This is a genomic window from Wolbachia endosymbiont of Ceratosolen solmsi (assembly GCF_017869155.1).
GTDB classification, from domain to species: domain Bacteria; phylum Pseudomonadota; class Alphaproteobacteria; order Rickettsiales; family Anaplasmataceae; genus Wolbachia; species Wolbachia pipientis.
This window is the reverse complement of sequence record NZ_CP054598.1, coordinates 1-115343: the sequence shown is the minus strand read 5'-3', so window position 1 is coordinate 115343 and position 115343 is coordinate 1. Positions and strand designations below refer to the sequence as shown.

General features: G+C 35.2%; 114 protein-coding genes, 6 tRNA genes and 7 pseudogenes (1 of these 127 running past the window's edge). 56 read left to right on the top strand and 71 right to left on the bottom strand.

Translation table 11 applies throughout. From position 1 onward, the window contains the following. The 3 genes from HUB95_RS00640 to HUB95_RS00630 all read left to right on the top strand — a co-directional run. Positions 1-1917: the 3' portion of a peptidase M2 gene (locus HUB95_RS00640; protein WP_174516957.1), read on the top strand. Its footprint begins 1461 nt before the window's first position; only the last 1917 of its 3378 coding nucleotides appear in the window; its start codon lies beyond the left edge, outside the window; it ends in the stop codon at positions 1915-1917. Positions 1918-1934: 17 nt separating this feature from the next. Next, complete coding sequence (locus HUB95_RS00635) at positions 1935-2090, top strand: hypothetical protein (protein ID WP_153296799.1); 156 nt, start codon at positions 1935-1937, stop codon at positions 2088-2090. Positions 2091-2605: 515 nt separating this feature from the next. Continuing rightward, the gene (locus HUB95_RS00630; protein WP_209452436.1) at positions 2606-3715 is read left to right on the top strand and encodes a collagen-like protein; all 1110 of its coding nucleotides are present in this window, start codon (positions 2606-2608) and stop codon (positions 3713-3715) included. Between the two features lie 182 nt (positions 3716-3897). On the opposite strand, the gene HUB95_RS00625 is transcribed toward HUB95_RS00630, so the two are convergent. The 6 genes and pseudogenes from HUB95_RS00625 to HUB95_RS00600 form a co-directional block, all read right to left on the bottom strand. Further along, positions 3898-4038, bottom strand: coding sequence for a hypothetical protein (locus tag HUB95_RS00625; protein ID WP_174517049.1), 141 nt, complete (start codon positions 4036-4038; stop codon positions 3898-3900). Between the two features lie 419 nt (positions 4039-4457). Further along, positions 4458-5735, bottom strand: coding sequence for a serine hydroxymethyltransferase (gene glyA / locus HUB95_RS00620; RefSeq protein WP_197907438.1), 1278 nt, complete (start codon positions 5733-5735; stop codon positions 4458-4460). Between the two features lie 40 nt (positions 5736-5775). Continuing rightward, positions 5776-6968 (bottom strand): annotated as a pseudogene (locus HUB95_RS00615) (MFS transporter). 161 nt (positions 6969-7129) lie between these two features. Beyond that, positions 7130-8359 (bottom strand): MFS transporter, encoded by a 1230-nt coding sequence (locus HUB95_RS00610; protein ID WP_179949600.1) that lies wholly within the window; start codon positions 8357-8359, stop codon positions 7130-7132. A gap of 74 nt (positions 8360-8433) precedes the next feature. Continuing rightward, the gene (locus HUB95_RS00605) at positions 8434-9648 is read right to left on the bottom strand and encodes an MFS transporter (protein ID WP_015589342.1); all 1215 of its coding nucleotides are present in this window, start codon (positions 9646-9648) and stop codon (positions 8434-8436) included. Positions 9649-9832: 184 nt separating this feature from the next. Next, positions 9833-9994 carry a hypothetical protein gene (locus HUB95_RS00600; protein ID WP_006280042.1) on the bottom strand — a complete coding sequence of 54 codons (162 nt, stop codon included), beginning with the start codon at positions 9992-9994 and terminating at the stop codon, positions 9833-9835. Between the two features lie 142 nt (positions 9995-10136). Between HUB95_RS00600 and HUB95_RS00595 the strand changes: the two genes are divergently transcribed. Continuing rightward, complete coding sequence (locus HUB95_RS00595) at positions 10137-10625, top strand: hypothetical protein (RefSeq protein WP_015589341.1); 489 nt, start codon at positions 10137-10139, stop codon at positions 10623-10625. 53 nt (positions 10626-10678) lie between these two features. On the opposite strand, the gene HUB95_RS00590 is transcribed toward HUB95_RS00595, so the two are convergent. Beyond that, positions 10679-11872 carry a pyridoxal phosphate-dependent aminotransferase gene (locus tag HUB95_RS00590; protein ID WP_015589340.1) on the bottom strand — a complete coding sequence of 398 codons (1194 nt, stop codon included), beginning with the start codon at positions 11870-11872 and terminating at the stop codon, positions 10679-10681. A gap of 69 nt (positions 11873-11941) precedes the next feature. Then, a complete protein-coding gene (hemE, locus tag HUB95_RS00585; protein WP_209452518.1) occupies positions 11942-12958 on the bottom strand; it encodes a uroporphyrinogen decarboxylase in 1017 nt (338 codons plus the stop codon). A 402-nt stretch (positions 12959-13360) separates the two neighbouring features. Here hemE and HUB95_RS00580 point away from each other — a divergent pair, with 402 nt between their 5' ends. Further along, positions 13361-14179, top strand: coding sequence for a transporter associated domain-containing protein (locus HUB95_RS00580; protein WP_197907440.1), 819 nt, complete (start codon positions 13361-13363; stop codon positions 14177-14179). A 66-nt stretch (positions 14180-14245) separates the two neighbouring features. Here the strand turns inward: HUB95_RS00580 and HUB95_RS00575 are convergent, their stop codons facing one another. Next, positions 14246-14590 (bottom strand): hypothetical protein, encoded by a 345-nt coding sequence (locus HUB95_RS00575; protein ID WP_233395610.1) that lies wholly within the window; start codon positions 14588-14590, stop codon positions 14246-14248. 14 nt (positions 14591-14604) lie between these two features. Then, positions 14605-14898, bottom strand: coding sequence for a hypothetical protein (locus HUB95_RS00570; protein ID WP_006280049.1), 294 nt, complete (start codon positions 14896-14898; stop codon positions 14605-14607). Positions 14899-15031: 133 nt separating this feature from the next. Between HUB95_RS00570 and purM the strand changes: the two genes are divergently transcribed. Next, positions 15032-16069: a phosphoribosylformylglycinamidine cyclo-ligase gene (purM, locus tag HUB95_RS00565; RefSeq protein ID WP_007549277.1), complete on the top strand. Its 1038-nt coding sequence runs from the start codon at positions 15032-15034 to the stop codon at positions 16067-16069. On the opposite strand, the gene purC is transcribed toward purM, so the two are convergent. Continuing rightward, positions 16066-16788 carry a phosphoribosylaminoimidazolesuccinocarboxamide synthase gene (gene purC / locus HUB95_RS00560; RefSeq protein WP_209452435.1) on the bottom strand — a complete coding sequence of 241 codons (723 nt, stop codon included), beginning with the start codon at positions 16786-16788 and terminating at the stop codon, positions 16066-16068. The two genes, purM and purC, sit on opposite strands and share 4 nt — an antisense overlap. Positions 16789-16862: 74 nt before the next feature. On the opposite strand from purC, the gene trmD reads away from it, so the two are divergent. The 5 genes and pseudogenes from trmD (at position 16863) to terL (ending at position 22351) form a co-directional block, all read left to right on the top strand. Continuing rightward, a complete protein-coding gene (gene trmD / locus HUB95_RS00555; RefSeq protein WP_209452434.1) occupies positions 16863-17573 on the top strand; it encodes a tRNA (guanosine(37)-N1)-methyltransferase TrmD in 711 nt (236 codons plus the stop codon). Continuing rightward, positions 17557-17934, top strand: a complete 378-nt coding sequence (rplS, locus tag HUB95_RS00550; protein ID WP_197907442.1) for a 50S ribosomal protein L19 — start codon at positions 17557-17559, stop codon at positions 17932-17934. The genes trmD and rplS overlap by 17 nt, the downstream gene beginning before the upstream one ends. An 83-nt stretch (positions 17935-18017) precedes the next feature. Further along, positions 18018-19268, top strand: coding sequence for a phosphate ABC transporter permease PstA (pstA, locus tag HUB95_RS00545; RefSeq protein WP_015589336.1), 1251 nt, complete (start codon positions 18018-18020; stop codon positions 19266-19268). A 6-nt stretch (positions 19269-19274) separates the two neighbouring features. Then, positions 19275-20072: a phosphoribosylformylglycinamidine synthase subunit PurQ gene (locus HUB95_RS00540; protein ID WP_141456644.1), complete on the top strand. Its 798-nt coding sequence runs from the start codon at positions 19275-19277 to the stop codon at positions 20070-20072. A gap of 815 nt (positions 20073-20887) precedes the next feature. Then, positions 20888-22351: pseudogene (gene terL / locus HUB95_RS00535) on the top strand (phage terminase large subunit). 76 nt (positions 22352-22427) lie between these two features. On the opposite strand, the gene HUB95_RS00530 reads toward terL, so the two are convergent. Then, a complete protein-coding gene (locus HUB95_RS00530) occupies positions 22428-23453 on the bottom strand; it encodes an LD-carboxypeptidase (RefSeq protein ID WP_209452433.1) in 1026 nt (341 codons plus the stop codon). Then, positions 23453-24070 (bottom strand): lipoyl(octanoyl) transferase LipB, encoded by a 618-nt coding sequence (gene lipB, locus HUB95_RS00525; RefSeq protein WP_141456645.1) that lies wholly within the window; start codon positions 24068-24070, stop codon positions 23453-23455. The genes HUB95_RS00530 and lipB overlap by 1 nt, the downstream gene beginning before the upstream one ends. A gap of 251 nt (positions 24071-24321) precedes the next feature. Between lipB and HUB95_RS00520 the strand changes: the two genes are divergently transcribed. The 3 genes from HUB95_RS00520 to HUB95_RS00510 all read left to right on the top strand — a co-directional run bounded on the left by HUB95_RS00520 (position 24322) and on the right by HUB95_RS00510 (position 26222). Next, positions 24322-24555: a DUF6290 family protein gene (locus HUB95_RS00520; protein WP_012673333.1), complete on the top strand. Its 234-nt coding sequence runs from the start codon at positions 24322-24324 to the stop codon at positions 24553-24555. Beyond that, positions 24531-24794, top strand: a complete 264-nt coding sequence (locus HUB95_RS00515) for a type II toxin-antitoxin system RelE family toxin (protein ID WP_209452517.1) — start codon at positions 24531-24533, stop codon at positions 24792-24794. The genes HUB95_RS00520 and HUB95_RS00515 overlap by 25 nt, the downstream gene beginning before the upstream one ends. A gap of 234 nt (positions 24795-25028) precedes the next feature. Then, the gene (locus HUB95_RS00510; protein WP_209452432.1) at positions 25029-26222 is read left to right on the top strand and encodes a phage portal protein; all 1194 of its coding nucleotides are present in this window, start codon (positions 25029-25031) and stop codon (positions 26220-26222) included. Positions 26223-26276: 54 nt separating this feature from the next. Here HUB95_RS00510 and HUB95_RS00505 read toward each other — a convergent pair whose 3' ends face one another. After that, entirely contained in the window at positions 26277-28820 is a 2544-nt protein-coding gene (locus tag HUB95_RS00505; RefSeq protein WP_209452431.1) for an AsmA family protein, read from the bottom strand. 3 nt (positions 28821-28823) lie between these two features. After that, the gene (gene murJ, locus HUB95_RS00500) at positions 28824-30311 is read right to left on the bottom strand and encodes a murein biosynthesis integral membrane protein MurJ (RefSeq protein ID WP_015589329.1); all 1488 of its coding nucleotides are present in this window, start codon (positions 30309-30311) and stop codon (positions 28824-28826) included. A 150-nt stretch (positions 30312-30461) separates the two neighbouring features. Between murJ and HUB95_RS00495 the strand changes: the two genes are divergently transcribed. The 9 genes and pseudogenes from HUB95_RS00495 (at position 30462) to HUB95_RS00440 (ending at position 41793) form a co-directional block, all read left to right on the top strand. Beyond that, positions 30462-30537 (top strand) — tRNA-His (locus HUB95_RS00495). Positions 30538-30717: 180 nt separating this feature from the next. Then, the gene (gene mnmG / locus HUB95_RS00490) at positions 30718-32640 is read left to right on the top strand and encodes a tRNA uridine-5-carboxymethylaminomethyl(34) synthesis enzyme MnmG (RefSeq protein WP_209452430.1); all 1923 of its coding nucleotides are present in this window, start codon (positions 30718-30720) and stop codon (positions 32638-32640) included. Positions 32641-32648: 8 nt separating this feature from the next. Next, a complete protein-coding gene (locus HUB95_RS00485) occupies positions 32649-34316 on the top strand; it encodes an aminopeptidase P family protein (protein WP_015589327.1) in 1668 nt (555 codons plus the stop codon). A 121-nt stretch (positions 34317-34437) separates the two neighbouring features. Beyond that, positions 34438-34803: a hypothetical protein gene (locus tag HUB95_RS00480; RefSeq protein WP_064125381.1), complete on the top strand. Its 366-nt coding sequence runs from the start codon at positions 34438-34440 to the stop codon at positions 34801-34803. A 397-nt stretch (positions 34804-35200) separates the two neighbouring features. After that, positions 35201-35845 carry an alpha/beta hydrolase gene (locus HUB95_RS00475; protein WP_015589325.1) on the top strand — a complete coding sequence of 215 codons (645 nt, stop codon included), beginning with the start codon at positions 35201-35203 and terminating at the stop codon, positions 35843-35845. A gap of 5 nt (positions 35846-35850) precedes the next feature. Then, positions 35851-36657, top strand: coding sequence for an SDR family oxidoreductase (locus HUB95_RS00470; protein ID WP_209452429.1), 807 nt, complete (start codon positions 35851-35853; stop codon positions 36655-36657). Positions 36658-36889: 232 nt separating this feature from the next. Further along, a pseudogene (locus HUB95_RS06555) lies at positions 36890-37976 on the top strand (IS3 family transposase). Between the two features lie 171 nt (positions 37977-38147). Then, positions 38148-40723: pseudogene (gene polA / locus HUB95_RS00445) on the top strand (DNA polymerase I). A 50-nt stretch (positions 40724-40773) separates the two neighbouring features. Next, positions 40774-41793, top strand: coding sequence for a hypothetical protein (locus HUB95_RS00440; RefSeq protein ID WP_141457300.1), 1020 nt, complete (start codon positions 40774-40776; stop codon positions 41791-41793). Positions 41794-41829: 36 nt separating this feature from the next. Here the strand turns inward: HUB95_RS00440 and HUB95_RS00435 are convergent, their stop codons facing one another. From HUB95_RS00435 to HUB95_RS00420, 4 genes are all read right to left on the bottom strand, one after another. After that, positions 41830-42609 carry an exodeoxyribonuclease III gene (locus tag HUB95_RS00435; protein WP_141456649.1) on the bottom strand — a complete coding sequence of 260 codons (780 nt, stop codon included), beginning with the start codon at positions 42607-42609 and terminating at the stop codon, positions 41830-41832. Then, complete coding sequence (locus tag HUB95_RS00430) at positions 42609-43316, bottom strand: uroporphyrinogen-III synthase (RefSeq protein ID WP_141456650.1); 708 nt, start codon at positions 43314-43316, stop codon at positions 42609-42611. Before HUB95_RS00430 ends, HUB95_RS00435 begins: the two co-directional genes overlap by 1 nt. Before the next feature lie 244 nt (positions 43317-43560). Next, positions 43561-44049, bottom strand: coding sequence for a hypothetical protein (locus HUB95_RS00425; protein WP_209452428.1), 489 nt, complete (start codon positions 44047-44049; stop codon positions 43561-43563). A gap of 70 nt (positions 44050-44119) precedes the next feature. Further along, positions 44120-44204 (bottom strand) — tRNA-Leu (locus tag HUB95_RS00420). A gap of 62 nt (positions 44205-44266) precedes the next feature. Between HUB95_RS00420 and tldD the strand changes: the two genes are divergently transcribed. The 3 genes from tldD (at position 44267) to HUB95_RS00405 (ending at position 47219) form a co-directional block, all read left to right on the top strand. Then, positions 44267-45685 (top strand): metalloprotease TldD, encoded by a 1419-nt coding sequence (gene tldD / locus HUB95_RS00415; protein WP_197907450.1) that lies wholly within the window; start codon positions 44267-44269, stop codon positions 45683-45685. Positions 45686-45740: 55 nt separating this feature from the next. Continuing rightward, positions 45741-45881: a hypothetical protein gene (locus tag HUB95_RS00410; protein ID WP_153296798.1), complete on the top strand. Its 141-nt coding sequence runs from the start codon at positions 45741-45743 to the stop codon at positions 45879-45881. 90 nt (positions 45882-45971) lie between these two features. Next, on the top strand, positions 45972-47219 hold the full coding sequence (locus tag HUB95_RS00405; protein ID WP_015589317.1) for an IscS subfamily cysteine desulfurase: 1248 nt from the start codon (positions 45972-45974) through the stop codon (positions 47217-47219). Between the two features lie 34 nt (positions 47220-47253). Here the strand turns inward: HUB95_RS00405 and HUB95_RS00400 are convergent, their stop codons facing one another. The 5 genes from HUB95_RS00400 to HUB95_RS00380 form a co-directional block, all read right to left on the bottom strand. Beyond that, complete coding sequence (locus HUB95_RS00400) at positions 47254-48153, bottom strand: Rpn family recombination-promoting nuclease/putative transposase (RefSeq protein WP_209452427.1); 900 nt, start codon at positions 48151-48153, stop codon at positions 47254-47256. 202 nt (positions 48154-48355) lie between these two features. Continuing rightward, a complete protein-coding gene (gene dxr / locus HUB95_RS00395) occupies positions 48356-49519 on the bottom strand; it encodes a 1-deoxy-D-xylulose-5-phosphate reductoisomerase (RefSeq protein WP_015589315.1) in 1164 nt (387 codons plus the stop codon). 82 nt (positions 49520-49601) lie between these two features. Next, the gene (locus HUB95_RS00390; protein WP_007548965.1) at positions 49602-50099 is read right to left on the bottom strand and encodes a hypothetical protein; all 498 of its coding nucleotides are present in this window, start codon (positions 50097-50099) and stop codon (positions 49602-49604) included. Positions 50100-50418: 319 nt separating this feature from the next. After that, the gene (locus HUB95_RS00385; protein WP_197907251.1) at positions 50419-51120 is read right to left on the bottom strand and encodes an ABC transporter ATP-binding protein; all 702 of its coding nucleotides are present in this window, start codon (positions 51118-51120) and stop codon (positions 50419-50421) included. Then, positions 51113-51895, bottom strand: coding sequence for an MlaE family ABC transporter permease (locus HUB95_RS00380; RefSeq protein ID WP_015589313.1), 783 nt, complete (start codon positions 51893-51895; stop codon positions 51113-51115). The genes HUB95_RS00385 and HUB95_RS00380 overlap by 8 nt, the downstream gene beginning before the upstream one ends. 420 nt (positions 51896-52315) lie before the next feature. On the opposite strand from HUB95_RS00380, the gene rpmF reads away from it, so the two are divergent. Genes rpmF through HUB95_RS00365 form a run of 3 tightly spaced genes read left to right on the top strand, consistent with a single transcriptional unit; the run spans position 52316 to position 54495 of the window. Next, positions 52316-52498, top strand: a complete 183-nt coding sequence (rpmF, locus tag HUB95_RS00375; protein WP_041573607.1) for a 50S ribosomal protein L32 — start codon at positions 52316-52318, stop codon at positions 52496-52498. A gap of 10 nt (positions 52499-52508) precedes the next feature. Beyond that, positions 52509-53546, top strand: a complete 1038-nt coding sequence (gene plsX, locus HUB95_RS00370) for a phosphate acyltransferase PlsX (RefSeq protein ID WP_015589311.1) — start codon at positions 52509-52511, stop codon at positions 53544-53546. Next, entirely contained in the window at positions 53539-54495 is a 957-nt protein-coding gene (locus HUB95_RS00365) for a beta-ketoacyl-ACP synthase III (RefSeq protein WP_209452426.1), read from the top strand. The genes plsX and HUB95_RS00365 overlap by 8 nt, the downstream gene beginning before the upstream one ends. 803 nt (positions 54496-55298) lie before the next feature. Here HUB95_RS00365 and HUB95_RS00360 read toward each other — a convergent pair. The 3 genes from HUB95_RS00360 to mnmE form a co-directional block, all read right to left on the bottom strand. Then, the gene (locus HUB95_RS00360) at positions 55299-56315 is read right to left on the bottom strand and encodes an NAD(P)/FAD-dependent oxidoreductase (protein WP_209452425.1); all 1017 of its coding nucleotides are present in this window, start codon (positions 56313-56315) and stop codon (positions 55299-55301) included. 168 nt (positions 56316-56483) lie between these two features. Continuing rightward, positions 56484-56571: transfer RNA gene (locus tag HUB95_RS00355), tRNA-Ser, on the bottom strand. Positions 56572-56618: 47 nt separating this feature from the next. Continuing rightward, on the bottom strand, positions 56619-57947 hold the full coding sequence (mnmE, locus tag HUB95_RS00350; protein ID WP_209452424.1) for a tRNA uridine-5-carboxymethylaminomethyl(34) synthesis GTPase MnmE: 1329 nt from the start codon (positions 57945-57947) through the stop codon (positions 56619-56621). A 222-nt stretch (positions 57948-58169) separates the two neighbouring features. Between mnmE and nuoI the strand changes: the two genes are divergently transcribed. The 4 genes from nuoI to infC all read left to right on the top strand — a co-directional run bounded on the left by nuoI (position 58170) and on the right by infC (position 61412). Continuing rightward, positions 58170-58652: an NADH-quinone oxidoreductase subunit NuoI gene (gene nuoI / locus HUB95_RS00345; protein ID WP_041573606.1), complete on the top strand. Its 483-nt coding sequence runs from the start codon at positions 58170-58172 to the stop codon at positions 58650-58652. Positions 58653-58767: 115 nt separating this feature from the next. After that, positions 58768-58983 carry a hypothetical protein gene (locus HUB95_RS00340; RefSeq protein ID WP_209452545.1) on the top strand — a complete coding sequence of 72 codons (216 nt, stop codon included), beginning with the start codon at positions 58768-58770 and terminating at the stop codon, positions 58981-58983. Further along, the gene (gene thrS / locus HUB95_RS00335; RefSeq protein WP_141456657.1) at positions 58980-60881 is read left to right on the top strand and encodes a threonine--tRNA ligase; all 1902 of its coding nucleotides are present in this window, start codon (positions 58980-58982) and stop codon (positions 60879-60881) included. The genes HUB95_RS00340 and thrS overlap by 4 nt, the downstream gene beginning before the upstream one ends. Before the next feature lie 12 nt (positions 60882-60893). Next, positions 60894-61412: a translation initiation factor IF-3 gene (gene infC, locus HUB95_RS00330; RefSeq protein WP_015589305.1), complete on the top strand. Its 519-nt coding sequence runs from the start codon at positions 60894-60896 to the stop codon at positions 61410-61412. 28 nt (positions 61413-61440) lie between these two features. On the opposite strand, the gene nuoF is transcribed toward infC, so the two are convergent. Then, positions 61441-62703: an NADH-quinone oxidoreductase subunit NuoF gene (nuoF, locus tag HUB95_RS00325; RefSeq protein ID WP_015589304.1), complete on the bottom strand. Its 1263-nt coding sequence runs from the start codon at positions 62701-62703 to the stop codon at positions 61441-61443. Between the two features lie 19 nt (positions 62704-62722). Continuing rightward, positions 62723-62795 (bottom strand) — tRNA-Lys (locus HUB95_RS00320). 327 nt (positions 62796-63122) lie between these two features. Between HUB95_RS00320 and HUB95_RS00315 the strand changes: the two genes are divergently transcribed. The 4 genes from HUB95_RS00315 (at position 63123) to HUB95_RS00300 (ending at position 65822) form a co-directional block, all read left to right on the top strand. Continuing rightward, positions 63123-63198: transfer RNA gene (locus HUB95_RS00315), tRNA-Ala, on the top strand. Positions 63199-63411: 213 nt separating this feature from the next. After that, on the top strand, positions 63412-64899 hold the full coding sequence (locus HUB95_RS00310; protein ID WP_209452423.1) for a magnesium transporter MgtE N-terminal domain-containing protein: 1488 nt from the start codon (positions 63412-63414) through the stop codon (positions 64897-64899). Positions 64900-65008: 109 nt separating this feature from the next. Then, a complete protein-coding gene (locus tag HUB95_RS00305) occupies positions 65009-65377 on the top strand; it encodes a hypothetical protein (protein ID WP_015589302.1) in 369 nt (122 codons plus the stop codon). 103 nt (positions 65378-65480) lie between these two features. Beyond that, entirely contained in the window at positions 65481-65822 is a 342-nt protein-coding gene (locus HUB95_RS00300) for a hypothetical protein (protein WP_209452422.1), read from the top strand. 166 nt (positions 65823-65988) lie between these two features. Here HUB95_RS00300 and ccmE read toward each other — a convergent pair whose 3' ends face one another. The 8 genes from ccmE to HUB95_RS00260 are packed head-to-tail and all read right to left on the bottom strand — an operon-like array spanning position 65989 to position 72937. Next, complete coding sequence (gene ccmE, locus HUB95_RS00295) at positions 65989-66381, bottom strand: cytochrome c maturation protein CcmE (protein ID WP_141456659.1); 393 nt, start codon at positions 66379-66381, stop codon at positions 65989-65991. After that, positions 66365-66502 carry a CcmD-like small membrane protein gene (locus HUB95_RS00290; protein WP_167482792.1) on the bottom strand — a complete coding sequence of 46 codons (138 nt, stop codon included), beginning with the start codon at positions 66500-66502 and terminating at the stop codon, positions 66365-66367. The genes ccmE and HUB95_RS00290 overlap by 17 nt, the downstream gene beginning before the upstream one ends. Then, positions 66499-67371 (bottom strand): biotin--[acetyl-CoA-carboxylase] ligase, encoded by an 873-nt coding sequence (locus tag HUB95_RS00285; RefSeq protein WP_141456660.1) that lies wholly within the window; start codon positions 67369-67371, stop codon positions 66499-66501. Before HUB95_RS00285 ends, HUB95_RS00290 begins: the two co-directional genes overlap by 4 nt. A 17-nt stretch (positions 67372-67388) precedes the next feature. Then, positions 67389-68753, bottom strand: a complete 1365-nt coding sequence (locus HUB95_RS00280; RefSeq protein ID WP_015589298.1) for an NADH-quinone oxidoreductase subunit N — start codon at positions 68751-68753, stop codon at positions 67389-67391. After that, entirely contained in the window at positions 68750-70192 is a 1443-nt protein-coding gene (locus tag HUB95_RS00275; RefSeq protein WP_015589297.1) for a complex I subunit 4 family protein, read from the bottom strand. Before HUB95_RS00275 ends, HUB95_RS00280 begins: the two co-directional genes overlap by 4 nt. 3 nt (positions 70193-70195) lie before the next feature. Further along, entirely contained in the window at positions 70196-72046 is a 1851-nt protein-coding gene (gene nuoL / locus HUB95_RS00270; protein ID WP_209452421.1) for an NADH-quinone oxidoreductase subunit L, read from the bottom strand. A gap of 4 nt (positions 72047-72050) precedes the next feature. After that, the gene (gene nuoK / locus HUB95_RS00265; RefSeq protein ID WP_010962953.1) at positions 72051-72359 is read right to left on the bottom strand and encodes an NADH-quinone oxidoreductase subunit NuoK; all 309 of its coding nucleotides are present in this window, start codon (positions 72357-72359) and stop codon (positions 72051-72053) included. Continuing rightward, the gene (locus HUB95_RS00260; protein ID WP_209452420.1) at positions 72350-72937 is read right to left on the bottom strand and encodes an NADH-quinone oxidoreductase subunit J; all 588 of its coding nucleotides are present in this window, start codon (positions 72935-72937) and stop codon (positions 72350-72352) included. The genes nuoK and HUB95_RS00260 overlap by 10 nt, the downstream gene beginning before the upstream one ends. A gap of 224 nt (positions 72938-73161) precedes the next feature. Here HUB95_RS00260 and HUB95_RS00255 point away from each other — a divergent pair, with 224 nt between their 5' ends. Further along, complete coding sequence (locus HUB95_RS00255) at positions 73162-73575, top strand: WD_0964 family protein (RefSeq protein ID WP_015589294.1); 414 nt, start codon at positions 73162-73164, stop codon at positions 73573-73575. Between the two features lie 100 nt (positions 73576-73675). Next, a complete protein-coding gene (locus HUB95_RS00250; RefSeq protein WP_209452419.1) occupies positions 73676-75592 on the top strand; it encodes an ATP-dependent helicase in 1917 nt (638 codons plus the stop codon). 154 nt (positions 75593-75746) lie between these two features. Here the strand turns inward: HUB95_RS00250 and HUB95_RS05920 are convergent, their stop codons facing one another. From HUB95_RS05920 to HUB95_RS05905, 7 genes are all read right to left on the bottom strand, one after another. Continuing rightward, entirely contained in the window at positions 75747-75959 is a 213-nt protein-coding gene (locus tag HUB95_RS05920) for a hypothetical protein (protein ID WP_065094389.1), read from the bottom strand. Next, positions 75943-76344 carry a hypothetical protein gene (locus HUB95_RS05915; protein WP_244662764.1) on the bottom strand — a complete coding sequence of 134 codons (402 nt, stop codon included), beginning with the start codon at positions 76342-76344 and terminating at the stop codon, positions 75943-75945. Before HUB95_RS05915 ends, HUB95_RS05920 begins: the two co-directional genes overlap by 17 nt. 25 nt (positions 76345-76369) lie before the next feature. Continuing rightward, positions 76370-76504, bottom strand: a complete 135-nt coding sequence (locus HUB95_RS06310; protein ID WP_255324781.1) for a hypothetical protein — start codon at positions 76502-76504, stop codon at positions 76370-76372. 32 nt (positions 76505-76536) lie between these two features. Further along, positions 76537-76740 carry an IS5 family transposase gene (locus HUB95_RS00235; protein WP_007549940.1) on the bottom strand — a complete coding sequence of 68 codons (204 nt, stop codon included), beginning with the start codon at positions 76738-76740 and terminating at the stop codon, positions 76537-76539. A 91-nt stretch (positions 76741-76831) separates the two neighbouring features. After that, entirely contained in the window at positions 76832-77998 is a 1167-nt protein-coding gene (locus HUB95_RS00230) for an aspartate kinase (protein ID WP_015589292.1), read from the bottom strand. A 200-nt stretch (positions 77999-78198) separates the two neighbouring features. After that, positions 78199-78966 (bottom strand): hypothetical protein, encoded by a 768-nt coding sequence (locus HUB95_RS05910; protein ID WP_244662763.1) that lies wholly within the window; start codon positions 78964-78966, stop codon positions 78199-78201. Next, positions 78894-79643, bottom strand: coding sequence for a hypothetical protein (locus HUB95_RS05905; RefSeq protein ID WP_244662762.1), 750 nt, complete (start codon positions 79641-79643; stop codon positions 78894-78896). The genes HUB95_RS05910 and HUB95_RS05905 overlap by 73 nt, the downstream gene beginning before the upstream one ends. A 134-nt stretch (positions 79644-79777) precedes the next feature. On the opposite strand from HUB95_RS05905, the gene HUB95_RS00220 reads away from it, so the two are divergent. Beyond that, on the top strand, positions 79778-81052 hold the full coding sequence (locus HUB95_RS00220; protein ID WP_141456681.1) for an APC family permease: 1275 nt from the start codon (positions 79778-79780) through the stop codon (positions 81050-81052). 213 nt (positions 81053-81265) lie between these two features. On the opposite strand, the pseudogene HUB95_RS06550 reads toward HUB95_RS00220, so the two are convergent. Both HUB95_RS06550 and HUB95_RS00200 read right to left on the bottom strand, forming a co-directional pair. Beyond that, positions 81266-82210: pseudogene (locus tag HUB95_RS06550) on the bottom strand (IS110 family transposase). A 320-nt stretch (positions 82211-82530) separates the two neighbouring features. Next, positions 82531-82983 carry a hypothetical protein gene (locus HUB95_RS00200; protein ID WP_015589289.1) on the bottom strand — a complete coding sequence of 151 codons (453 nt, stop codon included), beginning with the start codon at positions 82981-82983 and terminating at the stop codon, positions 82531-82533. A 140-nt stretch (positions 82984-83123) separates the two neighbouring features. Here HUB95_RS00200 and HUB95_RS00195 point away from each other — a divergent pair, with 140 nt between their 5' ends. Then, positions 83124-84158, top strand: coding sequence for an aspartate-semialdehyde dehydrogenase (locus HUB95_RS00195; RefSeq protein ID WP_209452418.1), 1035 nt, complete (start codon positions 83124-83126; stop codon positions 84156-84158). Between the two features lie 797 nt (positions 84159-84955). On the opposite strand, the gene HUB95_RS00190 is transcribed toward HUB95_RS00195, so the two are convergent. Further along, entirely contained in the window at positions 84956-85450 is a 495-nt protein-coding gene (locus HUB95_RS00190) for a Smr/MutS family protein (RefSeq protein ID WP_012673308.1), read from the bottom strand. A gap of 92 nt (positions 85451-85542) precedes the next feature. Between HUB95_RS00190 and rlmB the strand changes: the two genes are divergently transcribed. The 3 genes from rlmB to HUB95_RS00175 all read left to right on the top strand — a co-directional run bounded on the left by rlmB (position 85543) and on the right by HUB95_RS00175 (position 87646). Beyond that, complete coding sequence (gene rlmB, locus HUB95_RS00185; RefSeq protein WP_015589288.1) at positions 85543-86307, top strand: 23S rRNA (guanosine(2251)-2'-O)-methyltransferase RlmB; 765 nt, start codon at positions 85543-85545, stop codon at positions 86305-86307. A 79-nt stretch (positions 86308-86386) separates the two neighbouring features. Next, positions 86387-87109: a Bax inhibitor-1/YccA family protein gene (locus HUB95_RS00180; RefSeq protein ID WP_209452417.1), complete on the top strand. Its 723-nt coding sequence runs from the start codon at positions 86387-86389 to the stop codon at positions 87107-87109. Then, positions 87110-87646: a cytochrome c oxidase assembly protein gene (locus HUB95_RS00175; RefSeq protein ID WP_015589286.1), complete on the top strand. Its 537-nt coding sequence runs from the start codon at positions 87110-87112 to the stop codon at positions 87644-87646. A gap of 253 nt (positions 87647-87899) precedes the next feature. Here the strand turns inward: HUB95_RS00175 and HUB95_RS05900 are convergent, their stop codons facing one another. After that, the gene (locus HUB95_RS05900; RefSeq protein ID WP_237357333.1) at positions 87900-88052 is read right to left on the bottom strand and encodes a hypothetical protein; all 153 of its coding nucleotides are present in this window, start codon (positions 88050-88052) and stop codon (positions 87900-87902) included. A gap of 88 nt (positions 88053-88140) precedes the next feature. After that, positions 88141-88602 carry a hypothetical protein gene (locus HUB95_RS00170; RefSeq protein WP_242049552.1) on the bottom strand — a complete coding sequence of 154 codons (462 nt, stop codon included), beginning with the start codon at positions 88600-88602 and terminating at the stop codon, positions 88141-88143. Between the two features lie 115 nt (positions 88603-88717). Between HUB95_RS00170 and HUB95_RS00165 the strand changes: the two genes are divergently transcribed. Together HUB95_RS00165 and HUB95_RS06305 are read left to right on the top strand one after the other, a co-directional pair. Next, complete coding sequence (locus HUB95_RS00165; protein ID WP_015589284.1) at positions 88718-89695, top strand: quinone oxidoreductase family protein; 978 nt, start codon at positions 88718-88720, stop codon at positions 89693-89695. A gap of 228 nt (positions 89696-89923) precedes the next feature. Next, positions 89924-90052 carry a hypothetical protein gene (locus tag HUB95_RS06305; protein WP_256433078.1) on the top strand — a complete coding sequence of 43 codons (129 nt, stop codon included), beginning with the start codon at positions 89924-89926 and terminating at the stop codon, positions 90050-90052. On the opposite strand, the pseudogene HUB95_RS00160 reads toward HUB95_RS06305, so the two are convergent. Continuing rightward, a pseudogene (locus HUB95_RS00160) lies at positions 90045-90993 on the bottom strand (IS5 family transposase). The gene HUB95_RS06305 and the pseudogene HUB95_RS00160 sit on opposite strands and share 8 nt — an antisense overlap. Positions 90994-91224: 231 nt before the next feature. Between HUB95_RS00160 and mraY the strand changes: the two are divergent. Continuing rightward, positions 91225-92205 carry a phospho-N-acetylmuramoyl-pentapeptide-transferase gene (gene mraY / locus HUB95_RS00150; protein WP_007548592.1) on the top strand — a complete coding sequence of 327 codons (981 nt, stop codon included), beginning with the start codon at positions 91225-91227 and terminating at the stop codon, positions 92203-92205. A gap of 6 nt (positions 92206-92211) precedes the next feature. Then, the gene (locus HUB95_RS00145) at positions 92212-92808 is read left to right on the top strand and encodes a ribonuclease HII (RefSeq protein ID WP_015589381.1); all 597 of its coding nucleotides are present in this window, start codon (positions 92212-92214) and stop codon (positions 92806-92808) included. A gap of 3 nt (positions 92809-92811) precedes the next feature. Here the strand turns inward: HUB95_RS00145 and virB9 are convergent, their stop codons facing one another. The 3 genes from virB9 to HUB95_RS00130 form a co-directional block, all read right to left on the bottom strand. Next, positions 92812-93594 (bottom strand): P-type conjugative transfer protein VirB9, encoded by a 783-nt coding sequence (gene virB9 / locus HUB95_RS00140; protein ID WP_209452416.1) that lies wholly within the window; start codon positions 93592-93594, stop codon positions 92812-92814. 185 nt (positions 93595-93779) lie between these two features. Next, positions 93780-94235, bottom strand: coding sequence for an outer membrane lipid asymmetry maintenance protein MlaD (gene mlaD, locus HUB95_RS00135; RefSeq protein ID WP_007548591.1), 456 nt, complete (start codon positions 94233-94235; stop codon positions 93780-93782). Positions 94236-94237: 2 nt separating this feature from the next. Next, positions 94238-94552 (bottom strand): NADH-ubiquinone oxidoreductase subunit NDUFA12 family protein, encoded by a 315-nt coding sequence (locus HUB95_RS00130; protein WP_007548590.1) that lies wholly within the window; start codon positions 94550-94552, stop codon positions 94238-94240. A 64-nt stretch (positions 94553-94616) separates the two neighbouring features. Here HUB95_RS00130 and HUB95_RS00125 point away from each other — a divergent pair, with 64 nt between their 5' ends. The 3 genes from HUB95_RS00125 to purF are packed head-to-tail and all read left to right on the top strand — an operon-like array spanning position 94617 to position 98651. Beyond that, the gene (locus HUB95_RS00125) at positions 94617-96083 is read left to right on the top strand and encodes a proton-conducting transporter transmembrane domain-containing protein (protein ID WP_197907260.1); all 1467 of its coding nucleotides are present in this window, start codon (positions 94617-94619) and stop codon (positions 96081-96083) included. 53 nt (positions 96084-96136) lie between these two features. Further along, complete coding sequence (rodA, locus tag HUB95_RS00120) at positions 96137-97240, top strand: rod shape-determining protein RodA (protein ID WP_209452415.1); 1104 nt, start codon at positions 96137-96139, stop codon at positions 97238-97240. A gap of 25 nt (positions 97241-97265) precedes the next feature. Further along, positions 97266-98651: an amidophosphoribosyltransferase gene (gene purF, locus HUB95_RS00115; RefSeq protein WP_015589386.1), complete on the top strand. Its 1386-nt coding sequence runs from the start codon at positions 97266-97268 to the stop codon at positions 98649-98651. A gap of 21 nt (positions 98652-98672) precedes the next feature. Here purF and HUB95_RS00110 read toward each other — a convergent pair whose 3' ends face one another. The 10 genes from HUB95_RS00110 to rsfS all read right to left on the bottom strand — a co-directional run bounded on the left by HUB95_RS00110 (position 98673) and on the right by rsfS (position 106465). After that, positions 98673-99179 carry a DNA-3-methyladenine glycosylase gene (locus HUB95_RS00110; protein ID WP_141456676.1) on the bottom strand — a complete coding sequence of 169 codons (507 nt, stop codon included), beginning with the start codon at positions 99177-99179 and terminating at the stop codon, positions 98673-98675. A gap of 295 nt (positions 99180-99474) precedes the next feature. Further along, positions 99475-99672, bottom strand: coding sequence for a hypothetical protein (locus tag HUB95_RS05895; RefSeq protein WP_244662761.1), 198 nt, complete (start codon positions 99670-99672; stop codon positions 99475-99477). 59 nt (positions 99673-99731) lie between these two features. After that, entirely contained in the window at positions 99732-100118 is a 387-nt protein-coding gene (locus HUB95_RS05890; protein ID WP_244662760.1) for a hypothetical protein, read from the bottom strand. Positions 100119-100183: 65 nt separating this feature from the next. After that, the gene (ruvB, locus tag HUB95_RS00100) at positions 100184-101164 is read right to left on the bottom strand and encodes a Holliday junction branch migration DNA helicase RuvB (RefSeq protein ID WP_209452414.1); all 981 of its coding nucleotides are present in this window, start codon (positions 101162-101164) and stop codon (positions 100184-100186) included. Next, positions 101161-101742, bottom strand: a complete 582-nt coding sequence (gene ruvA, locus HUB95_RS00095; RefSeq protein WP_141456674.1) for a Holliday junction branch migration protein RuvA — start codon at positions 101740-101742, stop codon at positions 101161-101163. The genes ruvB and ruvA (HUB95_RS00095) overlap by 4 nt, the downstream gene beginning before the upstream one ends. A 221-nt stretch (positions 101743-101963) precedes the next feature. After that, a complete protein-coding gene (gene ruvA / locus HUB95_RS00090) occupies positions 101964-102512 on the bottom strand; it encodes a Holliday junction branch migration protein RuvA (RefSeq protein WP_209452413.1) in 549 nt (182 codons plus the stop codon). Between the two features lie 861 nt (positions 102513-103373). Further along, a complete protein-coding gene (locus HUB95_RS00085; protein ID WP_007548583.1) occupies positions 103374-103703 on the bottom strand; it encodes an SWIM zinc finger family protein in 330 nt (109 codons plus the stop codon). Positions 103704-104665: 962 nt separating this feature from the next. Continuing rightward, on the bottom strand, positions 104666-105916 hold the full coding sequence (tyrS, locus tag HUB95_RS00080) for a tyrosine--tRNA ligase (RefSeq protein WP_197907263.1): 1251 nt from the start codon (positions 105914-105916) through the stop codon (positions 104666-104668). 1 nt (position 105917) lies between these two features. Further along, on the bottom strand, positions 105918-106157 hold the full coding sequence (locus HUB95_RS00075; RefSeq protein ID WP_209452412.1) for a hypothetical protein: 240 nt from the start codon (positions 106155-106157) through the stop codon (positions 105918-105920). Continuing rightward, on the bottom strand, positions 106148-106465 hold the full coding sequence (rsfS, locus tag HUB95_RS00070; protein ID WP_015589391.1) for a ribosome silencing factor: 318 nt from the start codon (positions 106463-106465) through the stop codon (positions 106148-106150). The genes HUB95_RS00075 and rsfS overlap by 10 nt, the downstream gene beginning before the upstream one ends. A gap of 173 nt (positions 106466-106638) precedes the next feature. On the opposite strand from rsfS, the gene HUB95_RS00065 reads away from it, so the two are divergent. The 3 genes from HUB95_RS00065 to HUB95_RS00055 are packed head-to-tail and all read left to right on the top strand — an operon-like array spanning position 106639 to position 108501. Next, on the top strand, positions 106639-107256 hold the full coding sequence (locus HUB95_RS00065; protein ID WP_141456671.1) for an AAA family ATPase: 618 nt from the start codon (positions 106639-106641) through the stop codon (positions 107254-107256). Beyond that, on the top strand, positions 107249-107737 hold the full coding sequence (locus HUB95_RS00060; RefSeq protein ID WP_006279569.1) for an RNA pyrophosphohydrolase: 489 nt from the start codon (positions 107249-107251) through the stop codon (positions 107735-107737). The genes HUB95_RS00065 and HUB95_RS00060 overlap by 8 nt, the downstream gene beginning before the upstream one ends. Beyond that, positions 107734-108501, top strand: a complete 768-nt coding sequence (locus HUB95_RS00055; protein WP_006280340.1) for a TatD family hydrolase — start codon at positions 107734-107736, stop codon at positions 108499-108501. The genes HUB95_RS00060 and HUB95_RS00055 overlap by 4 nt, the downstream gene beginning before the upstream one ends. Positions 108502-108528: 27 nt before the next feature. Here the strand turns inward: HUB95_RS00055 and mdh are convergent, their stop codons facing one another. Genes mdh through HUB95_RS00020 form a run of 7 tightly spaced genes read right to left on the bottom strand, consistent with a single transcriptional unit; the run spans position 108529 to position 112355 of the window. Next, positions 108529-109479: a malate dehydrogenase gene (mdh, locus tag HUB95_RS00050; protein ID WP_007548577.1), complete on the bottom strand. Its 951-nt coding sequence runs from the start codon at positions 109477-109479 to the stop codon at positions 108529-108531. Positions 109480-109482: 3 nt separating this feature from the next. Further along, complete coding sequence (locus HUB95_RS00045; RefSeq protein WP_007548576.1) at positions 109483-110055, bottom strand: NADH-quinone oxidoreductase subunit C; 573 nt, start codon at positions 110053-110055, stop codon at positions 109483-109485. Continuing rightward, entirely contained in the window at positions 110048-110554 is a 507-nt protein-coding gene (locus HUB95_RS00040) for a NuoB/complex I 20 kDa subunit family protein (RefSeq protein WP_006279574.1), read from the bottom strand. Before HUB95_RS00040 ends, HUB95_RS00045 begins: the two co-directional genes overlap by 8 nt. 3 nt (positions 110555-110557) lie before the next feature. Further along, on the bottom strand, positions 110558-110911 hold the full coding sequence (locus tag HUB95_RS00035; RefSeq protein WP_006279576.1) for an NADH-quinone oxidoreductase subunit A: 354 nt from the start codon (positions 110909-110911) through the stop codon (positions 110558-110560). Between the two features lie 18 nt (positions 110912-110929). Further along, the gene (locus HUB95_RS00030; RefSeq protein WP_015589394.1) at positions 110930-111298 is read right to left on the bottom strand and encodes an HIT domain-containing protein; all 369 of its coding nucleotides are present in this window, start codon (positions 111296-111298) and stop codon (positions 110930-110932) included. A 3-nt stretch (positions 111299-111301) separates the two neighbouring features. Then, positions 111302-111559: a hypothetical protein gene (locus HUB95_RS00025; RefSeq protein WP_006279579.1), complete on the bottom strand. Its 258-nt coding sequence runs from the start codon at positions 111557-111559 to the stop codon at positions 111302-111304. Positions 111560-111575: 16 nt separating this feature from the next. Beyond that, positions 111576-112355 carry a hypothetical protein gene (locus tag HUB95_RS00020; protein ID WP_015589395.1) on the bottom strand — a complete coding sequence of 260 codons (780 nt, stop codon included), beginning with the start codon at positions 112353-112355 and terminating at the stop codon, positions 111576-111578. A gap of 183 nt (positions 112356-112538) precedes the next feature. On the opposite strand from HUB95_RS00020, the gene HUB95_RS00015 reads away from it, so the two are divergent. Further along, positions 112539-114068, top strand: coding sequence for a UDP-N-acetylmuramoyl-tripeptide--D-alanyl-D-alanine ligase (locus HUB95_RS00015; protein WP_197907265.1), 1530 nt, complete (start codon positions 112539-112541; stop codon positions 114066-114068). Positions 114069-114118: 50 nt separating this feature from the next. Then, positions 114119-115068, top strand: a pseudogene (locus tag HUB95_RS00010) (complex I NDUFA9 subunit family protein). 8 nt (positions 115069-115076) lie between these two features. On the opposite strand, the gene HUB95_RS00005 reads toward HUB95_RS00010, so the two are convergent. Continuing rightward, positions 115077-115150 (bottom strand) — tRNA-Arg (locus HUB95_RS00005). Positions 115151-115343 lie beyond the last annotated feature (193 nt).

The window sequence follows — 115343 nt, the reverse complement described above, 5'->3', positions numbered from 1 at the left end:
GAAGGTAAGATTTTTTCTATGCAAGCTCATGGTCAAGGAGATATGGGTGCACTGTCTATATATGACGGAAATACAAAGCTTGGAGAATTATTGAGCGAATCAGGATTTTTTAAGCAAGTTGAAGGCCAAACTAAAGAAACTTTCGTTTTTGAGGATATATTACACAACTTAAATGTTTCATACGAAGGCGGTGCTTACATGGCAGTTACAAAAGAAAATGGTCATTATAAAGCTTCCCTAATAGATGGCAGAACAGTTGAACGCGATGAATACTTTGATGAAGCGCATTTACATGAAAATGAATTGTTGCATCCTAGCACTGGACACATCCAAAAAGATTTAGATTCTCTGCTTCTTAGAGGTACCAAAATTTTGAATCATCAGGATTCAGAACATGCACAATATTCTGATGAGCAAAAGGCAAATGGAGTAATCGTGGAAAAAGGAAAATTACTGGATAATAAGGGAACAGATAGGACAGACGATGATGTATATGAAGCTGTCGTAAAGCAAGGAGACGAGCGCTTACATGAATTTAAAAATATGGGCTTTTATATTACCGAGAAAGGTGATCTATTTATTCATGACCATGGAGCAAATGTAAGGTTTCAACTACCACAAAGTATTACTCATCTAAAATTAGTGGAAAAAGACGGAGCATATAAGCTTGTTCCGGTGACAAAAGATGGTAATGAACATCCAATAGGTATGCCAAATATATCAGATGAATATAGATACATAGATCCAATATTTGCACATGAATATGAAAAGAGAGATTATTCCCATAAACATGTAAATGTGGGCCTTATAAACTTAGAGAAATATGGCTCTGGCAAACTTTTTGCTATAAAGTACGACCCAAATGATTACCACATACAAAGAAACTCTAGCGGTGAAATAGTTAGAATAAAAGATCAAACATATTTCACTAAAGTAAAATTGTTTGATGGCGACGAAGAAATTGGAATGTTATCTAATAACTTCCATAACTTCAAAGGTAAAATATTCTTTTCTGCTGACTACAACTACAGTTATAACGATTTCCTAGCATCTGTTTCTCCTCAAGTTGAAATTGAGGATATGGGAAATGGAAGTAAAAAAATAACTTTCGATCAAGGTAGTGGTGATATCGGTGATACTAATAGAGGCTACACGGACTATCAGAGAATATATACAAAAACCGAAAGTCCAAAAGGGCAAGTAAGTGAAACTAAGACAGAAGTTCATAGTACTACTAATGTTGTTGCACAAGCTGCTGAAGAGAAAACTGCATCAAACGACAATAGTGAAATGCAGTCTGACCAGCCACAAATTCCAACAAGGGCAAAAAGGTCAGCTTCAGTGGAGGAGAAAGAGCAAGAACAGGTAGTATTAAAAGACACAATTCTCAAAATAGAAAAGAGCTACGAGCAGGACTCAGAAGGGAAACATAAGGCAAATGTAACGATAGATTATAATGATGTAAAAGCCTTATATGATAGAGCGGAAGGAGCAGAAAAGCAATCTGTGTTAGATTTTTGGAACAAACTGCACACATCAGAATACAAGGTTGGTGCTTTGCCGGAAGACAAATACTATTTTGAAAAAGGCAAATTCGTAATCCACGATAGTGATACGAAAAAGCTTATAGTGTTACCTGAAGATAAGGTGTCCATCAAGATAATGAAGGATGGTGATAGTTATAGTTTAGCTATATCAAGTGGTAATGGCAAAGTAATAAGCAGCATTAGTAAAATAGATAATCCAAATTACGAATTGCTGTCAGATTCAAGTCATTTCAATTCAGAGGAGCAAGATAATATTGTATTATCAGATCAACATCACGAATATAATCTTTATCTAGAGAATGGTTTTGTGAAAATGTTCGATTGCGCAAGCGATCACATTTATCACGACCACAACTCGGCCTATATCTAATACATACAAGGAGGGCAGTGCCCTCTTCTTGTCATTCCAGTGTCAAGCACTGCCGTCTTGGATGGAAACCAGCGTCACGCCCTGGAATGACAGGGTTTGTCATCCGAGTAGCCCCTTCGGTGTCATCCCAGTGCCCAGACACTGGGATGGCTTTGTTGCATCGCTACTTATGAAAGGCTAACTATAGTTAGGATTATAAGCAACCTATTGAAAATCTTTGTTTTTTTGCAATCAATCTGATCAAATTTAAGAATAGTAATTTGTTATTTATATTAATAAATTTAATTCTATTGAAAATAGCTAAAGCATTGAAATTCTTGAATTTTAGCCAGATTAGTGAGTGGTAGTGAAATTTCTTTTACTCAAATTTAGGTATTCACTGACCGTTCTTGTTATAAATACCAGAATAATAAGCTACTGATATTCCCTATCTTTTTTTATCTTTAATCCATCATAGCTAGCGATGCAACAAAGCCCACTGGGATCCAGAAAACTTAACTTTAAATAAGTGGCTGCATAATAAAGGCTGGATTCCAGACTGGAATGACATCATCTGCTACACACTTGAATGACAAGAGAAGAATTCTGAAACAACAAGTTTCAAGGAAATCTTATGTAAAATCTAACATTAACGAAAATTATACTATTTTCATGCATGCTATGGTTTTTGTAATTAATGGAGGGTGATATGGCGTTGAGTGAAAAATTGAGTACAATAGATACAATAGAAAACCTTGCAACTAACAAAAATTTTTTAGGAAAATTGATAGTGGAACTAAATAAAGGTGCTAATGATAAAGGTATATATACTAAAAAAGGTGTGGATGATGAGTTGAGAAAGAAAGCTAATACTGCAGATGTTTACACTAAAACTGATGCAGATACTGCTTTTGTCAAAGCTACAGAGCTTAAAACAAAAGCTGCAGCAAAAGATGTCGTGGATGCTATAATTGCTTCTACTGATTTTACCGATAAAGTATACACTAAAAATGATGCAGATACTGCGTTTGTTAAAACTGCAGATCTTGCAACAAAAGTTGCAAAAAAAGCTGTTGTGGATGCTTTAATACCAGAATTAGCAAAAGGTGATGATGATACTGGTATCTATACTAAAAAAGGTGTTGATGACACGTTTCTTAAATCTGCAGATCTTGGAACAAAAGTTGCAGAAAAAGCTGTTGTGGATGCTTTAATACCAGAATTAGCAAAAGGTGCTGATGATAAAGGTATCTATACCAAAAAAGGTGTTGATGATGCATTTGTTAAAACTTTAGGACTTACAGATACGCTAAAAACAGAAGTAGTAAAACAGCCTGTTGTGGATGCTATAACTGCTTCTCCTGATTTTACAAATAAGGTATATATTAAAGCTGCTCCAGCCGATGAAGTTTACACTAAAACTGCTGCAGAGACTGCTTTTGTTAAAGCTACAGAGCTTAAAACAAAAGCTGCAGCGAAAGATGTCGTGAATGCTATATTTGATGCAAAAGACGGCGACAAATCAATTTTAGTAGATAAATTAGGAGGATTTCTTGATGCTACTGACACAGCGTATGGTGACAAAAATGATCAAACAGCAAAGGTGTTCTTAGGAGGTAAAGGGCTAAAAGGGGAGACAGGAGCAGATGGTAAAAGTCCAACAGCTGCTGAAATAGCTGCTGAGAAAGCCTTACAAGAGCATGTAACAAAGATAAGCATACAAAGTCCAGAATTTAAAAGAGCTGCGCAAGAGGAAATGTCACAACCGTATTTTGAGCCTCCAACAAGTGATGATGCTGCACTTAATTGGACTTGGTAATACAGCTTAGATCCAAGTAGTCACGCTACTTGGATGACGTCATATGGTCCTCTGATGACGGAAAAAGGACTCGGATAACACCCTACAATGTCATTCCAGCGCGTGACGCTGGAATCCAGCCTTTTCATAATCATTAAAATGTTGTATTTTAACATAAAACGGCTACTTTTATGCTTACCAACTTAATAAAATTCCTGGATCCCAGTGTCTGGGCACTGGGATGACACCCTACTAGCAGAAGTTACTCTCAAATGTTTGTTCATGTTAGCTACAAACATTAAGAAATTTACCAAACGAAAAAAGGCAAAAGAAGCCCTAGTCATTGTCTATTTTCAGTATTGGCGTTTTTTAAGTCTTAAACACTGCAATTTAGCTGCTTTTAAATGCAACTCATCTTAGTTTAAATGTTTAAGAAATTTACTAAGCAGAAAAAAGGCAAAAGAAATCCCGTATTAGCTAGTTGTCACTCTCTAATCCTGCAAATTGGCGTGCTATACTGTCTTAAACGCTTTATAAGCGCGTTTCAGCTTATATAGGTAAAAACCCAGAAATGTTGTGAAGACGTAGGGTGCGCATAGTGCAAAAAATTAAAAATAAGACGCCAATTACGTAATACTGTTGTCGTTTAATCTGCACAGATTGAAGATAAATGAATACCTTCAGTTTCATGATAAGAGGGCTGGCGAAGGGTGTCAAGTAAGTTTTTTCGTTTCTACCAGCTACTTGGATGACACCACATAAATTAATAAATAGGAAAATTACTACAAATCCTTTCAACTTTAGCTTTTACTGCTTTTTCGACACTTGAGCTATTTCCGCTGATTAATCCTTGAATTACTTCATTTATTAGACCAGCTATCTCTTTAAAATTTTCTGCCTCAAGTCCGCGTGTTGTCTCAGCAGCGGTGCCAAAACGGAGCCCTGAAGTGATGGTCGGCTTTGCTGTATCAAATGGTACAGAGTTTTTATTACAGGTAATACCGGCTCTCTCAAGGCTATCTACAACGTCTTTTCCAGTTAATTTCTGCGATCTTAAGTCAACTAGCACTATATGAGAGTCAGTGCCACCGGTTATAATGTCAAGTCCATGCTTTTGCAATTCTTGAGCCAGCACTTTCGCATTTTCCACGACTTTCTTGCTATAAGTCTTAAACTCTGGTGCTAATGCTTCTTTAAATGCAACAGCTTTTGCAGCTATCACATGCATAAGTGGCCCGCCCTGCAATCCTGGAAAAACTGCAGATTGAATTTTTTTGTGTAATGCTTCATCATTGGTCATCACTATTCCACCACGAGGACCACGCAAAGTTTTGTGAGTTGTGGAAGTCATAACATGTGCATATTCAGCAGGGGATGGATATTCGCCCGCTGCAATAAGCCCTGCATAGTGAGCAATGTCTGCAAGCAAATAAGCACCAACTTTATCTGCAATTTCGCGAAAGCGTTTGAAGTCCATTTTTCTCGGATAAGCAGAAGCACCAGCTATGATCAATTTCGGTTTATGCTCCAGCACCAGCTTTTCTATCTCATCCATATCCAGCAAGTAAGTGTCTTTATTCACTGTATATTGAACTGACTTAAACCATTTACCAGAAAGGCTTGGTGCCGCACCATGAGTTAGATGCCCACCGCAATTCAGTGACAATCCAAGTATCGTATCACCTGGAGCAAGTAGTGAAGCAAACACTGCTTGATTCGCCTGAGAACCAGAGTGAGGTTGAACGTTTGCAAATTTTACACCAAACAACTTACAAAGTCTCTCTATAGCCAGACTTTCAATTTTGTCCACATGCTCACAACCACAGTAATATCTTTTACCTGGATAACCTTCTGCGTATTTATTAGTCAGAAAAGAGCCTTGTGCCTCCATTACCGCTTTGCTTGCAAAATTTTCTGATGCAATTAATTGCAATTGTGATTTTTGGCGTTGTAATTCTTTTTCTATAGACTGATAAACCTCGTTATCAAAAGACTTTAAACTATTTTTAGAGCCACAGATTTTTTTTAAAACACTCATCATAGATCAAACCTCGCTTTAATTTTAAGATGCACAAGCAATTTTAAGACTGCTTATCCTGCTTTTTTAACCATAAGAGCCCAAAAACAGCTATCAGAAAACATACAGGAATAATAGATGTTGCTTTTATCAGCAATTCTCAGCACTATACACAGGATTTCCTTGTATCACTGTCCTATCCCAACACAAATCTATTATTTTTGCGATCCCAGTGTGAAAAAAATAGCCAAAAACCATGACTATCATATTTGACACAGCTGTAGTTAATCCTATTAAGTTATTATTTACATAACTTAATGCTTTGTACAGTGTTACTATTTGATATCCAGAAGCGAAACCTATAACAAGAAGTGCAGGCAATACAATATACAATCCGCCAGCCTGTGTAAAAAGTAAAAGGAAACTAGCAATCATTGCAAAGGAACAGACAATAATAACTTCATAATGTCTATTTGGATATTTTTCTAATATGTGAGCAAAAGAGAGCAATCCAGCTGCAAATCCTACATATATAACAGAAGAAATTGAAGACGCTAGATCACCGGCCATTTGATATACCTCACATAAAAAAGCTTTTGTCCAAGCATCAGCAAAACCTTCTAGTGGACCTACCATTAAGCCACCAAAAAAACTAATTAGAATGATATATTTATTGAAAAGCACAGTTTTTAGATCCTTCATGCTAATTTTTTCTTTTCGAAAGTTGTAAGCATTGTAAGGAATAACTAAAAATAAAGATAAAGCGAGTAAGAAACCAAACCCTGAAAGAATATAAATTACATAATTCCAACCAAACTCATCAAGCAAAAGTTCTATTGGTAGACCACCATATATTGCCCCTAATAGCCCTATAATAACAGATATGCTTGCCATTTTGCTGATTTTTCTCGCGAAAATACATACTGGCAACTTTAAATACTCCTATTACTGACGCAGACGAGCCAATCCCAACAATTATTCTACCTAATACTGAATAATACCACTCATCAAAGCACACAAGAGGTAATGTTCCAATAGACACCAAGACAGCACAAATAGGTAAAACAATTTTTGGACCGAATCTATCAAAACAAAGACCAACAGGGATATGAACTAGTGTAAATCCCACATAGTAGAGACCATTAAATTGCCCTAAATCTGCAATGCTTATATTAAATTTTGTTATTAATACAGGCGCAATTATGTTTGGCATGACACGTAACACATACTGGTATGCATAGAAAGAGATACTATCAACCATACAAAAAATTACTTTTCGACATACCTACCACCTAATAAAACCCAATTACAATTAAAACAAAAATATCAAAGTAAAATAAAGTATTATATTTCATAATAACAAGAGCCTTAAATTAGTACATCTAACGATTTTATCATACAAGCCTTCGATAAATTATCTACTTATTACAATCAACTTCTCTAAAATCTTTATTTTTTAACCATAAGAGCCCAAAAACAGCCACCAGCAAACATACAGGAATAACTGATGTTGCTTTTATCAGCAATTCAGCACCATACACAGGATTTCCTTGTATTATTGTTCTATCCCAACACAAATCTACTATTTTTGCGATCCCAGTGTGAAAAAAATAGCCAAAAACCATAACTATCATGTTTGACACAGCTGTAGCCAGGCCTACTAAGTTATTATTTACATAACTTATCGCTTTGTAAATGGTAACCACCTGATATCCAGATGTGAAGCCAATAATAAAAAGCGTAGGTAATACAACATACAAGCCACCAATCTGAGTAAAAAGCAAAAGAAAACTAGCGATCATTGCAAATGAGCATGCAATTATTACTTCATAATGCTTATTTTTATATTTTTCCAATAAATAAGCCAAAGAGAATGATCCTATTAACATTCCTATCAATATTACGGAAGAGAGAGAAGATGCCAAGTCTTCATTCATTTTATATACTTCAAAAAAGAATGCTTTCACCCAACCATCGGCAAAACCTTGCATTGGACCGACCATGAGTCCACCAAAAAAGCTAATTAGAATAATATGCTTGTTGAAAAGTATGTTTTTTAAGTCTCTAATGCTAACTTTTTCCTGTTGAGCATTGCTTTCAGGCGTTACTAAGAACAGCAACAGAGCAAGTAAACACCCAAATGCTGAGAATGTATAGATAACATAATTCCAGCCAAATTTATCGAGTAAGAAGTCTAAAGGTAACCCGCCACATATCCCTCCCAAAATTCCTATAATTATAGATAAGCTGGCCATTCTTGCTGATTTTTCTTGCGCAAAATACATGCTTGCAACTTTAAAAAGCCCAATTGCTGAAGCGGATGACCCAATTCCAACGACTATTCTGCCAAGTATTGAATAATACCACTCATCAAAGCATATAAGTGGTAATGTTCCGGTAAATGTTAAGATAATACAAATAGGCAAAACAAATTTTGGCCCGAATTTGTCAAGAGCAAGACCAATAGGTATGTGAGCCAGCGTATAGCCTACATAGTATAACCCACCAAACTGGCCAACATCTGTAATACTTATGTTAAATTTTGTTATCAATTCAGGCGCAATTATGTTTGGAATTACGCGTAATATATATTGGTATGCATAAAACAGTGACGCCAACAGCCAGACTAAAAAATTCCTCTGCAACATGAATCTCAGCTAAATTTAGGATTATAGATACTTTAGTTATAAAAAACAATACTATATTAATCATCTAAATCTGCTTAGCTCTTTTTACAGCTTATAACTTTAAGTAGCCAAAAGCCTATCATACCTATTAGTAAACATATAGGTATTATTAACATAGATTTAACCATTACATCGGCTCCATAAAGCGGTTTTTCATCAACGATCTTACCATCCCAATAAAAATTCATTATATTTGCAATAACGGTATGAAAAAAATAGCCAAAACTCATAACTATAGCATTACTTACAGATCCTGCACTTGCTACCGCATCATCCTTCACAAGATTTACAACTTTGGCAGTCAAAACAATTTGGTACGCAGAAGCAAAACCAACTATAAATAGTAATATGGATGCTAAAAGTGAATTAATGTTACATATAAAAAGTAATAAAAACACAATTATCATAGCCATAGCACAAGAAATTATTATCTCATAGTGTTTGGTTGGTTTTTTTTCTAGTAAGTAAGAAAGTGATAAATATCCAAAACCAAAGCCTATCAGTATCCATTTTGAAATATTGTATGCAACCTGTCTATCTATAGCATACATCTCATGCAAGAATGTTGCAGACCATACATCTGTAAACCCTTCCAATGGTCCAACCATAAAGCCACCAAATAAACTTATTAATAGAACATTTTTATTGAATATAACTTCACTTAAACTTTTAATATTTAATCTTTCTTCTGAAGTATCAATTTTGGGTATAAACATAAAGGAAACAAGAGCAAGCAACAATCCCAGTGTTATAAATGTAACAAACACATAGTCCCACCCAAACTTATTAAATAAGATATGTAACGGTTTAGTGGCAAATACACCACCTGAGATGCCAATAATAGCTGATATACTAAACATCATGGCAAATTTTTCTCTACGGTAATAAATACTTATTATTTTAAAGAGTCCAAGTACTGAAGCAGAGGATCCAATACCAGTAATTATTCTTCCAATAATAGAATAACTCCAATCATTAGAACTGACTAAAGGTAAAGCACCTAAAGATGTTAATGCAATACAAATCGGTATAACAATTTTAGAACCAAATCTATCTAAAAGAATACCTACAGGAATATGTGCTAACACATAACCTACATAATACAGTCCACAAAATTGTCCTATTTCTGTTGTTCCTATATTAAACCTTACTACCAATTCAGGAATTATAATATTTGGAATTACGCGTAATATATATTGGTATGCATAAAACAGTGACGCCAACAACCAGATTAAAAAATTCCTCTGCAATACTTTACCCAAAAGCTAGTATTATAGATACTCTGTTTATAGAAAACAATATTTTTATGAATACTTATTTTAATTTACCGGAATTTTATACAGTTGAACTCATAGCCAACATAAGTAGTTTATGCATTAACTAAATTTTCCAGGTTCAAGTTTGGATGATGGAAAAAGTTCACTTTTTCTATTTTTAAAAGAGACCTTTTATTTTACTTATAATTTTTTCTACCATATCTACAACTGGCTCATGAATAAGGTATATAAAAAAAATTACACCACAAATGATAAGTATATTTATGATTTTACCCTTATTCATCTTTATCTTGAGCTTCACTTTTGTTACAAGATCCATTTTATTTATGTTTTTATTTCATGCTGACAATTATATCTTAAATACCATAATTTTCAGTAAAATTTGACTTCAGAAGTATTCTATTAATATTATATTAACCTTTTTATGTGTAAAATAGTTAATATAATATTAAAGCAGGCTGATGAATATAAGCACGATAGATAATACGCTGCAAAATTACATAACAAAATACATTGAACAAACATTCGCTACACACGTGCTAGGCAATAGATACGACAAATTGTATAGGAAACTTCTAAGTGGTATAGAAGAGATAATAAAGCTTGCTGTAAATGAAGCAAAACACTACGATGAAAATTTAGAAGATCTATATAACGATTCAAGATTTAATAAGAAATTTATTCAAGCTGTTGCTAAACATCAGGTGTTGGAATTTTTAAATACTTATCCGAAAAGAAAAGAAATTGTTGCAGAATTTTACAATGAACATCACATTAACGAAAGTGATTTAAAGACTCTGGAAAAGGGGAAAGATTTAGTAAATAAAATAAATAACATTAACTTACTGCAACAAAATGAAAAAAATGAGGAATTCAATATTAGAAAGACACTTGCTCAATCAATAAAAATGCCTTCCATAGAAAAACACAAATTAGAGCATTCAAGATAACCTTAGTGAATATTTTTGACGCGGTGAAATGGGTAATTAATGGATAGTCTATTTCATTTTAACTCCTGGCACGCTTTAGTAATACTATCACATCCAATTTCTAATTGTTCCTGAGAGGTTGCATAAGAAATTCTGATAAAATTTTCTAGACCAAATGCAATTCCTGGAACCACAGCAACCAAATGATCTCCCAGTAAGTATTCAGTAAAATCTAAATCATTATTTATTATCTTACCACTTTTTGTGCTTTTACTGAGCAATCCTTCACATGAGACAAATAAATAAAACGCACCTTGTGGAACAGACGCTGATAATCCCGGGACAGAATTTAGCTCTTTCACCATAAAATCTCTACGACTCTTAAAAATCCTTGTTCTTTCTTTCAAAAAACTATGATCACCGTTTAATGCTGCTGCTGCTGCTGCTTGTGCTATCGAATTTGGATTAGAAGTGCTTTGAGACTGCAGCGTAGAGATAGCTTTTACCACATCACTTCTACCTGCAATATACCCTATTCTCCAGCCTGTCATTGCATAGGCTTTTGATACTCCATTGACTACAAAAACTCTATCATAAAGCTTCGGCTCAACCTGAGCGATAGTAAAAAACTTTTCGTCGTATATTATATGCTCATAAATATCATCTGTAACGACATTCATATGTGGATATTCAAGCAATATTTGTGCTATGTCTTTCAATTCATCACATGTGTACACAGCTCCTGCAGGGTTGTTCGGTGAGTTAAGAATTAACCATTTAGTTTTTTTAGTTATCCTGCTTTTCAATAATTCCGCTGTCAGTTTAAAATTTTGTTTGCATTCTACTACAACTGGCAAGCCGCCAAAAAGACTTACCATATCAACATATGAAACCCAATAAGGAGCTGGAATAATAACTTCATCTCCAGAGTTAATTGTTGCCATGAACAAATTGAATAACACCTGCTTAGCACCTGTACCAACACAGATTTGGTTAAGCGTGTACTCGAGGTTATTATCCTTTCTTAACTTATTAATTATTGCTTCTTTCAGCTCACGCGTTCCATCAACAGCAGTATATTTAGTCTTACCTTCACTTATTGCTTGAATAGCTGCTTTTTTTATATGATCTGGAGTATCAAAATCCGGTTCTCCTGCAGCTAAAACACAGATCTTTTTTCCTTCATTTTTCAACTTATTTGCCTTATCAGTTACAGCAATCGTAGGTGATGGTTTTATTAGGAACATTCTTTTTGCAAGGTCTGACATATTTTACTGAAGCTAAATTTAAATGATAAACCCCGTACAACAAAAAAGCTAGGAATTTTGTGTATTGTATTAGTAGCTTTTTACCAGGTTTACCAACGCAGCAATATTTTCAACTGGAGTATCAGGGAGTACTCCATGTCCGAGATTAAATATGAAGGGTAAATCTCTAAAGCAATCTATTATACGTTTTGCTTCTTTGATTGCTTCCGTTTTATTATAGGCTAAAAGATTAGGATCAAGGTTTCCTTGTAGAGGGATGTTTAGATTCGCTTTCGCCCATTTTATTGGAACATTATAATCTATACTTACTGCAGATACACCTGTTTGTTCGCAGTAATCTTTATAAAGATTTCCAGCAGACCTTGGAAAACCTATTATTGGAAAATCAGAAAATCTATCCTTTATTGCCAAGATAATTCTCTTTGTTGGTTCGATAACATATTCTTTAAACAATGGTTCCGATAACGCACCAGCATTACTGTCAAATAGCTGAATAACATCTGCTCCAAATTCTATCTGTTTAATTAGATAAATAATCGTTACTTCCGTTATTCGTTCAATTATTTCCTTCAAACACGAAGGATAAAAATTTAATACTTTGGAAAAAGTTTTGCTGCTCCCACCTTCTATGATGTATGAGGCTACTGTCCATGGTCCACCAGCAAATCCTATGAGAGATTTTTTTTTTGGTAATTGGCTTCTGACTTTTTTTATAGCGTTTAGAATTGGTAAGGTTGTAGTTTCAATTTCTTGTGGACCCTTCAATTCCTTAGGACTTTCCACGGGTTTTATTATTGGACCTACACCGCGTACGAAATTCACGTCACAACCCAAAACATCAGCTATTATTAAAATGTCTGAAAAAATTATCGCCGCATCCATGTCAAATCTTGTCACCGGCTGTAACGTCAATTCTGTCACTAAATCTGTGTTGTAGCATATCTCCATAAAATTATTCATATTTTCTACTGCTTTGCGGTACTCAGGAAGAGACCTGCCAGCCTGACGCATTAGCCAGATAGGCACTCTTCCACCCGGCTCATTTCTCTTAATAATTTTCGCTATTGTTGTTTTGCCGCTTTCCAATCTATTCTGTTTATTCTTTTGTATATTAAAGTATAGCAATAATAATAGTTCTATCAATAACTTGTTACTAACTTAAAATTCAGTAAAAATTGGCGTTGTTCAACTTGTGGATAAATATGTGAGTAACTTTCGTATATTATTGATTTTCTGTTATGATTTATGTGTATAAGTAAGGTGTTTAGAGTGTTAGTAATTTTCTTTTATGGAAAATACTTTACCATCATGCATTGTTACACAACTATGTATATGTTGTTGAAAAAGTTGTTGATCAATTGTTGGTATTTTATATCAACAAATAATTCACAAATTAATTTGACATTATTCACATGCTTATTAAACATTTAATAACAGTTTTCTTGATAAATCTAATCTGAAAACGTTTTTGCCATTACAGGGAATAAATTGAGTAAAAAAAGAACCTTAGTAGAAAAAATAGCATATAGAATTTTTCTCTTCCTTTTCAAAAAAGCTTCTGTGTTGAAAAAGTGTGCGACTGAGGCATTAATGAAAGATCTGCCAGACCTTAATATATTTAATGGTCTATTAAAATTCCGCGATTGTGGTATAATGGATATAATGACTCCACGTACAGAGATATGCGCAGTAGACATTGAGTCAAGCGAGCGTGAAATAATAAAGAAGATAAAAAACACTTGCCACACTAAAATACCAATTTATAAAAATAACTTTGATAACGTAATAGGCTTTTTTTATGTAAAAGATGTTATTTTTAATAGGGATAAAAATTTTAATCTGAAACATATTATACAAAGCGTAATGTTTGTTCCACCCTCGATGAAGACAACTAATCTTTTTGTTAGGATGAACTCTTCTAAATCATGCTTAGCTATCGTATTGGATGAATATGGTGGAACTGATGGTTTAATTTCAATGACTGATCTTATAGAGGAACTAATACCAAACATTGATAGTGAAAACGAAATAAATTCAGAATATACCATTACTGAATTGTCTCAAAATAAGTTTGAAGTATCAGCAAGGGCTCTTATAAAAGATATAGAAGAGGATCTAAAAATAGAATTACGTGACCCTGAAGAAGACTATGTTACACTTGGTGGTTTGATTCTTTCGATTGCTGGTAAAGTGCCTTCTGTAGATGAAGTCATTAAATATAAAAATGGTATGAAGTTTATCATCAAAGATGCAAATGAGCGCTACATTAATAAAATAGTACTAGACTTAAGTGATTACAAAAATTAGATTTGGTACCCCTTGTCGGGGAATGCCTTGACACGAAGAAAAAGTTGTAATAACCAAATATGCAACTCAAGTTATAGTTAAACCTATTTCCAGCAAATTATTTTCGCAAGTATAATGCATTTCAGTGTTATAGTACTCTAATAATAAAGAGGTCATATAGATATTAATATCTTTTGTATTTAAATTAGTGTCATTTTTTTTGATTAATTTGTCTACTAATGATTTGCTTATTGGTTTGTGTTCATTTAGAATTTTTATAGTTAATAGCATTTTATCTTCTGTTTGACTCAGTAAAACAGATACTAGTTCAACTTCCGCCACTGCACTGGCTATAGTTAGCACCATATTAGAAATTATCTTATTTATCTTTTCAATTAAATCTTCCTTATTTTTTGCAGAGTATGCGTCTATTTTCCACGTAAGCTTTACTTTTTTTTTAATAAATAATTTTCGATATTAGATTTGGTCTTATCAAAGCTATAATTATCCATTGAAGAAGAATATGCCTGCTTCATAACTTTATGTTTATATATTAAATCATCGGAGCTTTCTTTAAGAAACAACAACGCTTCCTTCTGCGCATCAGCATCATTCTTATCTATTACTTCAAGCTCTTCTACGCCAAACGTTATTCCATTCATAGAGTTAGCAAAGTCATGAAGCAGCCGTCCTGATAGCAGTTCCGTTATTAACAGTATGTTTTTGGTATTTTCGTTCATTGGATAATTATAAATGATTTAAGTTACCCTATATTGGTAAGTATATAATAGTCAATTAAGAGAAAGTTTCGTTGCACTTTTTATATCAAGGCATTAATATAGTATTAACAATTTTAAAATTTATAAAAGGATTATGAATACTTATACCAGATCAGGAATAGATATTGAACTATATAATAAGTTAATAAAAGAAGTCAAGCCTATTGCTCAAGAAACTACTAGAGAAGAAGTAATCAGCGAAATAGGTTCATTTTCTGCGTTATTTGATTTTGCTGCACTAAGTAAGAAGTATGACCATCCAGTACTCGTTTCCTCAACTGATGGAGTAGGTACGAAACTGTTGATAGCTCAAGAAGTGAATAAACATGATACTATAGGTATAGATTTAGTTGCAATGTGTGTAAATGACTTACTTGCACAAGGAGCAACGCCTTTGTTTTTCCTTGATTACTTTGCAACAGGCGTTTTGACCAAAGATGTTTTATTATCTGTGGTTAAGGGCATTGCAGAGGGGTGCAAGCAAGCTAAAATAGCATTGGTTGGTGGGGAAACTGCAGAAATGCCTGGAATGTATGGTAATAATCACTATGACCTTGCAGGGTTTGTGGTTGGTGTAGTTGATCGAAAGCAAATTCTTCCAAACTGTAGTATGATGAAAGCAGGTGATTATATAGTTGGCTTAGAGTCAAGTGGAATTCACTCAAATGGGTTTTCTTTAGTGCGCCATGTTTTCAAAAGCTTAGGTATAAATTATAACGATACATCTCTATGGAATAATAAATCTTGGAGTGAAATACTACTTGAACCAACAAAAATATATGTTGATTCTTTGCTGCCTATCATGTCACAAGTAAAAGGTATTGCGCACATCACGGGTGGTGGTTTGGTAGACAATATTCCGCGAATTCTTCCAAAAAACTTATTTGCAAACATAGACATTAATTCCTGGAAATGGCCAGATATATTTTTATGGCTAACAAAGGAGGGTAAAATAGAGAAGAAAGAAATGCTAAAAACATTTAATTGTGGTATTGGTATGGTATTGATCGTAAGTTCTGAGAATATGCAAAACGTGAAAAATCATTTCCAAAAACGTGGAGAAAAAATTGAAATTATTGGAAAACTTGATGAGGCATGTAACCCTCCACTTGATAGAGTAGTATTTAGTTAACCTAACTTTACTGACAGTCTTTTTGCAACTTCTAGGTATGCTTCCTTTAAATCTCCTAAATTCAAACGAAAGACGTCTTTATCTAGCTTTTTATAAGTATTTTTATCCCATAACCTGCAGTTATCAGGGCTGATTTCATCGGCTAAAATGATTTTAGTACTGTCATTTATCAATCTGCCAAATTCCAATTTAAGGTCAACTAGATCTATGCCTGCATTTGAGAATAAATCAGTTAGGATTTCATTGATCTTTAAAGTTGTAGTTTTTACTTCATCCATTTCTTTGCTAGATAGCCAATCAAAATACAGTATGTGATTTTCATTTACCATTGGGTCGGCTAGGTCATCATTTTTGTAAAAAAACTCGATTATAGGAGATGCAAGCCTCTCACCTTCTTTGATATTAAAACGTTTGCAAAAGCTGCCAGCTGCAACATTTTTAACTACCACCTCAAGAGGTATTATCTTGAGCTTTTTGACTAGCTGTTCTCTTTCATTCAGAGTTTTTATAAAATGCGTGCTAATTCCTGCTTCTTCGAGCTTTTCCATGATAAAAGCACTAACATGATTATTAATTATTCCTTTGCCCTCAATAATTTCATATTTTTCCTTATTGAATGCTGTGACATCATCTTTAAAGTGCTGTATGACAGTTGATGAATCTTCAGTTTCAATAATGGCTTTCGCTTTACCTTCGTATATCGTTTTATTCAGTGACATGTTTAATTTAACTATATATTATATCAATTTACTGTTCTTAGAGTATAGCCCCAAATAACTTAAAATAAACCTTAATGGAATTCAATGTTACAATATTAACCATATTTCCAGAAATGTTCCCGGGGTTTTTGAACTATTCTCTTGCCGGAAAAGCGTTAGAAAAAAAAATATGGAACCTTGAAGTAATAAATATTCGTTCTTTTGCGAAAGATAAACATTCAACTGTGGATGATGTTCCATATGGAGGTGGAGCAGGAATGGTTATGCGTTCTGATGTAGTTGGTGATGCAGTAGATAGTATGCTCTCTGTTCATAAAAACACTAAGTTTATTTACATGACTCCATCTGGAACTAAGTTTAATCAGAATATTGCCAGAGAATTATTAGAGTTTCCTCATATAACAATATTGTGTGGTCGATTTGAAGGTATTGACCAAAGGATAATTGATGCGTATACTCCTTATGAGTTAAGTATTGGAGATTATATACTTTCAGGAGGTGAGCCAGCTGCAATGGTGGTTCTTGATGCATGCATTAGACTTCTTCCAGGTGTAGTAAATAATACCGATAGTATTACTGAAGAAAGTTTTAATTATGGTGGTGGTGTACTTGAATATCCTCAATATACTAGACCTGAGCAGTGGAAGGGATATAAAGTACCTGAGGTTTTGTTATCTGGCAATCACAAAAAAATAAGTGATTGGAGGCAGAAGCAGTCTCATGTTATAACAAAAAAGCGTAGGCCTGAATTATTGAGTGGAGAGATAAATGACAAATTTACTTAAAAAATTTAACGAACAGCAAATGCAAGTGTTAGCTAAAGAAATACCGGAATTTCGTCCTGGCGATGATTTGAAGGTCACTTTTAAAGTAGTTGACGGTACAAGTGAACGTATACAGATATTTGAAGGTGTATGTATATCAAAAAGGAACCGCGGGTTACATTCTTCTTTTGCAGTCAGAAAAGTTAGCCATGGAGAAAGTATAGTGTCTCAGTTTTTTGTTTATTCTCCTGCACTGGTTTCAGTGCAAGTGACAAGAAAAGGAAAGGTTCGTGGAGCAAAACTGTATTATCTGTGCAAACTATTTGGAAAAGCTGCAAGGATCAAAGAACGTACTACTTATGTTAAAAAGAAATCTAAGTAGATACAATAGGGAATGACATCAACGGTTATTAAACTGGACGTTTGTACAGCTGTGGGCTTGACGATGGGATCCAGGAAAAATAAATGAGTATAAAGAAAAAATTCCTTAAATTACTTCAGTCAAGGCGTGTACATGCTCGTATAAAAAGGAAAAATAAAAAGAACAGAGCGCTACGCTTTTGTTCTTTCACGGCACTAGTTATCTCACTTGGCTGTCCTGTGTGTATATTGTTGAGTATATTAGTTAACTCTTACAGTGCCTTAACAGTAACGAAAATTTTATTGCCAGTTGAAATAAATGCTGATCTTACTTTGGCGAGTAATCCTAGTGATTTGCGGTATAAGTCCATTGGCTTACTCAACGATTCTTTACGTAAGGTGTTTGGAGGAACTGATTTTAAAGACGGTGACGAAATTTTAAGTCGTAATTCTTACAAAGAACTAGAGAAATTTTTTCGTAAGAAAGTAAAAGATAGTGGTGAATATGAGATCTGGTTTACCGCGTCAAGTATAATTAATTCAATAAATAAAGATAAATATTTGAATGATCGTTATGCTAAATTACTTGATTGGCTAAAAGAAAAGAGGAGAGTGAAAAAATTTTTTAATAAGTCTTTATTCCTTAAATCTGACTCTCGTGAACCTGAGAATGCAGGGATTTTAGGAGCGTTTATCGGTTCATTAATGACAATTATAGTGTGCCTAGCATTAGCATTACCAATAGGAATTATGTCGGGCATCTGTCTTTACGAATTTATGCCTAAAAATAGGCTAATGACTAATATTGTAGAAATTAGCATAAATAATCTTGCTGCAGTGCCTTCAATAATATTTGGTGTAGTGGGCTTAACTCTCTATCTTGGCATATTTGGGCTACCACGCTCTTCACCACTTGTTGGTGGAATGACTCTTTCATTTATGATGTTACCTAATATTATAATTGCAACAAAAAATGCCTTTGCGAATGTTCCTATTACGATAAAAGATGCAGCGTTTGCGCTCGGTGCACCTCACATCAAGGTGATATTAGATCACTCTTTACCGATTGCGTTACCAAGAATAATACATGGTACTGTGCTTGCAATTGCAAGGATTTTAGGTGAATCTTCTCCTTTACTTATGATGGGTATGGTGGCATTTATTGCTGATACACCTACGTCCTTTTTCGATCCGGCAACTGTTCTACCTGTGCAAATATACATATGGTCAAGCAATCCTGAAATTGCATTTGTTGAACTTGCTGCTATTGCAATTATAGCTTTATTATTGGTGTTATTTGCGTTAAATTTAGTAGCAAATTTTGTAAAAAGGAAATTCGAATTTTTTAATTTTTAGCAATTCATGAAAATCACAGTCCTATCTGGTTATGGCTTAAATTGCGAAAAAGAAACTGCATTTGCATTTATGGAATGCAGCAGAAAACTTGGTATTGGTAATATTGAAGTAAAAATCGTTCACATTAACGATATCATAGATAATCCAGGTGAACTGAAATTAAGCAATATACTTGCAATTCCAGGGGGTTTTTCCTATGGTGATGACACTGGTGCTGGTAATGCATTTGCTTTACGCATTAAAAACAACTTGTTGGATGAGTTTCAAGAGTTTTTATCTCAGGACAAGCTGATTATAGGAATATGTAATGGTTGTCAGATATTAGTAAAATTAATTCCAGAGTTCTCTAATCTAGCTTTAATCCATAATGATATAGGCAATTATCAATGCCGTTGGATTAGAGTGAGAGTTAATTCAAAGAGTAATTCTGTTTGGCTACGGGGCCTGAGTGAACTATATCTCCCTATTGCTCATGGGGAAGGCAAATTTTTTATGGATCAAGATACTTTGAACCAATTGATTGAGAGCAATTCCGCCGCATTACGTTACATTGATGAAAATGGCAACTACGCTAACCTACAATTTCCTCACAATCCAAACGGATCTACATACGATCTGGCAGCTTTATCAGATAAAAGTGGGAGAGTATTGGCTTTAATGCCCCATCCAGAAAGGGGAATATTTTTTACTCAGCAAGATAATTGGCCTCTTGAAAAAGAAAAATGTAAACGTTTAGGAGTGGCTATGCCAAAATATGGTGATGGAATGCTTATATTTGAAAATGCACTGAAGTATTTTTGTTAAAATTTATTGATAGGGATTTATGGTCGAAATTATCCCCTGATATTGCAAAAAACTTGCTTGACAAGCCTTGCCAGTCCCCTTATCATGAAACTGAAGCTATTTATTTATCTTCTCTGTACAGATTAAATGACAAAAAACTCACGTATCTGGCGTCCCATGTTTAATTTTTTGCACTATGTGCATCTTATGTCTTTATAAAATTCTAGGTTTTTACCTAATATAAGCTGAAATGCGCTTATAAAGCATTTAAAACATCAAAAAACGCCGATTTAAAAAATGGATAGTGAATAACTAGCTACCCTAGGGTTTCTTTTGCCTTTTTTTCTGTTTAGTAAATTTCTTAATGTTTATAATTTAGATTAGTTGCGGCTTAAAAGCAACTGAATCGCGGTTATTAAACGTTTAGAATAAAAAAACGCCATACTTGAAAGTATAATGTAAGTAATTAGCCAACCACGGGGCTTCTTTTGCCTTTTTTTTATTTGGTAAATTTCTTAATATTTATAGCTAAACAACAACCGTCATCCCGCTACTTATTAGCGGCTGAGATACCGCAGCAGTATGACGGTTCGCGGCGGCATAGTAATTCGTCATCCTGCTGCTTGTTAGCGGGATCTATGTTAAGGTATAGTAGGGGATCTATGTTAAGAGATACCGCGAATGAATCGCGGTATGACGGTGTAGATGATGGTTAAGTAATTCGTCATCCCGCTGCTTGTTAGCGGGATCTAGAGATACCGCGACGTCTCACCTATAGCCTTCAGTGCTCCTTTTTTTGTCATCCCAGCGTCACGCGTTGGTTTCAACATTATATCATGAACTTTCTAAAATTCATTGAACTGTGCTTTCAAACGGTGGTGCCGGGGTGTGAGTATAATGATTATCAGTATATAAAAGTCATAGCAGACAGACTTGAAGCGGCAAATGTTGGCAAAATGAGGCGAATAATATTCAATATGCCTCCGCGTTCAATGAAGTCCCTGTGCGCTAGTGTTGCGTGGCCCGCATGGATACTGGGAAATCAGCCAACTGCAAGAATAATAGTTGCAAGCTACTCTCGGCTGCTTAGCGAAAAGCACTCGCTCGATACAAGATGCATAATGCAGTCTAGTTGATATAGAGAGCTGTTTCCAGAGGTAGAACTATCCAAAGATCAGAATACCAAATACAAATTTCAAACAGTGCAGAGAGGATACAGAATTGCAACGTCCGTTGGAGGGACGTTAACAGGTGAAGGTGGTGATTTCATCATCGTGGATGATCCACTGAGTCCCGCCCAAGCTTTGAGTGAAACGTTTAGAAAGCGTGCTACAAATTGGTTTGACCAGACTCTAGTAACCAGGCTCAACGACAGAAAAAAAGGAGTAATTGTTCTTGTGATGCATAGGCTACATCAGGAAGATTTGACCGGACACCTTCTCTCCAAACCGAAAAACATATGGAACCATACTTGTTTACCGATGATATCTGAAAATAAGGAGATTATCTATTCAATCAAAAAGCCAGCGCCTCCTTTTCTTGTTCCTGTCACCCGAGTAACTACAAATGAGTACAAAAGCTGGATTACAGCATCAAGTGCTAGAATGACACCACCCGTAATATTATACTCAAGAGAAGAAGGTCAGTTGCTATATCCCCTCGATGGAGGAAAAGAAGAAGTTGAGATGATAAAGGTTGAACTTGGAAGTTACGCTTTTGCTGCACAATATCAACAAAACCCTCTGCCACTTTCAAGTGGTATAATTAAACGAGAGTGGCTGAAGCGCTATAGAAATTTTTCTGATAGTCTCTCATATGTCACTCAGAGCTGGGACACTGCAGTTTCAACAAGCAGCATGAGCAACTTTAGCGTCTGCACCACCTGGACAAAAGTGGGCAATAAATTCTATTTACTCGATGTATATCGCGCAAAGCTTGAGTATCCAAAGCTTAAAGAGCAAGTTCTGTCACTAGCTGCAAGATGGACACCGCACGCAATTTTAATCGAAGCAAAAACAAGTGGTCAGCAATTGGTGCAAGAGCTAAAGACAAACAGTGATTTACCAATTATCGAAATAGTACCACATGATGACAAACTCACTCGATTTTATCAAATTGTTCCGATTATAGAGTCTGGCAAGGTTTTTCTGCCGCACCAAGCAGTATGGCTGAACGATTTTGAGTATGAGATTTTAATGTTTCCTGAAACTCGACACGATGATCAAGTGGATAGTACCGTGCAATATTTGCAGTGGGTGAGAGATAGTAGCTCTAGGGTCGCAGCTTTACTGGCATTGTGATTTAAGCCTACCAGATCCAAGTAGTCAGCTACTTGCATGACACCCTAACAACCGTCATCCCGCTATGTGTTAGCGGCTAAGAGATACTGCGGCGGCATGACGTAGAGCTCGCGTTAGCTATAAGATTAGCTAAATTCTGCACGTCCATAAAAAACAAACCTTCTTTTTCGTCTTGAACGCTAATAATAGCGTGAGTGTTAAAAGGTAAAGGATCATTTGTATGTCCATGGCCTACCCCTTTCATTGTAAATACAGGAAAGTTAACACTTTTTGCAAACCTTTCTTTTACAACTTTAACAAGGTTATCGTTATAGCAGTTAACGAAATCCCCAAAGATTACTGCATGTACTCCATCAAAGATGTGAGCTTGTTTTAGGTGATCTAAACTGCGCTCTATTGCGTATGGGTAGACTCTTATGTCCTCTAAAAATAGAATTTTACCTTTCGCATTTATTTGCCAAACAGTTCCTATACTGTTTTCAACTAAAGTCATATTACCACCGATGATTTTAGACTTTAATCTGCCATCTTTTAGTCTAATGCCATTATTTATCATCTTTAGCTTATCAAATCTGATAGAATCCTGCTTGTTAAGAATTAACTCTTTCAATTTTTTAACAGAGCTTTCAGAAATGGAGTTATTTACTATCATTTCCAACATGGTGCCGTGAAGAGTTTGCCAATTATATTTAGCTTGTAGATAGGTGTGCAAGGCAGTTATATCGCTATAGCCTATGAGGATTTTTTTGTTTTGAGCAATCCTTTCTTTTTTATCATTGGGTAACTTTTCTAGATAGGGAATTAACCGAGAAGCCCCTTCTCCTCCTCTGATACACCAAATTATTTTACTGTCATTAGTTAGTGCACTAATCAAATCATTTGCTCTGAATTCATCAGAGTTGGAATAAAATGGATTATCATTACTATATATTTTCTCCGAAATATGGGGATTAAAATCCAAAGCTTCTACATATTCTTTTATAGTAGTCAGATCTGATTCTTTTCCCTTCGAAGAAGGAGCAATAATATCAACTTGGTCGATTGCATGAATACCTGTGTTAGCACATAAAGTGAGAATGAAATATAAAAGGTAAACAATCATTAAAATATCTTATAAAACTCTTTTTTTAGTATATCATCCAATTCAGAGAGTGGAACTTTCACTCCTAGTTCTTCCATTGACGTGACGCCATAATCTTGCAGTCCACAAGGAATAATACCCTTATAATGAGAGAGGTCTGGAAAGACGTTAAGCGCTATGCCATGATAAGTTACCCATTTTCTTAAACGGATACCAAAAGCTGCAATTTTTTTTTCTACTCCGTTATGGTTTACCCAAATACCTATTCTATCTTCTCTAAACTCTCCAAGTATATTAAATTGCTTTAAAACATTTATGATCCACTTACTTAGATCTCTAATATATAGCTTTATATCGCATTTGTTTCTTTTTTTAAGGTTTAACATTAAATATATAATGCGCTGTCCTGGACCATGATATGTGTGTTTACCACCCCTTCCTGTTTTATATATGGGAAATAGTTTTTCAACAATATCATCAGCTGTTGCACTGATTCCTGCAGTATAAAGTGGAGGGTGCTGGAGTAGCCATACCAATTCGTCTGCTGAATTATTGTGAATTTGTTGAATTTTCTCTTCCATGGATTTTACAGCACAGTTATAATCAATAAGCTGATTAGATATTAGCCATTCTGTCATATTCTATTTCTTTTTTTTTAGTATAGCAGTTCGTTTTTTCCTGTTATTCCAGTGTGTGACACTGGGCGCAGCCTTTCTTATTCCTAATATACTTAATACTAACTTCTGTGCTATTTCTCCTTAACAAACATAGTACATGACAAATGTTTAATTATTTGTCAACACAGGTCCTCTTTACGTATAGGCAACTTTTTTTATTGAAAAATTCAGAAAAATGTTGTATAATTATTAGTAGATTTTAGGTAAAATATATGGCAAACTCAAAATTTAGCATAACTTTCAACAACGAAATTTCAGAGTGTCTTGCTGGACTGGCTAAAATAAGAAATAAGTCCATTAAAGAACTAGCAGAGAAGCTAATACAAGAAGCAATTGAAAATGAGGAAGATAAAATACTAATTGAGCGTGCTGCTAGACGTAATGTTTCAGGTGTGAAGAAAATTAGAAGTGAGGATGTAGACTGGAATACAATATTATCTTCATAGAAAGCGTTCTTGAGAAAGACCTTCCAGCTCTTCCAAAAACAATAAGATTAAGGATCATAAATGCGATAAATAAGCGCCTTACAGTTGATCCCATTAACCTTGGTGACCCATTATATTACAGATTTAAAGGACAAAGAAGATTAAGGGTAGGTGATTATCGCGTTATCTATTCCGTAAATATTATAAAATATGAAGTGGTTATCACAGAGATAGGACACAGAAAAGATATTTATAAGTAAGTACATCATATAAATATTAAATATATTTTTACTTCTTCCTGATTCATTTTCTACCTTAGGTGGCTTCGCTCAGCTCAAAAAAAAGCTCATTCTTTTTGCTACCCCTTATTGTGCCTGCCATTTAACTACTGTGTAGAGATTGCTCTCAAACATAATGTTCGTACGTTAGTATATCCTTCCTGTGACACCAATTGATATAATTCTACCACAAATTCAATTTTTTAGGAGGCACATATGAATTTCAACATCTTTCAAAGAAAAAAAAGCGCAGTATTTACTAAATATTCTGCTTTGCAACTAATGATGGAGCCAAGTTGGAGTAAGCGTGATTATGTAAGTTTTGCTGAGGAAGGTTACATAAAAAATGTTATTGCCTTTCGAGCAATCAATATGATTGCAAGTGCTGCATCTTCGGTACCTCTTACTCTCTGCCAGCTTACTGAACAGGGAAAATCGCAACTAAAAGCCCATCCATTACTGAAATTACTTTATTCTCCTAATCCAATGACATCAAAATCGGAATTTATTGAGGGGATTGTAACTTATCGGTTAGTTAACGGCAATTCTTATATATTGATGGTTGAGTCGCAGAACAATAGAAAACCACCAACAGAGCTTTATCTTCTGCGCCCCGATAGGGTTGAAATTGTTCCAGGGAGAAATAACGTTCCTTATAACTATCGTTATGCCATAAATAACAACAGTTATGACTTTAAAGTTGATAAACTAACCGGACGTTCAGCAGTGTTGCACCTAAAGACCTTTAACCCTTTGAATGATTGGTATGGGTTATCACCAATTGAGGCGGCTGCATATAGTATAGATCAGCATAATCAGGCTGGTGCTTGGAATCAAGCGATGTTGCAAAACGGAGCAAGACCAAGTGGTGCAATAGTTGTAAAATCAGCAAAAGATGGAAGTGGTGGAAGTTTAAGTCAAGAGCAGTACCAACGCTTAAAAGCACAGATAAATGATCATTATTCAGGTCCTGTCAATGCTGGGAGGCCGATATTGCTTGAAGGAGGCTTGGAGTGGAAAGAAATGAGCTTATCACCAATGGATATGGATTTTATTGAGTCCAAACACAGTTCAGCTTGTGATATTGCCCTGGCTTTTGGCGTTCCGCCGCAGTTGCTTGGCATACCAGGTGATAACACTTATAGCAATTTAGTCGAAGCACGCTTGTCCCTTTGGGAACAGACGGTTTTACCAACGCTAGAAAATATTATCTGTCACCTGAATTCTTGGCTAACACCAAAATTTGGTGAAGATCTGTGCTTGTCGTACGACAAAGATGCAATAGAGATTCTCATGGAAAAGAGACAAAAGTTGTGGAAATACGTAGAAAACGCAAGCTTCATGACGCTCAACGAAAAGAGAGAAGCATTTGGCTTGCCACCACTGCCAGGTGGTGATGAGTTAGGTTAAGTTTGTACCCGTTCAGATGAGTTCATTGTCTCCTAAACCGTACGCCTAAGTAAATCAACTATTTTTCTTGCCAACCAGAGCGGTGAAGATTTGGTCTACATCAAAACTCATCTTAGGACGCCAAATAGGGCCATCCAAATGCATATCGATATAGATTGGATTACTATAATTTGGTGGTATGAAAAAGAACCTGAATATAGAAGCTAAAGCGAAGTTAGATAAGGTTAAATTAGAAGAGATTGACCCTGATGCTTGATCAATCCCGAATTGTAAACTAGTTGAACATATACCACTCTTAATACTTGCTTTTCCGCTAATATTTTCAAAAGATGTTTTACCGTTATATATATCAACATAAGCAAGTGTGGAAATTTCAGATTTATTCTTACTGCTTAACAAATTAGTGATAAATGAATTGAAATCTACATTAGTAACTTCTATTCCTTGCGCTTGTAAGTTTACATCTCCTGATAAGTTACTAGCCCAATCATGAAAACTTTTTCCTTGAGTTTTGATTTCACCATTTAAGCTTACCTGACCATTTACATTGTCAATTCCTATAACCTTACCAATCTTTTTAGTGTCCAAATTTACAATAGAAAACCTTGTATTTATTGAGTCTGATCTTAAATAACCCTGAAAAAACACTTGCCCGTGTTCTAATACGTAACTTGCCTGCCTGATAGTGATAGTGTTGTTTCTCATTACCGCATCCAAATTAAAATCTTTTAAAACATTCTGCTCGGTTTTAAATTCTGCAGTATTGATTTGCACATTTGCATCAAAGCCTTCTTTATCATCCAAAAAATCAAGCTGCTTTGTTGACCATTGAATTTGATCTATCTCATTTCTTGAATTTCTTTTCGTCTCTACTAAATTCGGTAATTTAAAGATATTTCCATTAAATTTACTGCCTGTAAGGTTAACATCTAATAAAGGTTTGGCGTATTTTTGATCTGCTAATATTTTTGCATTACCGGTAATATCGAAATCTTCTCCAGATAGTTTTATTTTATCTGCAACTAGCTTACCTTTTTCCATTTTCAGCAAAAAATCCAAATTTTTAATTTTCGTATCATTCAATGTAAGGTTATTAACACGGGCCTTTATATTTGCATCATACTGAAAATTTTTCAGCCATTGCATTTTAGGTAAACTGCTAAATAATGAATGATCATATTTATCTGCATCAAGATTATGCATGCTAAATTCACCATTGACCACATTGTGTTTTTTTGTATGGCTTACTCTAATTGACCCTTGCAAGGATTCCTTATTATTTAGCAGTCTAATGTCTGAGATAGATAATATTCTTGGTGCAAGGTGCAGTTTAGAACTTAGTGTAAATTGATTTTTCTGGTTTTCTTTCATCTTTATAGAAGGGAAAAAACATGAAATGAATGACTCAAAATCATTTCCTTCGACTAATAAATCACCGTTGAATTCAGATAGGACATTATTGTTTGAGATCTCTCCTGATAAGTAAGATATATTATTGATTCCAGGAAATTTAAGAAGCGTATTAACTTTTACTTTGCCATCAGTGGATTTTAGTACAGCACGGAAATTGTCCAATATTTTGTTTTGATATTGAATGTTAGAAGCTTCCATATTAAAATTTAAGCTCAAGTTCTTTGGCACAACTGCTCTAAAACATTCCAGAAGATCCTTCATATTCATTGTTCTTTGTGAATCATTTTGTATGGAATCTAAATCAACTTTACTGAAGCTAATATTGAAATTAGTGTGATTGCCTTTTCTATCATTTTGTATTGTACCGCTAGCTTGCATGCTTTTGGAATCAATTTTTAAGTCAGTTGCCGTAAACTCACTTTCATTAAGACTTATATTGGATGATATCTTGATATTTTCGCTAGGAATAACACAAGAGAGAAAGCTAAGATTAATGATTTTTGCTAAATCACTCACAGAACCGGAACTGTTATTAATTGTTAATGTTAAATTACCCTGGAGTTCTTCTTGATTTCTATTACCTGTAAATAGCAAATTTACAAAATTTGATTCAACACTAATGTGTACATTCCTTTTTGTGATATTAACCTTTCCTGAAAAATCGTAATTATTATCACCTACCTTTACTTTACCAAAAAACTGCTTATTTTTTTTTACAGCAACTTCCTTTATGTTAACAATATCAGCGAAATCATTCTTGAAACTTACTTGGCTGTCTTTTATTACTATATCGACTGTGTTACCACTGGCGTTTGTATTTATAATATTAAGTAAATTTTCTTTGTTGCTTTTCATGCCAAACAATGTGATTGACTTTGGTTGCAACGAAAATAAAAACAACGATAGGAACGATGGCCTTATTTCAATTTTTCTTACACTAATTAAATCTGACAACTTTTGCTCTTTATTTTCGTTGTATTGTACGTATACATTATAAATAGTGAGCTTTGGGGTAATCAACGAAACTTTAATTTTTCCCCCAATATGCACTTTAGCATCATACGTCTTCTCTAACTCTTTTATGATATATTTCCTGTAGCCACTCCAATCCTTAGAAGTTGCAGCAACATGCATGAGAATTAATAGCAGTGAGATTGATAATATAGCATATAAAGAAAGTCTCATAATTTACACATGCTTAAAGTTTCCCTTAAATATTAAATAGAGAATACCAAAATAAACAATAACACTCAAAGCTATTAAAGTCGTTAAATAAACAATACGAGCCAACATTTTATCAAAAAATAATCCTGCCAACAAAGAATTAAAAATATAAAGGGCTATTGACATGACTGCCGTTGCTACAAAAATTTTCATGACATTTAACAATAACGCTTGGCTAACCTTATACATTTTATTTATTGTTAAATAACTAATTAATAGAATAGAGTTTATCCAAGTGGAAACGGAAGTAGCAATAGCAATCCCCGTATGCTGATACTCGTTCATTAACAAAAGGTTTAGCACTACATTAATTCCAAGACACATTAGCGAAAATATGGTTGGTATTTTCAGATTGCCTTTAGCAAAAAATGTAGGTAGCAATACTTTATTTATAATAAATGCAGGTAAAGAAAGAGAAAATGCTATTAAAGTGGGAACAGTTTGCTGCACTGCATAATGATCAAACCGGCCGTAAGAAAAAAGCGTAAGTAAAATTATGTCGGGAATAATGATAAAGGCAGCAGTTGTTGGCATAATTAACATTAATCCTATGTTGAGAGCCTTGTTCTGTATTTTGACTATATTTTCAGTATTATCCACCTGTTTTGAAATTAAAGGAAGAAGCACTGTACCAATTGCAGTACCGATTATTCCCTGCGGTAGTTGATTTAGTCTATCGGCATAATATATATAGGACACCGCATTTGGTATAAAACTCGCCATGATTGTATCAATCCATAAGCTTATTTGAGTTACACAATTGTTGATAATTGCAGGTACCACACGCTTAAAAAACAACCTTACTTCATTGCTTAATTCAAGGCTAAAAGAAAAAGCTGCCTTTAACTTGTATGCACTAAATAGCATCAGCAACAATTGAAAAACTCCTCCTATCAGCACAGCTATAGAAAGGTTGTGCGCTGGAGTTTTTACGTAAGGCACAAATAAACTGATGATTAAACAGAGATTCAAAACAATTGGTGCAATAGCTGTTGAAGCAAAATGCTGCTTTACTTGCAGCATTCCACCAATAAGTGATGCAATTGAAACAAAGATTATGTAGGGCATCATAATTCTTGATAAAGTAACAGTAAGGGTAAACTTACTTTGGTCAAATCCAGGAGCAAAAATTTGAATCATATAAGGGGAGAAAGTTTGCATAATAAGGCAAAAAATTACTAAGATAATAAACGTAATGGATATTACACTACTTGCAAAATTAAATGCCTTTTTATTATCATATGATTCTGTCGAATATAACGGTATGAATGAGGTAGTGAACGCTCCTTCTGCAAAAAATGCTCGAAATAGATTGGCAAAGCGAAACGAAGAAAAAAATATGTCTGCAAGAGAGTTCGCACCAATAACCGTAGCAATTAATACATCCCTTATTAACCCTGAGATCCTTGAAATAGCCGTAAAAAAACTAAATGTGAAAATACTTTTAAACATACCACTACTTCATTAGTGTCAATACGATTAACTATAATGGTAAAAGTATCAATGAAAATATTTATTGGCTAAACTTAAAACCCTCTGCAAAAAGAGAGTTAAATAATCAATTGACTATTTGCGCTCTTATGTTAGAAATTTTATATCTTGGCGGGCGTAGCTCAGTTGGTAGAGCGTCAGTTTGTGGTACTGAATGTCGCCAGTTCGATCCTGGTCGCTCGCCCCACTAAATAATTTGAAAACCGTCATCCCGCTGCTTGTTAGCGGGATCTAGAGATACCGTGACGGTATGACGTGAGTTAGCTATACATTGGCCACTGATGATTGAAATAGTTAATTACTGTAAAATTTGACATTAACCGCTAATAGTTAGAATATTAGTAGAGTAAGAATTACTCAAGAAGGCATGCATAAATATGATGTAGTAGTAGTAGGTGGTGGTCATGCAGGGTGCGAAGCTGCTGCTGCTGCAGCTCGCCTTGGTGCAAACACGCTGCTTATAACTCATAAAATTTCAACTATAGGGGAAATGTCCTGCAATCCAGCAATCGGAGGAGTTGCAAAGGGTGTTGTAGTCAGGGAAGTTGACGCTCTTGATGGAATAATGGGAAGATCAATCGATCAAGCAAGTATACACTCAGTCATTTTAAATAGCAGCAGAGGTGCAGCAGTATGGGGCCCGCGTGTACAGGCAGACCGAAAATTATACAAGCAAGCAATACAGGAAATTATTCTAAATTATAATAATTTGACGGTAAAAGAAGAGTCGGTTGACGATTTTCTTATAGAGAGTAATAACAATGGAGAATTGTGCATTAAAGCTGTAATAACAAGCTCAGGGGAGCATATACTGACAAGCAAAGTCGTTTTAACTACAGGGACTTTCCTGCAAGGTGTGATTCATATAGGAGAGCAAGCAACTCCTTCAGGGAGAATGGGAGATAAGTCTGCCGTAGAACTTGCAAATACGTTGAAGAAATATAATTTCAAATTAGGTAGACTGCGTACCGGAACTCCACCAAGGCTCGATCGTGGCACTATAAACTGGTCAATATTGCAAGAACAAGTGGGTGATAACCCACCTGTGCCGTTTTCTTACTTAACAGAAAAAATTAACCAACCTCAGGTATCATGCTTTATTACCCATACTAATGAAAACACGCATAAAATAATCAGAGAAAATCTCCACAGGTCAGCTTCTTCATATTTAGATGACGTTGTTGCACCAAGATACTGCCCATCAATTGAAGTTAAAGTTAAAAAATTTGCAGAAAAAAGTAGTCATCAAATATTTCTAGAGCCAGAAGGCCTGAATGATGATACTATATACCCGAACGGAATTTCAAATTCATTGCCTATTGAAGTGCAGTGTGAAATGATAAAGAGTATCAAGGGACTTGAAAATGCAGAAATACTAAGACCTGGATATGCAGTTGAGTATGACTATATTGATCCACGAGAACTAAGCCATACTCTTGAAACTAAGAAAATTAAAGGCCTATATTTTGCTGGCCAAATTAATGGCACTACTGGATATGAAGAAGCAGCAGGGCAAGGAATTATTGCCGGAATTAATGCAGCACTCTCTGCATCTGAAAAAAAAGAAAGCTTTGTTCTTCATCGCACAGACTCATATATCGGCGTAATGATAGATGATCTAGTCACCAAAGGGGTGATCGAACCTTATAGATTATTTACCTCACGTGCAGAATATAGGCTAGCTATCAGGTCAGACAATGCAGATAGAAGATTAACACAAAAAGGTTATGATATTTCCCTTGTTTCGCATGAGAGATACTCTGTTTTACAGAATAAACTTGAATCCATTAAGCAGCTTGAAGAGAAGTTAGGGAGTCTGACGATTACTCCTGAGCAGCTTAGGTCTTATGGTATCAAAATATCTTATGATGGGATAAGAAAAACGGCACTAGATTTACTTAGCTATCCAAACATCGACTGGAATAAATTACAAGAAATATGGCCGGAGTTAAGCAGCATCACGCGCTGGGATGGCACCGCAATGGGTAGCATAACTAAGAATGAAATATGCGAAGCGGTTGAAATTGAAGCAAAATACAAACCTTATCTAATAAGACAAGAAGCGGATATGAAGTTTTTACGAGAGGAAATTAACACTCAAATTCCAATTGATTTTAACTATTCACAAGTTAAAGGCCTGTCAAGTGAAGTAATAGAAAAGTTGCAGACGATAAAACCAGCGACGATTGGCATTGCAAAGCAAATACAAGGCATCACTCCTGCAGCGATAGTGAGCATATTAGTGTATTTGAGAAACAGGAAAACGAAAGTGGCTGCTAATTTTGTGTGAGGTGTTCTATGTCAAAAATCGAAGAATTTCGTTCTTTTATGCGTGCAATAAATGCTGAGGCGTTTATGTTACACACCAAAGATGAATATTTAAATGAGTATTCAGAGGAGCTAACAAAGCTGTGTGGCTTCACAGGAACAAATGGGCTGCTCATTGTTACAAAAAACAACAAGTGCCCATTTTTTACGGATGGACGCTATATCACACAAGCTCACAATCAGCTCGATCAGGGCAATTTTCAAGTATATAATATACAAGAAGAGGATCCACGCGAATGGATAAAAGCAAACTTAACATCGACTGCCTCACTAGGTTATTATTTGCAATATTTTACCATAGAAGATATAAGAAAGTATGAGAATATCTGTAAATTAATACCCTGTTTAGCTGGAAAAAAAAGTGACTATCGAAAACAAGCAGTGGTTTTACATTCTATTGAACATGCTGGTGAAAGTAGTAAGGACAAATGTGAAAAAGTTGCCAAAAGCATAGATAAAGAAGCTGAAGCAGTGCTTTTAACTGATCCAAATTCAATTTCATGGTTATTAAATTTAAGAAATGAAAATGCTAAATATACTCCATGTATATTGGGCCGTGCTATATTGTATAAAAGCGGTAATGTTAATTTGTTTATTCAAGATAAAGAACATTCAACTATAGAAGCAAATTTAGGCAATCATATAAATATTTTTGATATTAGTGAGCTAGAAAATTCGCTGCACAAGCTAAATTCAATAGTCATGGATCCAAGCACGACTCCAATGAGTATCATGGCTGTAATAAAAGATAAACAGGTAGCTGAGAGAGAAGATCCTTGTCTAATTTATAAAGCAGCAAAAAACCAAACTGAAATAGCTGGGGCTATAAATGCGCATATCAGAGATGGAGTGGCAGTTACAAATTTTCTATCTTGGCTTGAAAATAATGTTGGTACAGAACTTGAAGCTGAAGAAAAGATTTTAGAATACAGAAAAGAGCAGAATTTGTTTAAACAATTGAGCTTTCCAACAATTTCCGCATTTAATGAAAATGGTGCAATAATTCACTATCGTGCAAGCAGTAAGACGAATAAGGTAATTCAGAAAAATGGACTATATTTGATTGACTCTGGTGGCCAATACCTTAGTGGCACAACTGATGTGACAAGAACTGTAGTAGTTGGTAATCCGACCAATGAGCAAATAATCCACTATACAATAGTGTTGAAAGCTCACATTGCTATAGCAAGTGTCATCTTTCCCCCCGGCACTACTGGTGGAGAATTGGATATATTGGCACGTACGCATTTATGGAAATTTGGAATGGACTATATGCATGGTACAGGGCATGGAGTAGGAAGTTACCTATCAGTACACGAAGGACCACAAGCAATATCAAAAAGTAATAAAGTGAAACTCACGCCAGGGATGATACTTTCCAACGAACCTGGCTATTACATTCCGGGAGAGTATGGAATAAGAATTGAAAATCTGATATATGTTGACAGGCAAGAGAATGGCTTCTTAAACTTTAAACAACTGACCTCTATTCCATATGATAGAAGACTAATAAATGTGCAAATGCTTACTAAGGATGAAATTGAATGGATAAATGGCTACCATCAATTTGTCTATAAAAACTTAGAAAATAGCGTAAAAGATAAGGAATGGTTAAAGAAGGTATGTGACCCTTTATAAGCAAAGGAGCATTTTTTATTATTTAAAAAGTATTAATGCAATTGTGACAGGTATTTTGTATTGTTTTTAATTTTAAAATAATATATAATAAAGAACACGTATTTTTAGGTAGGTTATAATTATGATAGACAAAGGGCAAGAAGATGAATTTATGAAGCAGTATATGGATACTTGCAAAGAGCAAATAGAAAAATTAGCCAAGGATCCTGAATTGCTTAATCAGACTTTAAAACCATTTATGCAAATGTCTCAGCAGCTTATGGCTGGCGGTATGTTAGAAGGGGCTATGCCTGGCATGATACCTGATTTGGGCAGTATGGATGTTAACAAGATGATTGCTCAGATGAAGGAAATGATTGACTACATAAGAGGTAACTATAAGGAACTAATGAAAGAGCATAGCTCGCAGATTCAAGAGCTTGATGAATCCAGTAAAAAGCTAAGAGGCTTAGTTAAAAAATTGATAGAAAAGATCGAAAGTAAATAAATAACATCTGGATTTCTGTCATTCTATATACAACTTTCTAGTTGGACGGTAAGTCGAGGTCAATTATTGATGCCATGCAAGTAGTGTAGCTACTTGCATAGCATTTATACCAGTTTTCGTAAATAAATAAGGTACGTTGCTTAAGGCTGCAGTTATAGTGAGGTATTTTTTCTAGTTTGTTTTCTTATTTCTGAGGTTTATAGCTAAGGTTTTCCCTACGTCATACCGCGATTCATTCGCGGTATCTCAGCCGCTAACGAGTAGCGGAATGACGGTTTTTCAAATCGTCGATGAACCTAAGTTACTTTATCTGTAGTATCGGGAACGTAATTGCACATTGGTTTTACAAATTTGAAAATTAGTGTTAAATAAAAATATAAACGCAAAAGGAAAAGAAATGATTGAACTTAAAGGCCCAGAAATTTGTGCAGGCGGAAATAAGAAAAATTTGATTATTTTTTTACATGGTTGGGGCTCAAGTGGCGATAATTTCATTCACCTTGCTAAAGTTATGAGCAAGTTTTTACTGGGTTCATATTTTGCAGTACCCAATGCTCCGTTTGAAAGAGAAATAGGTGATGGTTATCAGTGGTTCAGCTTGGAAGATCGTAGTGAGGAAGCGCTATATAATGGAGTAAAAAATGCTACATCAATTGTAAATCATTTCATTGATACAAAATTAAAGGAGCTTAATTTAAAAGATACGCAACTTTCTTTAGTTGGATTTTCTCAAGGAGCAATGCTTGCAATACATACAGCTCTCACCCGCTCTCAATCCTGTGCATCAGTTGTTGCATACTCTGGTAGATTTCTTTCACCTTCAAAAACTGCACCAGAGATCAAGTCAAAACCTAACATATGTGTTATCCATGGTGATGCTGACGACGTGGTACCTTTTTCGTCCCTCGACTTAGCGGTTAAAGCTCTGAAAGAAAATGGAGTAAATGTTGAAGGACACCCAATTCATGCATTAGGGCATATTATTAATGAAGAGGGAATAAAATTAGGAGTAGAATTTATCAAGAAGAATTTTAAAAATTAATTTTCATGCACTTGTTTTGCTTTGGTTATGGATATGTAGCTAAATTTTTATCGAAAAAACTACTGAACTTGGGTTGGAAAGTTAGTGGCACATCAAGAAGTAAAAATATACAAGATGTAATCCTCTTTAATTATGAGAAAGTTAGTCAAGATCTGCTTAAAAGCGCAACGCACGTTTTAATTTCTATTCCTCCAGATGGCGATGATGTTGTGGAGAGATACGGTGATTGCCTGCAAAATGTAAAATGGCTTGGTTATTTGTCTGCAACTAGCGTCTATGGTGATCACTCTGGTAATTGGGTGAATGAGGAATCTGAAACAAAACCTATAGAAATCAGAGGAGTAAAGCGCCTTAAATCTGAAAGGAAGTGGCTGAATAGCAGATTGCCTGTACATATTTTTCGTTTAGCTGGAATATACGGCCCTAGTAGGAACGTGTTAATTGACTTGCAGCTTGGCAAAGCAAGAAATGTGAAAAAAGAAGGGCATTTTTTTTCTCGTATTCACGTTGAAGATATATCAAATATTTTATTTTCTTCCATGCAAAACATAAAACCTGGTGAAATATACAATTGTGCAGACGATTTACCCACTACACAATCTGAAGTGGTAATATATGCAACCAAACTTCTCAATGTTAGCCCTCCAGAACCAATTGAGTTACCAGATTATGCACAGAGTTTTTATTTAGGATCAAAGAGAGTAAGTAATGTTAAAATTAAAAAAGATCTTAATGTCTCTCTAATTTATCCTAACTACAAGGTGGGATTAGAGAGTTTGCACGTAAACAAAACTGAAATCACATCAGAATGATAGATAGGCTTATTGTCACTGCCATTAAGTTAAGGAAAGAATGGTTAAAAACTGAACTAAAAAGTCAGAAATAATTAAGGATTTATGACAAATGCTGAAACAGAATAGAGTAAACTTTAAAGCAGATAAACTCTGAAGTGTAAATTACTTAACAAATAGTGACCTTACCCAGAAAAAGTGGAGAGAAAGAAAGGAGTTTTTTCGGGTAAAATAAAATTTTGGAGGATTAGAAATGGCAAGAGAATATAAGGCAGAATTCAAATTGGAAGCTGTTAAGCTGACAAATGAACAAAGAAAGGTAGGTCAACCAGTTGCAAAAGTAGCAAGAGATCTAGGAATAAGGGATAGTGTATTAGGAAAATGGATGAAGAAATATAACGAAAAAAAGTCAGCGGCAAATGCATTTCCAGATGTAGCACCTTATGACAAAGAGAGATTTGATTTACAGAAAGAGTTAGCAAAAGTAACAAGAGAAAGAGACATTTTAAAAAAAGCCCTGGCCAGTCAAAAAGAGTAAAATATTTTTTCATAAAAGAGCATAGTAAACACTATAAAGTGCAGGAATTATGTAGGGTTTTCTGCTAGTGGCTACTATAAGTGGACTACAAGGAAAATAAGCAGTAGAGAATCAGCAAATAAAGAGTCATTAGCAGATATTCAAAAAATATATCAAGCTTCTAAATGTAGATATGGAGCTCCTAAAATTCATTCTGAATTAAAGGCTTTGGGTAAAAGTTGCAACTTAAAAACAGTGCAAAGTATTATGCAGAAAAATGGTATTCAGGCTATATTGAGAAGAAAATTTAAAATTAAGAAACAACAAACGGACAGTAGCTCCCAATATATTAGACCAAAACTTTATTGTCGATCAACCAAATAAAGTATGGGATTACTTATATAAAAACCAAAGAAGGATGGCTATATTTGGCAACAATAATCGATCTATATTTACGCATGGTAGTTAATGAGCAGTTCAATAAATTGGTTATGGACTCTTTATTAATGGACGTTAACAAGCGTAAACCTGCCAAAAATCTACTATTACATAGTGATAAAGGTTCACAATATACTTCGCAAGGTTATCAATATCTCTTAGCTGTAAAGAATATAGATGAGTCATAAAGGTTGTTGTTACAACAATTCTGTTGTGGAAAGCTTCTTTAGCTCATTGAAAAGAGAAATACTTATTGATACTTCACAACACTCTGCTCAACAAACTAGAACTGCAATATTTGAATACATAGAAATTTTTTATAACAAACAACGTCACTATTAACTATTGCATTCCAGAACAATTTGATGCATCATTCTTTTTGTAAAAAACATTCCAAACTTTCTCTCCACTTTTTCTGGGTAAGGTCATATGTGTACATCCCCATCATGAATGCTATTTTCGGTAAAATCTCTTACAACGCTCAAAAGCAGAAAAACAAAAACTTGATTTTCTCAGCTAAATAGTGGACCATCAAAAGCACGCATAAATATCTACAATGAAAGAAAAAACTTTCACAATCATCGATGGCTATGGTTTTCTTTTCAGAGCTTACTATGTACTACCTCACTTAATTACCACAACAGGAATGCCAATAGGTGGTGTATATGGCTTTCTGAATATGGTTCTTAAGTACATTGCCCATTCGGACTATTTAACTATAGCACTTGATGCAGGAAAAAAGAATTTTAGGCACGATTTATATCCTGAGTACAAAGCGAACAGAGTAACGCCTCCTGAGGATCTAACTCCACAGTTTACCATACTGAGAGAAGCGGTAGAAGCTTTTAACCTCAGCTATGAAGAGATTGAAGGTTATGAAGCAGATGATATAATCGCAACACTAGCTGCAAAATACGCCAACCACCAAGACTTTAAAGTGGTAGTCGTTTCATCAGATAAAGATTTATTTCAACTCTTGAACCACAATATTTTAATATTCGACCCCATTAAAAATATATATATAGATGAAAAACAAGTAATAGAAAAATTTGGTGTAAACTCACACAAGCTTCTTGATTTATTTTCTCTAACTGGTGATGCATCTGACAACATTCCAGGCGTTCCGGGAATAGGTCCGAAGACTGCAGCTAAATTACTAGATGAATTTGATTCATTGAATAATATTATAGAGAACATTGATAATATCGAGCAAACGAGGATTCGTAATATTCTCACCGAACATAAGGAAAAAGCTCTAATTTCAAGAGAACTTTTATCACTATGCGAAAAAGTAGACCTTCAACATGATATTGCAAAATATGAAGTCCATTCTCCAAATATGGAAAAACTATTATCCTTTTTAAAGAAGTATGAATTCAATTCTTTAATAGGTAAAATGGAAAAGCTTTTTTCCTATAATGGGTCTAGCACAAAAGAGAAAATAGAATATAGTAGTGAAGAGTTAGAGAAATTTTTGGAGCATTGTAGATATGAAGGCAGAATTGCAATTCATTGCCACTTTGAAGACAACTTATTAAATAAAATTTCCTTATCTTATAGCGAAAGTAATATTTTTTATATAGAGCAAGACAGCATACAAGATGCACTTATTACAATTAACTCAACTTTACTCTCAAATGGAGTGCTTAAAATAATACATAACATTAAAGAGATCAGGAAAATCTTCCCTGCAATAGAGAAGATGTTAGATTCAGTTGATGATTTGATGATAATGTCGTATAGCTTGGATACAGGAAAGCATGATCACAGTATTCCAAACATAGTTGCACATAATTTGAGTGGAGATGTAGAAATTTTCTCGGCAAAAACTTTAATAGCAATTCGCGAAAAGCTAAAGCAAAGGTTGTTTCAGGAAAAATTGTTCACAATTTACGAGCGCTTCGATAAGCCACTTATGAAAGTAATATTTGATATGGAGAAAAATGGGATATTACTGAACATACAAAAATTACAGGAATTGTCCGATAAATTTCAGCAGGTAATTGCCGTGCTTGAAGATGAGATATATAACTTAGCAGGGGAAAGATTTAATATTGCGTCGCCAAAACAATTAAGTGATGTTTTATTTAATAAAATGGGGCTTAATAAAAAGAAAAAGTCAAAAAATCTGGATCGTATAGCACCAATTATGAAGTTCTAGAGGCACTCGAAGAAGAAGGGGTAGAAATCGCAAGTAAAATCTTAAATTGGCGACATTTAAGTAAATTAAAAGGCACCTACACTGATGCGCTAATAAAGCAAGTTGATTCCATTGATGGTAGAATACACACAAGCTTTTCAACGACTGCAACTGCAACTGGAAGGCTGAGCTCCAGCAATCCTAATTTACAGAATATTCCTATCAGAAGCGAAGAGGGAAATCTTATCAGACAAGCATTTATTGCGCCAAAAGGGCATAAGATAATTTCTGCTGACTATTCACAAATAGAATTGAGACTCCTGGCACACGTTGCAAACGTTGCAGCATTTAAAGAAGCTTTTGCAAACGGACAAGATATTCATGAGATCACCGCTAGGCAAGTTTTTGGAGTGCAAGAAATAGATGAGCAATTAAGACGCAAAGCAAAATCCATCAATTTTGGAATTATATATGGCATTAGCCCATTTGGTCTTGCAAAGCGGCTTGGAATTACCATTGCGGAAGCTGCTGAATACATTAATTACTATTTTTCCTGTTACCCAGAAATAAAGGCCTATATGGAAAAAGCAGTGTCTATCGCAAGATTGCATGGTTATGTAGAAACTTTGTTTGGCAGAAGATGCTTTGTAAGAGACATAAACAATACAATTCCTTATATAAGACAATTTGCAGAAAGGGCAGCAATAAACGCACCACTGCAAGGAACCGCTGCTGATATAATAAAACGTGCGACAATTCAGCTTTTTGATCAATTGAAAGTAGGTAAAATAATCCTCCAGGTTCACGATGAACTACTGGTTGAAGTAGAAGACGAAAAGGTGCAAGAAACAGCAAAACTTGTGAAAAATATAATGGAAGGTGTAGTAGAAATTTCTATACCACTTGAAGTAGAAATAAAAGTTGGCGACAACTGGGCTCTTAATTATGACTTAAACATGGCGGATTCTAAGAGTATAGATTATTTGAATTAATATGAAAAATATGCTACAATTGAAGTATAGTAAATGTGAGTAACTCAGTTATGACAAAAATATTAACTCCACAAACAAAGAATTTGGAACCTTCAAATCAGGTAACTAACAAAGATGAGAAAATTTTTGAAAAAGAGGAACATCAGGTAATCTATGATTACTTTGTAAAAGTATTAGAAGGTAAAGCCGAATTAAAGGAGAACAAAGAAATAACTGATTATTTTATATCAGCTTATAAGGACATACTACTTAATAATGTCAATCCAAAAGATATAAAACCACTCAGTGAAGAGAATTTTTCTCAGTTTTTACTTTCCGTATTTGAGAAAATTAGAGAGAAAAAATTAGCTAATGAGGAGAATCTCAAGAATGGTAAAATAAAAGAAGTAGTAGATGACTGTGTAGCTGATATACGCGGTACAGAAGCTAAAGATTCATCCATAAAGTTTGTATTGGAAATGCTGCTGCTAATTGGAGGGATCAAAATAGACCCGAAAAATATTTCTGGCTCCTTTATGGATGGGATGAAAGAAAAAATACCATTCTTAGGTAAAGACAAGAAAGAAGAGGATGAACCACCACTCAGTGATGAAGAGATGGTAACAACGTTCTTAAGCAAGATCTTTTTTCCTGTCCTTCTTTCCACTATTCCAATGTTAATTTTTGGTCCTACTACACTCGGAGTAGTTCTTACTGCTATCGGCACAATATTTGCCATAAAAGGAGGAGTGGAGGTTCTTTTTTCAAATAACAAAAAAGGTACTTTGTATGACCCTAGCTCACAAGATAAAGATGATACAGAAAAGAGAGCAAAACTGAATGGAAAAATTCTCGAGGGCATTGATGATATTTTAAAAACCCCAGTTACAGAAGTTGAGAAAGGCACCTCTGTTTCTGAACAAATTTCCCAAGGAAAAGAAAAGAGTGAACAACAACCTGTTCCTGAGCAAATTTCCCAGGAAAACAACAGGGGAAACGAAGAAAGCAAACAGCAAGATCAACCTTGGACAAGAAAGGAAAACAAACGAAGGGAAGAAAACACAAGCAACAAACAAGCAGGGATTACCTAAGTTTGCCAAAAAGTGAGTTGTGTAAGAGGTCTACTATTATTCTATAGCACATACAACAGGAGTATGGTCAGACGGATTTTCTAGCTTACGCAATCTATCATCTATGTAGCATGTTTCCAATTTATCTACAGCTTGTGGTGATAACAGCATATAATCTATTCGCATTCCTTGATTATTTCTGAGTGAATTGCCTTGATAATGCCACCAAGTGAATTGTTGCAAATTTGGGTGAGATATTCTAAACGCATCTTTAAACCCAAGATTCAAGATCGCTCTTAACTTCTCACGTTCTCTTATATGAAAGCACACTTGGCCATTCAATAAGTTTGAATCAAAGACATCAATTTCATCCGGTGCAACATTATAATCGCCAGCTATAATAGTTAACTCTTCATTCTTTAACAAAGTGCTCATCCTTTCATATAGATTATCAAAAAACTTGAGTTTATATTCAAATGCTTGAGAGTCCGGGCTTTGACCGTTTGGAACGTATACACTTCCTACCCTTACCTTATGATTGGTGTGTTTTATCACACACTCTATATAACGTGCTTCTTGATGACTTTCCACAATGTCAATTTTAAACTTCTCCAGTATCGGATATTTAGATAAGACACAAACGCCATTTCTTGCAACTTGTCCATAGATAGCATATTCATATCCTAACTTTTCTATCTCTGCGTAAGGAAATTGCTCTTCTGTACATTTTATCTCTTGCAGCAAAATTATATCTACCTGACTATCAACTATAAAACTACAAAGTTGGTTAACTCTTTTGCGTATAGAGTTTACGTTCCAAGTTGCAATCTTTAGCATCAACAATCCTTATTAATTATATCAATTAAACTCTCCCCAGTAGGCAACCTCGATGTTATAATTTTTTTCCATTTGATTAACTTTAAACTATCAGCAATGTTTTTACTCATGGTATATGCAGTTATATTGCTCATCACATGAGATAGCCCACTTTTTAGAACTAATGAACAAAATACCCTTGCTGTCTGTGAGGAAAAAAAAGCAACACTATCAATTTTACCATCCAACAGCAAATTTTTACACCTATTAGTTAGACTCCTTTTAATAATTGTTTTATAGAGTACAACTTCTCTTATGTTAAAATCTTCTTCAGATAATCTCTTTTTTAGATCACATGATACTTCTTGTCCCCTTATATACAAGAACTTTATTGCGTTTGAATAATGAGCTTTTATGAATGATATCAGACCATCAACGTTGCTGTCTGCTGAGATTATATCAGAAAATCCCAAATTTTTTGCAGCCTGCATGGTTGAATTACCAACTGTAATAATCGGAAAGTCATCCTCTTTGCATATTTGACTAAGAGCCTTTACACTGTTTTTACTTGTAGATATCACAACGTCAAATTCGTACGCAGATATATCAGGATTTAAGTACTTTATTGTGAATACTGGTTCTATAAAAACTTTGTATCCATACTTTCTCAATATATTTCTTGTATTGAACGAGTCCAATAAAGGCCTCGTTAATAAAATAGACTTCATTCTGATTTATTTCACTACTAGTAAAATAGTACACTTTATACACAAATTACTGAATAAAAACTTTTATTTTGATAGCTTGAGCAATTATTCAAGTAATTGATGTGGAAGTAGGAGTACTAAGCGCTCCTACCCCAATAAGCCCACAATTTCTGCTTACACTTTTTTGACGCTAATTACATCGAACTCTTTTGAATGGCTCTCTTCAGTGGAATTATATAGCTAATATTCCTGTATAAGTTAATACTTAAGCTGCTTTTGCAGTTAGGGAGTGGTCATCAGTAGGTTTTTTTGCCTGTGGTTCGCTAATCCTAGTCCGAACGATATTAGTTGCCATAAAGGCACAGCCTAGAATAAAAAAGGCAGTGGAAACAAAAGGAATGATAGGAGATTCAAAGGGCAATATAGGTGTAATTCCTCCTATTAAAAACAAAACGTTAGATGTAATATCAAGACAGATCTTCGTTAGTTTTTCTTGTCCAGGAGTGTTTTCTACACCAAGCTGCTTATTAAGATCACGCTGCCTAAAATCAGCTAATGACCATATGTTTAAGGTAGATGAAAGTACACTTAATATAGTGCAGGCAATACTAAAATACAGACTTAAGACAGGAATATTCAAGACCAATGCCGCTATGTATCCAATGAAAGAGATAGTAGATAGTGTAGTAACTAAGCGTTTCGAGTAAGTTCGTACCTTCTTTCTGCAGGCTAACTTATTTTTTTCACTATACATAGCATGAATATTACCTAATATGTTATATTATAACATTAATTAATTCAATAAGCAATATGGAAGCTAAGAGTGCCCGAGAGAAGACTTGAACTTCCACAACTTAAAAAGTTACTAGCACCTGAAGCTAGCGCGTCTACCAATTCCGCCACCCGGGCTTTTTATAGTTTACTATGTTAAAGTTAAATAATATACTTAAACAATTTTTAGTTCAAAGGTAATGCCAAATCTAGATCAAATATTTTTTGCTCAAAACAATGTTAATATTAATAACGTATATAAAATAGTCAATAACGCTTTGAGCAATAGCGATGGTGGTGAGCTGTTTCTAGAATTTTGCCAGTCGGAGTCTCTGGTTTTTGAGGATAACATATTAAAACACATGGACTTGAATACTAGAAGGGGATTTGGTTTAAGGTCTTTTTGTGAAGATAGTACATCTTTCGTTTGTTCTTCTGAGATCAGCGAAAAAGAAATTAGTAATGCTGCTTCTATGGTAAAAAGCTCAGTGTCTTTAAACAAGACAAATTCAATAAATTTAAACGAAGAGACAAAAAGCCTATATTCGAGGATTAACCCTATAAATGAAATGGATCTGAATTCAAAGATTAAGCTACTCAATGAGGTTAATGAGTATGTAAGGTCCAAAAATAACTGCGTGAAGCAAGTAAAAATAACTCTAAGTGGAGAATGGCAAGTTGTACAAATAATAAAGGGTGATCACAGATTAAGCGATATCAGGCCTCTGGTACGTTTTAATGTGCTAGTCATTGTAGAAAAAGATGGCCGTACCGAAAGAGGTTCTGCAGGGCATGGTGGAAGGGACTCTTATAGTAAGTTTATTTCTGAGAAAAAGTGGAAAGAAGTTGCAAACCAAGCGTTAGAACAAGCACTGGTAAATCTTGAAGCAATTCCAACTCCAGCCGGAGAAATGACAGTCGTTTTAGGTCCAGGCTGGCCAGGAATATTGTTACACGAAGCCGTGGGTCATGGACTTGAGGGCGACTTCAATCGCAAAAAAGTCTCAGCATTTTCAAATTCTGTGGGTAAACAAGTAGCAGCTAGTGACATCACAGTAGTTGATGACGGAACTCTGCCCAATTTGCGCGGCTCTATCAGCGTAGACGATGAATGCACTCCACCCAGTTATAATATATTGATAGAGGATGGGATCCTAAAAGGATACATGCAGGATCATATGAACGCTAAACTCATGGGTGTAAGCCCAACTGGTAATGGTAGAAGAGAAAGTTATAAAGAAGTTATTATGCCGCGCATGACAAACACCTATATGTTGCCCGGAAAGTATACACCGAAGGAAATAATATCTAGCGTAAAGAAAGGTCTATATGCAGTAAATTTCGGTGGTGGGCAGGTTGATATAACGTCAGGAAAATTTGTTTTTTCATCTTCGGAAGCTTACCTAATAGAAAATGGCAAAATTACACAGCCAGTAAAAGGAGCAACACTAATTGGTGACGGTCAAACAGTGTTGAAAAAAGTATCTATGGTTGGTAATGACTTAAAGTTAGATCCTGGTGTTGGCACATGCTCGAAAGATGGACAAAATGTGCCCGTTGGAGTTGGTCAGCCGACACTCAAAGTCGACGCAATAACTGTTGGTGGAACTGAGATATAGATAAGGGCTAAAACGGATTCCAGCGCACGGCGCACAGCTGTACAAACATTATGATTTGGAAGCAATTGCCACCAATAGGGTGTCATCCCAGTGTCTGGGCACTGCCTTTGTGTTTGAGGCAAAACTGGCTATAACATTTAACACACTGCTTTCGCAAATAAATGTTCGTACAGTTATGTGTCAGCTACTCGGATGACACTTTTGTACTTGATGCAAGATTATATCTTGAAAAAATTAAGTTTTAATGCTATAAAATAATTGTAAATTTTGTCTCCGTGGTAGCTTTATGAATGTTGAAAGTAAAAAAATACACGATGCTAAAATAAAATTACCAATATTTCTTGATTATCAATCTACTACTAAAGTAGATCCCCGTGTTTTAGAGGTGATGATACCTTACTTTGGTGAGTTCAGTAATGCACACTCTCGCAGCCATTCATTTGGTTGGACTGCTGAAGAAGCAGTGGAAAAAGCAAGGAAACACATCGCTGATCTGGTGAACGCAGATAGCAAAGAAATTATCTTTACCTCAGGTGCAACTGAGTCAAATAATACGGCAATCAAGGGCGTTGCTCACTTTTATAAAAATAAAGGAAATCATATAATAACTGTCTGCACGGAGCATAAGTGTGTTCTGGATTCTTGTCGGCATCTGGAAAATGAAGGCTTTAAAGTTACATATTTGCCTGTTAAGCAAAACGGAATTATAGATTTATTAAAGCTTGAGGAAGCAATTACTGATAAAACAATCCTGGTTTCAGTGATGATGGTAAATAATGAAATCGGAGTAATTCAGCCTGTAAAGGAGATTGGTGAAATATGCAGGAAGCGTAATATATTTTTCCACACAGATGCAGCTCAAAGCTTTGGAAAAGTTCCAATTGATGTTAATGAGATGTGCATTGATCTTATGAGTCTCTCTAGCCACAAAATTTATGGGCCTATGGGAATAGGTGCATTATATGTCCGTAGAAAGAATCCTCGTGTTAGGCTGATACCACTAATTAGTGGTGGTGGACAGGAAAGAGGCATGCGTTCTGGAACAGTTCCAACACCTCTTGCAGTTGGTTTTGGTGAAGCGGCACGTATTGCTAAAGAAGAAATGAAAAAAGAAACAACTAGAGTGGAAGAATTAAGGGATATTTTGTATAACAAGATAAAAGAAGCGTTTCCTGATATCGTTTTAAATGGTGATTATGAAAATAGAATTCCTGGCAACCTAAACTTGAGCTTTCCCTATGTTGAGGGTGAGTCTCTCATCATGGCAATCAAGGATTTAGCAGTAAGTTCTGGTTCTGCGTGCACGTCTGCGTCTCTTGAGCCTTCCTATGTCGTACGGTCGCTAAATAATGGCCATGACCTTGAGCATTCATCAATTAGATTTGGCCTAGGCCGATTTACAACTAAAGAAGAAGTTTTGTATGCAGCAGATCTTGTTGCTAAAAATGTTGGCCGACTGAGAGAAATGAGCCCACTTTGGGAGATGGTACAAGAAGGAGTAGATTTGAACACCGTGAAATGGGACTCTCATTAAATGTATCCGTTCCAACTGCAAATGCACTTTGAAATTACTCTGTACCGTTCACACTTAATTCTTCAATCTCACTAATAGAAAGGCCAGTAAACTTGACAATAGTGTTAACATCAACATTATTAGCCAGCATTGCTTTTGCGACTTCGATTTTCCCTTCAATTTTGCCTTCCTCTTTACCAATTTTTTTGCCTTTTTCAGTAGCAAGATCAAGTCTGTATTCAAGAATGGCTTCTTCTTTCCGTAGATCCATTATTCTTTCTTCGTAAGCTACTAAATCTTTTTCATTCCAGCTAAACCTGTCTAATTCATCGTAGGCTAACTTTATTATTGGTGCTTTTTCTGCTATTTTCCTTAAGTCTTCTTCCGTAGTTTCATCTGCATATTTGAAGAAAAATAACCAACGATCCACTATGCTTTCTAGCTGTTCTTTCTTATTCTTAGGAAATTTAGGTAGTTCAATAAATATAAATTGAAAATCTTTTAAGTCATGCTCATTGGTTTTCTCATCTCTTATAGTGTGGTTGGATATATAATCAACTTCTTCAGGAAGTAAGTTACAATTTGATATAGCAATAAAGAAGACTTTCTTTAAATCAATGTAGTTGCCAGATTTATCTAATTGTCTTGAGTAAGCCTTAGCAGCATACAGTTGAGCTCGTTTTTCGAAGCCTTTATCGCGAGTAAGCTGCATTTCAATCACATACCTGGTCCCACTAGAATCCCTGCAAAGAACATCAACTATACTTTGCTTATCAGAGGCAATTTCAGGATCCATTATAGTACTGAGGAATTCCACTTCTTGTATAGTATTTATCTCGGTAAACCCTAAAATATCATTCAAAAAATGTATGAGAATATTCTTATTTTTTTCAGTGCCAAAGATTCTTTTAAAGGTTAAATCCAGCTTAGGGTCGAGAAACTTAGATAAAGCCATAGCCAAAGTGCTTAAAAATATTAATAATTATACACTATTATTAACAATTATTCAACCATATTTTTGAAGATAGCTATGCCGCCGCGAACCGTCATACCGCCGCGGTATCTCGGCATAGATTCCGCTAACTAGTAGCGGAATGACGATTGTGTATCGTGCTTTGCTAAAAAAAAATCACAGAATGCAGTCTGGTTACATTACTCTAGCTATACGCAACAACTTTACTTTCAACAATTTTGTGAGCAATAATACGACTTTCACAATCAATATTTATTATATCAGATAGTGAATTAATATCAGTATAACTATCAAAACTTTCCATTGTTGATTCCACTACTTCTACTATTTTTAAAAAGCCGATTCGTGACTTCAAAAATTCATTAACAGCTATTTCATTTGCAGCATTGAGCACAATACTGTTTGTTTGTGGAGCAGAAGAGTTTAACACTGCCATGCTAAGCTTTAGCGCAGGAAAACGCTTATGGTCTGGTTCTTGAAAGGTCAATTTTCCTTGCTTTGTTAAATCTAATTTACGATTTAAAGCTGATCTTTCCGGCCAAGACAAAGCATATGAAATGGGAATTGCCATGTCAGTCTCTGCAAGCACAGCAAAGTTGAACCCATCCTTATAAGTTACAATTCCATGTACTATTGACTCAGGATGCACTATTGCTTCAATTTTATCCGGGCTGATGTTAAACAAGTTATGTGCTTCTATTATCTCTAGTGCCTTATTCATCATTGTTGCGCTATCAATCGAGATTTTCTTTCCCATATTCCAAGTGGGGTGACTAAGCGCCTGATCTACTATGACATTTCTTAATTGCTCAGAACTATAATTTAAGAATGGTCCACCAGAAGCAGTAAGTATGATCTTTTCTATGCATTTGTCGTCATTTTGCAAAATTTGAAAAATTGCGTTGTGCTCAGAGTCAATAGAGATTATTTGTACGTTTTTTTCTTTAGCTTTTTTAAGTAATAACTTTCCACCGCAAACAATGCTTTCTTTGTTTGCCAATGCAATGACTTTGGTACCGCTTTCTATAACCTCCATAACTGGCTCAAGGCCTGCAATGCCAACTATTGCAACAACTGAGAGATCAACAGGTATGGTAGCAATATTTGTAGCACCAATTGCTATTTTTACATCTGTACCAAGTAGATTTTCTTTTAAATCTTTGTAAAGCCTTTCATCGGAGATAGCAACATATTTTGCATTTAGCAGTTTTGCTTGGTGTGCCAGTAGAGCAAAGTTCGAATGGGCACTTAGTGCTTCCACTTGGTATTCTTCTTTTCTCTTTGAGAGCAAATCTACAGTCTTTTTTCCAACACTTCCTGTTGACCCTAAAACTGAAACCTTTTTCACTAAGACAAACTCATGTTAATTATAACAACAGCAACTTTTCTTATTAGGCCTTCTCGCATACTATTCAGCAGTTTTTAAGCGTTTAACCAAGTTCATGTCCGTGGTCATCGCCAACAGATGGTGAAGGACCAGGTGAAAAAGATTGACCATGGTGATCACCTGCATCATGCATGTCTTGCAAACCATCAGCATTATGAGCTATTTCGTTATTGGCATGAGGGTAATCATCTGAGTGATGTCCATCATCACCATGAGCCATATCCATTCCTTCTGATGGCATATCTTCCCCACCTCCACCTGAAAAATATTCTGCAAGGCCTTCAAGAAATTTTATGCCAAACATATTACCTGATTTTCCAAACAGCGTTACTAGACTACTACCACTCACCAAACCTTCAAACACGTTACTATAAGCAGCAATTGCTCCTTCATGAAAGTTGAACAACCATTTCATTCCATCCACGACTGTTGAAACAGAGTCACTATGACCAAGACCAAAACCACTTTTCTCACCAGCAGCCTCTTGGTGTTGCTGCTGCGCTTGCCATTCTGCAATATTTGGACCTTGAGCTTCACTCATAAATTTTTACTCTCAACCTTAAGCTATTATTTTATCACAAATATTGCAAAATATCAATAGAGCTTTTGAATATAGCTAATACAAACAATTTCTGTCATCCTATATATAGCTAAACTGACTTACGACAATTTGAAAAACGACAAATTCGTCATTCCGCTACTAGTTAGCGGAATCTATGCCGAGATACCGCGAATGAATCGCGGTATGACGTGTTAGCTATAGGATCCAGTTTGAAAAAATCTGAATTCCAATGTCCACTACCTTTTACAAAGTTAAAACTTAAAAATATGACTGTTAGCAATAGTGTATATATCTTTAGCTATATATAATGAATGAATTTTTTTATATATTCGTTATTAGTATTTTGTATTTCCTGAACAGTTCCATGGGAAATGATCTCCCCTTCATATAATACTGCTATTTTATCAGCTATTTTAAATGCGCTATGAATATCATGTGTAATCGTGATAATTGTAGGGTTAAGATCTCTAAATAATTTTATTATTATCTCGTTTACTATATCTGACATAATTGGGTCCAATCCTGAAGTTGGTTCATCCAAAATAATGATTTCTGGATTGTGTGCAATCGCCCTTGCAAGTGCCACTCTTTTTTTCATTCCACCTGATAGCTCTATTGGAAACATATCTGCTATGCTTTCCTCCAGTCCAACATCATTTAACTTCTCGATTGCTAGCTGTTTTGCCTCTTTTTTGCTGATATTAAAGCGCTTTTTATAATTAAAAGATATATTTTCCCACACTGTAACGTAGTCAAATAAAGCGGAATTTTGAAATAAAACCCCAAATTTATTTTTGCTTTTACTATTTATTTTAACAGACCCTGAGTCTGGAGCAAGCAAGCCGATAATTGTTTTTGTTAATACAGATTTGCCGCTTCCTGAGCCACCAAGTATGACTAATGATTCCCCTTTTAATATATCAAAATTTAGATCTTTTAGTACTGTCCTATCATCAAAAGATAAGCTTAAGTTCAATATTGATATTATGGGGTTACGCATGTATCAAAGTAATCATGTAGTTTGCTAAAATGATCAGTATGGACGATAAAACAACAGTTGATGTTGTAGCAACACCTACTCCTCGTGCACCTTCTTTGCAATGGTAACCGTAATAGCAGCTTGAGACAGAAATTATGGCGCCAAATACAGTTGCTTTTATTAGCCCAGTTATAAAATCATACGTATTAAAGAACTGAGCTGTGTGTTTAATGTATATATTTAAATTGTGGTTAAATTCGAAGACTGCAGTGATACATCCTCCAAATATTCCTATTAAATCTGCACATACTGTAAGTATGGGAAATACTATGATTGACGCTAAAATCCTTGGTGCAATTAAATATTTAAAAGGGTTGATGTTCAAGGTTGTAAGTGCATCTATTTGCTCGGTGATGCGCATTGTACCAATTTCTGCTGCAACTGATGATCCAACCTTTCCTACCATTATTAAGCTGATCAAAACTGGTCCTAACTCTTTAATGATAGTGATCGTAACAAGTTTGGGTATTATCTGTTCTTGGTTAATTAATGGGTCACTCAAGCTACTTTGTAAAACTATTGCCGCTCCTATAAAAACTCCAGTGAGCCCAACAATTGGCAGAGAGAAAAAGCCTATCTCTATAATTTGTCTTGCTATGTTGCTAAAATAATATGGTGGCACAAGGCAGTGGTATAGAGATTGAATAAAAAATATGAATGCACTACCAAGCCTTAACAAAAAATTGATAAAGTACCTACCAATTATTCTAACACTATTTATATCAAAAAAGCTCACTTTGTATTCATTTTAGCTAGAGGTTAGTCTTACTGATTTTATTAAAATTTTTATTAACTTTATCGCAAAGTATAGCTGAGATATGTTTTAAGTTCAATATACTTGATGTTTTAATTTAAAGCTTAACCCAAGAAAGGTTTCCCTACGTCATACCGCCGCGATATCTCAGCATAGATTCCGCTAACGAGTAGCGGAATGACGAGCTTATCGTCATGCCACCGCGAACCGTCATACCGCGATTCATTCGCGGTATAGATTCCGCTAACGAGTAGCGGAATGACGGTTTTTCAAATTGTAGAGCCACTTTAGCTATAGAACTCAATTACATAAGCAAACCTTACTTATTTTACTATCCCTGTTTACTTCCTGTAAAAAACATGTTACTAATGAATTGAATTTTGTAGTAGAATGGAGGAAGTTTTGGCAGTTCCAAAAAGAAAAAAGTCAAAGTCAAGGCGTAATATGCATCGTTCTCATCATGCTATTGAGCCTAAGAATATTGTGGTATGTTCAACAACTGGGGAATTCATGTTGCCTCATAACGTAGCAGTTGATGGCAGTTACAAAGGAAAACGGGTTTTCATCAAGCAACAGGCAGAGTGACTATTATGATATGTTACCTACGGTCAATAATAATATAGTTATTGCACTTGACGCTATGGGGGGCGATTTTGCGCCTCTTTCCGTAATTCATGGTGCTGGTTTTTTTTTAGACAACCTTGTTGACCCAGGCATTAAAGTTTTTTTTCATATTTATGGAGATAAGGAAGAAGTATCTCCTTTGCTTTCAAAATACAAAAAAGTAAGTAACAATTCTGAGTTTACTCATTGTTCTGACAATGTTCTTGCAAATGATAAGCCATCTTTTGCACTGAGGCATCGTAAAGACTCAAGTATGAAAGCTGCCATTGAGGCAGTAAAAAAAGGTAAAGCTTTCGGAGTGGTGTCTTCAGGCAACACCGGAGCATTGATGGCAATTTCCAGATTTATTTTAGGAACATTACCAAACATTTATCGTCCTGCTATTGCCTCTATCTGTCCAACTAAGACAAAAAGCTTCGCTTTGCTTGACCTTGGTGCAAATGTTGATTGTAATGCCGACTCATTATTTCAATTTGCGTTAATGGGTAGTATATTTGCAAAAATAGCATTAAAAATTGACAATCCTGAAGTTGCTTTGCTAAATATCGGCACAGAAGAAGTTAAAGGTAATGACTCAGTGCGCGGCGCTTTTGAGTTGCTTAAAAACGCTCCAGGCATTAATTTCAAAGGGTATATAGAGGCAAGTGAATTTTTAGAGGGTAGTATAGATGTGATTGTTGCTGATGGTTTTGTTGGCAATGTAATGCTCAAAACGGCTGAGGCAACCGCTAGTACCTTTATCAATCTAATAAAGCAGGAAGTATTCAATTCGTGGATAGCGAAAATGCTTGTTGGTATATTGTTAAAATCCAAACTAAATAAAGCTTTAACGCGTTTTAATCCCAAAATTAGAAGTGGAGCTATGTTTTTAGGGCTGAATGGTATCATCATTAAAAGTCATGGAAATTCTGATGCTATTTCTTTTGCCCATGCCATAAAATTTGCAGTAAATGCAATTAGTGAAAATTTAAATCAAAAGATAATTAACGGGGTAAGTCATATTGAATAAAAGTTTCATATTAAGCACTGGATCTTACCTACCAAGAAAAATGTTGAGTAACAACGAAATTGCATCGATAGTTGAGACGAGCGATGAATGGATAAGGCAGAGAACAGGAATAGTTCAAAGGCATATAGCAGATGAAGGAGAACTAACGTCAGATCTAGCTGTAAATGCAGCAAAAAGTGCTATAGAAAAAGCTAAAATTTCAGTAGATGAAATTGACTTGATTATAGTTGCTACAACAACTCCTGATAAAACTTTTCCTAGCTGTGCAACGATTGTACAAAGTAAGTTAAAATGTAAAAACGCATTTGCTTTTGATGTACAAGCAGCATGCTCTGGTTTTATATATGCAGTTACAGTTGCTGATTCGCTCATAAAATCTAACAATAGAATTAAATATGCATTGGTTATAGGTGCTGAAATAATGTCTAGGATTGTTGATTGGGAAGATAGGTCAACTTGTGTACTCTTTGGTGATGGTGCTGGTGCAGTGGTGATGAAATCAGAAATGGGTAGAAGCGGCATCATATCAACAAACTTATACTCTGACGGCAATGTGGACATACTATGTACGAACGGAGGGGTATCCTCTACTGGTGATTCTGGAAAAATATGCATGAATGGAAGAGAAGTGTTTAAACATGCAGTGGATAAGTTAACAGCCTCAGTAGAGGAAACTCTGAAATGCAATAATTTGAAAATCACTGATATTGACTGGTTAATTCCCCATCAAGCAAACATTCGTATTATTGAAGCAGTAGTAAAGAAATTAGATTTTCCTATAGAGAAAGTGATTAATACCGTTGATAAGCATGCAAACACCTCATCGGCATCAATTCCACTGGCCTTAGACTATGCAATACAAGAATCAAAAATAAAATCAGGAAATCTGGTACTGCTGATTTCAATAGGTGCAGGCCTGACCTGGGGTTCCGTGTTGCTGCACTATTAGACTTCCTGCATTACCTCCTGTCATCCCAGTAGCCCCTTCGGTGTCATTCCAGTCTGGAATCCAGTTCTTATTGTACATTCACCTGGTGTAAAGTTAAGTTTCCTGGATCCCAGTGTCAGCTACTCGGATGACAAAAAAAGGAGCACTGGAATGACAGCAGTCCTACGTCATACCGCGATTCATTCGCGGTATCTCTAGATCCCGCTAACAAGCAGCGGGATGACGAATTACTTAACCATCATCTACACCGTCATACCGCGATTCATTCGCGGTATCTCTTAACATAGATCCCCTACTATACCTTAACATAGATCCCGCTAACACGTAGCGGGATGACGGTTGTCGTTTAGCCATAAACATTAAGAAATTTACCAAACGAAAAAAAAGGCAAAAGAAGCCCTGGGGTTATTATCCGCTTTAAAATATTGGCGTTTTTTATGTTTTAAACGCTTGACAAGCAAGATTTAGCTGCTTTTAATTGCAACTAACTTACGCTGCAAATGTTTAAGAAATTTACTAAGCAGAAAAAAAGACAAAGAATCCCCGAGTTAGCTAGTCTTTTACTATCTCTGTCGAGTATTGGCATTTTTTGATGTCTTGTAACGCTTTATAAGCGCGTTCAGCTTATTTAGATAAAAATCTAGATGTAGATGAAGTTTTGTAAAGACATACAGTATCTATATACTGCAAAAAATTGAACATAAGACGCCGATACATTAAGTAATCCTTACCTTTTAATCTGCAGATTGGCGAAAGCAAATACAATAGCTTCAGTTTCATGATAAGGGAGCTGGCGAGGTTTGTCAAGGAAGTTTTTCTTTCCCGTGAATTCCCTTCGAAGTCGAGTATTGAAAATTGACTGGAGAATTGTGGATTACTTTGTATATGTCATGACAAGCCATGGCACTCTCAGCAAAACCACTTAATATTAACTTTAGTTTGCCTGAATAAATAGCTATATCTCCGATTGCATATATCCTATCTCTACTGGTTTTAAGTGTAGCTGGGTCGACAACTATGCGGCTATGTTCTAACTGTATACCCCAATTGTTTATTGGACCAAGATTCATTGACAATCCAAAAAATGGCAGCAAAAAATCAGCGGATATTTCTTTTTCTTCCTTAGAGGCAATGTTTTTTACTATCACTGTGCTCAATTGCCCATTACCTCCTGCTAGTTCGTGTAATTGATATGGCACTACCAGTTCTATCTTTCCATCACTTTCAAGTGATTCTAATTTATTTCTAGTTTCAGGAGTGCAGCGAAATTCCTTTCTCCTATGTATCACATAAATTTTCTTCGCAACTTTAGAAAGTTCTACAGTCCAATCAGCCGCAGAATCACCCCCCCCTGCAATGACTATAGTTTTATCCTGAAAATCAGAAATTTTATTTACACTGTAAAATACAGATTTATTTTCATATTCTAATATACCATTCAAGGGCGGACAGTTAGGTTCAAACATTCCGTTACCTGCAGCAACAATAACGGCTTTGCATTTTACCTCTGTACCTGTATTAGTTATGATAATAAAGCTTTGATCGCAGTTATTCGAAATCTTTTCTACTTTTTGACTTAAATGGTAAATAGGCTTAAATGGCGAAGCTTGCTCCATTAGCTGCTCAATTAATTTTTGGGCAGTAATTACAGGATAACCAGGTATATCATATATTGGCTTTTCTGGGTAAAGAGCTGTGCATTGTCCTCCTGCTTGATCCAAAACATCTATTATATGACATTTCATATCAAGCATTCCCGCTTGAAAAGCAGTGAATATTCCAACAGGTCCTGCACCTATTATTACTATATCGGTTTTCATATTCAGATGGTGATCTATTTATAGATATTAGCTTTCTTTGCTAACAAGGTCAATTTACAAAGGGATGTATTTTTAAAAGATGTGGCTAGATTAGACAAGATTTCCAGCGTTATGAACCACATAGTCCAAATAAGCTCTAAAAATCAGCTAGCATAGCGAGATGCTGTGCGGACGGAATGGGATTCGAACCCATGGTACGCTCATCACGTACGTCAGTTTTCAAGACTGGTGCCTTAAACCGCTCGGCCATCCGTCCATTTCTTTTCTATCACAACATTTGATTTTAAGCAATCTATAAAAGCTTTACTTGCCCACGCAAAAGTTGCTAAACACACTACTCAATATTTCCTCAACATCAATAATTCCAATCACCGCACCAAGTTCAAATGCAGCAAGCCTCAAATCTTCAGATATCAACTCAATTGGATTATCGATATTAAAACGTTGTAAATGTTCCAGTGCTTTCTTCATGTGATTCCTATGTCTTTGCCGAGTGATTACAGGGGTGTCTCTATCATGCCCAAATTTTTCCTCTGCCTTCTCTTTTATGAGAGAGATCAATTTGTTTGTACCTATTTCCTTTAGAATAGAAATGGGTAAAAGATCTATGCCATTAATTTTTATATTGTGATTATTGATAACATCGTCAGCTTTGCTCAATACATAAATAGTATCGCTATTTACAACGTTGCAATTGATATTATGACGCTGTTCAAAAGGAAATAGTTCTATTCTTAAATCAGCTTCAAAAGACCTCTTTTTCGCTCGACTTATACCTTCTGATTCTATTGGATCTGAACTCTCACGAATTCCAGCAGTATCAGAGAGAATGATTGGGTATCCGCCAATGTCAATATGAGCTTCAAGTATATCTCTTGTTGTGCCTGCATATTCAGAAACAATAGCAATATCACGCTTGGCTAAGAAATTAAACAGAGTTGATTTACCGACATTTGGTTTACCAGTTATTACAATATGTAAACCCTCACGCAACCTTTCGCCCCGTCTATTATCATTTAAATGCTCTTGTATCAATCGCACGAGAGATTGCACTTCATTATTAATTTTTTCCAACTCACTTTTTTCTGCCCAAATGTCCTCTGGAAAGTCTATATGTGCTTCGATTTTGGATTGTATCGTTATCAATCTTTGCCTCCAATTGCTGTATAGTCTCTCCAATTCTCCTGATATCTGCTTAATCGCTTGTTTAGCTTGCATTTTCGTCTCAGCGTCAATTAAGTCTGCAATTCCTTCTATTTGAGTTAAGTCAAATTTACCATTTAGAAAAGCCCTAAGTGAGAATTCTCCAGGCCTGGCCATAACGAAAATTTTTGATAATTCCTCCAAGATGATTTTTATGACTGCCTTACTTCCATGCACTTGTAACTCTATAACATTCTCGCCAGTGAAACTGTTTGGAGCAGGGAAATAGATGATTATTCCATTATCTATCAATTGATTGAAATCATCATATAGATCAACTAAAGTAGCAAATCTTGGTTTAATTTCTTTCTTAATATGAAAATGATTTAAAGCTTTAAGCGCGTAATTGCCTGAAATTCTGATTACTGCAACTCCTGACTTACCAAATACGGTCGACAAAGCGAAAATAGTTTCATTTGTGTTTGTCATTATTTATATAAACTACTTAGCAATATTACACTTAAGAAACCAAAATACCTAATTTGAAAATATTCAAAATTTTTATCTATCTTGCTAGTTTATATTAATGCAGTACTATCATACTAGTGAATGTATTATATAGAAAAGCTGTAAAAGTCACCCAGGTGAAAATATTTATTTTGAAAACTGATAATATGATTTATAATGACTGACACAAGTTTTAAATATTTTATGCTCAAGAAATTAGCTTGGTATTGGTCTTTTGCAGAGTTAATCAAAGGGTTTGCTATTACATTGAAATATATGTTCAAACCAAAGGTTACGTTAAGATATCCTATGGAGAAGGGCCCTTTAAGTCCAAGGTTTCGTGGTGAGCATGCGTTGCGTAGGTATCCAAACGGTGAAGAACGGTGCATAGCTTGTAAATTATGCGAAGTTATCTGCCCTGCTCAAGCAATAGTTATTGAAGCAGAGGAAAGAGAAGACGGTAGTCGTCGCACCACACGCTATGATATTGACATGACAAAATGCATATACTGCGGGCTTTGCCAAGAGGCATGTCCAGTTGATGCAATTGTGGAGGGTCCTAACTTTGAATTTGCTACTGAAACGAGAGAGGAGCTAATGTACAATAAAGAAAAGTTATTGCGTAATGGTGAAATTTGGGAAGACGCAATTGCACTCAGGTTAAAAAAGAATAGACCTTATTATTAATGTTCAGAGCTTATAACCCTGTTATCCATTATGATTTAGGGGCAGTGCCCACTAGGGGTGGTGTCATCCAAGTAGCTGATACACAACTGTACGAACATTTGTTTGCGAGGGCAGTATGTTAAATGTTATGGCCTGTTTTGCCTCAAACACAAAGGTGTCATCCCAGTGCTTGACACTGGGATCCAGGTATAAAAATATTTGCAAATTGTGCAATGGACAACAGATTTTAGGAGCATACATTAAACTAATTTCCATTATAAAAATAAGATGGATCCCAGTGTCACGCACTGGGATGACAAAGAGAGGGTTAGACAAAAGGGTCGATAAATGATTAGGATTACTTTCTCAACCGAACAAAAAGTAAAAGAATACAGTGGTAAAGTCACTGGCTTTGATATACTACAGCCGAATGTTTTAAAGGAAGCAGTTGCATTGAAAGTAAATGGTGAGTTATATGATCTCTCACGTGAAATTGAATCTGATACAGAGATAGAGGTAATACAACTGAGTGACGAAGCGGGTTTAGATATAATAAGGCATGATGCTGCTCATATAATGGCGCAGGCAGTGAAAGAGCTATTTCCTAATACTCAGATTACTATCGGTCCAACAATTCAGGACGGTTTTTACTATGATTTTGCTACAGATCGTACCTTCACTACGGACGATCTTACCGCAATAGAAAAGAAAATGAAAGAGATTGTAAAAAGTAACCACAGATTTGTTCGAGAAGTTTGGACTCGCAAGCAGGCAATTGATTTCTTTAGTGGTATAGGCGAAAAATATAAGGTTGATATTATCTCATCCATACCAGAGGGTGAAAACCTAACTGTTTATAGGCAAGGTGATTTTATTGACCTATGTCGTGGTCCGCACTCACCATCAACCGGCAGAGTTAAAGCGTTTAAACTTATGAAAGTAGCGGGTGCATACTGGCGAGGTGATGCAAAGGGCCCAATGTTGCAGCGAATATATGGCACAGCATGGAGAAATAAGGATGAATTAAACGCTTATCTTGAGTGTCTCAAAGAAGCAGAGAAACGTGATCACCGCAAAATTGCCAAGGATATGGATTTATTTCACATCCAAGAGGAAGCTGTTGGGCAGGTTTTTTGGCATGAACAAGGATATATTCTATATAATGTTCTTGAGTCTTACATCAGAAAGAAGCTAATAAATAATGGCTATTTTGAGGTAAAAACTCCTATTTTAGTAAGCAAAGAGCTGTGGGAAAAATCTGGACATTGGGATAAGTTTCGTGAAAATATGTTTATTGTTGATGAATCTGAAAGCAAAAAGCTAGCAATAAAACCCATGAATTGTCCTTGTCATGTGCAGATTTTTAATTCTCACACCAGAAGCTATCGTGATTTACCAATACGTATGGCAGAGTTTGGCACATGCCATAGAAATGAAAGCTCAGGCTCATTGCACGGACTGATGCGAGTGCGTGGTTTTACGCAAGACGATGCACACATTTTTTGTATGGAAGAACAAGTGAATTCTGAGACTATAAAGTTTTGTGACCTTTTAAAAGAAGTATATTCAGAGCTTGGGTTCAATGAAATTTCTGTGAAATTTTCAGACCGTCCAGGTATTAGAGCAGGTAATGATGAAGTATGGGATAGAGCTGAAAAAGCGCTGCTTGAAGCCGTTAAAGAAGCGGGCTTGAGTTATAAACTTAATCCTGGTGAAGGTGCATTTTATGGTCCAAAGCTAGAGTTTGTTTTAAAAGATGCAATAGGCAGAAGCTGGCAATGTGGAACATTGCAAGTTGATTTCATTTTACCAGAACGTCTGGGAGCTTTTTATATAGGGGCAGATGGACACAAGCATCACCCTGTTATGCTACATAGGGCAATTCTTGGGACTTTTGAGCGTTTTATTGGAATTTTGATAGAAAATTATGCAGGAAAATTTCCAGTTTGGCTTGCTCCAACGCAACTTGCTATTCTGACCATTACAAATGAGGCTGACGGTTACGCCACAGAAATCAGCAATGTATTAAAAGAACAAGGTGTGAGAGTCAAGACTGATTTGACCAATGAAAAAATTAGTTATAAGATACGTTTGCATAGTCTAAACAAGGTTCCTATATTGTGGATTGTAGGCAAAAATGAAGTTACAAGTAAAACTGTGTCAGTGAGAAATTTAGGATCGGAAAGACAGGAGTCTTTTTCTTTGGAAAAGGCTAATGAATCGCTGTTAAAAAGTATTAATTTGAATTAAGGGAGTTAAAGTTTGCAAGTTAAAAAGAACAATAAAAACAGAATTAATGGATTCATCACAGCTAAGGAGGTACGCTTAGTTGATCACAGTGGTGAAATGGTAGGAATCGTGCTAATAGAACGAGCTTTGGAACTTGCACAGGGTGTTGGTTTAGACTTGGTAGAAATTGCACCTGATTCAACTCCTCCAGTATGTAAAATACTGGATTATAGCAAACAAAAGTATGATATAAAAAAGAAAGCAAGTGAAGCAAAAAAGAAACAAAAAACATTAACTATAAAAGAAATTAAACTGGGTCCCAATATTGGTGATCACGATTACGGAACAAAATTGCGTCAAGCAAGAGACTTACTTGCCCACGGACATAAAATCAAAGTTACAATGAGATTTAAGGGCAGAGAGCTTATAAACACTGAAGTTGGATTGGAAAAATTAGAACGGCTAATTAGAGACACTGAAGATATCGCAAAGGTAGAATTAGCACCTAAAAGGGAAGGGAATCAATATTTTTTAGCTCTGGTTGCTAAGTAGCAAGACGGCTTAAGAAGTATAAGTAGAGTTAAACTATCGCTCTCTCTTTGATAACATGGCGAAAATGTCTTATTAATCCTTGAATCGGCCAAGCTGCAGCATCGCCAAGCGCGCAAATTGTATGTCCTTCTATTTGAGTTGTAAGGTCAAGCAGCTTATCTATTTCATCAGGTTTAATATCTCCTGCCACCATCCTCTTCATAATCCTCCACATCCATCCAGTACCTTCACGGCATGGTGTGCATTGCCCACAGGACTCATGCATATAAAAGTGTGATAACCTCTCTATTGCAGCTATTATATCAGTTGATTTATCCATCACTATTACAGCAGCAGTACCAAGCCCTGATTGTGCAGTTCTTAATGAATCAAAATCCATTTCAATAGTATCGCATATAGATTTTGGAATTAATGGCACTGAAGACCCACCAGGTATTACAGCAAGTAAATTATCCCAACCCCCTCGCACTCCACCTGCGTATTTTTCAATCAATTCACGTAATGGAATTCCGAGCTCTTCTTCAACATTACACGGGTTGTTTACGTGCCCTGAAATACAAAAGACCTTGGTACCAGTATTATTTGGTTTACCAAGAGATGCAAACCATTCTCCTCCGCGATTCAGAATATCTGGAACCATGGCTATAGTTTCAACGTTGTTTATTGTAGTTGGGCAGCCAAAAAGTCCAACACCTGCAGGAAATGGAGGTTTCATGCGAGGAAAGCCCTTTTTTCCTTCAATTGATTCAAGTTGAGCTGTTTCTTCTCCACATATGTAAGCTCCTGCACCCCTATGGATAAACACATCAAGATCATAGCCTGATTTGCAGGCATTTTTTCCAATTAAACCTTCTTTATAGGCTTCCTCAAGTGCCTTTTTTAGAACTAAATATTCATTATAAAATTCACCCCTGATATAAATATATGCAACTGATGCGCTGATCGCTCTGCCGGCCAGGAGAATTCCCTCAAGTAACTTATGTGGCTCATATCGCAATATATCTCTATCTTTACATGTACCAGGTTCTGACTCATCTGCATTGACTACTAAATATGTTGGTTGTTTTTTTGGAAGATTTTTGGGCATAAAGCTCCACTTAAGGCCGGTAGAAAATCCTGCACCTCCTCGACCTCTCAAACCAGATTTCTTTACTTCATCAATGATTTTTTCTGATCCTAAATCTAGTAACTCCTTTGTTTTTTGCCAGCTACCACGTTTTTTTGCACCCTCAAGTAGTGGAGTTTCTTTACCATTTAGGTTGGTGAATATTTTGTCTTGTTCTTTTAGCATGTTTTTCAAAATTTGTGAGTGATCCCGACGCGATTCGAACGCGTGACCCACTGATTAAAAGTCAGTTGCTCTACCGGCTGAGCTACGGGATCATTTCATTTTTCAGCTATACTAAACATCAATACAGTTTTTATCCATTTTAATCAAACTAAAATTTTCATGTGTGGTTAAATAAATTATATAATATACTGCGTTAGTGATAATTTAGTTAAAAAATTTTTAAAGGAAAACTTCTTGTTAATTTTCAATTCACAGATTCATTTGGCAAAGCTTATAGTGTGATGTAAAAATCTGAGAAGACAAAAAGATAGAGAATTGTACATAACTGCAGAATTTGTGCACTATTTAGCAATAGCCTAACAGATAAATATTTCTTGCATTTCAGCCTGAGTGATTTATGCTTTAAGCAAGAATTACCTGGGGGTATAGCTCAGCTGGTAGAGCATCTGTTTTGCACGCAGAAGGTCAGCGGTTCGATCCCGCTTGCCTCCACCAGTCTATATTAGCTCTAGCCGCCACAAAACCTGTCAAAGCAGCTTATTTTAATCTATGAGGATTTTATACTACTTCCCTGAAAATCCCTATTTCTTTTCGTAACTTTTCTCTACACAAGTAATGTTGGTTATTACAATTGTAATATATACCAACTTAACAGTAAATTAATCAATAAATGTTAGAATACTAACAATTAATTTATTGGTAACGCCTATGAGTGGAAAAAAGCATGTTTTTAAGATGGTACCTGGAAAAGAGGTGTTTAGAAAAACCCCGACTAAATTGATAAAGTGGCCTGAAGGTTATGATCCTACAATGTCTATTAAAAAAGTTGAGCTTGTATCGCTGGATGATAAAAACGATGTAGCACTAGGCTTATTACCTATAAAACTTTGCGGCAGTTCTTGCCTAGACAGTTACATATGTCTGGAGGAAGAAAATGAAGGAAATCTGGTAGCCAAAGATTATAAAAGTGATTCTAACTTAGATTATGTAAAAAGTAACCATACATTTGTATATTACGGTAATGAGTTGGCTAAGTTATCATATACAAGAGAACTTGTGCAGCCTTTCAAAACTATGTGTAGCAGTTCTATTAAATCAAAAAAATTGGAATACAAATATGTAACATGGGAAGATTCAGATACTGGCAACAATAAATATTATTTTTCAGACGAGGCAGGAAATATAATCGATTCACCTGACAATGAGGTATTACAAGACATTATGTTATACTACGGTGAGAGACATATAAGAGATGTGCTACTGTTGCTATCAAGCACGTTTACCAAAGTTTTTATTCAGGGCCTAACAGACGACCAACTAAAAACTCTTACCAATACTCTTAGTAACGAGCAACTGCAAAAAATAATTCCTGAACTGAGCTCAAGCCAACTACAGACCTTAGCAAAGAACTTAACAGATGAACAACTCCAAGCTTTAGTGGATCATCTAACCAATCACCAATTACAAACTCTTGCTCAGGAACTAAATCCAGAAAAGTTACAAATAATTGTTCCTATTTTAAATGATGCTCAGCTTGAAGCTCTAGTTAGAGACTTAAATCCAGAGCAAGTAAAAGAAATTTTACCTCACTTAAAAATGGATCAGTTCAAAGCACTTATTAAAACTTTAAATGACGAACAATTTACAGTGCTTGCAAAAGACTTGGCTGAGCACCACTTGACAATACTTTCTAAAGAATTAGAAGGTGACCAGTTGAAAGCTTTAGTAAATAGTCTGCAAGAAGACCAACTGAAAGACTTAGTTAATAAGCTTGATCATGATAAACTTGGCATAATTGCTCAGGATTTAACTGATTCTAATAGGATCCAGATTATCATTAAGTCTTTAGCTAACAGCCCAGAAAAACTTCAAGCTTTTGCTCGCAATATGTCTAATGAGCAGTTTAAGGAACTTTTGGATAACGTGGGTGCAGAAGAGCTTAAAGATATCATTCACAAACTGCCTTATGAGAAAGTGACAGCTGTGATTGGTGATCTCGGCAGTAAGGATCAGTCTAAAGCTATTATTGATGCATTAAAAGAGAAACTTGAAGAGCAAAATGGAAAGATAGGAGAGCTTATGGATAAGATTGACCAGATGCTTCCTGAGCAAAGTGAAGCAAATTGGGATAATGCACATCTATCACCTTACGTCTTTCAAGATACTAATACTGAATTTACAGTAATAGATGTTTAGTGCGAACTTGGATACTTATAAATTAATGTTTATAAGTTAAAAGAAAAAACAGTTTGCATGTGAAACTAAAAAATAATTTAAACTTTAATAATTTATGGAGGTAATTTATATGAGCAAGAACTCGCAAAACCTTGTACAAAATGAGGATAATTTTACTACTGGTAATAAAGAAAAACTTATAAGCGCTCTTGATCTTATTATACTTAAGACAGGTACTGATAAGGATATACAAGACCTTGGCAAAACAGCAAGTGGTCATACTGTTAAAAAAGCAGTTGATGCATTAGTTAATAATATAAATGAACAACTTATTAGTGGGTTGAATATTATGTTAGGAGAAGAGCAAGCTAAAGTTAAAAGTTTGGAAGATATTATAGGCAACGATGATGCAGGATTAAAAAAAGATCTAAGTGAGTTAGCAGGTAAGGTAAATAGTATGTTACCTGAGGAGGCACCAACCCATCCTGATATATTGTAGTAGTTAGGAAAGTAACAGCCTGATACAGGCTGTTACTCTTTCCACATACCATTTCAGTGTAGCTGAGTTGATTTTAAAAGTATAATTTTTTATAGGAGTTAATATGAGTAATTACAGTGTAAAAGAAAGCGAAAAAGACTATGAATCAATAGGAAGAATAGTCGAAGACGAATATAGAATAATAGATGACATAGAAGTCAAAATTAAGCCTAAATCTTTTGAGAGCAATAAAGAAAAGAATGCGTCGGTTGGTTATGTTCACAAAGTTCTAGACAAACTAATCACAGAATTAAACGACACATTTGTTTCTGACTTGGATTACCAATTGAGGCTTAATGCAAACTATGTTCAGAATAAATTGAGTAAGGATTTATATGATTTGGACAAGGTAGTTATCGATACTAGTAAGAATTATGAAATTTTGAAAAAAACTTTAATAATCTAAGAGAAGAAGTTGAAAAATTAAAAATAGGAACGGTTAGTGATGACAACATAGATGAATGGGAAGCACCAACTCACCATGATATATTATAGTAGTTAAGAGAGTCACAGCTTGCTAGCAGGCTGTGACTCTCTCTACATACCGTTTCAATACAGCCAGGTTAAGGAATCTATTTTAAAACTTTCGGCATATAGTTCTCATCATGTTTTGCAAACACCGTATCTGCAAGAAAGGTATTATTATCAAACATTTTACCTTGCACAACAACACCACTTTTTTCTGAAAACATTGGTGGAAGTATTCCCTGGTATTTTACCACAACGCTTTTGTTAAAATCTGTCATTTGAAAAACTACTTCACTTTCGCTCCGTATCACACTATCTTCAACAACCATTCCACCAATATGGATTGGCTTTTGACTATTTGGTAAAACTATTGCCTCACTTACTGTATAGAAAAATGAGATATTTTCTTTGAGCGTTGTTAAAATAAAAAAGACTATGCAGCTTAAAAAGCAGAAAATTCCTGAAGTTATAAGTAATCGCTTATGTTTCTTCTTCATTATTATCTTTCAGGCTTTCTAGAATTTTTTTACTTTTAATATAGCAAGAAATGGTAAAAATCAGTTCTCCGGTAATCAACGTAAAACTAATAAGGTAAGCAAAAATTACATATGTATTCATAATGCACTGCCAATAAATAACTCACCTGCATCAAAATAAATTAAGCTTCCATCCTTTTGCTGCAACACCAATTTACCACTTTTATCTATATCAGCAAAAATTCCTTCATACAATTTGTCAGCTAACTTTACACTGATTTGTTCATGCATTTTGAATGCTTTTTTTAACCACATTTCTCTTATAGCATAAAACCCATCAAATAGCCATTGCTTTCTTAGCTTATTAAAATTTATTATTAATTTTTTTAGTAGATCTATGTTAGACACAGACTCACCGTAATTGCTAATGCACGTTGTTCCTGGAAGTGGTGCATGATTGACATTAATTCCAATTCCTATAATGAGCCAATTCGAATTGGATCTTTTTTCAAGCAATATTCCACTTATTTTCTTGCCATCGATTAGAATGTCATTTGGCCATTTATACTGGAGATTTAGACCATTTATAAATGACAGTATAGTATTTCCAACAGCAAGAGCAGTAACAAAAGTCAATTCTGTTAATTTGCTGACATCCGCAATTTTATTCACCAAACCCCTCTCTGTCATCCCAATGCCCTCTGATGTCATCCCAGTGCTTGACACTGGGATCCATTCTTCTTTTTTTCTAGATTCCAGCGTCACGCGCTGGAATGACACCGAAAGCTGGCTTTCATTAAGATAATCGTTAAAGAGGTTTATTACCAAACTCGCATAAAAATTACCCTCTGGAGAAATCCAGTTTTTTCCAGTGCGCCCTCTACCCTCTGTTTGTTTATCGGCAATAATAACGGTTTCATTTGATATTCCTCTCCCAATTAAATCCAACGCTTCTTTATTAGTGCTTGAAACTTCTTTGTAATGATGAATATGAAAACCCTCAGGGATCACCTTGTCAGTCCTTTAGTTCAATGAGTGAGTAAAACGTACAAGAAAAGAACGAGGTTGATCAGTGAAGCCACTGAAGTAATAATGAATAGACCCTTAGAATAAGCAACCTTATTACCACTAGCTTTATCAAAATACATAACTTTCATGATATTTAAATAATAGTAGCATGATATCACACTCGCTATTACAAGGATCAAGGACAGGCTGATAAAGCCAGAATTTATTAAACTTTTGAATATAAAAAATTTAGCGATAAAACCTGCAAGTGGAGGTATTCCCGACATCGAGAGTAACAGCACAGAAAGATGAAATGCTACAATTGGGCGTTTCTTCCCTATACCAGATAAATTTGCAATATCACAATCGTCATCGTCAATTTGTACGAGATATGAGAATAGCCCTATGCTTGTGATGATATATATCACCAGATACATTAAGGCACTATCTGTTCCTGCTTGTGTAAAAATAGAAAGTGAAGCAAATATAAAACCAATGTGACCAATTGAACTGTAAGCAAGCAGCCTTTTTAAGTTTTGCTGACGCAAGGCCCCAAAAGCTGAGATAAGCACAGACAATGCTGAAACGTATAAGAAAATAGGCTGAACATAACTTTTTACATTTACTAACTCTTCATTCATCAATCGAATTAAAAATGTTACAAGTGCAGCTTTTGGAGCTGTAGAAAAAAACGCAGTTACTATGGTAGGTGCACCTTGATAGACATCTGGAGCCCACATATGAAAAGGAGCAATAGCAAGCTTGAAACACAAACCAATTAGGATAAAGACTAATCCAAAAACTATTCCATAAGTTATCTGATGGCTTTGCAAGAATGAACCGAGCTCAGAGAAATTGACTTGTCCTGTATATCCATAAAGCAGCGACATTCCATATAGCATAATGCAGGAAGATAGTGCACTAAGTGTAAAATATTTCACTCCTGCTTCACATGAATAAGCTGAATCTTTATTAAAGCTCGCAAGAACATACAAAGATATACTCATCAACTCAAAAGCTAAATAAAAAGAAATCAGACTATTTGCTGAAACCAAAGTTATCATGCCAAATAGCGCAAAAAGAATCAGTATTGAAAATTCATATTTATAGTCATATTTTGATAAATTCAGCATCAAAAGTATTAAAATTCCTGTGCTGAGAATTAACCCTTGGGCTGACCTGATGTATAAATTGAGTTTTAACAACGAATTAAAGAGAAAAATTTCATTGTTTTCTGCCGAAATAATTAAAATAATCAAAGTTACCACTGTGCAGCCAAGTGCTAATAAGTTGATAGTTCGGCGGTTAAATATAATTCCAAGCAGCAGCAACACTAACGAGGAGATAATAGAGAACGTTTCCGGCAATATCTGTATATAATTCATAGCGCATTATATTTGACTAACAAATTTGCCATACATGGCTTCAAATAATTCAGTGCAAGGGTTGGGTAGAATCCAAGCAAAATAACAAACACTGCAAGCAGAATTAAGACAGAAAATTCTATGCTATCCAAGCGGTTATTTAATAATTTAGAATAGCTAACCCCCCATATTATTTGCTTACATAAATTCAGCATATAAACTGCGCTTAAAATAGTGCCAAGTGCGATAAATCCTGTAAAAAACCCTATGCTCTTAAACATTCCAACCATAGCCAAAAACTCACCTATGAATCCAGATGTTCCAGGTAGCCCTATTGAAGCCATTGAAAATAAAATGAACATAAAACCAAATTTTGGCATTGTGTTTACTATGCCAAAATATTTTGCAATCTCCAAAGTTCCAGTTCGAGTATATAGCATTCCAACACACAAAAATAAAGCAGCAGAAATAAGGCCATGACTAATCATTTGAAATATGCTACCCAGTACTCCTTCCTCACAAAATGAAAAGAGGCCAGCAGTAACGATCCCCATATGTGCTATTGAAGAATAAGCTATTAACTTCTTTATATCATCTTGAGCAAACGCAACTAGAGAAGCATATATTACCGCAATAATGCTCAGCACAACAACGAAATTTGAAAAATACAAACTTGCCTGAGGAAGCATTGGAATAGAAAACCTTAAAAATCCATATCCCCCCATTTTAATAAGCAAGCCAGCTAAAATCACAGATCCAGAAGTTGGTGATTGCACATGCGCATCAGGAAGCCAAGTGTGAAATGGAAACATCGGTACTTTTATTGCAAAAGAAATAAAAAATGCAATCCATAGCAATGACTGCACTTCAAGATCAAGACTTGGCACTAATGTAGCTAATTTTTGTATATTAAACGTCCCAAAAGTGCTATAGATGTACACCAAGCCAAGTAGGAATAATAATGAGCCAGTTAATGTATAAAGAAACAACTTAAACGTTGCATATACCCTGTGTTTTCCTCCCCAGATGCCAATAATAAAGAACATTGGTATTAAAACAGCTTCAAAAAACACATAAAAGCTTATAGCATTCAGTGAAACGAAAAAACCGACTACAAAACTCTCAAGCAGTAGAAACAATGCCATATATGGACTGAGGGTCGTATAACTCATTTTGCAGTTGTAGAGTATACAAATTACAAACAAGAAAGTTGTAAGCAGAAGGAAAAGCAACGATATACCATCTATCCCTATTCCAACATTTCTAATTGGGTAGCTGACAAACTGAAAGTCCGCATTGTTATAATCAAATTCTATACAAGCTACAATGCTAAGCAAAAATGGAAGTACAGCAAAAAATAGGGCAAGGAATCTTAGGTGTATAGATTGATGATTAATCCTGATTAAGGATAAAATCAACGCTCCTATCAGTGGAAGCAAGAATATACTAAGTAACAACACCTTCTATTTAATTCCAATAATATATAAAGCACCGATTATTAAAGTAACAAACATAATAAGTGCATAATCAAATATATAACCAGTTTGCAACTTTATAGAACTTTTTGAACATTCATTAACCAACCTTACAACACCATTTGGTCCAAATGAATCAATAGCCTTAACATCAAACTTCCATAGAAGCCTAGATATAAACCTTGTTGGTACAATTATAACAAACTCATACACCTCATCAAAGTACCATTTATTCTGCAAAAATTTAAGTAAAAATTTACTCTTAATTTGCCTAATTACTTGATATTGGTAAATTAGGTACGCAAGTGCTATTCCACTTAGGCTCGCCAAGGTTGGCAGTAGTTTTATAAAGAAATTATGAACTCCATGCTCATCAACCACCACTAAACTTGATTTCCAAAACGCATTACTAGTTATGTTCAAAATATTTGCTCCCCACACTCCAGAAAATACCGATTCAAAAGCAAGTATCAGTAATGGTATAAGCATAATCTTCTGTGCTTCATGTATATTAATTTTACTTTGTTTTTGGCTGTGGAACACAAGAAGCAATAACCTCCAAGAGTAAAACGCTGTGAAGAATGCAACAACTAAGCTTATTACAAAAGCAAAGCTATCCGTGCTATAAGCATGTTCAATTATCAAATCCTTTGAGTAAAAACCTGCAAATGGAAATATTCCAGAAAGCGCAAGAGACCCAATCCACATGAGAGTGTAAGTGCAAGGGATTTTCTTCCAGCAATTTCCCATTTTCTGAATGTTTTGCTCATGATGCATTGCATGAATCACATTGCCAGCACCAAGAAATAGTAGAGCTTTAAAAAAAGCGTGGGTCATTAAATGAAAAATAGCAACATTGTAAGCAGAAAGCCCACATGCCATGAACATATAACCAAGTTGACTGCAGGTTGAATAAGCAATTATTTTTTTTATATCATTCTGAGTAATCGCAACGGTGGCTGCAAAAAAAGCAGTAAGTGCACCAACGATAACTATTAATTCTCGTGCCACATTTGATAACTCAAACAATGAAGAACATTTTGCTATTAAAAATATACCGGCTGTTACCATCGTTGCTGCGTGAATGAGTGCAGAAACAGGGGTTGGCCCTTCCATTGCATCTGGCAACCAAACATGTAAACCAAGCTGTGCAGATTTACCCATACAGCCAATAAAAAGTAATATGCATATTATATGAATTACTTTGAATTCACAGCAGAATGCCCTAATGTTCTGCGCGCCAAGAAGATCAGCTGTGTCAAAAACTTCAGTAAATTTCAAAGAGTGAAATGTATAATAAATAAGAAAGATTCCAATCAATAGTGCAAAGTCTCCTACCCTATTCACAACAAATGCTTTAATTGCTGCATTATTTGCAGAATATTTTTGGAACCAAAATCCTATGAGTAAATAAGAACACAGGCCAACTCCTTCCCAGCCAAAAAAAAGCTGCACGAAATTATCGCTTACAACCAGCACAATCATGCAAAATGTGAACAGCGATAGGTAAGAAAAAAACCTCGACTTCCCATGCTCCATATAGCCGATAGAATAGAGATGCACTACCAGCGAAACGGTGGTAATAACAATCAGCATTAAGGATGAGAGAGCATCCACACTAATTGCCCAATTTACTTTTAATACACTTAATGAAAATAAAGGAAATAAACTCAAGTGATAATTTTCAGAGAAGGTAAGAAAAACATACCAAGATAAAACTGCAGATATTCCAATCCCTGCCGTTGTAATTAACTGACCAAAAACATCCTTTCTAAAAAGTGCTGCAAATAGTGAACCAAAAAGTGGCAAAAATACTATTAATTTCAGTATATCCATCATACTTTCATTCTTTCATTAAGTTCGCTTGTTCAACATCTATATTGCCACGGCTTCTATAATATACAACCAATATTGCAAGTCCAACTCCTGACTCTGCTGCCGCAACAGTCAACACAAACATCACAAAGATTTGCCCAACTATATCATTCATAAAGGCAGAAAAAGCAACTAGATTGATGTTAATCGCCAACAATAATATTTCTATTGATAACAATATATTGATTATGCTCTTACGGTTGATGAAAATACCGCACACCCCAACAGTGAACAAAATAGCAGCAACTATCAAAAAATGATTTAATCCTATTTCCATTCCACTCCTTTTCCAAATTTAGCCTTAACCAATTTTACAGATGAAGATTGCGTCAATTGCTTTAATACATTCTGTTTTTTAACTCCTTTTTTCTTGTCCTGCAAAGTAAGAGCAATTGCACCGACAATTGCAACAAGTAGCAAAATTCCAGAAAGATGAAAAGCGTACATGTAGTCGGTATACAGCAAATTACCAATAGCTTTCACATTATTGGTATTATAGTTTATAACATTGCTTATATTCGGTGCTGAGCTGCGGATTACAAAGCTGATGACTAGAAAAAACACAACACACAACATAGCACCAAGAGTGCAATGCTTTGCAAAACCCTGGCGCAACCTTATGTAGTCAATATCGAGCATCATAACTACAAAGAGGAACAACACCGCAACCGCACCGATGTATACTATCAGCACCATCATAGCAATGAATTCAGCTCCAAGGAGAATAAAAAGCACTGCAGAGTTAAGGAAGGTGAAAATTAAAAATAATACTGCATGCACAGGATTTCTTACACTAATTACGCATACAGCAGATAAAATGCTAAGAATTGCAAAAAAATAAAAGAAAAAAGGCATCGATACTTTAACTGCAACAATAGTTACTAATTTAAAGTAACTATCGTGGTAAAGTCAATATTATATTAAACGTTTAAAAACATTGTACTACAAAGCTCCAGCTCCATTTTAAATTATTATATAGAGCATTTTCTCAGTAATGCAATAAACACTTAACTTGTTCTTGATAATTTTAATTTATTAACGTATAATATATGTATATTCATAATTAATGGCAGCGCGAAATGTACAACATATTTGGTTATTTCAAAACTTGTAACACACAAAGTGGTAAATTAAATAGTGAAAGTTATCAGTACACTACAAGAGATTACATGACAATTTACTTCAATAACACACTAGCAAGTTTCAGTAGATCATGGAGAGAATTTAAAGAAAAAGCGTATGGATTTATGTATGATATCGGAACTTGGTTGAAAGAAACATATGAAAATCTCACTGAACGACCTGCAACGCATAACCACTATGCCTCAAAGTTCCCTGTTAAAGTTGAAGAAAGAGAAATGGAGGAGCTAAACCGTACATATAAGTCATTCCAAACTCCACCTATCCACCTAACAAACAGCAGCCTAGATCAGATCAATTTATCGTTACCCACCACATCCAAGCTGCCTAACAAAGGTATATACAAAACGTAACACTTGAGTGAAGCATTCTTTAACTGTTCTATTCAATAAAACCTTTACAATATTTCAATCATAGGTTTAACTTTACGAAGTTATAATCTATATGGCTACGATGAACGATTATCTCTCACTGCTAAATCCAGAACAACAATCAGCTGTAACTAACATAGATGGACCAGTTTTGATACTGGCAGGAGCCGGGACGGGAAAAACAAGAACGATTACTTCAAGAATAGCACACATAATTAGAAACGGTCACGCTTATTCTGATGAGATATTAGCAGTTACATTTACAAATAAAGCAGCAAATGAGATGGTATCAAGGGTACTTGAGCTAACGGGCACAAACATACCATGGCTTGGCACTTTCCATGCAATTGCAGCAAAAATTTTGCGCATGCACGCAGAAATTGTGGGCTTAAACACCAATTTTACAATCATTGGTGTGGATGACCAATTACAGGTAATAAAAAATATTATCAATGAAATAAATCCTGATTACCTATCAGAAAAATGTAAGACCATTATGAATATTATTCAGCAATGGAAAGAGAAGTGCTTATTGCCATCTGAAGTGGAAGATATTCAATCATTTAGGCCAGTATATGTAACTGCACTCAAGGTCTATCACCAGTATCAGGAAAGGTTGAAATTCCTTAACTCTGTCGATTTTGGTGACTTATTGCTATATAACATACAACTCTTTAATCAAAAGACCGAAGTTCTGTCCTACTACCAAAACAAGTTTAAATATGTCATGGTAGATGAATATCAAGATACAAATGCGATACAATATCTTTTGCTAAAATACCTTGCAAAAGAGCACTCAAATATTTGCTGTGTAGGAGATGATGACCAGTCGATATATAGTTGGCGTGGCGCAGAAGTTGAAAATATTTTGAAGTTTTCTGATGATTTTAAAAATGCAAAAACCGTTAAACTAGAGTGTAACTACAGGTCAACATCCCACATACTTGCAACTGCGTCATATGTTATCAATCACAATAAGACTCGCTTAGAAAAAAAATTGTGGACAACAAACATTGAAGGGGAAAAGGTAAATCTAATAAAATTATGGGATGGGAAAGCTGAAGCAAGGTTCATAAGCGAACAGATATTGAAACTCAATAAATACAGATTTAGTGACATTGCAGTGCTGGTAAGGGCCACTTTTCAAACTAGAGTTCTCGAAGAGTATTTTATAAAATATTCAATTCCCTACAAGATTATAAGTGGCGTAAAATTCTACGAACGTCAGGAAGTCAGGGATATAATTGCATATTTAAGACTTGTTACAAACAATAACGATGACTTAGCTTTCGAAAGGATAGTAAATCGGCCAAAAAGAAGCATAGGAGCTACAACTCTAAAGAAAATATACACGACTGCTCAGGATAACAAAATTTCTTTTTTTGAGGCAGCAAAAATATTAGTTAATAGTAATCAGGTAACCGAAAGAATTAAACTCTCACTCAACGATTTTTTAAATAAAATTAAAGCTTGGGAAGAAATAGTAAGCGTAAAACCACTGCATGAATTCGTTAAAATCGTAGCAAACCAATCAGGATATATTGAAATGCTTGAAAATGAGGAGGTAACAGGCTTAGCACGAATAGAAAATGTTAAAGAGCTCATCTCATCTTTAAAAAATTTCGATAATGCCACAACTTTCTTGGAGCATATAAGTCTGGTGATGGAAGTGGATAATATGAATAACGATGACACCGTATATGTTATGACTCTTCATGCAGCCAAAGGACTTGAATTCCCGTGCGTGTTTCTACCTGGTTGGGAAGAGGGATTATTTCCTCATCAAAGATCTTTTGATGACAAAAGTGGTAAAGCTTTAGAAGAAGAAAGGAGACTCGCATATGTTGGCATAACCAGAGCCAAAGAAAGGTTAATCATTTCATGTGCAGATAGGAGGGAAATTAACAACCAGTGGCAACCGATGCGCACTTCTCGGTTCATTAAAGAATTGCCAAGAGAAAATGTTGAGGTAATTAAAAGCAACATTGCCTACTGTTGAAGCTATAATTGCAGATAAACATATCTTACAAATCTGAATTACTTTAACTATATGTTTCTCTTGGCAAAAATTCTGTAACCGTTCACACTTAATTCTTCAATCTCATACCAATTTCTATTACATAACAAACAAATAGACAATAGAAGTGAGAAGGTTATACTAAGGCAGTATAATGATGGAGTTTTGGAATGGCATTGGTATCAGGTTGCAATTTTAGCTTACATTGTGCCAATCTTTCTTCAATTGCTGCTCGCATAAATTCTGCCTGTCTTTTAGTTCTGCAGTGCACTATCGCATCATCCACATATCTTTCAAATGGTACTGTTGGGTGATTTTGTTTCATCCATATATCAAATGCATGGTGCATAAATATGTTTGAAATGATTGGGCTTATTGAACCTCCTTGCGGAACTCCTTTTTTCCCTAACTACCTTACTGCCATCTGCTTGCTGAATAGGGGATTTCATCCACCTTTCAACATACAGTATGACCCATTTGCAGTCTGTGTGCTTCTTGATAGCCTGCAGTGCTAAATTGTGGTCCAGATTGTCGAAACAATCCTGTAACATCAACAGCTTTCTTGGTAATCGTATCCTGTCTCCAATAAACAGCGGTTTTGCTATGTATCCTTGATCAGCAAAAAACTTACGTAAAGTTGGAGACTTGTATTTAGCTTGAGTGAAAAGATTTAGAGCACCATCACGATCTTGAACACTTGCACTATGAACATCAGCCGCAATAATTAAGCCCACTGTATCTACAACAATATGACGTTTTCTACCCTTTATTTTTTTTCAGCATCATATCCTCTGGATCCCCTTTTTGAGTGGTTTTTACTGATTGACTGTCAATTATTCCTACTGAAGGTGTTTCATTTTTACCAAACATTTTTCTTACCTCTTTTACTAGCATATTATGTATTTTTCCAATTTGCCATTACTACGTCACCTGAGAAAATAGTCATACACCGTCTTCCATGGAGGAAAATCTTTCGGCAGCATTCTCCATTGACAACCACCTCTCATTATATACCTTATTGCATTAATAATTGTTCTGATATTGTGCTTTCTTGGCCTCCCTATCTTTCCTTGTGCAACATGTGGCTCCAAAATTTCCCATTCCTTATCACTTATATCACTTGGATACAATTTTCCCTCCTATTTTTTACTTACACTATCATATTTTTTTCCTCATTCCTTTTCAAGACATACTCTTAGACAACTGGACGTCAAGCCTATCCTAGTGCTGCATATCAAGCTCATACTCAGTATGTAAATCTTTGACTAAAGCTACAGCGCATTCTTTTTGAACAATTATACTGATTTTGATTTCAGATGTTGTGATAGCAAGTATTTCTATCTTTTTTTCGCTTAAAACCTTGAGTGTGCGGTGCATCACTTCAGTGTTAGACATAACACCAATACCAATTATTGAAATTTTAGCTACATTATCGTTTATAGCATAATTTTCATTCTTATTCAGTAACTTTTCCATTGAATCAATATCAAATTTGGAGATAACAAAACTTGACCCATGTATCATATCAATTTTAACGTTTGCTCCTGCTATATCTCTTAAAGTACGCAAGTTATTTGCAAGGTTAGTGAAAGTTACAAGAGCTTCATTAGTGCTATAAGTTATTCCAGTAATTAAGTATCTCTCTAGTACATCCCTTTTGTGTAGCACTGTGGTGCCTTCTACTTCCTTAAAAGTGGATAGCACTTGCACTTTAATGTTATGTTTCATTGCAAGTTGTACTGAACGATTATGCAGTATTTTAGCACCAGATGACGACATTTCCAACATTTCATCGTAAGAGATAAATTTGAGCTTGCGTGCCTTTGGAACAATTCTCGGGTCTGCTGTATATATTCCATCAATATCAGTAAAAATTTCGCAAGTTCTAACACCAAAGGCTACCGCGAAGGCAACTGCTGATATATCAGAGCCTCCTCTTCCAAAAGTAGTGATTCTATCATCATTTATACCCTGAAAACCAGCAATGATCGCAGCAGTATAACCCTCAGCAAAAGATCTTTTCACACGTTCAATCTTTATTGTTTTTATTTTAGACTCAGAATAAAAATCATCAGTTGCAATTGGTAACTGCCAGGCAAGCCACGATTTAGCATTAACTCCGATCGATTGGAGAGTGATAGCTAATAGACCGCAAGAGATTTGTTCTCCTGCTGAAAGCATAACGTCATACTCTGATAACTCTTGTCTATAACTTAAATTTGAGATTTGCCTAGCCTGAAAAACCATTTGGTCAGTAAATCCTGCAACAGCAGATACAACAACGATTACATTACAACCTTTCTCAATATCGTTTTTTATCAAATTTGCAACTCGGTTTAAATCAGTTAGCGAAGTCCCACCAAATTTTTTTATGATTATTTTGTCCATAGTTACAATATAACTCTCTTCTGAAGAAAAATATAGTTTTTGTAGAGATAGCAGCTTGCAAGCCATTCAGAAAAGGGAAGACAAAGCTATAGAACACGTCATACCGCCGCGGCGCTAACTAGTAGCGGAATGACGAATTTGTTGTTTTAAAATTGTCAGTAAATCTAAGTTAGTTTAGCTATATAGCACGAACTAAACCACTAAGCAGCAGAAGACCTTGCATGACCTCCAAAAAATGCTTTTACTCTTTCAAGATAAGTAGGTGGTTCTGCAGGGATTTCTATATTATACATTGAATAATACACTGCTTCCTTTATACTATCATCTGTAACTAATTCCCTTAATTTTTGCTTTATGGCACCTCTTTGAATACTTTTTCCATACTCTTCGTAAAATTTTATGTAAAGCTCTTTAAAGACAAATTCTCTTATTTCTATTATTGATTGGTTAATGTTGCTCTTCACCTCATCGCTTATATTATTTTTATCCGCATAATCTTCGGAGTAAAAATCTTCAAACTTGTCTACCAAAATTTTTAATTTTTTATAATTGCAATATTCTTTTAAAAATCTTTCAGTAAATTTAGGTGTTAATACGTTCACTGCTCCATTTATTTGAACCAAGAAATTATTTTTCGCTTCAAGACAACTAAGCGAATAAATAATACGATCGAACATTCCCAGAGTACATAAACCAAGTCCATCCTTTAAATTCATTAGTAATAGTGAATTCACATCTGATTTTTGATTCTTAGCAGCAGTTGAAACTAAGTTTGCAGCTTGTGTGAGAGTTAGTCCAGTTTTTGATTCTTGCCAAGCTGCTTCATTGGAACCATTAAAGTTAAGATAAAGTTTTAATTGCTCTTTTTGCTCAGTTGTAAGCTCATCTGAATTATTTATGTAGTCTTCAAACTCTTTATTGAGTACATTTGGTTGAGCTCCAAATTTCTGTTTAACTCTTGAGCGCATTGGAGAATACTATGTTCAAAACTACTCGTGTGAACGCTCTGACTGCCAGTGCCCACATCACTTACATTAAACAAAAAGCTTAGCTGCTTTACATTCAAACCCAAAGGTGAGAAAAGCCTCACTAATGGATACTTTATCAATTCAAGAAGTGCCACTGGAATTAGCAGTGCATAATTTAACAATAATAAACCAAAATTAAATATAAGAAACCCACGTAGAGCTGATACCTTTGATGCAATATACAAAAATGGAAGCTGTAGGTAATATATCAAGTGTATACTGAAGAATAAGATTTTGTCCTTTAATTTTATTGTTGGATCTTTATAAACCTCAAACAACATGCTATTGCTATCAATATTGTTGTTTTTAAAGGAGGTATAGTTGTTTATGATCTTCTCTTGCAAGGGAAGAAGCATTTTATTCAGGCAAATAAACGCAGCAATAACAATAAAACCTGTAGCCAAAAATGCTAGTGCAGGGCTAGAAGTGCTTGTAGATAAATAGGCATAAAGACCATCAACAATTAAGTTTTTGTATAATCTTTCAAAGGGACGAACTAGAATCGGGTCAAGGATATAGTTAACAAGAAGATTTAAATAATACACGAGAAACAAAAGTGCAATCAAAAATGCAATAATACTACAAACAACCAAAAATGCTTTTAATCTCGGATTCATAACCCCCTCTTAATAATCTGTTAATATAATCTATTTTAGGAATAAATTGAAAAAATGCAAGTTTTTATGTTAAAAGATCAATTGAAATTTCTGAGTTTAGGGTATATTGTTAATCTATTTAGATAAGAATTATTGTGTCAAATAAAATAGGTTTTTGGGCTATTTTTGCCTTAGTGATTAGCAGCCAAATTGGCTCTGGAATTTTTATGCTTCCAATTAGCCTTGCTCCATATGGCATGTATAGCCTTATAAGCTGGATAATATCAGGGCTTGGTGCTATATCTCTTGCTTTAGTTTTTGCCTCACTCTGCGCAAAATTTCCGGAAACGGGTGGCCCTCACGTCTATGTAAAGCATGCTTTTGGCCCTGCTGCAGCTTTTTTTGTTGGTTGGACGTATTGGGTGATCTCATGGGTTAGCACAACAGCCGTAATAGTTGTGGGTGTTGGTTATCTTACACCATTTTTCCATGAAGATATTCAAAACGTACATCTGTTTTTAGAGATGTTATTACTTACAATTATTACACTAATAAATTTTAGAGGAGTAGCTACTGCTGGACGTGTTGAGTTTTTATTGACGGTGATAAAAATTTCTGTATTGCTTGTAATACCTATAGCAGCATTGTTTTTTTTTGATAGAAATAACTTCATCATAAGTGAAGAAATATCAAATCTTACAACATCGCAGATTCTTGCACGTTCTACACTTATTACTCTATGGGGTTTTATTGGAGTTGAATTGGCAACAGCACCTGCAGGGTCAGTTGATAATCCAGCTAGAACAATACCAAGAGCTGTGGTACTTGGAACAATCTCTGTTGCTGTTGTGTATTTTATCAACAATCTTGCAATTATGGGATTAATAAATGGCAATGATTTAGCAAGTTCAAGAGCACCATATGTTGACGCAATAAAAATTATGGCCTCTGGCAATTGGCACTTGATTATTTCTATAACTGCGTTCATTTTTTGTGTTGGTACTTTAAACGCTTGGGTACTAGCTAGTGGACAAGTGGCCCTTGGCCTTGCAAAAGATAAACTGATGCCACAGTTTTTTGCTCAAAGAAACAAGCACGGTTCTCCTTTCTGGGGCATAACAATCAGCTCCGTTGGCACTTCAGTTCTACTAATCCTCACTTCAAGCAACAATTTTGCTAAGCAGATCACATCAATTATCGACTTTTCTGTAGTTTCATTTTTATTTGTTTACCTTGCATGCAGTCTTGCTTTTCTCAAAGTTATTGTGCAAGAAAAGAGTTGTTACAAATTTTTAATTGGCAGTATAGCAACAACCTTTTGCTGCTGGGTAATATTTGAAACTTCTGTGAATACCTTGCTGATCGCAAGCTTATTCACTGCAAGTGGCGTACCTCTTTATTTATTTTGGTATCGCAGAGTTTCTGTATAGCAAATGTTATGTATCTGTTCAGCAGAGTGGCAAAATAAGGTAGACGAGAAAAGACAACTATAGGAAGAAATGGGTTTCATGCCAGTGCGTGACACTGGCATCCAGTTCTTTCGCGCAGTTCCATCAAAAACGTTGTAAAGGATTAATCGCTTTCGTGTTTACCAACTTAGTGCCCAATCTGGATCCCAGATACTGTCTCTGCTGTCAAACAAATTATCCAACAAAATTACAATTAAATGGTTGATTCTTTTTAAGAATACCAAAAAAGACATGCATTAATTTTCGCATTAACGCAAGAACTATGACTTTTGGACATTTGCCTTTACTTGCTAGACGCTGACAAAACTTTTGAAAATGATTATTATGGTTTTTGACTACTATAGCTGGCATATAAAGAGCTTTTCGAATACGCTCAGATCCTATTTTGCATATGCAACTTCTCTTACTTACTGACGATCCCGATTGATAATGTCCTGGCAGCAAAAGCTGTAAATTGTTTAGCATTGTCAAAGTTATCAACTGATGGCATTTCTGCGACAACAGCAACAGCAGTAAGATATCCTATACCTTTTATAGTCTTAAGGTTTTCCACCATATTTTTTAGATGTGGATAGTTATTTATATGCTCATTAATTTCTTTTTCGAGAACAATAATTTGCTCCTCTATTGCCAAAATTACTTTAGATATAGCTTCTTTGCAACTGGAATGCATATTTTTGTTTTCCAAGCGATTTGTCTGTTGCACCTTATCATCTTTTAGCGATTGCATGCAACGCCCTCAAATGCCTCATTTCAGGTGCAATGGGCTTCCAAAGAGCAGGTTTGTTGGCGATACAAAATCTAGCTATCATAGCTGCATCTGATTTATCTGTCTTATTTCTGAGCAGCTCACTTTTGCCAAAAGCTTTCTGGGTTTACTATACTGACATTATGTCCTAAATCATGCATAAAAGTAGCCAAATCTTCTCCATACCAACTAGTTGCTTCAAGACATAAATGAGTAAGATTTGCTCCATGGCCATTGCACCAAACTACAAGTTTTGCAAAACCATCTTGATTATTTTGAAAGACTTTGTGTCGTTTTTTACTGTCCACTAACAAACAAACATCAAATTTCTTTTTTGAAATATCCACACCCAAAATAGCATTTACTTGCATAAAATTGCCTCCAAGACTATAAATAAACTGAGAGTTTAGACTAACCTTGTAATACGTGATATAATTCCAAAAGATACTGTTCAGTCTTTAACTCTATGGGAGGGAAGCAAAATCTGGCTTAATGGCATTAGTGTCGCATCAGCTTCACCCTCCCTGTGAGGTATTTTAGCTCTAATGCCTCACATCATAAAGATACAAGTGTCACGCACTGGGATGACGAGAAAGGAGCACTGGAATTTTTGTTTCAATATTTGTACATGAGCCATGCATCTGAACAGATACAATGTTATAAATAGAGATAATTTTTAAATGATTGATATTTATGAACTACGACTTTTCTTGTTGTCCACTTGTTCAACATTACCCTTCTCAAGTTTACTATCTACTTCTTTTGTGTGTTCATCATCTATACTAGTTTCATCTTTTATCTTACTAGGGTAATCTTCCTGCGATTTTTTATATGCTTCCATGTTGTCATATATAGGGTTACTGATGATTTCTATTTTTTCAGGTGTGAAAATCCTTGCTAAAAATCTCCTTATTATTGGTATTGACCTTAAGAGATCTCTTAGCTTTGAAGATTCTTGTCTTTTGTTTAGAGACTGTTGGTCTATTTTAGAGGTTTTTACACCATACTTTTTATCATCAAAATTTATTGTAGGCTTTCTTTTATTTGAAAGAACACTTTGGGCCTTTGATCCATTGGTTCCTTCAGGCCCTTGAGGTGTAGACATTGCAGGTTTAACCTTAGTTTCATCGTATTCCTTACTCATCTTTCATTTCATTATGTAATATTACTAATATTGCATAATAATAGCTAAATTACAATTAATTGCAAGGTAAAAATATTAAAACAATTGTAAATTTTGTCAGTAAAAATATAATAGAACTTTAAAATTAGAGGTTCATCTATATGAGATACAAAATTGCTGTTATTGGAGCAACCGGAAGAGTAGGGCGTGAGGTATTAAGCACGCTTGCTGAATTTCAAGATGAGGCGATAGATTGCGTTATTGTACTTGCATCGAAAAAATCAGAAGGGAAGAAGGTGAGCTTTGGTGACAAAGAGTTAACAGTTTTATGCCTTGAGGATTATGACTTCGTTGGAACTAATGTAGCCATTTTCTGTGCTGGATCTCATGTTTCTGAAGAGTATGTACCAATTGCAACACAGGCTGGATGCATCGTGATAGATAACAGTTCCCATTTTAGAATGAAAGAGGGTGTGCCACTCATTATTCCAGAGATTAATAAAGAAAAAATTATGGAATATAAAAACCACAACATAATATCCAATCCAAACTGTACTACAATACAGATGCTGCTAGTACTACATCTATTACACCAAAAAGCAAAAATAAAGAGAATCGTTGCTTCAACTTATCAATCAACTTCTGGTGCAGGCAAAGCAGCAATGGATGAGCTCTATGACCAGACAAAAAAAATCTTTATGAACGAAGCTAAAAAACCCAAGATATTCTCTAAGCAAATAGCATTCAATTGCATTCCCCATGTAGGAGAATTCATGGAAAATGGTTCTACAGAAGAGGAATGGAAAATGCAAGAGGAGACAAAAAAAATTTTAGAGGAAGATATAAAAGTTACTGCAACTTGTGTAAGGGTACCCGTCTTTATCGGTCACGCTATGGCAGTAAATGTGGAATTTGATCAACATATCACTGAAGAACAAGCTCGTGAAGTGCTAAGTGAAGCCGAAGATAGTGGAGTTTTAGTGTACAACAGGCGTGAAGATAGTGAATACATAACTCAAATTGATGTTGTACAGGAGAATGCTGTATATGTATCGCGTATTAGAAGAGACAATACTGTTGAGCACGGATTAAATATGTGGATAGTGGCTGACAACCTGCGCAAAGGCGCAGCATTAAATATAGTGCAGATTCTTGAGATTTTGATAAGAGAGCATTTGTCAATCAAGTGCATATAGAGCGCACGTACGTTGTAATTCGAAGGAAATTGTATATCACATGGCAGCGCGTGACGCTGGAATGGCTTTGTTGCATCGCTACTTATGAAAGGCTAACTATAATTAGGATTATAAGCAACTTATTGAAAATCTTGTTTTTTTTGCAATCAATCTGATCAAATTTAAGAATAGTAATTTATTATTTATATTAATAAATTTAATTCTATTGAAAATAGCTAAAGCATTGAAATTCTTGAATTTTAGCCGGATTAGTGAGTGGTAGTGAAATTTCTTTTACTCAAATTTAGGTATTCACTGACCGTTCTTGTTATAAATACCAGAATAATAAGCTACTGATATTCTCCACCTTTTTTATCTTTAATCCATCATAGCTAGCGATGCAACAAAGCCGGCTGGATTCCAGTGTCAAGCACTGGAATGACACCATTTGCTGTGCAGTTTACCTTCAAAAATGAATGTTCGTACAGCTATGGAATAAATCGCGGTATGACGGTTCGCAGCGGTATAGTAACTCGTCACCCCGCTACTTGTTAGCGGCTGAGATACCGCGGCGGTATGACGTAGAAGCTATACTTTTATACTCACCAACTCAGTATCCAATCTGGATCCAAGTAGTCAAGCTATTCGGATGACACCCTCATAAAGTGAAATGAGATCCCGCTAACACGTAGCGGGATGACGGGAAAAGAGGTACTGGTAGACCCAAATCACAATGTTCGCACAGTTGTGCGTCACGCGCTGCCGAACACTGTATGGTTATACAAGAAAAATTAAGGCTTAAAAGGAAACTTAAGCAGCTAATAGGACCTAAGCCTTCTTAATAAAACATAAAAAGCTCCTTTACCACCATGTTTTTTCGTAGCTTGCTGGTAGTATAGAACCATATGCTGGATTTTAGTATCATTTAACCACTTATTTAAGTTATTCTTTATAGTGTCTGTTTTATTTGTTGCACTGCCGTATCCCGTAATTACCAATAAACATCTATTCCCTGCTCGATAATTTTTGATAATAAAATCTATCAATTTACAGTAAGCATCCTCTATATTATAGCCATGCAAATCGAGCTTGTCGCTTATAAAATATTTACCCCTATCAACTTTTGATTTTGTGTTTTGGTCAAGACAAAATGATGAGTTACCATTATTGGTATTAAGAAAATTCCCTTGTAAGTCGGAGGTACCTTTATCAACCATAGACTTTATATTTACTTTATGATCAACTTTCAAAGTAACTTTTCCACATTTTATTGGCTTAACATTTTTTTGCCAATCCAACTCATCGTCCGACATAAACGCATTAATCGAATTGTATAATTTTACAACAATATTCAAACATAGTAAAATGTTGCTTATTCTATAAAAACCAGATTTTCGATAATAAGATGAAATCGTCAAAAACTAATGAGAATTTTTGGCTGTATGGAAAGCACACCTGCATGTCAGCACTGAAGAATAAAAATAGGCGGTGTATAGAACTGTTAGTAACAGAAAATTTCTATAGAGAACACGAAAAAGAAATTAAGCAATGTGCAAATAGTAAGGGCATTAAAGTTCGATTAGTAGAAAACAAAATACTTAATGACGTTTTACCCAAAGGTGCTAATCATCAAGGGATTGCTTTAAAAGTTGCTCCTATCCTTCATAACTTAAGCATCGAAGAAGTAGCTGAAAGCTCAAACGACAGCTCTACTATAGTCATTTTAGATCAAGTCACTGACACGCACAATATTGGGTCAATTTTAAGAACTTCAGCTTGTTTTAATGTCAATGCATTGGTTTTACCACATAACCACTCACCGAGTGAAAATGCATCTATTGCAAAAGCAGCAAGTGGAGCTTTAGATATCGTTCCGCTAATATACGTTACAAATATAGTGAAAACTATGGAGTATTTAAAAAAGGTCGGCTACTGGTGTTACGGGTTTGATTGCAATGCTAAAGAAAATATAGATGAAATAAAGAGCTTTGAAAAAAAAAGAGTAATCATTTTTGGCTCTGAAGAGAAAGGGGTACGAAGACTAGTTAAAGAAAACTGTGATTATCTTTTAAAAATCCCAATATCAAACGTAATTGACAGCTTAAATGTTTCAAATGCAGCAGCAATAGGCCTATATTCTATTTATATTAAAACAAATGCCAGCGCATAGCTGTTTATAATAAAAACACTTGATAAAAATATGGTTTTATATTATAATGTGTTAAGTAATGGATAAAAGGAGTTATATTATGTCTTATATGAGAAATGAACAGGATATTCGCTCTCAAGGCGCTTATTATAGTGCTGGGCTTAGAAGTTACCTAACTAAAGTATATAATTACATGGCTTTAGCTTTGGGCGTCACAGGGCTTGTTGCATTCCTAACAGTGTTTTCTGGTCTTTTTCAGGTGATTCATTCTAATCCCGTCCTATCGCTTGTGGTAATGTTATCTCCAGTTGCATTGGTGTTCTACATGTCTTATAGAATTCAACACCTAAGTGCTCAGTCTGCCGTTACTATATTTTTCTCGTTCTCAGTGTTAATGGGGCTTTCCTTATCTTATATTTTTATAGTTTATACTGCAGAAAATATAGCAAGGGCGTTTTTCATTACATCAATCATGTTTGGCTCTATGGCTTTATATGGTAATACTACAAAAAGAGATCTTACAAGTATTGGCTCTTTCTTGATTATGGGAATCTGGGGGTTAATCATTGCGTCTATAGTAAATTTATTCCTTGGAAGTAGTCCTCTCTACTTTGCAATATCGTTTATATCAGTAATAGTATTTACCTTAATGACTGCGTATGATGCTCAAAGAATCAAGGACGTTTATTATAAACATAATGACGGATCAGAAGTTGCTACTACTAAATTGGCAATACTCGGTGCAACTAATCTTTATTTTGACTTTATTAATATATTTCTCAATCTACTCAGGTTACTTAACTTGTTCAACAATAGGGATTAGATGTTTTCCTTTTTAAGGAAAGGCAGTAAGAATTCTATAGTTTTCTTTCTAATATCTCTAGTTGTATTGATGTTATGTCTTGCATATGCATCGGTGCCTCTATATAGCATTTTTTGTAAAGCTACTGGGTATGGTGGCACAATAAGAAAAGTAACTAACACAACAACAAATATAACTAACCAAAAGATCAGGGTCCATTTCAATGCTGATATAATGTCCGATCTACCTTGGGAGTTTAAATCAGAAACTAACTACGTTGACGTAAACATAGGAGAACAAAGTTTAGCGTTTTATTACGCAAAAAATCTATCTGATCAGCCTTCATTTGGTATGGCGGTGTATAATGTTACGCCTTTCAAAGCAGGTAAGTATTTCAATAAAGTTGCATGCTTTTGTTTTGAAGAGCAAATGTTGCTAGCAAAACAAAAAGCAGCTATGCCCGTATCTTTCTATATAGATCCTGAGATAATGCTTGATAGTAATACAAAAGATTTGAGCGAAATAACACTATCATACACGTTTTTTAAGCTTAAGTAATAAACTTTTTCCTATTGTCACCCAAGCAGCGTGAGCTATAGCTAAACTGACTTAGATTTACCGACAATTTGAAAAACTGTCATTCCGCTACCCGTTAGCGGGATCTATGCTTTGAGATACCGCGGCGGTATGACGTAATCCGATAAGGTAAACCTCGTCATCCCGCTACTTGTTAGCGGGATCTCCGCGGCGGTATGACGTGTTAGCTATAGAAGGAGTGCGTTGTTATTCAAATAATGATTATGCAACAGATCTATTGAATTGAGCAGGAGTTCTTATTTGCTTTTTGCGCACCGACTACTTGTGTCTCAGTGCTTGGTGTTATCAATTCCCATCCTTCATTCTTTGCTTCACAAGCATTCCAATATTGAGCCAATTCCTTATTATTTTTTACAGAATCTGGCATTTTTTCATGAGGTTTTTTTTCCAATGTATGCTTAATTAGAATCTTACAGCAATCTTTGCATTCAATTGACTTCTCTGCATCATATAGTTCAGTAACACAATCTAAAGCGGTATTTCCACCCGTAGTGTTCATGTGGGCTATCACTTACCCCCGCTTCTATGAGAGCCTTTAACACGTCTGGAGAACGAGTCAAAGCGCAGGCATGTAAATATCCTTTTTCATTTTGCACGTTAGTACCTGCTTTTATTAAAACTTGCGCTAGATTTGGTAAAGCGTGAGGTTTGTTATTAATAGCAATAGAAAAAAGACTATCTACTGGAAAGCCATCATAGTCTTTCAAATCAAATTTGTGATTAATATCAAAACCTTTTTTTTCCCAAGAAGCATATAAATATTCATAATAGTTTTCTTTGCTTGAAGTTCGCATTCCACTTTCTAGCCTTTCTTTTATTTTTTTTATTATATTACTAGTATCTAAACCGTTATCTTTATCCACTTTGTACAACACATTATACAAAACACTATAAAGCAAATTTTCTCTATCCATCATAATTTATACCTTAAAACTATTAATATGCACTTATATAGTATATAAACTCTAAATAACATTTTGCAAAATATTAATTGTTAGATAACATAATCAAAGTTTTTATCTTACATTCATCATGGTTAGAGCTATACAAATTAAAAAAACTGGGGGACCAGAAGTATTAGAATTTGTAGATAAGAATATAGGTGAGCCAAAAGGCGAGGAAGTCTTAGTGCGTCACACAACTATCGGCTTAAATCGTTATGATTTAGAGCACAGAAAAGGTACGCGCAAAATTAAAAATTTACCATCAGTGCTTGGGGTAGAAGCAGTGGGAGTTATTGAAAAGCTTGGTAAAAAAATCAGTGATGGGTTGAAGGTCGGAGATAGAGTTGGATATTGCACAGCTCCTCCAGGGGCATATTGTGAAAAGCGCATTATACACCAGAAATATCTGATAAAAATCCCAGATGACATATCTGATGAAGTTGCTGCTGCAGTGCTGTTTAAAGGTATGACAGCTCACTATTTAGTTAATCAATCTTATAAAATCAGGCCTGGTGCTTTTGTGCTAGTTCATGGAGCTAATGGTGGCTTAGGGCAAATAATATGTCAATGGGCGAAGGATAAAAAAGGTGTAGTGATAGGTTCTGTAAGCTCTGATGAAAAAATGAAGATAGCTTTACAAAGTGGCTGCACATACGCAATAAACTACAATGATAAAGACTTCGTTTCTAAAATTATGGAGATTACGCAAAACAGAGGAGTAGGTGCAGTATATGACCCCATAGGTTACGCTACAAGCAAGCTCTCTTTTGAATCTTTAGGCAGGTTCGGCATATACGTTTCCTATGGGCAGATATCAGGTAACGCTCCTATTAGTTTTTCTTTACTTAGTTCACGCTCGTTATTTGCAACTGGAACCTTAATATATCATTATAAGCATGATAGATTCACATTAGTGCTTACCACAATGGAAATCTTCGAGATGATAAGAAAAAAACTTTTAACTGTACGGATCAATAAAAAATATAAATTTGATGAAATAATTCAAGCCCATCGCGATATGGAAAACAGAAAAGCAAGTGGGTTAAATATTATCAAAATCTCTTAAATAAACTAGTAATTTAAACTAACCATTCATTAAATCATATCAACTAGAACTTCACATATTTAATTCTCCTTTTGAGGGAATTAAAAGCATATAGCTAAACTGACTTAGGCTTACCGACAACCGTCATCCCGCTACGTGTTAGCGGAATCTATACCGCGAATAGACTTCTTGCATAACCCAAATTAAGTAGAAAAAGGTATCATCCGAGTAGCTGACACTGGTTCCTTTATGACGGTAGTAGCCCCCCCTTCTCCTGTCATTCCAGTGCTCTCTTCTTGTCATCCAAGTAGCATGACACTGGGATGGCTTTGTTGCATCACACTTTATGAGATGGTGATTTATGGTAAATTCATGTAACTATCTCAAATTTAGCCATACCAATATCAGTGAATTTATTAAGCAAATAGCATTTGATTAGCAGTTCTTTTTCTCGATTTATCTCAGATTTATTCCTAAAACTAAATCCGAATATTTGCTTTAATCTTGAGAAAAACCCTTCAATATAAGATCTTTTCCCATAATTTACTTCTTTTTTCCATTCTTTCATGCCATCTTCACCGTATAATTTTATTAACCTAATAGCAGCATTCCTGTCAGACATATAATCTATTTCTGGATGTTCTGCCGCATTGTTTATTGGTGGAATTTTTGTCTTTATATCATATTCGTTACACAACTTATAAAACTTGTGCCTATCACATGCTCTATCTGCATATAGTGCTTTTATGGCATGCTGAAAATCAACTTCTTTTAGCAAATCACAAGCTCCATAGTGATCAGAGTAGACACCGTTACTGTATTTTACAGCTATGGCTTTTTTGTTGTTTATATTCAACATTACGTGCAATTTTCTCGTTTGCTCATAGCCACGATATTTTCTGTCAGTGCTATTTTCCTTGCTGTGACCAGGAGTGTTGTTGTATATACTAATTCCTGTACTGTCTATAGCAATTTCGATATCTTCCATATTATTTTCTGCAATCATTTATCTTAATATTAAGTTTCTTAAACCTTCTTGATGCTTGTGAATAGCTGATAACTTCCAAATCTCTTCCTATTTGTTGCAAATACCCTTTTATAAACCCGACTGTTTGTCTTAAACCAATTCTAAAGAAACTGACGATTATATGCACCAAAATCACAACTTTATCACTATAAATATAGTTGCCGCCCTGCATTTTTGGACAATTCTCGTACCAATTTTCTATGGCGTCATTGATATAACAAAAAATGCTTCCTCTTTCTTGGAGAAATTTGTTATATTCATGGCAGTTACTGACTCTCATTTTTTGTGGCATATTTTTTCTTCAACAGTTAAATGGCTATTTATAATGAATTTTGTCAGTAACTGCCAGTTCTTTTCACTTGAGCGATGCAACAAAGCCATCCAAGTGTCAGCTACTCGAATGACACCCTACTGATGGGCCCAAATCACAATGTTCGTACAGTTGTGGGTCAGGCTATAGGATGACAGAAATTGACTTTATTAGCTATAGGTGGTATGACACTCAGTCAATTTAAGTAAGCAGATGATCTTAGCTACAAAAGTATTTTTTACCTCATTTGTTTTTGGGTTTATTCTTTTTCCCTATTTTATAAAGCTTCTAAAAAAAATAAGCAAAGATGGGCAACCAATTAGATCATGTGGACCAGAAAGTCATTTAATAACAAAAAAGAATGTACCACCTATGGGCGGAATAATAATACTGACTTCTTCTTTATTACCAATTTTACTCTGGGTTCAGTTAACACCAGAAATTTTGCTGCTGATATTGATAACTCTATTTTTTGCTCTACTTGGATTTATTGATGATTATTTAAAATTGAAGACAAATCACTATCGAGGTTTAAGTGCAAAAACCAAAATACTTATTCAGTTTATTGTTGCTCTGGTTGGTGTGTTTATACTTAAGCTATACTCTGCTGAATGTTTTACAAAAACGTCCCTATTTAAAGGAGTAATAATAGATTTTGGCTATCTATATGTTCCGTTTGCTGCGTTTGTAATTGTCGGCTCTTCTAATGCTGTGAATCTCACAGATGGTTTGGATGGCCTTGCTGCAACTCAAGTCATCACTTCCTTTGCTTTTTTGGGGCTAATTGCATATATAACTCAAGCAGATATGAATATTACTTTATTCTGCATTGCATTTATAGGAGCTATTCTAAGTTTCTTGTGGTTTAACACACATCCAGCAAAAATATTTATGGGTGATGTTGGTAGCTTGTCGGTAGGCGCAGCCTTAGGGTTAACTAGTGTCCTAATTAAAAGAGAAATGCTTTTTGCCGTTATTGGAATAATTTTTGTAATAGAGACTCTATCTGTTATTATTCAGATATCATATTTTAAATATACAAAGTTTAAATATGGAGAAGGAAAAAGAGTTTTCCTTATGGCACCAATGCATCATCACTTTGAAAAGAAGGGATGGTCAGAAAATGTAATCGTTATGAAATTTTGGATAATTTCTATTATCTGTTCAGTTTTTACTATAACTTTCTTATTATAAAAACCTATGAAATACCCAGACTTTACATTAGAAAATAAATTATCAGGAGTGATAGCAGGAGTGGATGAAGTTGGAAGAGGTCCGCTAGCTGGTCCAGTAATATCCGCAGCCGTAGTGTTTATTGATAGAAATACAATTATTGATGGAATCAACGACTCGAAAAAGTTGACTCCTCAATGTAGGCAAGTCCTATATGAAAAAATAATATCCGTTGCAAAATTTGGTATAGGAATGGCAAGCGTAGAAGAAATAAATTCATACAATATCTTGCAAGCAACAAAACTTTCAATGAAACGTGCGTTGATAGACTTGGACCTAGAATTAGATTATGTGCTAGTTGATGGTAATCAACCACCTGAAGTGAAATGGCAAGTGAAATCCATAGTAAATGGTGATAATTTGAGTACATCAATTGCAGCAGCTTCAATCGTTGCAAAAGTTACGAGAGATCGGCTTATGCAAGAATTGCACAATAAGCATCCTGAATATAATTGGTATAAAAATAAAGGATATGGGACAAAAGAGCACCTTAACGCTATTGGCCTTTATGGAATTACAGAACATCATAGAAAAAATTTTGCACCCATATCTCGGGCATTATAGCCTTTACCCTTTTTTGAAAGGTATGGTTTCATTAAATAGGCAAACTGTACTCAATCCATTCCTTAAGGTAAACACTGAACTTACCCTTTCGATTATCAGGTAGTTATCAACTGTACGGAAATTTACTAAAGACTCATATCCTGCAGAATCAACCATAAAAACTGCCGGAAAATCAGAGTTTATTTTATTGAATTGTAGATATGTAAATTTTCCGTCATCAAAAACCTTAATTGGTATTATTGACTGACTACCTTTGACGTGCGAGATGGAATAATTAAAATTTAATCCCTTCTTTACAACTTCAATATCATTGATATCAGGAATAATGGTATGACTAGCTTGTTCGAAGATATCACCGTTATTTGTTGTGTAAATCTCATCACTGCTAAATAGTGGATAAAGAAACCTTACTTCATATGCTAATCTTGGATCATCTAGTCCAGTTGCTTCTTCAGCATGAAGTTCAAAGTAATAAACTCTTTTATTGGTAATTATAGTTGCATTAGTATCAGCAATATCATCTATGGGCTTAATAAACAATCTGTTACCTTGAGGAAGAAGTTGCCAACCAGTTGAATCACCCATTGAAAGGTTTTGTATTATCTCCCCTGGTTCAAACAATATACTGGACTGATAACCATAAAAACCCGTATACTTATGTATAGCCTGTGGGTTATAATTTATTACCTTTATGTGATTATCTCCAGCTATTGAACGTGGCTCCTGTTTTGCAAGTGCATCACTACCACAGAGGAACAATAGTACGGCAAACAGTAAACCAATCATAATATCAAAATGAATTAATCTTCATTTTATCATTAATAGACATGCACTGCAACTGTTAAGGCACTTTCTATACTATAAACCCCAAAGCAAGCGGTAGAAAAGGCAAGAAATAAGGTAAACTCCTTAAATACTTTAGAACTACAGGAGGCTTCACCTGAACGGGTACACTTGGAATCCTGCCATTTTCACTTCGTAAACATACCAAGAATTCTGTCCATTATTCCACCCATGTTTGCTTCAGCTTGAGTATACTCTATTTTACCACCATGCAAGATTAGTTTAATATCTGATCCAGGTGATATATTAACAAATTTACTGCCAACAACTCCACTGCTAGTGATCAGAGCTGAACTATCAATTGGCAATTTTATGTCTTTGCTTATACACATATCGATTCGTGCTACGTAGGTAGCTTTGTCAAGTGATACACCAGTTATGCTTCCAACATCTACACCAGAGATCTTGACACTATCACCAACTCCTATACCGTTAGCGTTAGCAAAAAGACCATATATTTTATAGCAATCCTTATAGTTTTTCTTTATGTAAGATAGCTTATCAATAGCAAAGAAAATCAGAAAAATAGTAAAAATTAATACAAATAATCCAGCGGTTATTTCAAGTATATTTGACCTTCGCATCTTTAGTTATCAGGACTCCAGCTTTTATAGTAATTTTTCACTTTTTGGTTTGGATAGTATGCATCTTTTGTACCCGTTAAATTAGGAGTATGTTTTACTTTTCTTTTTTTATTATTAACTGGTACTACATTATCAGTATAGTGAAGCCATATATGCCATTCCGGAGGCACTGTTGTAGGCTCAGAAACACTGCTATACATAACCCACCTTTTTCCTTTACTTGATTCATAGTAAGAATTTCCATTTTCATCTCTTCCTACAAATTTATCTTCTCTTCGTAATAGGCGTTTTATTGCATTACAAATTTTAGATAACATAAGGGTATTAAAACAAAAAGTATTATATATACTAATACTTTAACGATATATTAACAACAATTTAATGCAATTACCAATCTTACAAGTTATTATCCCAATAATTGCATCAATGTTTTGCTTTCTTGCCAAGAAACACAAGGTATCTTGGTTTATTTCTTTTATTGCAACAACAATCACTCTTATCATTTCATCAATACTACTCATTAAAACATATAAAGGTGAAATTATAACTTATCACCTTGGAAATTGGGCTCCTCCGTATGAAATAGAGTTAAGAATCGACGTGTTAAATTCCTTAATTCTAACCCTAGTGAATTTTATAGCGCTGATTAGTGTGCTTTATAGCTTTTATATTAACGAAAAAGAGATTAGCAAAAACAAAATCACTGGTTTTTACTCTCTATTTCTACTGTGCTTAAGCGGACTGCTCGGGATTCTAGTAACAAACGACATATTTAACCTTTACGTTTTCTTGGAAATTTCATCTCTTTCTTCTTATGTATTAGTTTCAATGGGAAGGGATAAAAAAGCCTTGGTTGCAGCATTTGAATGTCTAATTAGTGGAACAATAGGTGCAACATTTTATTTATTTGGCATCGGGCTCTTGTATTCAATGACTGGAACGCTCAATATGTCTGACATGGCTGAAAGAATAGTTCCATTATACGATAACAACATCATAAAACTTGGCACGTTGTTCATTTTTGTTGGTCTCTCAATCAAAATGGCACTGTTTCCATTAAGCAGGTGGCTGGTTAATGCATATAGTGAGGCGCCAAGTTTCATTAGCATATTCTTTTCAGGCACAGTGACAAAAGTGATGATATATGTTTTCATCAGAATCTTTTATACTGTTTTTCATCAAAATTTTTTCTTGTTTAAGCCGCTACTGGACAATGTGATAATTATCCTCGCACTTTGCGCTATTGTATTTGGGTCGATATTTGCAATAACCGCAAAAGACATAAAAAGACTGCTTGCTCACTCTAGTATTAGCCAAATTGGTTATATAATTTTAGCACTGAGTTTTAACTCAAAAACAGGTGTATTTGCAGCAATTCTTCACATAGTAAACCACAGCATAATAAAAACATCTTTATTTATGGCTGCAGGATGTATTTCTTACAAATTTGATACAACAAAAATAGAGAATTTATCGGGACTCAAGAAATCAATGCCTTATACAGCACTTGCGTTCACTCTATTCAGTTTAGCATTAATCGGTATGCCTTTAACAAATGGCTTTATAAGCAAGTGGTATATAATGAAAGCAATTATCGAATCTCATGCGTGGATTTCCCTTGTAACATTTGCTGCTGGCTCTTTCCTTGCATTGATATATATGTGGAAGATGGTAGAGAAAATGTATTTTGAAAATGATGCAACGTCACGCACTGGAATGACACCGGACAAAATTAATGATGTGCCATTTCCTATGCTTTTCTGTCTATTGTTTATGGCAGCTTTAACAGTAGTAACTGGAATATATAGTACTTCAATTCGGTTAGTAGTTGAGAAGTTGGTTTTTTGATTTTTATCTTTGTTTCATATTTTACTATACTTTAAGGTTATAAGGTCTTTATTGTGGATAGGCTGAAGAAGATTCATTGGTTGTTAGTCATTAACGTGATAGCGCTGTTTTGCGTTGGCATTGTTGTTCAATACTCTTCTGCTGGAGGAAAGTGGGTGCCATTTGCGATTCACCAACTGGTCATATTCTCCTTCTTTTTCCTATTCGCTATAGCTATGTCATTCATAGAGCTAGATTTTTACTTGAAGTACGCCTACTTTTTTTATATAGCAGCAGCGATTTCGCTATTAGCAGTAAATTTTTTTGGCTCACACATAATGGGTGCAACAAGGTGGATAAGAATTGGATCAATTAGTTTGCAGCCATCAGAATTTGCAAAAGTAGGCTTAATACTTGCGCTTGCTCGCTATTTTGATAAGCAGAGTGTATATAAAATGATGGAATTTAAAATATTGCTTAAGGCACTTATAATTATTTTCTTACCCGTGTTCTTGGTGTTAAAGCAACCTAATTTAGGCACAGCTGTGATAATGTTATTTATAGGGATATCAATTATATTCACAGCAATAATAAAAAGATCTCATTCGGTAATATGTGGAACGCTTGGCATTTTTGCAGTACCGGCTATTTGGCCTTTTTTACGTCCTTATCACAAGCAAAGGATATTGTCGTTTTTGGATTCATCAGTGGATCCACTTGGGATAGGTTATAATGCGCAGCAATCTCAGATAGCTATTGGTTCAGGAGGTTTGCTTGGTAAGGGCTTTGTTAACGGAAGTCAAACTCAACTTGGATTTTTGCCGGAAAAGCGTACAGATTTTGCTTTTGCAGTGCTGAGTGAGGAGTGGGGCTTTTTAGGTAGCATGGTTTTAATTTTGCTTTATACCTCATTACTTGGCATAATTTTCTCTATCGCTTATAGGTCGAAAAATTATTTTTCTAAGTCGGTATCTATCGGCATTTTCGCCTTTTTTAGCGCTCATTTTTTTATAAACATCGGAATGACAATGGGCCTCTTACCTGTGATAGGCGACCCATTGCCATTTCTTTCCTATGGAGGAAGTACAACTGCTGCAAGCTTGATATGCATAGGATTATTGCTGGCAATAAAAGCAGATGAACAACAAAATGCTTGTATTTTACCTATGCTAAAGTAAAATTAAACTTTACTTAATAGTTTTTATGCTAGATGAAATGCGTGAGGAGTGTGGGGTATTTGGCATAAGTTGCAACCAAAGTGCTGCTTTTAACTCTATACTTGCTCTCCACGCTTTGCAGCATAGAGGTCAAGAGTCTTTTGGCGTAGCAACCAGTAACAACGATAAGCTGCACTCTTATCACTTTCAAGGTCAAGTGAGCAGCGTATTTGATGATATAGATGAAATAAAGAAATCCTTACCTGGAGATTGTGCAATAGGTCATGTTCGATACTCAACAAGTGGTAGTAAATTTGGAGTGCAGCCCATGTTTGGCAAAAGTGGCAAATTTGGGGATTTTGCCATAGCACATAATGGTAATTTAATTAATATTTCTCCGATACGCAAACAATTAATTAAACAAGAGTGCGTTTTTCAGTCAGATATTGATACAGAAGTAGTAGTGCATCTGACAGCAAGCGGTGAAAAAGATAGCTTCCTAGAGAGTTTTATATATGCATTAAAGCAAATACAAGGTGCTTATTCTTTTGTGGCAATCAATCAAGAAGTAGTTATTGGAGTACGTGATCCGTCTGGAATCAGGCCTCTTGTTTTAGGAAAGTTAAACGGTTCTTACGTTCTTGCATCTGAAACTTGTGCTCTTGATATAGTAAATGCAGAGTTTGTTAGAGAAATAGAACCAGGTGAGTTAGTCACCATTGATCGAAATGGTAATCTAGCTTCAGCATTTCCTTTCCCACAGCAAAAATCAAGTTTTTGTATTTTTGAATACGTTTATTTTTCAAGACCAGATAGCATAATGGAGAATAGGTCCATATATGATATAAGAAAAGAAATAGGAAAAATACTTGCAGAAGAGAGCCCACCAAAAAACAATGTAGATATGGTTGTACCAATACCTGATTCTGGAATACCTGCAGCTATTGGATATGCAAAGCATTCAGGATTACCTATGGAACTGGGAATAATTCGTAATCATTACATAGGAAGAACTTTTATACAACCAACCGCTGAAGTACGTAAAGTTAGAATAAAATTAAAATTCAATGCTAATAAGCACACTTTGAAAGGTAAAAACATAATTTTAATAGATGATAGTATAGTGCGTGGTAGTACGTTAACAAATATAATAGTTATGCTAAAGGATGCAGGAGTAAAAGAGATTCACCTCAAAATTTCAAGCCCACCAATTAAGCATTCTTGTTTTTATGGAATAGATACACCAGAGTGCAAAGATTTAATTGCTGCAAATAAATCTGTAGAGGAAATTAAGGAAGTTATAGGAGTAGATAGCCTAGCCTTCTTGAGTATTGATGGACTATATCAGGCTGTTAAAGGAGAGGTGCGTAACAATGCTACACCACAATATTGTGATGCTTGTTTCACTGGTGATTATCCGATTGGCAAATAATCTACGTAAGATCACTGGAGCTCAGATCTTAAACCGCCAAAATTTCTCTTGGCCTTTACTAATTCCGATTCTCGGGGTGCAAATATAATCTGGTTTGAGGTGAGATTCATAAACACAAAATTTGTGGCTTATAGTAAGGTCCTGTTTGTTATGTTCTTTTGTAATATTTAATCTTTTACACAATATTCCTGGCCCACCTAAATTTGCTTCAAGCGGTTCAATGAGCTTTAATCCTCGTATTAACACTGCTGCTGGGAATCCTTCTGCTTCTGTTACAATATTTAGACAATAGTACATCCCATATATAAAATATACGTACGAAAATCCCGGCATACCAAACATTACTGAAGTTCGATTAGTATAGCCTCTTGCCGCGTGACAAGCTGGGTCATTCATTCCTATATAGGCTTCAACTTCGGTTATTACTCCACTAAAGTTAGAAAATTTAAGGACTTTTCCCAATAACTCTCCAGCTACAGTTAAGGTCGGCCGCTCGTAGAAATTTCTTGGTAGTATTATGTTGCTCATTATAAGAGTATAAGTTACTTGCAGGTGCAAGCAACTTATACTAATTATTACTTTTGTTTTTTCTTACTTACTCATTTGAGCAGCAGGAGCTTGATGCTTTTGTGTTGTGCTCTCTGTTACATCTGTTGAAAGTTGCTCCAAGATTTTACTTCTTCAGAACTTTGTTGTAATTGTGTTTGTGGCAATTGTGATGCTAATGCTTCATGTAAAGGCTTTGCTTCATATTGCCTTCTCACTTTTACTTCTTGGTTTGCACGTAACTGTTCTTCAGTTACGCCATTACCCTCGATGGGCTTTATAGTACCATCATCACTAATGAGGATTTAATTTTGCATTCTTGTCCATCAACATACCACTTTAGAGCCATTTGATATGATCCATTAGCCACTTCATAAATTCTTGCCCCATCCTTATCAATTTGGCAACGTACCCCCATTGTTTTTTGGTCAGGTAGTAGCAACGTAACTGTCTTTACATCGTACTTTTTGCACATATTACCACTTAGAATATCATGCAAGTTTACTTCTTTTATATAATCGTTCAGCGCAATTCTTATGACAGGCTTAACACTTTATCTATATTTTTAGTTTCTCTTAATTTTATAAGCTTTGCATCAATATTTTTAGATATCTCTTCTTCAATTTGTTTAGCAGCTTTGCCTACAATTTCCCGACCATGATATTTGGTCTCCTCAGCAGTATATCTATACATACCATCGCTATTCTTATGAACATGAGGTTTCACTATTACTTTATTAGTAGTATTCGTAGAAGGGTTGTTCTGATCTACAAAGAACCTCTTCCATGTTTCTTCATCATCAAGAGTGACGTACCTACATTTATCCTTATTCGGTATTGACCCAGATACGCTACCAGCAGCAATATTTTGATCAACAATCAAAGATACAGTTTCATTACTATCTAACATATATGCCTCCATTATCCTTAATACACAAATGTCAACATACGAGCATTATCTCAATTAGTCAATATAAATTATGACGTTTAATGTTGAAAGCTCAAATACTCCTTTGCTTGATCGGTTAGAACGCGCCCTCTTGGTGTGCGCTTTACAAAACTAATTTTGATTAAATAAGGTTCTACTGTTTCTTCAATATTGCCAACATCTTCGGATAGCGCAATAGATATGGTGTCAATTCCAACAGGGCCTGAAGTGTTGAATAAAAATCTTAGATAATTCATATCAAGTTTATTGAGTCCCATTTTATCTACACCTAATTTTAGTAATACAGAATCAGCGACTTCATAAGTGATTTTTTTATCATCTTTCACTTCAACAAAATCCCTTATTCTTCTGAGTAACCTCAAAGCAATTCTTGGAGTACCGCGCGCACGGTAGGCAATTTCCCGTGCAGCACCCTCTTCAATTTCAGCAGAAAGAACTCTTGCGCCTCTTTTTATAATATCGACTAGCTCCTCAAAAGAATAAAACTCAAGATGCAAAGGAATGCCAAAACGATCTCTGAGTGGCGCAGAAAGTAATCCAAGCCGTGTAGTTGCTCCAATTAGCGTAAATGGTGGTAGATCTATCCTTAAAGTGCGAGTAGATGGACCTTCACCTACTAATATGTCCAAGCAAAAATCTTCCATAGCAGTATATAAAACTTCTTCGATGCTGCGATTTAATCTATGGATTTCGTCGATAAATAGGACATCTTTTGCATTTAAAGTGGTAAGCACTGCGGCCAAATCTCCAGCTTTACTGAGCAATGGACCAGAAGTTGCGCGGAAGCTGACCCTTAATTCTTTAGAGACAATTTGTGCTAAAGTTGTTTTGCCAAGTCCTGGAGGACCGTATAATAAGACGTGATCTAAGGCTTCAGTTCTCGTCTGTGCAGCGTTTATAAACACTTTTAAATTTTGTATTAAGTCTTTTTGCCCGACAAAATCATCAAGTTGCTCAGGCCTGATGTTGATATTGCGCACATCTTCAGTATATTCTTTACCGCACGATATTGATTTCATAGTATTGAAAGCTCCTTAAGCGCTATGCGAATAATATCCTTAGTGTCCAGATTTGACGATTTGTCTTGTATTTTCTTTATCGTATCATAAGCTTTCACTTTTTCATATCCAAGATTGATCAATGCTGAAAGGGCATCTTCATTAATTGGATTAAAGTTATTGTTATTTATTTCTAGTTTACTCACTTTGCCACTCAATTCAGTGATGATTCGATTTATGAGTTTCAGGCCAAGTCCACTCATCTTGAGTGCTACTTTATCCTCATTCATAATTGCCAAAAATAGCTGTTCTGGAGTTAATTTACTCAAAATTGACATTGCAGTTTTATAGCTAACGCCGCTTACTTTGACAAGCAACCTCAAGCACTGCTGTTCTTCTTCGCTTATAAAACCATATAGCTGAGTAGTGTTTTCTCTGTTATTTGCATAGGTTTCGATAAGTAATTTGATTCTACTTCCAATTGCACAAGCACTTAAAGTTTTGGCTGAAAGATACACCATATAGCCAACATCATTCACATTCAGGATTATGTGATCACTGCGCACTTCATCAACTATTCCGCTTAGATTTCCTATCATTTTTAACACTATATAGAGTTCAGTTTAAATACTCCCGGATCTTAGGTCAAGCAAACGAACATTATAACAGGGAAACGTGGCTAAAAAACCACTTGACAAACTCCGCCAGCCCCCTTATCATAAACACTGAAGCTATTTATTTATCTTCTCTGTACAGATTAAATGACAAAAAAACTCACGTATCTGGCGTCTCATGCTTAATTTTTTGCACTATGTGCACCTTATGTCTTATAAAATNCCAGATTTGACGATTTGTCTTGTATTTTCTTTATCGTATCATAAGCTTTCACTTTTTCATATCCAAGATTGATCAATGCTGAAAGGGCATCTTCATTAATTGGATTAAAGTTATTGTTATTTATTTCTAGTTTACTCACTTTGCCACTCAATTCAGTGATGATTCGATTTATGAGTTTCAGGCCAAGTCCACTCATCTTGAGTGCTACTTTATCCTCATTCATAATTGCCAAAAATAGCTGTTCTGGAGTTAATTTACTCAAAATTGACATTGCAGTTTTATAGCTAACGCCGCTTACTTTGACAAGCAACCTCAAGCACTGCTGTTCTTCTTCGCTTATAAAACCATATAGCTGAGTAGTGTTTTCTCTGTTATTTGCATAGGTTTCGATAAGTAATTTGATTCTACTTCCAATTGCACAAGCACTTAAAGTTTTGGCTGAAAGATACACCATATAGCCAACATCATTCACATTCAGGATTATGTGATCACTGCGCACTTCATCAACTATTCCGCTTAGATTTCCTATCATTTTTAACACTATATAGAGTTCAGTTTAAATACTCCCGGATCTTAGGTCAAGCAAACGAACATTATAACAGGGAAACGTGGCTAAAAAACCACTTGACAAACTCCGCCAGCCCCCTTATCATAAACACTGAAGCTATTTATTTATCTTCTCTGTACAGATTAAATGACAAAAAAACTCACGTATCTGGCGTCTCATGCTTAATTTTTTGCACTATGTGCACCTTATGTCTTATAAAATTTCTACCTACATAAGCTGAAACGCGCTTATAAAGCGTTTAAAACATAAAAAAACGCCAACTTAAAAAATGGATAGTGAATAACTAGCTACCCTAGGGTTTCTTTGCCTTTTTTTTCGCTAAGTAAATTTCTTAATGTTTATAATTTAGATTAGTTGCGGCTTAAAAGCAGCTGAATCGCGGTTATTAAGCGTTTAGAATAAAAAAACGCCATACTTGAAAGTATAATGTAAGTAATTAGCCAATCATGGGGCTTTTTTTGCCTTTTTTTTCGTTTGGTAAATTTCTTAATGTTTATAGCTAAACGACAACCGTCATCCCGCTGCTTGTTAGCGGGATCTATGCTAAGAGATACCGCGGATGAATCGCGCGGTATGACGGTTCGTGGTGGCATCTCGTCATCCCGCTACGTGTTAGCGGCTAAGAGATACCGCGGCGGTATGACGTCTTAGCCATAGATTACCTGATCTCACCATCTTTCCGGTTGTTTTATACATAATTCTCGGATTTTGAAAGTTCACTTTGAATAAATTGCTCATATTCTTTATCCTCTAGTTCTTCAAAAATCTCAGGATAATGTTTACTGGAACGAGTAATTATTGAAATTAGCTCTTGCTTTGTTTTTCTTAGTAAAACCTTTCAAAGAGAGTCTGTTCATCTGGGCGCGCAGACGATCGATACTCCTTTCTATCAAGTGCAACCAAAGCAAAACCTGTTGCAGCCATATGCTTACATGGACCATAATACACAAATGCAGGACAGGAACATGTTCCACTCAAAAGAGGACCATCGTGCTTTAGTGTTACTCGATATACATTTGATCCAACTACCTTTGATTTAGCTTGAGATTCATTAACAGATATAATCTGTACCTTTCTTTTGTCAAAATAATCCCTTCCTCTGGAGCGGTAGGGTTCTTTGATAAGACCTGTGATATCTTTATAATACAGTCTCATTTTTACCTCCTTTAAAACCCTCAATTTTCTAATATATCCTTTCTTCCATAAAAATTTATTAACTCACCACAACTTTTATATGGCCCTGCGGACAATTTTATAGTGCTATAGCTAACTCAAGAAAGGTTTCCCTACGTCATACCGCGATTCATCCATAACTGTATGAACATTCATTTTTGAAGGTAAATTGCACAGCAAATGGTGTCATGAAAGTAGCTGACACTGGAATCCAGCCTTGCCGTAATCTCATCAAGAACGTTGTGTTTTAACATAAAACGGCTACTTTTATACTTACCAACTTAATAAAGTTCCTGGATCCCAGTGGGCTTTGTTGCATCGCTACTTATGAAAGGCTAACTATAATTAGGATTATACGCAACTTATTGAAAATCTTGTTTTTTTGCAATCAATCTGATCAAATTTAAGAATAGTAATTTAATATTTATATTAATAAATTTAATTCTATTGAAAATAGCTAAAGCATTGAAATTCTTGAATTTTAGCCGGATTAGTGAGTGTTAGTGAAATTTCTTTTACTCAAATTTAGGTATTCACTGACCGTTCTTGTTATAAATACCAGAATAATAAGCTACTGATATTCTCCACCTTTTTTATCTTTAATCCATTATAGCTAGTGATGCAACAAAGCCATCCCAGTGCTTGACACTTGGATGACAAGAAGAGGGTACTTGGATAAGAGGCATTGCCCTCCTGGTAGGCCCAAATTGCAATGTCCGTACAGTTATGGATTCATTCGCGGTATAGATTCCGCTAATGAGTAGCGGAATGACGAATTTGTTGTTTTTCAAATTGTAGGTAAACCTAAGCCACTTTAGCTATATATAATAGAATTTCGCTTTCTACTATCTTTCCAGTTGTTTTATACATAATTCTCGAATTTTGAAAATTTGCTCCATATCTAATTTCTCACTTGTATAAAATTTGTTTTCTTACTTCGAGACCTAATCTACCACAACTTTTATATGGCGTTTCTTTCCTGCAGATAATTTTATAAATGGCTGATCTTTAAAGCTTTCGAAATTTATTACATGATCAATATTGTTTACAACATTATCATTAATCTTGCATCCGTTGCCCTGTATTAAACGCTTTGCAGCGCCTTTTGAAGGTTCAAAACCGGTGTCATGTAGTAGGTCTACTAAGGATATGCCGCTTGCAACTTGTTCTTTTTTTATGATGTAATCAGGAAGTAGTGAGCTATCTTCATTCTCAAAAGCAGAAATTGCAGCAAATTGTGCAAGTTCCGCTTCTTTGTCACCATGACATATTTTTGTCACTTCTGTTGCCAAGACCTTTTTTGCTTCATTTATTTCTTGATCCTTTAAAGACTCTAATTTTCTAATCTCATCAATTGGCACATCAGTGAGCAATCTTAAAAAACGTCCAACATCTTGATCATCAACGTTGCGAAAATATTGCCAGTAGTCGTAAGGCTTTAGCATATTATCATCAAGCCACACTGCTCCACTTTCAGTTTTGCCCATTTTTTTTCCTTGTGCATTTAATAAAAGAGGCATGGTAAGGCCAAATAGCTCAGGTAAATTCAACTTTTTTCCAAGTTCAATTCCGTTTACTATATTTCCCCACTGGTCTGACCCTCCAATCTGCAGACGACAATCATATTTTTTGTTTAATTCAATAAAGTCGTAAGCTTGCAATAGCATGTAATTAAATTCCAGAAAGCTTAAGGTTTGCTCTCTATCCAGCCTGGTTTTCACACTATCAAAACTTAGCATACGATTTACAGAAAAATAAGCTCCTATATCACGCAAAAAATCTATGTATTTTGTGTTATCCAACCAATCTGCGTTATTTACTATCATTGCACCAGTCTTGCTGTCATTAAAAGACACCATTTTCTCTAATATTCTCCTTATACTGGATGTATTTTGATTGATGTTCTCTACAGGCAAGATGCTTCTTGCTTTATCTTTGAAGGATGGGTCACCAATTTTTGTTGTGCCACCTCCAAGTAAGACTATCGGCTTATAACCAAATTTTTGTAGGTGACAGAGCATCATAATCTGAATTAGGTGACCAGCATGAAGACTTGGTGCTGTGCAATCAAACCCAATGTATGCAACTATATAATTGCTCTGCAATAATAATTGATCTAGTCCTTCAATGTTTGTGCATTGGTATAGGTACCCTCTTTCTTGGATGAAATTTAAAAATTCAGATGCGTGTTTCATTTTATAAACCACAGTCTATCCTGTCATTAATGCTGAAGGTAACCCTAATAGAGAAGCCAGTGCCCAGACACTGGAACTTAATTATAAACAAGCACACTATACAACGTTTTCGATGAAATTGCATGAAAAACTGGATTCCAGTCTCAGCTACTTTCATGACACCACTACCTGTGCAGGAGTTGCCTTCAAAATTACAACGTTTGTGCAATTGTGTACCAGCTATCTGGATAATCAATTCCATAACTCTTCTATTTTATAATACTCCCTTACTTCCGGCCTGAATATGTGAACCATTATGCCTTGAAAATTCAAAACCACCCAATTGCCTTCATCCATACCTTCTACATCTATTTTATCATGTGGCTTGAGGCTTTTTATTACGTGCTCAGCTAAAGCTTTAACGTGACGGCTTGAATCACCAGATGCAATAATCATATATTTTGCAATAACGGTTTTATTCTGCACATCAAAAGTTACTATATCATGACCTTTATTTTGATCTATTATCTCTTCAATTGTACTTCTTATCGATTTCATATCGCTAAGCATTGTTTACAGGTTATATGATTCATTTATAATTATATACTCAAAATTTCTAAATATGAACTATTTTCAACCGTTAAAAAGGTGTTACCTGCATCTATTTTATCATCATATTTTTAGCATGTACAATGTATATACTTTTATGTATAATTGAGAATAGCTTTTTACTAGTATTCATTATGGGCAAGACTCTCATCTACTTAATCGGCTTTCCAGGTAGTGGTAAGTTTACTACTGCAAAGGAACTGTGTAAAATCATTGATGCGGTGATAGTAAGCAATAATCTATTCAATAATATTATATTTGATATTGTTAAATTACAAAACGCTGAAGTTCCAGATGACCTATGGGAAAAAATTTTTGCAGTTAGGGAAAATGTATTAGCAATACTGGAAAAACACTACGTAAAATCAAAACATTATATATTTACAAATGAATTGATAGAGGGTGATCCCTATGACCAAAGATTATATAACTCAGTGGTAAATTTAAGTAAAAAAATGGACATGGAAATTTTTTCTGTAGTATTACATTGTAATAATGAAAAACTAGTAAGACGTGTCCAATCAGAAGAGAGATATCAGGAAAATAAAATTACTGATCCGGATTTTGCTATAAAGAAAATTGAAGGGAAAAGGCTATTTATACCTGAGGGTTCGCTTGAAATTGATAACTCGAACTTGAGTGCAAAGGAAGTTGCAAAGAAAATTGTTGAAGAGATGAAGAAAGAAAAAAATGGAAAATTAATTAAAACTTCTGTAACAAATCATTTAAAAACAGAGCGTACTCGTGGTTGAGCAGAAAGATAAGTACCGTCCTTGTGTTGGCATAATGCTATTTAACAGACAAGGACATGCCTTTATTGGAAAACGCTTTGATAGCGATTCTTACTGGCAGATGCCACAAGGAGGTGTTGATGATGGTGAGGAACTGGAACAAGCAGCGTTACGTGAGTTGCTAGAGGAGGTTGGTACTAATAAAGTAAAGGTTATAACTAAAAGCAAGGATTGGATATACTACAACTTGCCTGAAGAAGTTATACCAATATGCTGGAATGGAAAATATTCTGGTCAAAAGCAAAGGTGGTTCTTAATGAAGTTTTGCGGAGAGGATGAGGACATTGATATTAATTATACTGGTCATCCAGAGTTCAAAGAGTGGCGTTGGCAAGGTATAGATAGTTTAGTAGCCAGTGCTATATCATTTAAAAAAGAAGTTTATAAAACAGTGATAGAAGAGTTTTCTTCTATAATAAAAGCCTCAACAATAAGCTCATGATAGTAGATTCTCATTGCCACTTGATTTATTTTTCTGACGATGAAATACCAAAAGTAATTTCAAGGGCAGAGCAAAATGGTGTAAAGGTTTTGCATAACATATGCGTAAGCATTGACGATGTTCCTAAGTTATTAAAAATTTCTTCATCCTATGATCAGGTCTACTCCTCTGTTGGTATACATCCGCTTGATGCTGCTATAGAAAATGGTGAGTGTATACATGTTGATGAATTAGTTGAATTTACCAAGAACCAAAAGGTAATTAGTATCGGTGAAACCGGGTTAGATTTTTATAAATCTGACAACAAAGACAATCAGAAAAAAAGTTTTGCATTACATATAGAAGCGTCAAGAATAACTGGACTACCTTTAGTTATTCACACAAGAAGCGCTGATAATGAGATGATCGATATGTTAAGGTCAGAAATGAAAGCCGGTGCTTTTAGTGGAGTAATGCACTGCTTTGCTTCCTCTAAAGAACTTGCTTATCAATCTATAGATTTGGGGTTATGTATTTCATTTTCTGGAATTATTACTTTTAAAAATGCGAGCTTACTCAGAGAAATTGCACAAAATGTACCACGCGAGCGTGTTTTAGTCGAAACTGATGCACCATATCTATCACCTGAGCCTTATAGGGGAAAAAAGAATGAACCAGCAATGGTGAAATACGTTGTTGATTGTTTGGCAGAGTTGTGGAATGAGTCACCAGAACAAGTAGCGAAGGTAACCACAAGCAACTTTTTTAGGCTGTTTGAGCTATAAAGAAGTTCTATAAAACCATTAATTTGCTTATGAACCTAAAGATTTCACCAGCTCTCTCACCGAGTTTACAGACTTATTAAACATTTCTTGTTCACTATCATTCATTTTAACTTCTAGGATCTTTTCAATTCCGTTTTTTCCAATAATTACAGGAACACCAATAAACAACTCTTCTACACCATATTCACCATTAAGGTAAGCAGCACATGGTAATATGCGCCTCTTATCTTTTAAATATGATTCTAACATGCATATAGCTGAAGATGCAGGAGCGTAGTATGCAGATCCAGACTTAAGCAGATCAACTATTTCTTTACCGCCATTGCGAGTGCGTTCAACTATTTCATCGACTTTTTTCTGTGTGATAAGACCCATATCGATAATTTGAGTAAGTGGAACTCCAGCAACTGAAGCACAATTGATTAGTGGTACCATAGTGTCGCCATGTCCTCCAAGCACAAAAGCAGATATATCTTCAACTGAGATATTTAACTCACTTGCAAGAAAGTAACGAAAACGGGAAGAATCAAGCACTCCTGCCATGCCAACAATCATATTAGTTGGAAGGTTTGAAAATTTATGCACCACTGAAACCATGGCATCCAAAGGGTTGGTAACCACTATTACAAACGCGTTTGGAGAATATTTTTTAATATTTTCGCCAACCTCCTTCATTACTTTAGCATTGGTTTGCAGGAGGTCATCCCTGCTCATTCCAGGTTTTCTAGCGATGCCAGCGGTTATTATAATTGCATCGGAGTTTTTTATATCTTCATACCTATTTGTGCCAGTAATATTGACATTAAATCCATCAATAGGGGATGATTCTGCTATGTCGAGTGCTTTACCTTGTGGTATTCCATCACTAATATCAAGTAAAACAACATCACCGAGTTCCCTTAGTGCAATCATATGGGTGAGAGTTCCACCGATATTTCCTGCACCGATTAAAGATATTTTTTTTCTTTGTACTGTCATTTTCTACTCCTTTGTATTTACTTTTATGGTTTTACCTTCCCAAGGCGATAAGCTATCAAACATACGAAAATCTTGCGGTAAATCTATAGGATTATACACAACCTTTTTTGTCTCTATATCATATCTTACTTCCTCATAACCAGTGAGAGGGAAATCTTTTAACATTGGATGGCCTTTGAATCCATAGTCTGTTAGAATCCTACGCAAATCAGGGTGATCAGAAAACTCTATTCCATACATATCAAACACTTCACGCTCAAACCACAAAGCCGTACTAAATATCTTCGCTACACTTGGAGGCATGTCGCTTTCACATAACTGAAGCTTTATGTGTACTCTAATATTATGCACAATGCTGAGCAGATTGTATATTAGCTCGAAACGCTTCTCTCTATTTGGATAGTCAACCCCAAAAATATCAACTAATAGTTCAAACCTACACTTTTCATCATCACGTAGAAAGAATAGGTGCTTTTCAATTTCATCTAAAGTTGAATATATTACAATAATGCCATCATCTTTTTGAATGCACTCGCATTTGGTCTTTTTTTGTATATACTTTGCAGTTTTATCCATTCCGAGTCCGTTTTATTTTGTTTTGTAGGCATAGCATTCCATATAGCAACGCCTCAGCGGTTGGTGGGCATCCAGGGACATACACGTCAACTGGCACAATTCTATCACAGCCTCGGACCACTGAATAAGAGTAATGGTAATAACCACCACCATTTGCACAACTTCCCATGGAAATAACATACTTCGGGTCTGCCATTTGATCATAAACCTTGCGCAATGCTGCTGCCATTTTATTAGTTAGTGTGCCAGCAACAATCATCACATCTGATTGACGTGGGCTTGCACGAAACATTATACCATATCTATCAAGATCATAACGGCTGGATGCAGTATGCATCATCTCAACTGCGCAACATGCAAGACCAAATGTCATTGGCCACAATGAACCAGACCTTGCCCAATTCATTACATAATCTGTTAAATCACCAAATTTAGTGACAAGAAACCCTTCTTTTTTATAACGACCCCAGTCATCATTAGATAGAATTTGATTTGTCATAAACTACTCCCACTCTAATGCACCTTTACACCATTCATAGATAAAACCTATAGTGAGTATTGCAAGAAATACCATCATAGACCAAAATCCACCATAGCTTATCTTAGATAAAGAAACAGCCCAAGGAAAAAGAAAAGCAATTTCTAAGTCAAATATTATAAATAATATTGAAACTAGATAAAATTTAATGTCAAAATTTTTTCTTGCACTGGATAGTGGATTGAAGCCACACTCATATGTGGAAAGCTTTTCACCATCTGGCTTACTCACTGCAAGAAACATAGGCAATATACCTAAAGCAAAAGATACTACAATTGATACGCAGATAAAGATTACTATGGTTAAATATTCGCTCATTTAACAAAACATATAACACTATGAGTTTACATGCTTTCCTAACTTTTTACCACCTAAAATATGCACGTGAAAGTGTGGTACAACCTGCTCTCCATTTTCACCGTAGTTAGTGACTAATCTATATCCTGTTTTTTCTAGATTATATTTGTGTGCTATCTCTCTTACAGTTTTGAAGAAATCCGCTATTTCCTCTTCAGGAGCTTTTAGAATGAAATCATCATATGAAATATATTGATTTTTTGGTATAACTAAAATATGAACTGGTGCGTCAGGGTACTTATCATGAAAAGCTAGTACATTTTCATTTTCATGTACCTTCTCACAAGGTAACTCACCTCTTAATATTTGAGCAAAGATGTTATCGCTATCATAAACTTCATTGCTCATATTTTAAGAGCGACCTTTCCCTCTTTCTTCGTTTTTCTCTACATTAGGTGTAGATAGTGGTTTTATCGCTTCACCAGAAGCATCTTCAAGATTTAAAGAGCTTACAAGTTCCCTTACTTTTACCATGTCCTGCTGTTCTTTCAAAAAGGGTTCTATTCCACTTACCCTTTTTCCAGTAATAACTCCTGGTTGTAAGTGATACATATCCCCAGGAACAGTTAGACTATGATGTCTTTCCTCTATTTTTTTAGCTTCACTCATAATACTCCCCTATAACTTATTTTTGCATTCCACAACTTTGCGACTTACCTGGCTTTATAGCTTCTTGCGCCCATTTTTTCTCACCTGAAGCTATAGTTTCTGAAGGCTGACCAACATCAGACTTCACAACTTTGTCTGATGACTGCTTTTGATTATCATATTCCTTATACAATTTTTCTGCAATACCATTCAGCAATTTTAAGTCTGTATGAATTTTAAATTCTCCACCAGTAATTCCTGCCAGCTTCTTAAGGTCGCCATTAATGCTATCAGCAATTCCTTGAAGAGCAAGCTTTTTTATCTCCTCTGGACTCTTTCCTTTATTTTTAGAGTCAGTTTTAATGTCTTCAATTATTTTTTTAACATCAACTTCAATTACAATTTTATTTTCTTCTCTAAAAATAGTTACATTCGGTAAATCTTTTTTTATTTTATCTAATTGCTCTGGGCTCAAATAAGGTATATCTCCCGTAAGAGTCCTTGATGCTAAAAAACTTACCTTTCCTGTCCCTTTCTTTTGCTCTGTTATTTGTACGCCAAGATCCTTACTAGCTTGTGTGGTTTTTATGGGTGGATCATATTCTTCATGTGGGTTGCCAATAATAGAACGCCCGCCATTTTTTATGTCGTGCCGCATTTCATCCCAGGACTTAAACCAATTCTTTGGCCATATAGGGTATATTGCACCCTTGACTAGGACTTTTACACCTCTACCCAGAAAACTCCCTACTCCCGAAGCTGCATTACCAACTTTAGCTAGTATAGAAGTAGATTTTTCATTTTCTCTTGTTAACATACATACCTCCAAGGTACTTTCTATAACTAAATACATTTTAATTATAGACGAAAAAATTTAAACTTCTATATTCATTATAAGATAGAATTATAGGGATTGCAACCATTATTTGCACATTGTCTAAAACATGTAGTATTCTCGCTACTTTTATTGTTCAATTTATTATAAAGAATACTCTAAATTATGTTTAAATGGAACACAAATAATATCATTGATGCAACTGGCGGAAGAGACGTAAATGGTTGTAATTGGATACATAGCTCAAATATTTCAACGGACACAAGAAGCATAAAAAAAGGTGATTTATTTATTGCACTCAAGGGAAGGAATTTTGATGGCCATAATTTTTTGCATGAAGCGTTTTTAAAAGGGGCTATCGCTGCAATAGTAAGTGAGGGTAAATATAAAAATTTCCCTCTCATTATTGTACAAGATACCCTGAAAGCTTTGCACGATATGGCATCATACTACATTAGAAATGTTCTTATTGACGCTAAAGTTATTGCAGTTACAGGCAGTGTCGGAAAAACCACTACAAAGGATATGCTACACACTGTTTTATCGCAATATGGAGTGTCCCATGCAAACGAAGGTAACTTAAATAATAATATAGGGTTGCCTTTGACAATTCTAAAAGCTCCAAAAAACTGCCAGTACTTAATCCTTGAAATGGGAATGAATAAAGCTGGTGAAATAAAAGAATTATCAAAGATTAGTAATCCAAATATTGCAGTTATTACCAACATCGAACCTGCACATACTGAAAATTTTTCATCACTATTTGACGTTGCACAAGCGAAGTTAGAAATTCTGTATGGTATGAAAAATAACGGTACTTTGGTTTTAAGCAGAGATAATAAATATTATGATTATCTCTCATCACACGCCAATAGAAATGTAATAAGCTTCGGTAAAGATAAAAATGCTGAAGTTTGTTTACTAAACTTAATAAGAAACGATGAATCTTCTGTCATTTCAGCACTATCTTCTGTCATCCCAGTGCTTGACTACTTGGATCCAGGAAGTTCAATTGCAAATGAGCATATCAGACGGTTGTATAATAAAGACTGGATTCCAGCGTCACGCGCTGGAATGACATCAAACCGAGTTGCTAATAGATTAAGTTTAAAAATCAGGCTGAGTGATAATCAAATTATAAACTGTAATTTACGTGTACAAGGTGAGCATTTTGCTTATTCGCTACTTGCTGTTGCAGCAGTTGTGCAAAGCCTCGGACTTGATTTATCAAAATTACCACTTGCACTTAAGAATTTTAGTGTAGCGAAAGGTAGAGGCAATATTCATAAGATCAAATACAATAGAAAATATATACATTTAATTGATGACTCCTATAACGCCAGCCCTGCTTCGATGAAAACTGCAATAAAAACTTTGAGTACATATTCTAATCAGAGAAAAGTAGCTTTGCTTGGTGATATGTTGGAACTTGGTGATGAAAGCATAGAGTTTCATACAGATTTGGTTAAGATTATCACAGAAAATAATATAGATAAAGTTTATACAGTTGGTAAATTTATGTTAGAATTGCATGAGCTTTTGCCAGATAATATAAGAGGCACGCATTTTAATGATTCTAATCAATTGAAAAGTGATTTAGCTAACATTATTCAGAATAATGACGCAATTCTAGTTAAAGGCTCACGAGGAATGAAAATGGATCTTATTGTACGGGAATTCGTAATAAAATATTAAGCGAAATCATTGTATTAATTTACAGTAACAAATTATTAGGAACTTTAATTGTGACAAAACGTGTAATTATTTTTGGTGGAACGGGGTTTATAGGGAAACACATCGTAAGACGCTTGGCAGCAGAAGGATATTTAATAAAGATATTCACTCGTAATCAGGAAAAAGCTGCTTGTTTAAAATTGTGTGGCAATTTAGGACAAATGTCAATATTTAAAGGCGATTTTTTGATGAAAAATCAGTTCTGGATGGTATGGAAGAATGTGATGTAGCTATAAACTTAGTGGGAATATTATATGAAGCAAAAAAGCACGATTTTTACGCTGTTCACGTTAAAATAGCTGAAAGGATAGCAAAAGCTGCAAAAATGAAAAATGTACCTATGATGATACATTTTTCTGCTATGGGAATAGAAAATAGCAAGTTGTCAAAATATGCCAAAAGTAAATTGGAAGGTGAAAAAGCTGTAACTTCAGCATTTCAAGAAGCAATAATAATTAGGCCAAGCCTTGTATTTGGTAAAGAAGACAACTTCTTTAATAAATTTGCAAGATTAGCAACTATTCTTCCTTTCTTACCACTAATTGGCAATGGAACAACTAAATTTCAGCCAATATGTGTAACAGACTTAGCTGAAGTGGTATATCGTATTATCAGCTTTAATAAGCAAGACAAGAAAATTTATAACATGGGTGGACCAAAGGTTTACTCTTTCAAAAGCTTATTGAAGTTTATTCTGAATGTTACTAGCAGAAAGTGTTTGTTGGTCAATGTATCTTTTCCAATGGCAAAGTTAATAGCTTTCTTTTTAGAAAATAAAATTATTTCTATGCTGCTAAAACCAATAACCGGAGATACGAACCCTATGCTTACTCAAGATCAGGTGAAAGTTATGATGAATAGTTCAATCGAAAAGTCAGTTGACCTTGAAACAATGAAGGTTCGACCATTAGCAATTGAAAATGTGGTGCCAGAGTACTTGAAGATTTATAGAAAGTATTGATAAAAGAGTGTGCCCGGTGGGATTCGAACCTACGACCCACAGCTTAGAAGGCTGTTGCTCTATCCAGCTGAGCTACGGGCACACAACATATATAAAATGCTTCTTAGTACAAGTGAAGTCAAGTACTTCGTGTGAATATGATGTTTATCTTGCGACGCCTTGTCATTGCAGTTGTGTGTCGCGCGCTGCCAAAATTGGATGCGAGAAGTCTATTTATTTTAGAAAATATTATATAGAAACTTACTTGACACCCTTCGCCAGCGCCCTTATCATGA

Coding starts and splice junctions, on each gene's coding strand:
- HUB95_RS00630 (WP_209452436.1), top strand. CDS start 2,606: ATGGCGTTGAGTGAAAAATTGAGTACAATAGATACAATAGAAAACCTT.
- HUB95_RS00625 (WP_174517049.1), bottom strand. CDS start 4,038: ATGACTAGGGCTTCTTTTGCCTTTTTTCGTTTGGTAAATTTCTTAATG.
- glyA (WP_197907438.1), bottom strand. CDS start 5,735: ATGATGAGTGTTTTAAAAAAAATCTGTGGCTCTAAAAATAGTTTAAAG.
- HUB95_RS00610 (WP_179949600.1), bottom strand. CDS start 8,359: ATGTTGCAGAGGAATTTTTTAGTCTGGCTGTTGGCGTCACTGTTTTAT.
- HUB95_RS00600 (WP_006280042.1), bottom strand. CDS start 9,994: ATGGATCTTGTAACAAAAGTGAAGCTCAAGATAAAGATGAATAAGGGT.
- HUB95_RS00595 (WP_015589341.1), top strand. CDS start 10,137: ATGAATATAAGCACGATAGATAATACGCTGCAAAATTACATAACAAAA.
- HUB95_RS00590 (WP_015589340.1), bottom strand. CDS start 11,872: ATGTCAGACCTTGCAAAAAGAATGTTCCTAATAAAACCATCACCTACG.
- HUB95_RS00570 (WP_006280049.1), bottom strand. CDS start 14,898: ATGAACGAAAATACCAAAAACATACTGTTAATAACGGAACTGCTATCA.
- purM (WP_007549277.1), top strand. CDS start 15,032: ATGAATACTTATACCAGATCAGGAATAGATATTGAACTATATAATAAG.
- purC (WP_209452435.1), bottom strand. CDS start 16,788: ATGTCACTGAATAAAACGATATACGAAGGTAAAGCGAAAGCCATTATT.
- trmD (WP_209452434.1), top strand. CDS start 16,863: ATGGAATTCAATGTTACAATATTAACCATATTTCCAGAAATGTTCCCG.
- rplS (WP_197907442.1), top strand. CDS start 17,557: ATGACAAATTTACTTAAAAAATTTAACGAACAGCAAATGCAAGTGTTA.
- pstA (WP_015589336.1), top strand. CDS start 18,018: ATGAGTATAAAGAAAAAATTCCTTAAATTACTTCAGTCAAGGCGTGTA.
- HUB95_RS00540 (WP_141456644.1), top strand. CDS start 19,275: ATGAAAATCACAGTCCTATCTGGTTATGGCTTAAATTGCGAAAAAGAA.
- HUB95_RS00530 (WP_209452433.1), bottom strand. CDS start 23,453: ATGATTGTTTACCTTTTATATTTCATTCTCACTTTATGTGCTAACACA.
- lipB (WP_141456645.1), bottom strand. CDS start 24,070: ATGACAGAATGGCTAATATCTAATCAGCTTATTGATTATAACTGTGCT.
- HUB95_RS00520 (WP_012673333.1), top strand. CDS start 24,322: ATGGCAAACTCAAAATTTAGCATAACTTTCAACAACGAAATTTCAGAG.
- HUB95_RS00510 (WP_209452432.1), top strand. CDS start 25,029: ATGAATTTCAACATCTTTCAAAGAAAAAAAAGCGCAGTATTTACTAAA.
- HUB95_RS00505 (WP_209452431.1), bottom strand. CDS start 28,820: ATGAGACTTTCTTTATATGCTATATTATCAATCTCACTGCTATTAATT.
- murJ (WP_015589329.1), bottom strand. CDS start 30,311: ATGTTTAAAAGTATTTTCACATTTAGTTTTTTTACGGCTATTTCAAGG.
- mnmG (WP_209452430.1), top strand. CDS start 30,718: ATGCATAAATATGATGTAGTAGTAGTAGGTGGTGGTCATGCAGGGTGC.
- HUB95_RS00485 (WP_015589327.1), top strand. CDS start 32,649: ATGTCAAAAATCGAAGAATTTCGTTCTTTTATGCGTGCAATAAATGCT.
- HUB95_RS00480 (WP_064125381.1), top strand. CDS start 34,438: ATGATAGACAAAGGGCAAGAAGATGAATTTATGAAGCAGTATATGGAT.
- HUB95_RS00475 (WP_015589325.1), top strand. CDS start 35,201: ATGATTGAACTTAAAGGCCCAGAAATTTGTGCAGGCGGAAATAAGAAA.
- HUB95_RS00470 (WP_209452429.1), top strand. CDS start 35,851: ATGCACTTGTTTTGCTTTGGTTATGGATATGTAGCTAAATTTTTATCG.
- HUB95_RS00440 (WP_141457300.1), top strand. CDS start 40,774: ATGACAAAAATATTAACTCCACAAACAAAGAATTTGGAACCTTCAAAT.
- HUB95_RS00435 (WP_141456649.1), bottom strand. CDS start 42,609: ATGCTAAAGATTGCAACTTGGAACGTAAACTCTATACGCAAAAGAGTT.
- HUB95_RS00430 (WP_141456650.1), bottom strand. CDS start 43,316: ATGAAGTCTATTTTATTAACGAGGCCTTTATTGGACTCGTTCAATACA.
- HUB95_RS00425 (WP_209452428.1), bottom strand. CDS start 44,049: ATGTATAGTGAAAAAAATAAGTTAGCCTGCAGAAAGAAGGTACGAACT.
- tldD (WP_197907450.1), top strand. CDS start 44,267: ATGCCAAATCTAGATCAAATATTTTTTGCTCAAAACAATGTTAATATT.
- HUB95_RS00405 (WP_015589317.1), top strand. CDS start 45,972: ATGAATGTTGAAAGTAAAAAAATACACGATGCTAAAATAAAATTACCA.
- HUB95_RS00400 (WP_209452427.1), bottom strand. CDS start 48,153: ATGGCTTTATCTAAGTTTCTCGACCCTAAGCTGGATTTAACCTTTAAA.
- HUB95_RS00390 (WP_007548965.1), bottom strand. CDS start 50,099: ATGAGTGAAGCTCAAGGTCCAAATATTGCAGAATGGCAAGCGCAGCAG.
- HUB95_RS00385 (WP_197907251.1), bottom strand. CDS start 51,120: ATGCGTAACCCCATAATATCAATATTGAACTTAAGCTTATCTTTTGAT.
- plsX (WP_015589311.1), top strand. CDS start 52,509: ATGTTACCTACGGTCAATAATAATATAGTTATTGCACTTGACGCTATG.
- HUB95_RS00360 (WP_209452425.1), bottom strand. CDS start 56,315: ATGAAAACCGATATAGTAATAATAGGTGCAGGACCTGTTGGAATATTC.
- mnmE (WP_209452424.1), bottom strand. CDS start 57,947: ATGACAAACACAAATGAAACTATTTTCGCTTTGTCGACCGTATTTGGT.
- nuoI (WP_041573606.1), top strand. CDS start 58,170: ATGCTCAAGAAATTAGCTTGGTATTGGTCTTTTGCAGAGTTAATCAAA.
- HUB95_RS00340 (WP_209452545.1), top strand. CDS start 58,768: ATGTTAAATGTTATGGCCTGTTTTGCCTCAAACACAAAGGTGTCATCC.
- thrS (WP_141456657.1), top strand. CDS start 58,980: ATGATTAGGATTACTTTCTCAACCGAACAAAAAGTAAAAGAATACAGT.
- nuoF (WP_015589304.1), bottom strand. CDS start 62,703: ATGCTAAAAGAACAAGACAAAATATTCACCAACCTAAATGGTAAAGAA.
- HUB95_RS00310 (WP_209452423.1), top strand. CDS start 63,412: ATGAGTGGAAAAAAGCATGTTTTTAAGATGGTACCTGGAAAAGAGGTG.
- HUB95_RS00305 (WP_015589302.1), top strand. CDS start 65,009: ATGAGCAAGAACTCGCAAAACCTTGTACAAAATGAGGATAATTTTACT.
- HUB95_RS00300 (WP_209452422.1), top strand. CDS start 65,481: ATGAGTAATTACAGTGTAAAAGAAAGCGAAAAAGACTATGAATCAATA.
- ccmE (WP_141456659.1), bottom strand. CDS start 66,381: ATGAAGAAGAAACATAAGCGATTACTTATAACTTCAGGAATTTTCTGC.
- HUB95_RS00290 (WP_167482792.1), bottom strand. CDS start 66,502: ATGAATACATATGTAATTTTTGCTTACCTTATTAGTTTTACGTTGATT.
- HUB95_RS00280 (WP_015589298.1), bottom strand. CDS start 68,753: ATGAATTATATACAGATATTGCCGGAAACGTTCTCTATTATCTCCTCG.
- nuoL (WP_209452421.1), bottom strand. CDS start 72,046: ATGATGGATATACTGAAATTAATAGTATTTTTGCCACTTTTTGGTTCA.
- nuoK (WP_010962953.1), bottom strand. CDS start 72,359: ATGGAAATAGGATTAAATCATTTTTTGATAGTTGCTGCTATTTTGTTC.
- HUB95_RS00260 (WP_209452420.1), bottom strand. CDS start 72,937: ATGCCTTTTTTCTTTTATTTTTTTGCAATTCTTAGCATTTTATCTGCT.
- HUB95_RS00255 (WP_015589294.1), top strand. CDS start 73,162: ATGTACAACATATTTGGTTATTTCAAAACTTGTAACACACAAAGTGGT.
- HUB95_RS00250 (WP_209452419.1), top strand. CDS start 73,676: ATGAACGATTATCTCTCACTGCTAAATCCAGAACAACAATCAGCTGTA.
- HUB95_RS05920 (WP_065094389.1), bottom strand. CDS start 75,959: ATGCACCATGCATTTGATATATGGATGAAACAAAATCACCCAACAGTA.
- HUB95_RS06310 (WP_255324781.1), bottom strand. CDS start 76,504: ATGCTAGTAAAAGAGGTAAGAAAAATGTTTGGTAAAAATGAAACACCT.
- HUB95_RS00230 (WP_015589292.1), bottom strand. CDS start 77,998: ATGGACAAAATAATCATAAAAAAATTTGGTGGGACTTCGCTAACTGAT.
- HUB95_RS05910 (WP_244662763.1), bottom strand. CDS start 78,966: ATGCGCTCAAGAGTTAAACAGAAATTTGGAGCTCAACCAAATGTACTC.
- HUB95_RS05905 (WP_244662762.1), bottom strand. CDS start 79,643: ATGAATCCGAGATTAAAAGCATTTTTGGTTGTTTGTAGTATTATTGCA.
- HUB95_RS00200 (WP_015589289.1), bottom strand. CDS start 82,983: ATGAGTAAGGAATACGATGAAACTAAGGTTAAACCTGCAATGTCTACA.
- HUB95_RS00195 (WP_209452418.1), top strand. CDS start 83,124: ATGAGATACAAAATTGCTGTTATTGGAGCAACCGGAAGAGTAGGGCGT.
- HUB95_RS00190 (WP_012673308.1), bottom strand. CDS start 85,450: ATGTCGGACGATGAGTTGGATTGGCAAAAAAATGTTAAGCCAATAAAA.
- rlmB (WP_015589288.1), top strand. CDS start 85,543: ATGAAATCGTCAAAAACTAATGAGAATTTTTGGCTGTATGGAAAGCAC.
- HUB95_RS00180 (WP_209452417.1), top strand. CDS start 86,387: ATGTCTTATATGAGAAATGAACAGGATATTCGCTCTCAAGGCGCTTAT.
- HUB95_RS00175 (WP_015589286.1), top strand. CDS start 87,110: ATGTTTTCCTTTTTAAGGAAAGGCAGTAAGAATTCTATAGTTTTCTTT.
- HUB95_RS05900 (WP_237357333.1), bottom strand. CDS start 88,052: ATGCCAGATTCTGTAAAAAATAATAAGGAATTGGCTCAATATTGGAAT.
- HUB95_RS00170 (WP_242049552.1), bottom strand. CDS start 88,602: ATGATGGATAGAGAAAATTTGCTTTATAGTGTTTTGTATAATGTGTTG.
- HUB95_RS00165 (WP_015589284.1), top strand. CDS start 88,718: ATGGTTAGAGCTATACAAATTAAAAAAACTGGGGGACCAGAAGTATTA.
- HUB95_RS06305 (WP_256433078.1), top strand. CDS start 89,924: ATGACGGTAGTAGCCCCCCCTTCTCCTGTCATTCCAGTGCTCTCTTCT.
- mraY (WP_007548592.1), top strand. CDS start 91,225: ATGATCTTAGCTACAAAAGTATTTTTTACCTCATTTGTTTTTGGGTTT.
- HUB95_RS00145 (WP_015589381.1), top strand. CDS start 92,212: ATGAAATACCCAGACTTTACATTAGAAAATAAATTATCAGGAGTGATA.
- virB9 (WP_209452416.1), bottom strand. CDS start 93,594: ATGATTGGTTTACTGTTTGCCGTACTATTGTTCCTCTGTGGTAGTGAT.
- mlaD (WP_007548591.1), bottom strand. CDS start 94,235: ATGCGAAGGTCAAATATACTTGAAATAACCGCTGGATTATTTGTATTA.
- HUB95_RS00130 (WP_007548590.1), bottom strand. CDS start 94,552: ATGTTATCTAAAATTTGTAATGCAATAAAACGCCTATTACGAAGAGAA.
- HUB95_RS00125 (WP_197907260.1), top strand. CDS start 94,617: ATGCAATTACCAATCTTACAAGTTATTATCCCAATAATTGCATCAATG.
- purF (WP_015589386.1), top strand. CDS start 97,266: ATGCTAGATGAAATGCGTGAGGAGTGTGGGGTATTTGGCATAAGTTGC.
- HUB95_RS00110 (WP_141456676.1), bottom strand. CDS start 99,179: ATGAGCAACATAATACTACCAAGAAATTTCTACGAGCGGCCGACCTTA.
- HUB95_RS05895 (WP_244662761.1), bottom strand. CDS start 99,672: ATGTGCAAAAAGTACGATGTAAAGACAGTTACGTTGCTACTACCTGAC.
- HUB95_RS05890 (WP_244662760.1), bottom strand. CDS start 100,118: ATGGAGGCATATATGTTAGATAGTAATGAAACTGTATCTTTGATTGTT.
- ruvB (WP_209452414.1), bottom strand. CDS start 101,164: ATGAAATCAATATCGTGCGGTAAAGAATATACTGAAGATGTGCGCAAT.
- ruvA (WP_141456674.1), bottom strand. CDS start 101,742: ATGATAGGAAATCTAAGCGGAATAGTTGATGAAGTGCGCAGTGATCAC.
- HUB95_RS00085 (WP_007548583.1), bottom strand. CDS start 103,703: ATGAGACTGTATTATAAAGATATCACAGGTCTTATCAAAGAACCCTAC.
- tyrS (WP_197907263.1), bottom strand. CDS start 105,916: ATGAAACACGCATCTGAATTTTTAAATTTCATCCAAGAAAGAGGGTAC.
- HUB95_RS00075 (WP_209452412.1), bottom strand. CDS start 106,157: ATGGAATTGATTATCCAGATAGCTGGTACACAATTGCACAAACGTTGT.
- rsfS (WP_015589391.1), bottom strand. CDS start 106,465: ATGCTTAGCGATATGAAATCGATAAGAAGTACAATTGAAGAGATAATA.
- HUB95_RS00065 (WP_141456671.1), top strand. CDS start 106,639: ATGGGCAAGACTCTCATCTACTTAATCGGCTTTCCAGGTAGTGGTAAG.
- HUB95_RS00055 (WP_006280340.1), top strand. CDS start 107,734: ATGATAGTAGATTCTCATTGCCACTTGATTTATTTTTCTGACGATGAA.
- mdh (WP_007548577.1), bottom strand. CDS start 109,479: ATGACAGTACAAAGAAAAAAAATATCTTTAATCGGTGCAGGAAATATC.
- HUB95_RS00045 (WP_007548576.1), bottom strand. CDS start 110,055: ATGGATAAAACTGCAAAGTATATACAAAAAAAGACCAAATGCGAGTGC.
- HUB95_RS00040 (WP_006279574.1), bottom strand. CDS start 110,554: ATGACAAATCAAATTCTATCTAATGATGACTGGGGTCGTTATAAAAAA.
- HUB95_RS00035 (WP_006279576.1), bottom strand. CDS start 110,911: ATGAGCGAATATTTAACCATAGTAATCTTTATCTGCGTATCAATTGTA.
- HUB95_RS00030 (WP_015589394.1), bottom strand. CDS start 111,298: ATGAGCAATGAAGTTTATGATAGCGATAACATCTTTGCTCAAATATTA.
- HUB95_RS00025 (WP_006279579.1), bottom strand. CDS start 111,559: ATGAGTGAAGCTAAAAAAATAGAGGAAAGACATCATAGTCTAACTGTT.
- HUB95_RS00020 (WP_015589395.1), bottom strand. CDS start 112,355: ATGTTAACAAGAGAAAATGAAAAATCTACTTCTATACTAGCTAAAGTT.
- HUB95_RS00015 (WP_197907265.1), top strand. CDS start 112,539: ATGTTTAAATGGAACACAAATAATATCATTGATGCAACTGGCGGAAGA.